Genomic DNA, 115343 nt, shown 5'->3' with positions numbered 1-115343 from the left:
AAAATGTTCATCCGGGTTCAGCAAAAGATATTATGAGAAATTCACTTATGGTTGCTCATAATCTTTTATCAATGTTACCTGCAAATGAAAGACCAGAACATACAGAAGGATATGACGGTTTTTATCATCTATTGGAAATGAAAGGTGATACTGAAAATACTCATATGGAATTTATTATAAGAGATTTTGATAGAGCAAAATTTGAAAATAAAAAAGAATATATGAAAAAAATAGTTGAAGTTTTAAATTTCAGATATGATAATTCAATTACTTTAGAACTTAAAGATTCATATTACAATATGAGAGAAAAATTAGAAGATAGAAAAGATATAATTGATCTAGCATATAATTCAATGGTTGAAATTGGAATTACTCCAAAAATTCAAGCAATTAGAGGTGGTACTGACGGATCAAGACTTTCTTTCATGGGACTACCTTGTCCAAATATTTTTGCTGGTGGATTTAACTTCCATGGTAGATATGAATTTGTTCCTATTTCATATATGGAAAAAGGTTCAGAATTACTTGTAAAAATTGTAGAAAACATTGTAAAAGGAGAATAATATGAATTTAAAGCCAGAAAGAGTTTTTCACTATTTTAGAGAACTTTCAGATATTCCTCGTGAATCACATAATGAAAAGGCAGTATCTGATTACATCTATAATTTTGGAAAAAAACTAGGACTTGAAACAAAACAAGATGATATTCTTAATGTTTATATAAGAAAGCCTGCAACTAAGGGATATGAAAATAAACCTGGAATAATCTTACAAGGACATATGGATATGGTTTGTGAAAAAGCTACAAGCTCAAAACATAATTTTGCAACAGATAAAATTGAATGGGTAATTAAAGATGATTTACTTTTTGCAAATAACACTACACTTGGAGCAGATGACGGAATTGCAGTTGCAATGGCAATGGCGATTTTGGAAGATGAAACTCTAGTTCATCCTGAACTTGAAGTTCTTATTACAGTTACTGAAGAAACTACAATGGCAGGAGCTTTGGGACTTGAAAAAGGACTATTAAAAGGAAAGTACTTTTTTAATATCGATTCTGAAGAAGAAGGTATTTTAACTCTTGGCTCAGCTGGTGGTACTTTATTTAAAACAAATTTAGAATTAAAATTTGAAAATAAGGAAGTAGAACTTGTTAAACTTCATTTTGACGGATTTTTGGGTGGACATTCAGGAATGGAAATCGGCAAGAATAGAAGAAATATGATTAAAACAATTGCTGAATTTATAAAAGAGAGCGGACTTTCAATCTCAAGTGTAAACTGTGGAAATAAAGACAATGCAATTCCTAGAGTTGGAGAAATTGTAATTGAAAATTCACCAAAATTAGATGAATTAATTGCTAAATTTACAGAAAAATACAACGGTGAAGAACAACTTACAATAGATAAAAAAGAAACATTCAAAGGAAAAGTTTTAACAAATGCATTGAAAAATACTTTAGTTGATATTTTAGAAGAATTGCCTACAGGAGTTAATTCTAAAGATGAAACTGGAATCATAAGTTCATCAAATCTTGCAATAGTTCAAACTACTGAAAATGAAATTATAATTCGTGATTCTATTCGTTCATCTTCATTGAGTATTTTAGCAGATATGAAGTCATCTTTTAGTAAAATTGGAGAAAAATTTGGTTTGAATTACGAATTTTCAGGTGGTTATCCTTCATGGGAAAAGAAAGAAAATTCAACACTACAAAAATATGCAAACAAAGTTTATAAAGAGTTAACTGGAAACGAATTTGAAAATATTATAGTTCATGCAGGACTTGAGTGTGGAGCAATTTATGAAAAATATCCAAATCTTGAATTGATTTCATTTGGGCCTGACATAAGAGGAGCACATACTCCGCAAGAAAATCTTTCAATTTCATCAACTGAGAGAGTTTATGACTTTACACTAAAATTAATTGAAGAAATTGCAAAAAATTAATTTTAAAATTTTATTGAAAATCAGCTAAGCGATTAGCTGATTTTTTATGTTGATATTTTAAGTTTTATTTAATATAATAAATATATAATAATTAAAAATTATTTTATATGGGGGTCTTTATGAGTAATATTGAATTTAAGTTTGGGAGCAAGTCAATCAGAAATGGAGAAAGTACAAAGTTATGTTCAATTTTGAATGTGACACCAGATTCTTTTTCAGATGGTGGAAAATACTTTGATATTGATAGAGCTGTAAAAAGAGCAAAAGAGCTTGTTTCAAAAGGAGCTTATATGATTGATATAGGTGGAGAGTCCACAAGACCTGGAAGTAAATTAATTTCCGTAGAAGAAGAGATTGAAAGAATTGTTCCAATTATCAAGGCAATTAAGTCTGAAATGGATGTTGTAATTTCAGTAGATACTTGGAAATCTGAGGTTGCTAAGTCAGCAATTGATGCAGGAGCGGATATTATTAATGATATTACAGGATTACTAGGCGATGAAAAAATGGTTGATGTCATTGCAAATTCAAATGTCGGATATATTATGATGTTTAATCCCGTGATTATAAGACCTGAACATGAAGGCTCTAAAATTTTTCCAAAGTTTGGAAAAAATGCCTTTATGACAGATAAAGATTTGGAATATTTTCAAAGTTTGGATATTTTAGATATGATGGAAGAGTGTTTTAATAAAACTATAAATATTGCCATTTCAAAGGGAATAGAAAAGTCTAGAATTTGTTTAGACCCCGGTATTGGTTTTGCTCTTACAAAAAGAGAAAATCTTGAATTGATTAAGGGAATAGACAGAATTCATAATATGGGATATTTATCTTTTTTAGGAGTTTCCAGAAAGAGATTTGTAGTAAATATTTTAACTGAAAATAATATTGACTCAGATATAAAAACAGAAGAGGGACTTTCTAATGTAGATTTGGCATCTGCATATTTAAGTGCGATTGCATCTTTTAAAGGTGTAAATATATTAAGAGTTCATAATTTTGATAAACATTTTTCAGCAATTTTAATTGGAGATGCAATTAGAATGGCAGATAAAAGCGAAAATATTAATTTTGGAGCATATAAAAAATAGGAGGACTTATGAGTAAAGTTTGGATTGCTTTAGGTAGTAATATGGGAGAAGGTTGGAAAAATCTTGATTTAGCAATTAAGATGATGAACGAAAGAGGAGTTTCAGTTGAAAAAGTTTCAACTTATATAGAAACTGAGCCTTATGGTTATACAGAACAGGATAACTTTGTAAATGCAGTTTGTATAGCTGAGACAAAGCTTAGTCCTAGAGAGCTTTTAGAAGTTCTTTTGAAAATAGAGCTTGATATGGGACGAGTTAGAATAATCAAATGGGGGCCAAGAATTATTGACTTAGATATTTTATTCTATGAAGATTTAATAATTGATGAAGAAGATTTAAAAGTTCCACATATTGAAATACAAAAAAGGTCTTTTGTTTTAGAGCCTATGAATGAGATAAGTCCGGATAAAATTCATCCTGTATTTAAAAAGACTGTTCATCAATTATTGTTGGATTTAAACTCTTGTGATATTTAGAATTTAGGCTATTATTCTTGAAAAAATAGAGTTTTTATGTTAATATTATGTAAGATAAAAGATAATTAAGGAGGTTTTTTATGACACCACATAATAGAGCGATAGAAGGAGAAATTGCAGAAACTGTCTTAATGCCAGGAGATCCTTTAAGAGCTAAGTTTATTGCAGAAAATTTTTTAGAAGATGTTACATTATTTAATGATGTAAGAGGAATGTTAGGTTATACAGGAACTTACAAAGGAAAAAAAGTTTCAGTTATGGGAAGTGGAATGGGCGTTCCATCAATTGGAATTTACTCTTATGAGTTAATTCATTTTTATGGAGTTAAGAATTTAATCAGAATCGGTTCTTGTGGAGCTTATAGTGATAAACTTAAATTATATGATGTAGTTGTAGGAATGGCTGCTTCAACAGATTCAAATTTTGCTCATCAATATAAATTAGATGGAACATATTCAGCAAACTGTTCTTGGGAACTTTTAAGAAAAACTTATGAAGCATCAAAAAAACAAAATATTGATATCAATGTAGGTAATATTTTCTGTTCTGATATTTTCTATAATGCTTCATCTGAAGATTGGAAAAAATGGGCACAAATGGGAGTTTTAGCAGTAGATATGGAAAGTTATGCTCTTTATTGTAATGCTAATTATGCAGGAGTTAATGCAATTACAATTTTAACTGTTTCAGACTCATTCCATTTTAAAGAAATTACAACTCCTGAAGAAAGACAAAATAGTTTTACAACTATGATGAAATTAGCATTGGAGATAGCATAATGGAATTAAATAGATATATGGATCATACTGCATTAAAGGCAGATACTACTTATGAAATGATAGACAAACTTTGTGAAGAGGCTAAAAAATATGACTTTTTCTCTGTTTGTGTAAATGGTTGTCATGTAAAAAGATGTGCTGAAAACTTAAAGGGTTCAAATACTAAAGTTTGTACTGTTGTAGGATTTCCACTAGGAGCAATGACAACAGAAAGTAAAGTTTTTGAAACTGAAAATGCAATCAAAAATGGTGCAAATGAAATTGATATGGTAATCAATATAGGTGCATTAAAATCAAATGATTTAGATTTTGTATTTAATGATATAAAGGCACTTGTAGATGCCACAAGAGGAAAAGCACTTTTAAAAGTTATTATAGAAACTTGTCTTTTAACTGATGAAGAAATTGTAAAAGTTTCTGAACTTTGTGTTAAGGCGGGAGCAGAATTTGTAAAAACTTCAACAGGATTTAGCACTTCAGGCGCAAATGAACATGTTGTTTCACTTATGAAAAAAACTGTAGGAGACAAAGCAAAAGTTAAAGCTAGTGGAGGAATAAGAGATAAGGCTACTGCTTTAAAAATGATTGAATTAGGTGCTGACAGATTAGGCGTAAGTGCAAGTGTAAAAATAATTTCAGAATAATTTATGGAAGTTGGAAACAACTTCCTTTTTTTATAATTACGATTTTTTAAATACATTTGATTGTTATTATCTTTTGGAGGGTATATTTTTTATAAAATCAGGAAGGGGATGATTTTTATGAAAAAATTTTTAATACCTTTTATTTTATGTGTTTTTATAATAGGATTTGTAGTAACATATAAAATAAAAACTAGAAAAGGAGAGCGAGTTATGGAAAAGCCAAAAGTTGATTTAAGTTCAATTAAGAACAAAGGGGAAATCTATTTAGCAGGAGGTTGTTTCTGGGGTGTTGAAGGATATTTTTCAAAAATAGAAGGTATTGCAGATACAACTGTTGGATATGCAAATGGAAATGGCTCAGAAACAAGTTATGAAAAAATCAAGAGTACTGATCACGCAGAAACTGTGCATATAGTTTATGATAAAGATAAAATTTCTCTTGAAGAAATTTTACAACATTATTTTAGGATAATTGAACCTACAAGTGTTAATAAACAAGGCAATGACAGTGGAAGACAATATAGAACAGGAGTTTACTATGTTGATGAAAATGATAAAACTGTTATAGAAAAATTTATCAATGATCAAAGACCAAATTTTGATAAGCCTATAACTGTTGAAGTCGAAAAACTTAAGAATTTTGTTGTAGCTGAAGAGTATCATCAAGACTATTTGAAGAAACATCCAAATGGATATTGTCATATTGACTTAGGTCTTGCGGATAAACCTCTTGAAAGAAGAGATGGAAAATATAAAAAGCCAAGCAAAGAAGAACTAAAAAATAAATTGAGCGAATTGGAATATAATGTTACACAAAATGGAGCAACTGAAAGAGCATTTTCAAGTAAATATGATAAATTTGATGAAAAAGGAATTTATGTTGATATAGTAACAGGAGAACCACTTTTTTCTTCAAAAGATAAATATGATGCTGGTTGTGGATGGCCAAGTTTTACCAAACCAATAGATGAAAATATTAATTATAAAAAAGATAGTAGTCATGGACTTGAAAGAATTGAAGTAAAAAGCAAAGGCGGAGATTCACATTTGGGACATGTTTTTGACGATGGCCCTAAGGATAAGGGTGGAAAGAGATATTGTATCAATGGAGCTTCTTTGAGATTTATTCCTTTGGAGGATATGGAAAAAGAAGGCTATGGAAAATATATTGATAAAGTTAAGTAAAAATATTTTTTATATTTAAATGGGAAAAGGTATATAATTATAATTATTTAATTGTATACCTTTTTTGTCGTGAAAAAATAATGCTATTAAGTACTCGGTTTGTGGAAAATGTTAAAAATAGTCAAATTTTTAAACTGAATTTTTATAAGTAATATCCTATAAAATCTCAAAAGTTTTCCCGAAAACATATTGACTTATACCCTAATAAAGTGTATAATACAATTAATAAATTTTATAGGAGGTATTATATGAACTTATTATCTAATTTAGTATTACTAAGCGGTTCAGGACTTGTTGATACTATCAACAAAATAAACGATTTTATCGCTGGTAATATATTAATGTACGGTTTGCTATTTGCGGGATTATTCCTTTCATTTATTTTGGGCTTCCCACAAATCACAAAAATGGGAAAGGCTTTTAAATTAGTTTTTGGAGGACTTTTCAAAAAACAAGAAGGACCTAAAGAAGAAGGTTCTATGTCTTCATTCCAAGCATTAGCAACAGCAGTTGCTGCACAAGTAGGAACAGGTAACGTAGCAGGGGTTGCAACTGCTATTACAGCAGGTGGACCTGGAGCAATTTTCTGGATGTGGTTATCAGCATTCTTTGGAATGGGAACAATTTTTGTAGAAGCAGTTTTAGCTCAAAAATATAGATCTAAAATTGACGGAGAATTTGTTGGTGGACCTGCATATTACATATCAAAAGGTATGAAGAAAACTGGAGCATTTGCTAAAATTCTTGCAGGATTTTTCTCAATTGCAATAGTATTGGCTTTAGGATTTATGGGTAATGCTGTTCAATCAAACTCAATAGCATCAGGTATTAAAGGTATTCAAGGACTTGAAAATATTAACCCAGCTATTATTGGTGTTGTTATTGCTATTTTAGCAGCTTTAATTTTCATCGGTGGTATTGACAGAATTGCAAAATTTGCTGAACTTGTAGTTCCTGTTATGGCTGCAGTTTATATCTTAGGAAGTTTAGTAATTTTAGTTATGTTTGCTAATAAGATTGGACCTACTTTCGCATGGATTTTCAAGAGTGCATTTAACGGTACAGCAGTAGCCGGTGGTATCGCTGGGGCAGCAGTTAAAGCGGCTGTTCAAAAAGGGGTTGCAAGAGGATTATTCTCTAATGAAGCTGGTATGGGTTCAACACCTCATGCTCATGCTGTAGCACACGTAAAACACCCTGCTGAACAAGGTTTAACAGCTATAATCGGTGTATTCATTGATACAGTTTTAGTATGTTCTGCAACAGCACTTTCTATTTTAGTAACAGGTGCTTATGAAGTTAAGGGAGCTGATGGAAAATTCTTAGCCGGAGCACAATTAACTCAACAAGCTTTCAGAACTGCATTTGGATCAGGCGGAGCTATTTTCTTAGCCGTTTGTTTATCATTCTTCGCATTTACAACTATAGTTGGTTGGTACTATTTCGGAGAATCAAATATTAAATACTTATTTGGTAAAGCTGGACTTTTACCTTATAGAGCTATAGTTCTTATTTGTATCATAGCTGGTTCTCTTGGAGAAGTTGCTATTGTTTGGTCATTAGCAGATATCTTCAACAGTTTAATGGTATTACCAAACTTAGTTGCTATCCTTTGGTTATCATTTGAAGCTAGAGATATTATGAAAGACTACAATCAATGTTTATTAAACAATGATGTACATTATGATTACGAAGTAAAATAGTAATTAATTATATAAATTTAGGAGAGATGAGATCTCTCCTTTTTTTATATTCAATTTTCTATTTAAAAATTTTTTGTTAAAAATATGCTTTTAATAATTTTGTAACACTTTTGTAATAATTTTGTAATTTTTAGTGCTTATTTTTAGCTATTTGTTGATGTTATAGAAAAAATATGTTAAAATTAATTACATTAGATGATTATTAAAAAATAATTATTAGGAGGTATTTATGAGAATAAACAAAAAAGTTTTAGTATTTTCTCTAGTAATGTTGAGTGGATTAGGACTTAAGAGTACATTTGAAAGTGATAAATTAATAGAAGCAAAAGAGTATAGAAATAAAATATTTTATGGAGATGATGGAAAACCTGCAAACTGGTGGTACAATGACGGTGAAGCATGGTACTTTTTCCGTAATGGTAAAAAACATACTGGTTATGGCAATGATGCAAATGGGAAAAGATATTTTTCTGGTGGAAAATATTTAAACTGGTGGGCTAATGATGGTGATGGTTGGTACTTTTTCCAAGATGGTAAAAAACATACTGGCTATGGCAATGATGCAAGTGGAGAAAAATTCTTTTCTAAAGGAAAATATGCAAACTGGTGGGCTAATGATGGTAAAGCTTGGTATTTTTTCCAAGATGGTAAAAAACATACTGGCTACGGAAAAGATGCTAATGGAAAAAAATTCTTTTCTGAAGGAAAATATGCAAACTGGTGGGCTGATGATGGTAAAGAATGGTACTTTTTCCAAGATGGAGTAAAATTTACAGGTACAGCAGAAGATGCATCTGGGAAAAGGGATTTTAAAAATGGAAAATACTCAAAAGATACAAAAAGCAAATATAAATATGGTTTATTCTTTGATAGTGAAGGAGATTTAGCTAATTGGTGGTGTGAAGTTGGAAAAGAGTGGTACTTTTTCCAAAACGGAAAGAAACATAGCGGTTATGGAAAAGATGCCAACGGAAAGAAATATTTTTATAATGGAAAATATACAAATGGCTGGTACGACGATGGTAAAGCTTGGTACTTTTTCCAAAATGGAGCTAAACATAGTGGCTATGGAGAAGATGGCAATGGAATGAAATATTTTGATAACGGAAAATATGCAAACTGGTGGCATAAAGATGGCGAAAAATGGTATTATTTCAATGACGGAGATAAACATAGTGGATATGGCAATGATGCAAATGGAAGAAAATTCTTCTACAATGGAAAATATGCCGATGGTTGGTATGATGATGGTAAAGATTGGTACTTCTTCAAAGATGGAGAAAAGTTTACTGGTAGAGCTAAGGATGCGTCAGGATATAGAAATTTTGTAAATGGAAAATATGGAACAAAATCTTATAATAATGCTTTTATAGATAAAATAGTTCCAGGAGTTTTAAAGGCTGTTAAAGGTAAAGGACTATTCCCATCAATTGCAGTTGCACAAGCTTGTTTGGAAACTGGTTTTGGAAGTGATAGTTTATCACCAGCTCCAATTTATAATTTATTTGGAATAAAAGCTGCTAAAGATACTCCACCTTCAAGATATTATGAAATAAGAACAGCTGAGTATAAAAACGGTGTAAAATATTATATTACAGCAAAGTTTATGAAGTTCTCAGGTTATGATGAAGCATTTGAATATTATGCTAATTTATTTACAAAAAGTAAATGGCTTAGAAGATATTATGCAGGAGTTTTATCTGCAAAATCTCCAGAAGAAGCTGCTAGAGCTTTAACTGGAACTTATGCGACAGATCCTAATTATGGTAAAAAACTTCTTAATATAATTGATAAATATGGCTTAAGAGAATTAGATAAATAAATTTTTCCGAATGGAGTATAACTTTAGATGAAAAAATTTAAGAACGAATTTGTAGGACTTTCCTCAGGGTTTTTGTGGGCAGTCAATGGTATGGTATTGTCTTTGCTTATGGAAAGTGGATTGATGAAAAACTATAATGCAGAAATTATATTCTTTCTACCTTTAGTTTTTGCAGGATTCAATGATCTATTTGCAGGATTATTTGTTCTTGGATATAATGGATTTTTAGGAAAATTGAAGATGATATTACCCGCATTGAAAACAAAGACTGGTAAATGGGTCTGCTTTGCGGGTTTAATAGGAGGGCCTGTTGGACAATGCTCATATATAATGGGGATTTCTCTAGCGGGTCCTGCTTATGCAATACCAATTTCCGCATTATGTCCAATGTTTGGAACTATTTTATCTTTTATATTTTTAAAAGAAAAAATTAATTTTAAAACTTTTATTTGTATAGTTGGTTGTATCGTAGGAACATTTGTTCTTTCTTATACAAAACCTACAGGAAATTACCCATATTTTTATCTTGGAATTTTGTTTTCTTTGCTTGCAGGTTTTAGTTGGGGTCTTGAAGCAACAATTGTAAGTTTTGCAACAAAAGAGGAGCTTGAAGAGGAAATAATACTAAATATAAGGGAAATGATATCTGGAATTAGTATATTATTTTTAGTTTTACCTTGTTTGAGTTTGTTTGGTAGTTTTGTTACAACAATACAAAGTTTTGGTACAATAGGATATTTGGTTTTTGCTGGATTTTTTGCCGCATTAAGTTATTTGCTTTATTATAAAGGAATGAATTTAAATGGAGTTCCAAAGGGAATGGCTTTAAATAGTACCTTTAGTTTATGGAGTGTTGTTTTGTCAGTTATATTTTTATCTACTCCACTAACTTTAACTTTATTGATTGGTGTTGTTATTGTAACTATATCAATAATAGGTTTATCATTTAGTGGTTAGGTATTACACAAAAATAGATAAATTATTTTAATAATTTTGTTTTAAAGTATTTATTTAAAATTGAAAATGTAGTATAATAAATATATATGAAAAATAGAAGGAGGAAATTTGTATGCATCCAATGTTACAAAAACATGTAGACACAGGTTATATGAAAGAAGAACATGGTCTATATATCGAAGAAGCTATTGCTAAAGGAGAAACTTTAATTATTTCAGGACATAGATCTGCTGGAATTAGACCATTCATGGCAGCTATTATGGCTGTTGCTAAAGGTTCACATAAGACTGTTCAAGTTAAAGACGAAGCTGGAATCGAAGCTGCAAGTGATGTAGATTATATTTTAATTCCTGCACTTACAGAAGAAAACTGTGAATCAATGGTTCAAGCTGCTTTCAATAAAAAAGGAATGTCAACTATTACTTTCAAAGAAACTGAACTTAAATATTCAATGATGAAAATCATGAAAACTCAAGCTAAAGAAGTTGGAGATTTAAGCAAAGTTGTTCACTTAATTGAATGTAGAAAATTAGATGGTATTCCACATTTAATTAACTTTAGTAAAATGACTTATGACGAAAAAGGAAAAGTTAAGAGAGAAGATTTACTAAGTTGTGAAGATTACGAATAAGATTAAGAGCAAGAATTTAATTCTTGCTTTTTTTTGTGCATAAAATTCCTTTATGATAAAATCCTAAAATAATCTTAATTGAAAAAAATTGTTTTTTATGTTATGATATTTGATAGTATTGGAGGATTTTTTGTGATTATTTTTGGATTAGATCCCGGAATTGCAATTGTTGGTTATGGAATTATAGAGGCTATCGGGAATAGAGTAAGACTTATAGATTATGGAGTAATTGAAACAAAAGCAGGAATTCCACTTCCTGATAGGCTTAAAATTATTGATGAAGAATTGAACAAATTAATAGAACTACATAATGTTGATGAACTTGCAATTGAAGAGTTATTCTTTAATAAAAATGTAAAAACTGTAATCAATGTTGCACAGGCAAGAGGGGTTGAGATTTTATCCTTTATAAAGAAGAATATCTTGGCTTATGAATATACTCCTTTACAAGTTAAACAAGCCATTACAGGATATGGTAGAGCGGACAAAAAGCAAATGCAAGAGAGTGTTAAGATGATTTTTAAACTTAAATCCGTTCCTAAACCCGATGATGCTGCAGATGCTTTGGCTATTGCACTTTGCCATTTTTTTAGCTTAAAATTTAAAGAACAATTTAGAATGAAATAGGTGTTTTATGTACGAATATATTAGTGGAGAACTTAAATTTATTTATAATGATTATATTGTTATAGATAATGGTGGAATAGGTTATAAGATTTTTACTTCTAACAATACATTATTTAATGTAATTGTTGGTGATTATTATACAATTTATACAGATTACATAGTTAAAGAAGATTATGTCGCTCTTTTTGGTTTTAAAGCAATGGATGAACTTTCAATGTTTAAATTACTTGTAAGTGTGAATAGTATTGGTCCAAAGGTGGCATGTGGAATTTTATCCTCAATGTCTGTTGATAGTTTGAAATTGACAATTGTAAATGGAGATGCAGTTGCTCTTGCTACAGCCAAAGGTGTGGGCAAGAAAACCGCACAGAAAATCATCTTGGAATTAAAGGACAAAATTTCAATTGACAGTATAAGTAGTAAAGAAATTTCTGGAATTGAACCAACTTTAGATAGCGGAAAAGACTTGGAAAAGAGAGAGCTTGTTTCAGATGCTTTAATTAATTTAGGATTTATGAAAAATGATATTGAGAGATTTCTTTCAAGTATAAATATTGATGAAATGGAAATAGAAGATATAATTAAACTTAGTATGAAAAAATTATAGGTGTTAGTATGTTTGAAGATTATGAAGATAGAATTATCGGTACAGGTTTTTCAAGAGAAGATATTGAAATAGAGACCAGTTTAAGACCGAAATGGATTGATGAATATATTGGTCAAGAAAAAGCAAAAGAAAGACTTAAAATTTTTATTGAGGCTGCAAAAACAAGAAATGAGCCTCTTGACCATAGTTTGCTTTATGGTCCTCCAGGACTTGGAAAAACAACTCTTGCAAATATCATTGCAAATGAAATGGGCGTTAATATCAGAGTTACTTCAGGTCCAGCCATAGAAAAGCCAAGTGACCTTGCAAGTATTTTGACAAATTTAAGTAAAGATGATGTTTTGTTTATAGATGAAATTCACAGAATAAATAGAAGTGTTGAAGAAATTTTATATCCTGCAATGGAAGACTATGCACTTGATATAATAATAGGAAAGGGTCCAAGTGCCAGAAGCCTTAGAATTGACCTTGAAAAATTTACTTTGATAGGGGCAACGACAAGAACAGGACAACTTACAGGACCACTTCGTGATAGATTTGGAATTATGTTGAGTCTTGAATTATACAGTATTGAAAACTTACAAAAGATAATTACAAGATCTGCAGGAATTTTGGGAATTGAAATTGAACCTGAGGGAGCGCTAGAAATTGCAAGACGTTCCAGAGGAACACCTAGAATTGCAAACAGACTTTTAAAAAGAGTTAGAGACTTTGCTCAGGTTAAGAGAAATGGAAAAATTGATTTACAAACTAGTAAAGACGGACTTGATATTTTAGAAGTGGATTCTCTTGGACTTGATACAATAGACAGAAAAATAATAACTACAATAATAGATAATTTCTCAGGAGGACCTGTTGGAATTGATACAATTGCTGCATCCACAGGTGAGGAGAGAATTACAATCGAAGATGTCTATGAACCTTATTTACTACAAATAGGATTTCTAAGTAGAACAAGCAGAGGAAGAATTGTAACTGAAAAAGCATATAAGCATTTTGGCAGAATAAAAAAGTAACGATTATTTAACCGTTACTTTTTTACTTTAAGAATTTATAAAGAATGTATTTTAAAAGATTGTTTTAATTAAAAAAATTTGAAAAATATTGAAAAACAAGATATAATATAAGCTTGTAGATGTATTTTATATTTTAATAGAAGGAAGAGAGTTAATGAATAGTTTAAAAACTGATGATTTTGATTTTGAGCTTGATGAGTCTTTGATTGCTCAGTTTCCACTTAAGGATAGATCAAGTTCAAAACTTTTAGTTGTAAATAGAGAAAATTTTGATTTAGAACATAAAAATTTTAAAAATATTGTTGATTATATAAAAAAGGATGATGTTTTGGTAATTAATGATACCAAAGTTATTCCTGCAAGACTTTTTGGAGCAAGACCCGGTAAAGATGAGGCTATAGAAGTTTTACTTTTGAAAAAACATGAGGATAATACTTGGGAAACTTTGGTTAAACCCGGAAAGAAAATGAAGATAGGCTCAAAAGTTGAGTTTGGAAATGGAAAATTGCGTGGAGAAGTTGTAGGTATAAGTGAGGATGGAGAGAGATTTGTAAAATTTTCTTATGATGGAATTTTTGAAGAAATTTTGGACGAACTTGGAACAATGCCACTTCCACCATATATTCACGAAAAATTAGAAGAAAGAGATAGATACCAAACTGTTTATGCAAAACACAATGGATCAGCTGCAGCACCGACTGCGGGACTTCATTTTACAGATGAGCTTTTAAAAGAGCTTAAAGAAAAGGGAGTTAAGATTGCAAGAGTTACTCTTCATGTTGGACTTGGAACTTTTAGACCTGTTAAGGTTGATAATGTTTTGGAACATAAGATGCATGATGAGTATTATGAAATTTCAGAAGAAAGTGTTGAAATAATTAATACAGCAAAGGAAAAAGGAAATAGAATTTTTGCAGTTGGAACAACAAGTGTAAGAACTTTGGAAACAGTTTATAAAAAATATGGAAAACTTGTAGCTTGTAAGGGGAATACGGATATTTTCATATATCCGGGTTTTGAGTTTAAGGTTGTTGATTGCCTTATTACAAATTTTCATTTGCCAAAATCAACATTAATTATGCTTGTCAGTGCTTTTGCATCAAAAGAGATAATAATGAATGCATATAATGAGGCTACGAAAAATAAATACAGATTTTTCAGTTTTGGCGACGCAATGCTTATTAAAAAGGAGAAATAATGGAATTAAAATACGAATTGATAAAAAAGTCTTCGGATTGTAATGCAAGACTTGGGAAAATATATACAAATAGGGGTGTTATTGAAACTCCGATTTTTATGCCCGTAGGAACGAGAGCAACTGTAAAGGCGATGAATGTAGATGAGTTAAAAGAGATAGGCTCACAAATTATTTTAGGGAATACTTACCATTTATATTTAAAACCCGGGCAAGAAATTATTAGAATGGCTGGTGGACTTCATAAGTTTATGAATTGGGATAAGCCAATTTTAACGGATAGTGGTGGTTTTCAAGTTTTCAGTCTTGGAGATATTAGAAAGATAACTGAAGAGGGTGTAGAGTTCAGATCTCATATTGACGGTTCAAAGCATTTTATTTCTCCTGAAAAATCAATGGAAATTCAAAATGATTTAGGTTCTGATATTATGATGGCTTTTGATGAATGTGCCCCATATCCTGCAAGTTATGATTATGTAAAAAATTCTATGGAAAGAACTTTACGTTGGTTAAAGAGATGTAAGGATTATCATAAAAATACAGATAATCAAGCACTTTTTGGAATTATTCAAGGTGGAATGTTTAAGGATTTAAGAAGAGAGTCTGCACTTGCTACAATTGATATGGATTTACCGGGCTATGCTATTGGTGGGCTTAGTGTAGGAGAACCTAAAGAAATTATGGTTGAATATTTAAATTATACAACACAATTTATGCCTGAAAACAAGCCTAGATATTTAATGGGAGTAGGAACTCCGGATTATTTATTTGAAGCTGTTGAAGCAGGGATTGATATGGCTGACTGTGTTCTCCCTACAAGAATTGCAAGAAATGGAACTGCAATGACTTCAAAGGGAAAACTCGTTATAAAAAATGCTAAATATGCAAAGGACTTTGCTCCACTTGATGATGAATGTGATTGTTATGCTTGTAGAAATCACACAAGAGCTTATATAAGACATTTGATAAATGTTGATGAAATATTAGGAGCAAGACTTCTCTCAATCCATAATTTAAGATTTTTACTTAAAACTATGGAAAATATAAGACAAGCAATTAGAGAAGATAGATTTTTAGAATATAAAAAAGAATTCTATAAAAAGTATGGATATGAGGACTAGAAATGAATAAATTTTTAAAATTATTATTAATTTTAGCGATTACACCTATAATTTTAGCAACAGTAGGTTTTGCTGTATTACCTTCATCAGTTTTTGCTTATGTCAAAGATAGTAAAGAAGTTTTTATCGGATCCTATATGGTTTATACCTTTGCTTTGATAAATGCAGTATTATCATTCTTTGGAATAACTTATTTGAGAAGAGTTAGAAAGAAATTTAATGACGAAAACTATCCAACAGGAGTTACTGTTGTAGCTTTTGTAAATCTGCTTATTTCTATTATGTGTAATTACTTTACATTTTCAGTATTAAAACTTATGTTAAAAAATTCAAAAATGGAAATTCCTTTTTATGTAATTAGATTGGTTTTCACTTTAATTGCAATTTTGACTACAATATATGGAATTTATTTAAGAAGAGTAAATAAAGAAAGTGAATTTGCAATAAGAAATAAATGGACAATGAATAATGATATAGTTTTCGGATTTGCAAATAAATTTTCAGGAATTGTCTTTATTGCAGGTGGAATTTTTATCTTAATAGTATCTTGGATAATAGGCAATCAAAATCAATTATATATAACAACTTTGTTTACTTTAATAATTTGTGCAATATCATCAAACTATATAAGTAGAACAATAGGTATGAAATACAAAATGATGTATAAGGAAAAAGATAAGAAAATATAGAATGAGAAATAATAAAGTGTCAATGAGAAATTTTTGACACTTTTTTAGTGGATAAAATAGAACTGAATTAGAATAATAACAAAAAACATACAATAATTTTATAAAAAATGTTGACAAATTTATTTTAAGTGTATATAATGTATATATACAGTAGATAGAGAGGAGGGTTATATGTTAATTAATTTATATAAAGATGATAAAGACCCAATTTATTTACAGATTGTAAAACAGATAAAAAAAGAAATTATGAATAAAAATCTACAACAGGGAGATTTACTGCCCTCAATTCGCGCTTTAGCAACAGATTTAAAAGTAAGCGTAATTACGACTAAAAGAGCGTATATGGAGCTTGAAAAGGATGGTTTTATACAAACTGTTACTGGGAAGGGAACTTATGTTACAAATAAAACTGTAAATGCAATTGAAGATGAATATTACAGATTATTGGAAAACTCAATTAAAAATGTGTACGATTATGCAGAAGCATTAGGGCTTTCTAAAGAAGAGCTTAAGGAAATTTTTGAAAATTGGAGGTAATTATGTTAAAAGTTAAAAATCTTGAAAAAAACTACAAAAATTTTAATTTGAATATGACTTTTGATTTAGAAGAGGGTTGTATTATGGGCTTAATTGGGAAAAACGGTTCAGGTAAGACAACTTTGATTTCCACGATTTTAAATATAATTGTAAAAGATAGTGGGAGTTGTATTATTTTTGGAATGGAAAACAACAAATTAACTCCAATTCAAAGGGAAAATATAGGAATTGTTTTTGATGAAATTCATTTTCCGGACAACTTTAAGATATATGAAATTGAAAAATTTTGTAGTTTAGTTTACAAAAATTGGGATAGAAATCTTTTTAGAAAATTGCTTGCTGACTATGAAATAGAAATTATAAAGGAAGTCAGCGAACTTTCTAAAGGAATGAAAATGAAATTACAATTAGCTGTAGCATTTTCACATAATCCAAAGTTGTTAATTTTAGATGAGGCAACTTCTGGACTTGATCCGATTGTGAGAGATGAACTTTTGGATTCGCTTTTTGAGTTTGTAAGAGATGGTAAACATTCTGTTTTAATGTCCTCACATATTTTATCAGATATTGAAAAAATTTCAGATGTAATAACTTATATTGATAATGGAAAATTAATTTTTTCCGAATATAAAGATGATTTGCTTGAAAAGTATTGCATAATAAAAGGAGATGAAAGTATTTTAAATGAAATTGCAAAATGTGATATTTTAGGAGTAAAACAAGGTCATTATGGAATTGAAGCCTGTGTCAGCAGAAATTCATTCAAAGGAGAAAATTTTGACAAACCTACATTAGAGGATATAATGATATTTTTAAATAAAGGGGTGATTTAATTGAAAGCATTACTTTATAAAGATATAATAGTTTTAAAGAATAATTTAGTCGCAATTTCAATGATATCATTCTTTTTGATTATTGCTATAATATCTGGAAATGTTGATATATCATATTTGATAGCATCCTTTGGACTTATTATTTTATTTATAAAAATTTTTGAAAGTGATTATAAAAATGGTTTTTATAAATATGTAATTTCCAATGCAGTTGAAGAAAAATCCATAGTAACTTACAAATATCTTTTTATATTATCAGCTGCCATTTTAGTTTTTTTATTCAACTTTTTACTTGCATTTGTGACTGGTTATGACAAAACATTTTATAGATTTTTGGTTTTTTTAAGTATAAATATTTTTCTTTATGAAATACTCATTCCAATATTTTTTAGATTTGGGAAAATCGCCATAGATATTGTCAATGTTGTTGGTACTGTTGTTTATATTACTGGAGTTTTTTATATAGTAAAAAATGATACTTTTTTGAAGTTTGAAATTGGAAATAAATTAAATATATTTGTAATCTTAATTATAATCGATTTAATTTTGTTTGTATTTTCATTTTTATTGAGTTTGAAATTTATTAGAAGAAAGATAAGTTAGGAGTTTGTTATGAAAGGTTTATTGCTTTTAGAATATCTTGAAATTAAGAAAAAATGGTATTTTTTTACTTTAGATTTAATACTGCTGTGTGTTGGAGTGTTTTTTGAAATGTTATTTACTTATATTTTTGTGTTTTCAGTTATTGGAAGTAGAGATGTCGGAAATAATTTTGAAAGAAATAAAAAAATAAACAAATATATTTTAACAACTAAATTTTCAAGAAGGGATTTAATTGTATCAAAGTTTTTAGTTTCAACTCTAAAAATTTTAGTCTATTATATTATTTTATTTGTATTTGTTAGAATTTTTAATTCAAGTTTTTTATTAAGTTTATTAGGATATTTTTTTACGGCTATATTTATAAATCCAATAGTTCAGTATTCATATTTTGTATTTAAAGATAGAGATGATATAGTTCCATTTTTTGTAATGATTACATTTCCTCTTCTTTTTATGTTGTTGGGGTTTAAATGTTTACCTAATTTTATTGGACTGTATGAAAATACGTATTTATTAATATTGTTTTTTATAGCTATATTTAGTTTAAATGTTCTGTGGAATATTTGGTTACTAAGAGTAACTGTTAAAAACATTGAATGTGAAGATTTTTAGACAAAAATAAAAAAAGAAGTCCTAAGCGACTTCTTTTAATTTGTATCTTTTTATGAATATTCCTAGTAGTGTATAAAATACTATGAATACAACTTGTGATGCAACAAATAGTAAAAATTTTTCAAAATTTATTTCTTCTAAAAACTTTACAAAATAATATTGTGGCATAAATTTAGAAACATTTATTAATCCTTGTGGTAAGAATTTCATCGGCAAAAATACTCCTGATGAAAATGCCATTATTAATGTGAAAGCAGAATTTACACCATTTACAACTTTTACATCCTTTGAAATTGATACAAGTAGTTGTCCTAGTGAAATTGCAGTAAATGAAAATATAAATACTGCTAGACTCATATATACTAAATTAGTTTTAGGTATTTCTTCGTTCACTCTTGATATTGAAACAGCTAAATAAAAACTTGATATTAATATAGATATTATTACCTGAGCTAAAAATTGTTGTAAAGTTTGTGATTTTTGACTATAAGGGGACAAAGCCATTCTTTTTAAAAGACTTTCTTTTTTAAATTCAGCATCAATATTTATAATTATTGAAATTATACTCATAAAAACTATATAACTTAGGATTAAAAAAGTAGCGTTAAAGGCTTCTTTTCCTTTTTCTTGATTATATAATTTAGTATCTATTATCTTTACATCAATCTCTTTCTTTAATGTATTTATTACCTCTTGTTGATCAACATTTGAATTTATTGCAGACAATGTGTAATTGAGATAACTTTTTAAATCTATTTTTAAAAAGGTTATATATGAAGTTTTTGTTGGTGCTAAAATTGAAATTGCTTTTTTATTATTTAATAAATTTTGTTTAAAATCTTTATTAATTACCATATAAGCTATAATTTTATCCTCAACAATTTGTTTTCTTGCTTCGCTTTCCGTAATTTTTTCTTCTTTTACATTATGTTTTTCTTTTAAATAATTTATTAAGGCTTTTGATTCTTCACTTTTATCTTCATCATTTATCATTAAGTCCAGCTTCATAGGTTTAAATTCAACATTATTATCTTTTGAGCTGGTAAATATAATCAACATAACCATAAAAATTATGAAAGAAAATAAAACTGCTTTTATATTTTTTATAAATATTTTCATATAATTTTTAAATATCATTATACTTATGCCTCCTCAAATATATTAATGCAATTCCAAATAGAATTATAGTAAATGGAATTATAAATTTAGCCATTGTAATCAAGTAGCTATTGTCATTTGCGATATTTACACCTAATAGTGCATTTTCCATATAGAATGTTGGATTTATCTTTTTTATTATAGGGAAAGCTGAAGTTATAGCATTTGTTACACTTGAGCCCATCATTCCTGAAGTATAATTCATTAGAAGAATACATCCAAGTCCAACCATTGTTTTAGTTTCGGTTTTTGCCTTTAGAGTAACTGCAAGGAACATTCCCATAGTTATTCCAAAAATCATAATTAAAAGTAGAGTAATAATTGAAGCAAAATAGTTTGTTATTAGGGTTATCCCAAATACAAGTTTTAAATAAATAATCAATAATGTAGAATTAAAACTTGTAACTATAAGTGCAGATATTATTCCGTTTATTAAATAAGTTGATTTTTTTATTGGAGAAACTAACATTCTTACTGCAAAATCAGACGAATCATATAATATATTATCTATGTAGATAACGCCATCAAACATAGTATATAGACTTGCCATAATAATTATTGAAAAAAGTATGGGTTCAACACCTGTAACACCATGGTTTTTGTCCTCTATAAAATCTTTATCAATATTTTTTATAATTTCTTCCTGATTAATTTTAGTTTCATACATTTGTTTTATTTGGTCAAGGATATTTTTAACAACCATAACTTCTGAATTAGATGATATAATTTTTAAAGATAAATCATCTTCTATAAAAGCTTTATATTCTTTGTTTTTTAGATCTGTTTGAACATCTTCTTTTACTTCTTTAAGATTAAGATATGGAATTTGTTTTAAAATATATTCATGGGGATTATTTTTGTTAATTCCAACATTTACTTTATCAAAATTTTTGCCCATATTAGGAATTACTAGGCAAAAGAATGTAGCTAAAATCATAGGGAAAAAAGTATTCCAAAATAAATTTAGTTTATCTCTAGTTAAATGTAGCAAATTTACTTTTAAAGCAGATAAAATTCCCATTATTCTCTAAGCTCCTTTCCTGTCATTTCTAAGAAAATATCTTCCAGTTTAGGTTTCTTTGAAAAAATTTCTTCATAAACTACATTGTTTTCATCAAGTAGGTAGATTAATTTTTTAATGTTTCCTGTATCACTAGAATAATTAAAAGTTACTTGATTTTCCTTCGCTTCAACATCAATTACCTCGTCTTGTTTTTCTAAGATTGAAATAATTTCAGGTTTTATAAAACCTACAACTGTAATCTTTTCTTTTACACTTACTCCATTAATCAAAGTTTGCATATCTCCGGTTAAGATATTTTTTCCATTATCCATAATAGAAATTTTATTGCAAAGATATTCAGCTTCATCTAAATAGTGAGTAGTATAAAGAATTGATGATCCATTTTCAGCTAAATTTTTAATTCCATCTAAGATAAACTTTCTGCTTTGAGCATCTACTGCAACTGTTGGCTCGTCTAAAATTACAAGTTCAGGCTTATGTGAAATACCACAAGCGATATTTAAACGTCTTTTAAGCCCACCTGATAGCTTCTTTTCCAACATTTTTTCATGACTTTGAAGTCCTGTAAATTCAATAGCTTCATTTACAAGCCTTTTTCTTTCATTTTTATTAGATATATATAGACCACAAAAATAGTCGATATTTTCTTTTACAGTTAAATTATTAAAAACAGCAAGTTCTTGAGGAACAATTCCAATTTTTTTCTTAATTTCATATTCATTAGAAATATCTTTTTTTCCAAAAACTTCAATAGTTCCACTGTCATATTTCAAAAGAGAAAGCATACACATTATTGAAGTCGTCTTTCCACAACCGTTTGGACCTATAAGTCCAAGTACATCTCCTTTTTCAAGAGATAAATTAAAATGGTCTAAAACAATTTTTTCTTTAAATTTTTTTATTAAATCTTCTATTTTTATAATCATAATTATCACCTCACCAATATTATATCAACAAATTTTTTTAAAAATTAGTGTATTATGTAATTTTATCAATATGACAAATGTAATTTTTTGAAAAATATGATAAAATAGTTATAATAGTTTTTAAATGATTATTGTTTTATTTATTTTAAATTAGATGGAGATATTATGGTATTTTTAAAGTATTTTTTATTAAATTTTTTGTTTTTATTTTCAGAAAAAATGAGTTTTGCTAATGTTGCAATTTTTAGCTTAATTTCGTTAATTTTTGTGCTTATAGTTGAAATTAAGGAAAATATATATTATAGTTTAGCTTTGTCAGTAATTTTTTTGATTATAATTTATTTTTTTCCGGAGTTTAGATTTTTTATGTTCTCTTTTATTTATGCAATTTATAGTAAGTCAATTTACAATATTCCAATATTTCTTGTATTCCTATTGAGTAAAGAAATTAACTTTTTTGCTTTATCTTTATTAATTGTTTGTCTATCTCAATATGATAGAGAACTCTATGAAAGAAAAGTTTTTTATCATAGAGAGTTTTTAAATTTTTATAAGACAAATTATAAATTACAAAAAGATTTAAAGAAATTGTATCTGGAAGAAGAAAAAAAGAATTATGATAGTATTTTAAAAGAAAGAGAAAAAATTTCAAAAGAATTACATAATTCAATAGGACATACAATTTCAGCTTCTATTTTGGAACTTAGAGCATTGGAATTAATATGTGATGATGAAGAGATAAAAACTTCAGTTATAAGAATTAGGGAGAATTTATCAGGTGGATTAGTTGATATAAGAAAAATAATTCATAATATGTATAAATCTGCTTTTGACTTAGAAAGCTCTATTGAAAAAATTATAAATGTTCCAAATGTAAAGTCAAAATTAATATATAGAGTTAAAACAAAGATGAATGAAAATTTAAGTTTTGACATTTTAAGCATTGTAAAAGAGGCTTTTGCTAATTTTACTAAACATTCAACTGGAGATAGTTTTACTGTGAGAATAATAGAAAATGAAAATTCATATATAATTACGATTTTTGATAATGGAAAAAATATTAATATTGAAAAAAATGACGGTCTTGGAATTTTGTCTATGGAAGAAATAGCAAAAAAATATAATGGGCTATTCAATGTTATTACAGATGATGGATTTAAGATAAATATTGCAATAGATAAGGGAGAGAATAATGAAAATTTTAATGGTTGATGATGATTTATTAGTATTAAATGCTTTAAGTACTATATTGGGAAAGAGTGGTTATGAAATAGTATTAGCTACTACAGACTCTAAAAAAGCAATTGAGACTTACAAAGAAAATAAAATTGATGTAGTCATTTTAGATATTAGAATGAAAGAAGTAAATGGAGTTGATGTTGCAATAGAAATTTTAGAATATGACAAAGATGCCAAAATAATGCTCTTAACAACTTTCAATGATAGAGATGATATAATTAGAGCTTTAAACAAAGGTGTTTTAGGAGTTATTTTAAAGGATAATGTTGCATCACTAATTCCTGCAATAGAAAGTGTAAAGCTTGGGAATAAAATTTTAGATAATGAATTAAAATTACAAAGCCTATTTAATACGACAAAAAAAGATTTTGAAAATTTAACTCAAAAAGAAATTGAAATTATAGAACAAATTGCAAAGGGACTTTCAAATAAAGAAATTTCAGAAAAATTATTTTTAAGTGAGGGAACTGTTAGAAATTATATTTCAGGAATTTTAGAAAAGTTAGAACTTAGAGATAGAACGCAACTTGCAATATATTATTATACGAAGTAAATAAACAATAAATCAGATAAAAAGCCAACATAAGTTGGCTTTTTTAGTGAAACAGGAGGTTTCATATTTGCCCATTTGATTAAAAACATCTGATAAGGGGGTTAATCATTATGTTTTGAATAATCTAATTCTTTTTCAGAGTGGGCAACAACAACTGAACAAGTTATATCTCCTAAAATATTAACTGCTGTCCTTATCATATCAAAAATTCTATCAATTCCAGCGACAAGTGCGATTCCCTCAATAGGAAGTCCTACACTTTGTAGTACCATTGTAAGCATAATTACTCCAGCACCTGGAACTCCGGCTGTTCCAACAGATGCTAATGTCGTTGTTAGTACAATTACAATTTGTTGTTGAATTGATAAGTCTATTCCATATACTTGTGCTATAAATAATGCACAAACTCCTTGGTATATTGCTGTTCCATCCATATTTATGGTTGCACCTAAAGGTAAGACAAAACTAGCAATAGGTTTAGAAACACCCATTTCTTCTTCTGCAGTTTCCATAGAAACAGGAAGAGTTCCTGCAGAAGAAGCGGTAGAAAATGCTACAAAAAATGGAGTAGAAGCTTTTTTATAAAATGTTCTAACTTTCATTTTAGTAAATATTTTTATAGATGATGAATACACTAAAAGTGCATGAATAATACTGGCTAGATAAACTATAAAAATAACTTTAAGTAAAGGTAATAATACTTTTGGACCATTATTTGCAATAACTGGAGTAATTAAACCTAATACCCCAATTGGAGCAAGTTTCATTATTCCATTTGTAATAGAAATCATAGCATTTGATATTCCATCAAAAAATAAAAATACAGGTTTAGACTTTGCTTCTCCTAAAGATAAAAGTCCACAACCGAGTATCAATGCAAATACTATAATTTGTAACATATTTCCTTCAACTATTGACTTCATAGGATTTGCAGGAATTATATTTACTAAAGTATCTATAAAATTAGGTGCTTCATTTACTTTTACTTCTGTTAATGTTGTAGGTAATGTAAAACCTGCACCTGGTTTTAGGATATTAGTAAAAAATAAGCCTAAAATTATTGCAAAGGTAGTTGTTAAAAAATAAAACACAAAAGTTTTTAAACCTATTTTTCCAAGTTTCTTTATATCTTTTAATTCAGCGACACCAACAACCAGTGATGAAAATACTAAAGGAACTATCACCAATTTAATTAAATTTAAAAATATAGATCCAATTGGTTTTAGATAAGTATCTGCAATTTTTGGGTTTGATTGTAAACACAGACCTAAAGCTACACCAATGAAAAGTGCGATTATAATCTGTAGGGGTAATGAGATTTTTTTTCTTTTTTTCATTCTAATTCCTCCTAAATTAATTTAGCACTATAATACAATGCACTTTTATTATAACATAAAATAAATTAAAATGAAATAGAATTAATAATAAAATTTGCTATAATAAATTGTTTTCCTGATAAATTTTAATAAAAGTATTTAGAATAAATAATAAAAATAATTCAAAAATATTTATTTATATATATTCATAAATAACTTAATTTAAAAATTGAATAAAACTTGAAAAAATATGCAAATTTATTTGAATAAATTTGCAATTTTTGATATAATACTAGATAAGTGGAGGTGTATTAATTATGAATAAAAATAAATTCGAAAATGGCAGTGTCAAGATATCAAATGATATTTTTTATATGATAGCTGCTATGGCAACTATTGAAGTTGAAGGGGTAAAATCTATAGTTGGAATTCCAGATGATATCGAAAAAATTAATGCAAAAAATTCTAAGAAAGGAATAGAAATTGAATTTTTAGAAAAAGGAATTGAAGTTTGTGTTAAAGTTTCAGTAGAATATGGACAAAAATTCGAAGAAATTGTTAAAAAAATTCAAGAAAATATAAAATTAAAAATAGAAGTTATGACAAGTATTAAAGTTTTAGGTGTGAATATTTGTATTGAGTCTATTGAAAAGTAGAGTGCTTATATGACTAGAAGTGAAGCACGAGAATGGTGTATGAAGCTGATATATCAGCTAAGTATACAAAATAATTTTAAATGTGATGAGATTGAAAGTTTTATAGAGTATTTTGATTTGCCTAGTAGCGAAGTTAAGTATATTAGGAAGAATTGTAAATCTATAATAGACAATCTTGATGACATTGATAATATTATAAAAGAAAATTTAGAAGGTTGCTGGAACTACAATAGAATAGCTAAGATTGACTTGGCAATTCTTAGAGTTGCAGTAAATGAAATTTATTACTTAGACGAAATTCCTGAAAGTGTTGCAATAAATGAAGCTATAGAAATTGCAAATAAATATTCAACTGATGCTTCATATAAATTTATTAACGGTATTTTGGGAACAATCGTTAGAGCGAAAAAATAAAAATTTGATTTTAGGAGGTAGTTATGAGTTTACTTGGTAATTTATTGTTAATCGTATTTCTTGCCATAGCTTTAACTGGAATAGGTGTATCAACTTATTTAGTTGGGTCTGAGGGAAAAATAAGATGGGTAGTATATACAATTTTTAGTGTAGTCTGTATTGGAATATTCTTGATATTTAAATATTCAACTAATACAACTCTATTGTTCTGGAGACAAGCATTTCTAATGATGAGTTTTTATGTTCCAGCAGTTTGTACATTAATGGCACTTATAGCTATCCCTAAAACATCTATAAAAGCATTAAAAGAAAGTATAGTTCCTGCAGTTAGTATATTTGCTATAAGTGGTATTCTTTTAATGATATTCTAAAATAGGAGAATTTTGATGACAACATTTAAGGTTAAAGAAGTAAGTAAGTACATTTCGAATGTACTTAGGAGAGATTCTTTTTTATCCAACATAAGTGTTGAAGGCGAAGTATCTAATTTTAAAAAATCAGGTGGACATAGTTACTTTAGTATTAAAGATGATGAAGCTATGCTTAAATGTGTAGTTTTTAAAACTATTCCGATTGCACAAAGTTTGAATTTAACAGATGGACAAAAGGTTGTCGTAACAGGTACTGTTATGACTTATGAAAAAGGAAGCTACTATCAGATTCTATGTAAAAATGTTGAAGAGGTCGGTCGTGGAAATTTATATGAGCAGTTTTTAGCTCTAAAAGAAAAACTTTCAAAGGAAGGCCTCTTTAATTCTGAATTTAAAAAACCAATCCCAAGATTTCCTAAAAATATTGGGGTGGTTACAGCTAAGAATGGAGCTGCAATTCGTGATATTTTAAATACATTGCGAAGAAGATATAGAATTGCAAATATCTATTTTTATCCTGCAAAAGTTCAAGGAATTGGAGCTAGTGATGAAATAGCTGAAGGTGTTAAATATTTAGATTCACTTGATTTTATTGACACGATAATTGTTGGTAGAGGTGGAGGTTCTTTTGAAGATTTGAATGCTTTTAATGATGAAAATCTCATTAGAACCATTTTTAATTGTAAAAAACCTATTATATCAGCGGTTGGTCATGAAATAGATACAATGCTAACAGACTATGTTGCAGATAAGAGAGCTGCAACTCCTACAGCAGGAGCTGAGCTTTCATCTGTAAGTATGGATGAGATAAAAGAATTTTTAAACCAAGCAGAGAAAAAACTAAGTAAGAATATATTAGAAGAAATTTCTGCTGAAAAAGTTCAGCTTGAACATTATAAAAAAGAATTGGAATATTATAATCCAGTTAATAGAATAACTACACTAAGAGAAAATCTTGAGAATTTGAAAAAATCTTTAGATGAAAAAATAGTTTCAATTTTTAAATATAATAAACAATTATTAGATTTTAAAAGACAATCTTTAGAAATTATAAATCCAAATAGTATTTTAGATAGAGGGTATAGTATTATCTATAATGATAATAATGAAATTGTTAAGGATATTAATAATGTAAATGTAGGGGATTCTTTGAAACTTAATGTTTCTAATGGAGAAATTATTTCCGATGTTAAGGAGATTATAGATGGCAATTAAGTTAGAAAATTATGATAAGGGAATTGAGGAACTTATTAAAATAGTAAATACTTTAGAAAAAGAACAATTAAGTCTTGAAAAAAGTATTGAACTGTATAAAAAAGGAATGAAGCTTCATAAAGAATTAGTTGAAATTCTTGAAAAAGAAGAAGGTAGATTATTCTTATTTGACGAAAAAGCTGAAGATGAAGATCAAAAATTTGTAGAAAAAACTTTAGAAGATGGACAAGTGAGTTTAGAGCTATAATGGAAGATTTTAAAAAATTGATTTTTAATGATAAAAGTATAATAGAAGAAAGATTAAGTAAAATTTATTCAGATAATAGTGAGTTTGAAAAAATGTGTGCTTATTCTTTTTCTGTTGGTGGAAAGAGAATAAGAGCTATCTTACTTTTAGAGGCTTTTAAAATTTATAGGGATATTTCTGATATAGCTATAGACTTTTCAGTTGCTTTAGAGCTTATTCATAACTACTCTTTAGTTCATGATGATTTACCTGAAATGGACGATGATAAATTTAGAAGAGGAGTGTTATCTGTATATGGTAAATATGGACAATCTAATGCTGTTTTAGTTGGTGATGAGCTTTTAAATAATGCAAATTTAATTATGATTAAAGCTATTAAAAATCTGGAAAAATTTGATGAAATAAATCTTGCTATTTCTGCAAGTGAAATAATTTTAAATTCAAGTGGAATAAATGGAATGATTTATGGTCAGTTTTTAGATCTTGAAAATAATGTAGATAATTTAAAAGATATTGAAAAGATTAATTCTCTAAAGACTGGAGAACTTTTTAAAGCTGCAATTTTAGCGGGAGCAAAACTCGGAGGAACAAGTGATAATGACTTAACACATTTGGATATTTATGCTAAAAACTTAGGTTTAGTTTTCCAACTTCAAGATGATTTATTTGACTATGATGAGGATATTAAATTGAAAAAAAAGACTTTTGCAACTGTTCTAGGAAAGAGTGAAGTTGAAAAGAAAATTGAAGAATTGAATAAAATTTCATTGCAAGAAATTAATAAAATTTCAGGAAAAAAAGATTTCTTTGTAAATTTTATTGATTATATGGCAAAAAGGACTTATTAATGGAAAGAGCAGATATTTGTCTAGTAAACTTGGGACTTGTAAAGTCTAGAACTCATGCTAAAAGGATAATTACAGAAAGAAGAGCTTTTTATGATGGAAAAGTTATAGAAAAAGTTTCTATGCTTATTGAAAATCCTAAATTAATAACTATAAATTCAACTTTTGAGGATAGTTATGTTGGAAGAGGAGCCATTAAGTTAGACTCTGCAATTAAAAAATTTAAACTTAGTTTAACCAATTTAGTCTGTATGGATATAGGTTCATCAACAGGTGGTTTTACACAAATTATGTTAGATGGAAATGCAAAAAGAGTTTATGCAATAGATGTTGGTACAGATCAACTTGATAAGAGTTTATTGGATGATGATAGAGTGGTTAGTTTAGAAAATACAAATTTTAGATATTTAGATTTTGAAAAAATAGGAGAAAAGATTGATTTTATTTCAATTGATGTCTCTTTTATTTCTTTAAAATATATTTTTGAAAATTTATATAAATTTTTAAAAGAAGATAGTCAAATTGTGGCTTTAATAAAACCACAATTTGAATGTGAAGGAAAAAGTTTAAATAAAAAGGGGATAGTTAAATCCGAAAAAGTCATAGAGAATGTGGTTGAAAAAGTCAAACTCTATGCACTTGGAAATAAGCTTGAAATTATTTCTGTAATTGATTCACCTATACTTGGTGGAGATGGAAATAAAGAAAAATTAGCGCTTATTAAAGGGATTTTTTAAGAGGTTATATGAAAAAATACACAAGACAAAGAATTATTTTAGATTTAATAGAAAATAACGAAATAAAAACACAAGAGGAACTTTCAGATTGCTTGGAAAAAAAGGGAATTCATTCAACACAAGCAACAGTTTCAAGAGATATTAAAGAATTAAAGATTTTAAAGGTTCAAACTAAAAATGGAGAATATAAGTATAAGGTTGTTGATTCACTCTATGATTCTTTAGATGAAAGATTGAGTAAGATTTGTAAGCTTGCAATTTTATCTATAAAGCATAATGAAGATATGATTCTTATAAAGACTATTCCACATACTGCAAGTATATGTGGTTCGTATATAGAAAATGCAAAGTTAAAAATGGTAACTGGAATTGTAACAGGAAATGATACTATCTTTATAGCGATTGATGATAAAGCTTTTTTAGATTCTGTAGTTGAAGAAGTAAAGAAACTTGTAAGGTAGGTATATTATGTTATCTGAATTATATATTAGAAATTTAGCAATTGTTGACGAAATAAAAATTTCCTTTACTGAGGGACTTAATATTTTAACAGGTGAAACAGGAACCGGTAAATCTATAATTATCGGTGCTATTTCTTTGCTTTGCGGTGGAAGAGCCAATACTTCATCCATCGGTAAACGTAGTGATACTGCTTATGTTGAAGGAGTGTTTTTTCTTTCTGATTATGATGAAGAAATTTTAAAAAATAAATTTGAATTGCTAGATTTAGATATAGAAATTGAAGATAATATGTTAGTTATTTCAAGAACTATTAACAAAAATGGAAGATCAGTTTCAAAAATCAATAATAGAACTGTAAATAATTCTATTTTATCTGATATTATGTTGAATATTTTAAATGTATGTGGTCAACATGATAGTTATACATTATTTAATAAAGCTGATTTTGTTGAAACTTTAGATAGTTTCTGCAATGATGAGTTTAGAAGAAAATTAAAAGATTTAGAAATATTATATGACAAAATAAAAAAGGCAAATACTAATTTAAAGAAGTTAAAGAATAAAGTTATCAATTTTGATGAAAATGTTGAAGAAATAAAATCAGAAATTGAAGAGCTTAATAGTTTGGAACTTGAAACTTTGGATGAAGAATTTATCGAAAATGAAATTTATAAATTTAATAATAGTCAAACAATTTTAGGCTGTTGCGGAAATTTAGTTGAGCTTTTTGACGGAGAAAATTCAGAAGTAAATGCCTTTTCTATAATGAATGAAATAAATAGAAATCTCGTTGTACTAGAAGAAAATGATAAAAATGTAAAATTAAGTGAAGATTTTGAAGATATTTCTTTTGGATTAAAAGAAATATATACAAAAATTCAAGATTATTACTCAAGTATTTATATTGACGAAGAGAGTCTTACGATTTTACAAGAAAAATTTAATCTTTTAAATGACTTGAAAAGAAAACATAAGACAGATAAAAAAGGGCTTATAAAATATAAAAATTCACTAGAAGAAGATTTATACTTGCTTGAACATTCAAAAGATTTGTTATCTGAAGAAAATAACAAACTTAAGAATTTAAGTGAAGAATATAAAAAGCTTGCTACAGAAATTTCAAATTCTAGAAAAGAAGTTGCAAAGAGAATAGAAAAATTAATTGAAAAAGAACTTTTGGATTTAGATTTAAAAAATTCAATATTTAAAATAGACATAAAGACAAATAATAAAATCACAAATACTGGTTTTGATGAAGTTACTTTTTTAATTTCTACAAACAAGGGTGAAGAACTTCAAGAAATATATAAAATAGCATCAGGTGGAGAACTTAGTAGAATAATGTTAGGATTTAAGAAGGTTCTATCTGATAGGGATAAGATAGCAACTCTTGTTTTTGATGAAATTGATACGGGTATAAGTGGAATAACTGCTCAAATTGTTGGAGAGAAACTTGCAGAAATTTCAAAAAATCATCAACTTCTTGTAATTTCTCATTTACCACAGATTTCTGTTTTATCAGATACGCATTTTATAATAAGCAAAGAAACAGTTGGAGATATAACTTTATCTAAAGTGTTATGTGCAAATTATGATGAAAAAGTTATGGAAATTTCAAGACTTATAGGTGGAGCAAATATTAATGAAACAACTATAAGACAATCTAAGGAAATGATAGAAATTGCAAATGAAAAAAAGGAAAGATTAAGATGTATAGAAAAGTAAAATCAGAAGAAATTTTTGACGGAAAAATTTTGAATTTAAAACTTGAATACTTTGAAAAAGAGGATAAAGTTTTAAGAAGAGAAATTGTAGATCATAAAGATGCAGTTGCAATTTTTCCAATTGATGAAAAAGGATATGTATATTTAGTTAAACAATACAGATTTCCAATTCAAGAGGACTTTTTAGAAATTCCTGCCGGACTTGTAGAAATAGGAGAAAATTATGAAGAAACTGCTCTTCGAGAATTGCAAGAAGAAATAGGTTTTAATTCTAATAATTTAGAAAAAATTTTTGAAGGTTATACAAGTGTTGGATTTTGTACAGAAAAAGTTGTAGTCTTCAGAGCTGATAGCTTATTTTCTTCAAAATTACCAGAAGATGAGGATGAAAATTTAAGTATTGTTAAAATCCATTTTGATGAATTAAAAAAGATGTATTTTAATGGAGAAATAAAAGATTTTAAAACGGCAATAGCTATTTTAAATGAAATAAATAGGGGGTAGTATGGACATTATAATAGAGAATTTAATTGTTGGAATTGCTGTAATGTTTGTAATTATAGCCTGTAGAGTTTTTCAAGCAAATGTCGCTTTAGCTCTAGGAGATAATACACCGAAATTAAATGGAGCAACTAGCTTGAATCCTGTTAATCATATAGATATAGTAGGCTTTATTTGTTTTATAATTTTTAAATTCGGTTGGGCAAAGCCTATAGAAGTAAATGTATCTAATTTTAAAAATAGATTCTGGGGTAAAATAATTTACTCCTTATCAAATGCCTTTATGTGCTTTTTAATTGCTTTAATTTCAGCAATTATATATATACTTGTTGGATCTGATAACAAAATGTTATTTTTACTATTTATAGATATCTTCTCTATAAGTATAGTATTTGGAATTATAGGATTGATACCTTTGCCACCTTTTGACGGGGCAATTTTCATAAGTGCATTTTTATCAAGAGAAGTAGAATATGAATATTTTAAACTTTCAAATTATACAACACTTATTCTGCTTGCATTAATCTTGACACGAACTTTTGGAACATTTTTATCACCTATTGCTAATACTGTTGGACAATTTATAATTAAAATTGCTTATATGTTGGTGATGTAATGCAATTAATAGTAAATTTAGATGCTTATTCAGGCCCTTTGGATTTGTTGCTTGACTTAATTTCAAAACAAAAGGTTGATATTTATGATATTGAAATAAGTAAAATAACTAAACATTATCTTGAAGTAATTGAAAATTCCGTTTATAGTGAAGATACTGATATATCAGCTTTTTTACTAATGTCTAGTACTTTAGTTGAAATAAAATCAAGGAGTTTAATTCCTAAAAACACAGATGAAGACGAAGAAGAAATTGTTACAAAAGAACAATTGATTGAAAGACTTATTGAATATCGAAAGTTTAAAAAGGTTGGAGAATACTTTAGAAATTTAGAAACAGAAGGAAGTAAAGCATATTCAAAAATGCAGTCTGATATTACTGAATATATGACTGAAGATAAGGAAATTATTTTAAATACTGATGTTAATGTATTGCTTTCTTTAATGGAAAGTATTATAAATCAGTATCAAATTAAAAATGAAGAAAATTCATTTGACAAAATCATAGAAAAAGATTTATTTCCAATTGAAAAATATATTTCAATGATAAAAGATAAAATGTATGAAAAAAAAGAGCTTTATTTTGAAGATTTAGTTTTTTATAATGGTACAAAAAGTGAGCTTATAACAATTTTTATATCTATTTTGGAGCTTGTAAAAAATAATATTATTAAGATTTTTCAAGATAAAGATAAAAATATTAAACTTAATTTAGTGGGGGGAGAAGTTGAATAGTAGAGAATATAAACAAGTTATTGAACAGTTGTTATTTGTTTATGGAGATCCTTTAAAAATTGATGATATTGCAAAAGTTTTGGATATTTCAGTAAAAGAGGCTACTGTTTACGCTGATGAACTTGTAGAGGAGTTTGAATTTCAAAAAAGAGGACTTGTAATTCAAAAAATTTCTAATCATTATCAGATAAAGACAAGAAAAGAATATCATGATATTATTTCTAAGCTTTTTGAAAAAGTTACAATGAAGCATTTAACTAATTCAACTTTGGAAACTTTGGCTATAATTGCATATAAACAGCCGATTACAAGGCAAGAAATTGAAGAGATAAGAGGAGTTAAATGTAATAGTTCTATCGATACTCTGATGTCAAAAGATTTTATTGAAGAGGCGGGAAGACTTGATAGAATTGGTAAGCCAATTATTTATAAGACAACTCTGAACTTTTTAAATCAATTTAATTTAAAAACTTTAAAAGACTTGCCTGACATTGAAAAATTTATTTCTGATGAAGAAAAAAACCAAATAGTTGAAGATGAAAATGATGTGGAAATAAAAGATGAGAATAAATAAATTTATTGCAAATTCCGGATACTGTTCAAGAAGAAACGCTGATTTACTTTTAGAACAGGGAAAAGTTTTTGTAAATGGAAAACTCGCTACAAAAGGTATTGATATTTCAGAAAATGATGAAGTTTTAGTTGAAGGAAAGAAAATTAAATTAGAAGAAGCAAAAAAATATTATCTTTTAAATAAACCTATTGGATATTCCAGTACAGCGAAAGCCCAATTTCAAGAAAAAATTGTTTTGGATTTGATAGATTCCAAAGAGAGAATTTATCCTGTAGGACGATTAGATAAGGATAGTTTTGGACTTTTGCTTTTAACAAACGATGGGGACTTAGGTTTTAGATTGACACATCCAAGTCACAATGTTGAAAAAGAGTATATCGTAAAGGTTGATAAAACTTTAAAAGAAAGTGATTTAAAAAAGTTATCTTCAGGCATAATACTTGAAGGTAAAATTACAAGAGAAGCAAGATTTGAAATGTTAGACTTTAAAAATAACATAGTAAAAGTTTTTCTAAAAGAGGGAAGAAATAGACAGATAAGAAAAATGTTTAAAACTTTAGGCTATAATGTTATTTCTCTTGAGAGAATTGCGTTTGGTAAAATAAAACTTGGAAAATTAAAATTAGGAAACTACAGAGAACTTAGTAAAGAAGAGATTGAATATTTAAGGAGTTTATAATGATAGGATTAAAAAATGCTACTCCAGAAGAATTTGAAGAACTTTATGTCAAATATGGAATAGGTGGAAGTATTGATTTATCTGTACCAACATTTTATTTCAGCTTAGTAATGGAAGAAAATATAATTGGATATGTAAAACTTACTTTTAGAGATGAGGATTATTACTTAGAAGAAATAAAATATGATGAAGGAATGGAAAGATTTAATAGATTTTTCATAAAATGTATTGCTTATAAAGTATACATGAAGGGAAAAAAGAAATTTTATTCTAAATTGTTTTTTGAAGGAATTTCAGGAGTTACTAAAGTAGAAGATAATTTATACACTTATGATGTAGATAAAATTTTAGAACAAGGAAAGACTTGCAGTGGATGTAAAAATAAATAATACAAAGACTTTAATTAAATTTTTTATGAAAAATTATATTAGTGAAATTAAAGTTGCAGTTGACATGACAGTTGGTAATGGGTTTGACTCTAAAAATATTTTAGAGATATTACAGCCTAAAAAACTTTATTGTTTTGATATTCAAAAAGAAGCTTTGGGAAATTCAAAAATTTTGCTTGAAAAATATTCGAATTGTGAATTGATTTTAGAAAATCACAAAAATTTTTATAAATATGTAAAGGAAAATATTGATTTTGCAATATATAATTTGGGTTATTTACCTAAAGGAAATAAAAATATAACTACTAATGCAGAAGATGTTGAAGAAAGTTTAAAGAAATTGCTCGAGAAATTAAATTCTAAAGGAGTTATTTTCATAACTTTTTATATAGGACATTCTGCTGGTCAGATTGAGAGTTTAGAAATATCAAAATTTTTACAAAACTTAAACCAAAAAGAATATACCATTCTTAAATTTACATTTGAAAATCAAAAAAATAATCCACCTTATGTGGTTATGATTCAGAAAATATAAATTATTTTTATATTGACTAAACAAAAAAAATACATTATAATATATGGGTGTCGTGGAGAGCTGTCCGAGTGGTCGAAGGAGCACGATTGGAAATCGTGTAAACGTCAAAAGCGTTTCGAGGGTTCAAATCCCTCGCTCTCCGCCATGCACTAGGCGGGGTGTTAGCAGTACCTTGTAACCTGTAATCTGCTATAGCAGGGCTGAATTCCCAAGTTAGATTTTCAAGGGGTGTAGCCGACTTTTGTAAGTGGTGTTGACGAGTGGGTCCTTACGCAATAGAGCTTTATGAATCTGGTCAGGTCTTGACGGAAGCAGCCATAAGTAAAATACTCTATGTGCCGTAAGATTGCTTACTTTGAGCTAACTGCAAAGGTACCGTACATTTCTTGTTAAGCGACCTTGGGTGTGCTTACATACTAGAGAGCTATCTGTAAAGATAGCTCTTTTTTTATAAAATTATATTTGATTTATATTTATTTTATGCTAAAATATATTCAGAGGTATAGCTATGATAGTAAAGGATAGTATTAAAGAATTATTAGGTCTTGAAACAGACTTATCAGAAATAGAATATTCTAAGCATGGTTTAAAAAGACATCTTGAAAAAAGAAAGCATTATGATGTTTTAAAATATGTAGATAAAATTAGTGATATAATTGAAAATCCTGATTATGTAGGAATTAATACAAATGGAAAAAAACTGGCTTTGGAGTATGTAAAATGTTATAAAAAGAATATTTTACTGGCTTTAAAAGTTAATAAAACTAAAGATAAATTTTTTATTGTCAGCATGTATAGCATAAATGACTATAAATTAAACAGCAGAAAATTTAGTGGAAGACTAAAGAAGGTTGACAAAGAGTAAAAAATTGGGTATACTATAGTTAAGTAAAGAAGTAGTTGAGGGCAGAAAGGGTTCCTGCCACACCTGCAACAAGGTATCTGAGATGTTGGGTACACCGACCAACCGACTACTTAATTCAAATTTTGAGAGTTGGAGAAGTCTGACTCTTTTTTTGTAAGCAAATTATTTAAACAACATTTAGTATTTTGTGTTTAAGTTTTGTAAGTAGAAAAATCTTGAATAATAAAGGAGGTCATTATGAAAAATAAAAAACTTTACAATGTATTTTTTCCGATTTGGTTTTTACTATTGTTTCCTATAACTTGGCTTATTGCAATGCCTGTAAATTTTGTTATAGATTCAATTGTAATACTATTATCTTTAAAATTTTTAAAGATAGATGATACTTTTCAAAAGTATAAAAAAGTAATTCTAAAGGTATTCTTATTCGGATTTTTTGCAGATTTTGTTGGTGCAATTTTCTTGTTTTTAATATCAAGCTTGGTTGGAATGGGTGGTGAGGATTCTGGATTTTTTAAATGGATTAATGAAAAAATGATTGAACCTATGATGAGAAGTCCTTTTGAAAATATTTATGCTTTTCTTTTAGTAGCTGTTGCAGTATTAATAGCAGGAATTTGCATCTATTATTTGAACCTAAAAAACAGTTTTGCAAAAATTGATATAGAAGCAAAAGATAAGAAAAAATTAGCATTATATATGGCAATATTTACAGCTCCATATTTGTTTTTTGTTCCTACATCAGTTGTTTATAATTTACTAGGTTAGATTTTGAAAATTAGATAAAAAAGTTTTCAAGCAGAGTTAGTTAATCTAACTCTGTTTTTGTATTTTTAAAATATAATTTCTAGATTTTAAATTATTGACAAAAAGTAAAAAAATAGGTATATTATATTAGAATAAATGAGTATTTTATAGATTTTATTTTTGAAAATTATTTTATAAGATTGTAGTAATAATTTTTGAAAAGGAGGTAATTATGAAAACTAATAAACTTTATAGTTTCTTTTTTCCTAGTTGGTTTATTCTTCTATTTCCTTTAACTTGGCTCATTGTATTACCTTTAGATTTTCTTAGACAAACTTTAGTAATTTTAGTTGCTTTAAAAATTTTAAATGCACAACATATATTCGAAAAGTATAAAAAAGTTATTTTTAAAGTATTTCTGTATGGACTTGTTGCAGACTTTGTAGGAATATCTTGCATATCTTTTATAACAAGTGTGTCTGGAACAGTTTCTAATATTCCTGGATTTATAGGCAGTATTGGTAATAGTTTGTTTAAGGGTATGATTATAGGTCCATTTGATAGTATTATTGGATTTATATTAATCACCATTATAGTTGTAATTTCAGGATTTTGTATCTATATATTAAACTTAAACTATAATATTAAAAATTTGGATATAGAAACAGAAGATAAGAAAAAATTCGCATTATATTTGGCAATTTTTACAGCGCCATATATATTCTATTATCCAACATTAATCTTTAAATTAATGTAATCTGCATTGATACTAAAATTATAAATTACAATATAAAACAATATATTTTTCTAAAAGAGTTGACTTTTTTACGATTTGTGGTATTATATAGTTGAGATTATAATTCTATAGAGGTCGAATTCATCTCGCGTATTAGAATGCAAATAAAAAAGCAAGGTTGGCGGACCTTGCTTTTTATGTTGATTATTTAAAATTCTTTAGCAATTTTAATAACGCAATCAACAACGTTAATAAAATTATAGTATCAATAGAGGTCAATAGCTTCACCTCCTTACATATAGAATGCAAAGTAATTATATAATAATATAAAGTTTTAGTAAACAGTTAAAAAATAGAGTTATAAAATTTTACTCTATTTTTTATTGTGAAAATATGAGACAAAGGCTATAAACATTGATAAGTAAAGTAGATTGGAATAATAATAAAATATTTAGTTGGAGTTTAAAAATTTTCTAAATAAACTTTTTTAAATTAGTCTAAATTCATTTTTAGAAATATTTAAATTCATAAAATAATTATTAAGTAAAATTTATTTTTCTATAATACATCTTTCACAAATTCTTAAAAATGAGAATTATTTCTCATTTTTGTATTGTTGTTGTGTAATTATGAGTTAAAGTAGCTTATACTATAATTGTAAATAGAGGTGAGTTTATGAAAAAAAAGATAGTTATAGATATACTTATGTTTGTATTAATGCTTTTAGAATTTTCAAAAGCATATATGTCGCCAATATGGCACGAACTGTTTGGATTGTTATTAGTAGTTTTAATTATAATACATTTAATATTAAATAAATCTTATCTAAAAAGTATAAATAAGGGAAATTATACTATAAAAAGATTTATTATGTTAATAAGTAATATTTTATTTTTCTTAACTTTCTTATTATCAGTAATATTTGGTATTCTATCTTCACAAGAATTATTCAAATATTTTAGCATTGGAACTTATGGAATCCAATTTTTGCATAAAATATTTTCTTATATAAGTTTATTATTATTAGGTATTCATTTAGGAATTAATTTTAATTCAATGTTTGGAAAAGTTAGAAGAAAAATAAATAATGTAGTTATCATTTATGTAATAGATATATTAATAATTTTTTATGGATTATATTCATTAATTAAATTAGAAATTTTAAAACATGTAATTGGTAAATATGGTTTTGGATTAGTTGATGGTAATATAGTAATTAATATTTTCAGATACTTTAGTGTTATAATGATGTTTTCAATTGTTATTAATTATTTTTATAAGAAATATAAGGGGAAGAACAAATGAAAAAGATATTTTTAATAATTGTATTAATATTAATAATAACGGGTTGTGTTAATAATGAAATTAAGAAAGAAGGTAACAATTTGAGTTATTTTACTAAGGATACAAAAGTTTATGACGTAATAGATAATAATTCATTTAAGGGATTTGGTAATTTAATATTTCCAATAAATAGAAATATACCTTCTGATATGACACTTGAAAATGTTGGTGATATTTATATTTGGTATCACTATATAGATTCAAATAAAACTGTAGAAATTGTTAATTATATGAAGGAAAAAGTTGATAATGGTAACAAGATATTCTATGATATTTATAGTGAAGAAGAAAAAAATAAAAATCCAGATTTGAAAAATACAGGTTTATTCTTTTTTAAAGGGAATCCTAATGAAAAGTTTGCAATACTGAATTCTGGAGGAGGATTTTCATATGTAGGAGCAATGCATGATAGTTTTCCTCATGCTTTAGAATTATCTAAAAAAGGATATAATGCTTTTGCTTTAATTTACAGGCCTAATCCTCAATTAGCTATGCAAGATTTATCAAGAGCTATAGCATTTGTGTTCGAACATAAAGAAGAATTACAAGTAGATGTAAAAGATTATTCTGTGTGGGGAGGATCTGCAGGAGCTAGAATGGCTGCGTGGTTAGGAAATTACGGGTCATCTTACTTTGGAGAAAAAGAATATCCTAAACCTAATGTAGTAATTATGCAATATACAGGATTTTCTGAAGTAACGGGAAACGAGCCACCAACTTATAATTGTGTTGGAACAAGTGATGATATAGCAAATTATAAGACAATGCGTAATAGAATTAATAGAATTAAAAAAAATGGAACAGATGCAGAAATTGAAATATTTGAAGGGTTACCTCATGGATTTGGATTAGGAACTGGAACTAAAGCAGAAGGTTGGATTAATAATGCAATTAAATTCTGGGAAAGGAATACAAAATGAAAAAGAAAATAATAATATTAATAATTTCATTATTTATGATTGGAAGCATAATTTTTATATTTGTAAGGAAAAATAATAATTTATTGTCAAATGAAGGTAACAGTAAAATGAAATTAGAGAGAACTGGATGGGCTGAAAGTATTCCTCCATCATTTAAAAACAAAGCAAAAAATCAAGGAAAATTAGAAAAAGTTAGTTATGATACTCTTGACTATACAAATAATAAAAAAATAAAGAAAGAAGCTGTAGTATATTTGCCTTATGATTATGATGAAAGCAAAGAGTATAATATATTTTATTTGATGCATGGTTGGACAGGACATGCAGGAGATTTCTTTGAATATTCTAAAATAGTAAACATATTAGATAATATGATAGAAAATAAAGAAATAGAGCCTTTAATTGTTGTAGCAGCTACTTTTGATTCAGAAAATGTTGGTCAAAGTTGGGAAAGAAGTGTAGAAGAACTTGAACCTTTTCATTTGGATTTTGAAAATGCTCTAATGCCCTATATTGAATCACATTACTCTACTTATGCAAAATCTACTTCAAAGGAAGATTTAATCTCTTCGCGTGAACATAGAGCATTTGGAGGATTCTCTCTAGGGGGAGTTACTACATGGTGGATGTTTAAATATGATTTAGATTATATTAAATATTTCTTACCAATGTCAGGAGATGCTTGGTATGTTACTACTTTTGGAGGGTTATATTATCCAAAAGAAACAGTAGATGAAATAGAAAAAGTAGTTAAAAACAATGATAGAGATTATTTTATTGCAGCTTATTTAGGAACCAGAGATGCAAGATATGATCAAGTTAATAATCAAATGGTAGAAATGCTTAAAAGAGGCACTTTTAATAATTCATTTGTTTACTATCAAGTAAAAGATGCTTATCATGATATGAATGCAACTGATATTGATATATATAATGGATTAAAATTATTATTCAAAAAGAAAGGGAAATCTCAATGATTTCCCTTTATAATTCTTTAATTCCATTCTTTATTAATAATGTAGTTAGTTCTATGGCTTCTTCCATAGAGATTTTTCTTCCATCTTTAATCCAGCTTCTATAACAAGATACAGTTGAATCGTTAATGAATGAAATGATTATATTTTTTTTGTAATTATCAAATTTATCAAAATATTTAAAGTTATTGTCATCTTGAACATACATTTTAACTTTTTGAACCATTTGTTGTCTAATATATTCAAAGTTTGGGTTAGTATTTATCTTTTCAAATATAAGACCATTTTTTTCTGAAAAAGAGAAATATTCATATGTTAATTTATCAATGTCGTAATAAAAATCATAGTCTTTGATTATTTTGTAAAACTCTATTGTGTAATCTAATTGAATATCTTCAAGTAAATTGTCAATAGAGTCATAATGCAAATAAAAAGTTCTTCTATTAATCATAGATTTCTCGCATAAGTCTTTGACTGTAATTTTTTCATAGCTTAAATTAATTAACATGGTTTTAAAGGTTTCTTTTAAAATTTTTTTTGTTCTTTGAACTCTTAAATCTTCTTTAGTCATAAAAATCCTCCTTTAATTCACAAATTTTGAAAATAGAGAATTATATCTCATAAAAAAACTTATGTGGTGTTATTTATTTATAAAAAGTATTATACTATAAACATAAAAGATAAGCAACATATGTGAATAATTTAAAAAGGAGGAAATTATTTTGTCAAAGATACTTATTACTTATTTTGGTACTTATGGTACCACTGAAAAATTTGCAAAAAATATAGCTGAGATAACTGGAGGAGACTTATTTGAAATAGAACCTGTTATAACTTATGATAAGGATACAGCTAATTATGAAGGATTAGCAGAGTATGCGAAAAAAGAAAGGGAAAATGATACTAGACCAGAAATTAAACAATTACCAAATGTATCAGAGTATGATTATATTTTCATTGGTTACCCAATGTGGTGGTATACATATCCACAAATTATTAGAACCTTAATTGAAGGAGTAGATTTAAGTGGAAAAATAATTATTCCATTTAATACTCATGAGGGATCTGGAGATGGTGGAAGCTATAGAGAATTACAAGAGGCTTTACCAAACTCAAAAGTATTAATTGGATTGCCAATTAGAGGACAAAATTTAAAGGATTATGATCAAAAAGGAAATATTAAAGAATGGTTGGATGAATTAAAAATAGATTGGAGTGAATAGTATGAATAAGAAATTGAAAATAGGAGTGATTTGTAGTATTATAGTAATGACAATATTAACATTATACATAGTAAAAAATGCAAAAAAGAATTCTTCAGTTGGACTTGATTCGTCTATTGTTAATCAAAGACAAAAAGAAGGACAAACTATTTTAAATAATAATAAAGTTTTAGTTGTATATTTTTCTTATGGTGGAAATACTCAAAAACTTGCCAAATTAGTTAGTGATAAAGTTGGAGGAGATTTTATCAGAATAGAAACGGTTAAAAATTATCCTGAATATAGTAAATTATTTGACTACACAAAATCAGAAAGAGATAATAATGAAAGACCTGAACTAAAAGATTTGAATATAAATATTGAGGATTATGATACAATATTTATTGGTTATCCTATTTGGTGGTACACACTTCCAATGCCTGTATTTTCATTTTTAGATAAATATGATTTAAGCGGAAAAACAATAATACCTTTTAATACTCATAGAGGCTCTGGAGATGGAGGAACTTATGATACAATAAAAAGTATAGAGCCTGGAGCTAAAGTTTTAAAAGGATTACCAATTTCTGGAGATGATATGAATAGGGATCAATCAGATAAAGTAGATAATTGGTTGAAAGAATTAGGACTTGTTAAGTAAGGAGAACTAAAATGAATAAGAAAATAATTTCTTCATTAATGGTTATTGTAGTTATTGCTTGTATAATTTTTGGAAGCACAAGGATCAATAGAAACAAAAAAGAAAATAATTCGTTAAATAATATTAATGAAACAAAGAATAATATTGAAAACAATAAGAATAATAGTGATAATTTAAATATCAATGGTAAAAAAGTATTAGTAGTTTACTATTCAGCACAAAATCATACTAAAAACGTATCAGAAAGTATTGCGAAAAATTTAAATGCCGATGTGTTTGAAATAGTTCCAAAAAATATATATACTAAAGATGATTTAGACTGGAATAATAAAAATTCAAGAGTATCTAAAGAGCATGACGATGAGTCTTTAAGAAAAATAGAATTGGTTTCTATGAAAGTGCCTAATTGGGATAGTTATGATATTATTTTAATCGGATATCCAATATGGTGGGGAATTGCCGCATGGCCAACAAATTCTTTTGTAGAAAATAATGATTTTAGCAATAAAATTGTAATACCATTTTGCACATCTTTATCATCTGGTATTGGAGAAAGTGATAAATTACTTGCAAAACTTGCAGGAACCGGAAATTGGAAAGATGGAAAAAGATTTTCATCTAGTGTAAGTGATTCAGAAATAAAAAAATGGACTGATAGTCTTAAATAAGGAGGAAAAAAATGAAAAATATTAAATTAAATAATGGAGTAGAAATGCCAATATTAAACTTTGGTGTATTTCAAATACCTCAAGAAGAAACTAAAGAAGCTGTTATTAATGCACTTAAAGTAGGATACAGAGGAATTGATACAGCTCAAAGTTATTTTAATGAAAAAGAAGTTGGGGATGGAATTAAAGAATCTGGAATTCCAAGAGAAGAAATATTCATCACAACTAAAATTTGGATTGATAATTATGGCTATGATAAATGCAAAAAATCAGTTGAAGAATCTTTAGAAAGATTACAAACAAGTTATATTGATTTAGTACTTTTGCATCAACCATTTAGCGATTACTATGGAGCATACCGTGCTCTTGAAGAGTTATATGAAGAAGGTAAAATTAAAGCCATTGGGGTATCTAACTTCTATGCTGATAGACTTGCAGATATTTGCTTGTTTGAAAGAAAAGTAATTCCTGCGGTAAATCAAATAGAAACTAATCCTTTTAATGCAAGATATAAAGATCAAGAAGTTGCAGAAAAATATGGAACTCATATTATGGCTTGGGCTCCGTTTGGAGAAGGGAAGAACAATATGTTTATTAATCCAATATTGAGTGAAATAGGAAATAAATATGGAAAGTCTTCTGCACAGGTTATACTTCGTTGGCTAATACAGAGAGGTGTTATTATTGCATGTAAATCAACTCATTTAGAAAGAATAAAACAAAACTTTGAAGTATTCGATTTTGAACTTACAAATGAAGACATGGAAAAAATTAAAGGATTGGATAAAGGAGATTCACTATTCTTTAACCATCAAGATCTAAATATGGTTGAATGGTTTGATAGTATGGTACAAAAAAGAAGAAAATAAAATTATGTTGAAGAAATATAAAAGATAAAACATATTTAATAGGTTAAAAATTTAAAAATATTTTTAAACAGAGTTATACAATCTAGCTCTGTTTTTTATTGTGAAAATACAAGTCAAAGATTATAAACGTTGACAAAAAACATTTATAGATTTATAATCTAATTGGGTTATAATCTTAAAAAGAATTTATTTTACATGATAAAAGTATGATAATAGGAGAGATATTTTATGAGATTACTAAGTAGATATTTAGCAAAAGCAATAATGAGGAAAATTGATAGTACTCGTTATAAAAACCATATTTATTTCTCTTTGATGTTAATTTTATCTTTGGTAATTATATATACTTTATATTGTACTCTTAAAGTTGGAAATTTAGATACTACTAAAATTATTGGAGTTGTGCTTTGTGGTATTTTACTAGTTTTATCGGTAATATCAGCTATAGTTTATTTTATAAAAATGTTTGAAAAATAGTTTTTATAATAGATATTAAATTTTCAAAATTATACTAAAGAAATAAAAAAGATATTTTAAATATATTGAATAAGCTAAATTAAAAAAATTTTTAAACAGAGTTATATCATCTAACTCTGTTTTTTGTTGAATATAGGATAAAAACTATAGACGTTGACAAAAACAATTTATAGTTTTATAATCTAATTGTGTTATATTATAAAACTATAATTTATTATACATGATAAAAGTATGATAATAGGAGGGATATTTTATGAGATTACTTAGTAGATATTTAGCAAAAGCAGTAATAAGAAAGACGAACAGTTCTCGTTACAAAAACTATATTTACTTCGCTATAATGTTAATATTTTCTTTGTTTTTGACATATGCTATATATTTCAATCTTACAGTTGGAAAATTAGATAGTACTAAAATTATAGGTATTGTACTTTGTAGCATTTCACTAGTTTTATCCGTAATATCCGCTATATTTTATTTTTTAAAAATTTTTAAAAAATAATTCTTTATAATCTATATTTAGATTTACAAAATTATACAGGAGGGAGATATATTCTACCTCCTTACTTATATATAAATATAAAAAATGGAGGAAATAATGAATATAAATTGGTATCCGGGTCATATGAAAAAGACTATGGATAATATAAGATCATCATTAAAATTGGTTGATATTGTTGGAGAAATTATTGATTCAAGAATTCCAATAAGCAGTAAAAATCCTGTTATTGATGATGTTTTAAAGGATAAGCCAAGAATTATGATTTTGAATAAATCAGATATGGCTGATGAAAATGAGACTAAAAAGTGGCTTAGTTATTATAGAAAAAAAGGTTATGGAGCTGTTGTTGTAGATGCACTTCATTCAAAGGGTTTGGACAAGATTTATTCAGTTGCTAAAGAGATGTTGGCTGATAAATTTAAAAAGCTTGAGGAAAAAAATCTTTCTGCAAAGACAATTAGAATGATGATTGTAGGAATTCCAAATGTTGGGAAATCCACTTTTATTAATTCAATTTCAAAGAGAAAGAGTGCTAAAATAGGAGATAGACCTGGTGTTACAAAACAGGTTCAATGGATTAAGACAAAGAATGATTTGGAGCTTTTAGATACTCCGGGCGTTCTTTGGCCTAAGTTTGAAGATGAGAGAATCGGTTTACATTTAGCTTTTACAGGTGCAATTAAAGATGAGATTATGGATATTGAAAATTTAGCTTTTCGTTTTATTGATGAATTAAATAAAAGAGATGTAAATATTTTGAAAAATAGATATAATCTATCTGAGGACTCTTATGAGGACACTTTGTATTTAATGGATGAAATCGGAAGAAATAGAGGAGCAATTTTAAAGAAAAATGAAATTGATTATTTTAAAGTTGCAAATTTAGTTTTAGATGATTTTAGAAAAGTAAAACTTGGAAGAATAACTTTAGAGACTGTGGAAGATATTGAAAAATTTGAGGAAGATAATGGAAATTAAAGAAGAACTAGAGAATATCTACAAAAAATATAATTTAATTATTGGCGTTGATGAAGTTGGAAGAGGTTGTCTTGCCGGTCCTGTCGTTTCTTGTGCGATTATAATGAAAAAAGATAGTAAGATTGAGGGAGTAACGGACAGTAAGAAGCTTTCCAAAAAGAAAAGACTTGCACTTTATGATAAAATTTTAGAAGAATGTGTAGGCTATGGAATTGGAATTGTGGATAATGTAAAAATTGATGAAATAAATATTAAACAGGCGAGTAGACTTGCTATGAAGATTGCAATTTCAAATATTAAGGATTTAGAAGGAAATACAGTTTCAGGTGATTTTTTGATAACTGATGCAGAAAAAGTTGATGTTGATATTCCGCAAATTAATTTGATTCACGGAGATGAGCTTTCTTATGTGGTTTCCTGCGCTTCAATAATCGCAAAGGAATACAGAGATAGTATGTTTGTTGAGTATGAGAAAAAGTATCCTAACTATAATTTTATAAAAAATGTAGGGTATGGTACAAAAGCTCATTATAAAGGTATTGATGAAAATGGAGTTACTCCTATTCATAGAGTAACTTTTTTGAAGAAATATTTTGAAAAGAAAAAAGAATATGAAAGCTAAAGATATTGGAAATTTAGGGGAAGATATGGCTGTTAAATTTCTTTTAGAAAAGGGCTATGAAATTGTTGAGAGAAATTTTTTAAAACCTTTTGGAGAGATTGATATAATAGCAAAAGATAAAGATTTTTTAGTTTTTATTGAGGTTAAGGCTAGAAAAAATATAAATTTTGGTTTTCCCAGAGAGTTTGTAAATGGAAGTAAAATAAAAAAGATACAAGACGTTGCACAGATTTATATGATGGAGAAAAATTTGTTTGGAGCAAAAATTCGTTTTGATGTTATAGAAATAATTTTTGACAATCATAAAATTACACATATAGAAAATGCTTTTTAGGAGGATTTATGTTTACTGCTTATGTAATTACCGTTTCTGACAAGGGGTCAGTTGGTGAGAGAGTTGATACTTCAGGCGAAGTAATTGTTGAGATATTAAAAGAAAATAATTATGAAGTTCTTGATAAGATTATTATTCCGGATGATCAAGCAATAATAGAAGAAAAGTTAAAATATGCTAGTGATGTTTTAGGTGCTAATTTAATTTTAACAACAGGTGGAACGGGTTTTAGTAAAAGAGATGTTACACCTGAAGCAACTTTGAATGTTGCGACTAAAAACGCATTTGGAATTTGTGATTCCATAAGACAATACAGTTTGACAATTACAAAGAGAGCAATGCTTTCAAGAGCTGTTTCAGTTATTAGAAACGACAGCTTAATTATAAATTTACCCGGTAGTCCAAAAGCTGTTAGAGAATCTTTAGAGTATATTATAGATTCCGTAGAGCATGGACTTCAAATACTTTTAGGAACGGCATCCGAATGTGCTAGAAAGTAGGTAAGATATGTATTCAAAGACCAAGACTTGTGTGTTAAATGGATTAAATGGTTATGATATTGATGTTGAAGCAGATTTATCAAGTGGACTTCAGGCTTTTAATATTGTAGGGCTTCCTGATTTATCTATAAAGGAGTCAAAGGAAAGAGTTAAATCTGCAATTTCAAATAGTGGATATTCAATACCACCAGGAAGAGTTACGATAAATTTAGCTCCTGCAAATTTAAAAAAAGATGGCTCTCAAATTGATTTAGCAATAGCTGTGAGTATGTTACTTGCTATTGGAGTTATCGAGTATTTGCCCGATGAAAAAACTGTTTTTTTAGGTGAGCTTTCTCTGGACGGAAGAGTTATAACTTTTGACGGAGCTTTACCTATGATTATCTCTTTAAAAGAGCTTGGTTTTAAAAAGTTCTTTATTCCTAATGCTATTAAAAATGAAGTTAATATAGTCCAAGGAATTGAGATTTATCCAATTTCACATTTAAAAGAATTAGTTGATTGTCTAAATGGAGTTATCGAAATAAAGAAAGAAGAAATCGCAAAAGTAAATTTAGATGAAGAAATAAAATATGATATAGATTTTTCAGACATAAAAGGTCAGGAAAATTTAAAAAGAGCAATGGAAATTTCTGCTGCAGGAGGACATAATTTGCTGATGGTTGGTCCTCCGGGGAGTGGGAAAACTATGATTGCTAAAAGATTACCGACAATTTTACCTAAATTAACTTTTGAGGAATGTATTGAATGTACAAAAATATATTCAATAGCCGGAAAACTTAAAAATAATAAATTGGTTACTCAAAGACCTTTTAGATCTCCACATCATACAAGTAGTCCTATTTCTCTTGTAGGTGGAGGTAAAATTCCAAAACCGGGAGAGGTTTCTCTTGCTCATAATGGAGTTTTGTTTTTGGATGAATTTCCAGAGTTTTCAAAACAGGCAATTGAAGTTTTAAGACAGCCTATGGAAGATGGAAAAGTTACTATTTCAAGGGCTAATTCATCAATTACTTATTATTCAAACTTTGTAACTATTTGTGCATTAAATCCTTGCCCTTGTGGGAATTATGGATCACAAACTGAAAAATGCACTTGTTCACAGTTACAAATTCAAAGATATCTAAGTAAAATTTCAGGACCGATAGTTGATAGAATTGATATTCAAGTTGAAGTTGAGCCTGTAAAATATGACGATTTATCCTCAAAGGAAGTTTTAGAAACTTCTGCGGATATTAGAAAAAGAGTTGAAAATGCTAGAAAAATTCAACTTGAAAGATATAAAAATGAAAAAATATATAATAATGCGAATCTTTCTGCAAGACAGATTAAGAAATATGTTATTTTAGATGAAAAACTTGAAAAAATTATAGAGTTTGCATTTAAAAAGTTTAAGTTTTCAGCGAGATCTTTTAATAAAATTTTGAAGTTGACAAGAACAATTGCAGACTTGGACGGGAGTGAAGAAATCAAGGAAGAACATCTGTTAGAAGCAATCAGATATAGAAGTTTGAGCAATAAATATTGGAGTTAGTTTTTATTAATTAAGAATTTGATGTATTTAAATAATCATAATATAGAATCTAATATTTAGAATTTGCATTATTATAAATAAAGATTAAGAATTCAAAAAATTTAGAAATAAACAGGAGATTATTTATGTCATTTTTAGAATACCACAAAGAAGAGAAATTAGAATTTAACCATAAGAAATCATGTGGGTTATGGTTAATCGTAGTTGGTTTAGTTATTGCATTGGCTACTTTAATAGGAGGAAAACAAATAATAAATATGCAAGTATTTAGTTTTGGATATATTATTAGTTTTCTTTCAATTAATATGAATAAAAAGCTTATTAATAAATTATCAACTGGAAATTCAACTAAATTTCAAAATAAAGTTTCTTTATATTCAGTAATTTTATTATTCATATTGATGTTTTTATTAGGGGGACCATTTTTCGCAACAGAAAATTGGAGATTAATTTGGTTGGGTGCATTGATGGCTACTGCAATTCATTTTTTTCCATTTTATTTTGTTCATGGTAAATCAATGATTTTATTAGGAATAGTTTGTAGTATAAATATTGTAATAGGATATATTTATTCTGATATGTCTTTGTCAATTATTGCATATATTGATGCTTTAATTAAATTGTTATTTGGATTATATCTTTTCTTTTTATCAAAACCATCAAAAAGATAAAATCCTATTTATTGAATTAAATAATTTATGAAGTATTTAAGTTATATAAAAGTTTAAGTAATAAATATTGGAGTTAGTTATGAGAAATGAAGATGCTTTGTTATTTTTAAGTTATTTGAATTTTGATTATAAAATTAAAGATGAATTGTTAAATCATTTTACTTTGGAACATATTGAGGAGATTTTTGATTTATCTGGAGACTATTTTAAAGAAAATAAGCTTTTAACTAAAAATAATATCGAAAAATTAGTTGAGGAGAGAGAAAAATTTAATTCAGATGCTTATAGAGATTTTTTAGAAAAAAAGAAAGTTAAATATGTAAGTATTTTGAGTGAAAATTATCCAATTAATCTAAAAGATATTGAATATATTCCACAAGTTATTTACTATAAGGGAGATATTTTACCTGAAGATGAATTTGCTCTCTCAATTGTAGGCTCTAGGAAATGTACCAATTATGGAGCTTGGGCAACAGAATATTTTGCAAGGTCAATCTCAGAACTTGGAATAAGGATTGTTTCAGGAATGGCATTAGGTATTGATTCCATTTCACATAGAGCTGCTTTAAAATCAGGTGGAAGAACGATAGCCGTTTTAGGTTGTGGAGTTGATATAGCCTATCCTAAAACTAATTACAGATTGTATGATGAAATTATAGAAAATGGCGCAGTTATGAGTGAATTTCCTATAGGAATGCCACCTTTAGCTCATAATTTTCCTGTGAGAAATAGAATTATTTCAGGACTTTCAAAAGCATTATTGGTTATCGAAGCACAAGATCGTTCAGGTACACTTATAACTTCAAGATTTGCAAATGAACAGTCAAAAGAAATTTTTGCACTTCCAGGAAATATAAACAGTCTATACAGCAAAGGAACGAATAAATTAATAAAAGACGGGGCATTAATTGCTACGAATTATCAGGATATTATAGACGGTGTTATTGATTTTTCGGAATTTATTTTAAATAAAAATAAGGAAGAAAAAGATTTGAATATTTTGGATGCTAAAGAACTTTTAATTTATAATTTAATTAATGAAGAGTCGAAATCTCAAAATAAAATTTCAACAATAACAGGTTTTTCAATTATTGAAACAAATACAATTTTAACTGCATTGGAACTTAAGGGATTTATAAAAGAACTAAATGGGGGAATTTTTGTAGTTGATTAATTTTAAGAGATGAATTTCATCTCTTTTTTATGGAGTGGAATATGAATTACATAGTTTTTGATACTTTAGTTGGAAAGATTAAAGTTATAGAGGAAGATAACAAAATAATTGAAATTAAATTTGTAAAAGATAAGAATAATATTGATTCTAAAAATAAAGTTTTAAAATTGGCAAAAAAAGAATTGGAAGAATATTTTTGTGGAAAAAGAAAAAACTTTACATTCCCGTTTAAAGTAGATGGAAGCGAGTTTGCATTAAAAGTTTATAAGGCTTTAACGGAAATTCCTTATGGAGAAACCTGTAGTTATAAAGACATTGCAAAAAAAATCGGAAATGAAAATTCACAAAGAGCAGTTGGTGGAGCAAATAATAAAAATAAATTGCCGATTATAATTCCTTGTCATAGAGTTATAGGAAGTGATGGAAAACTTGTTGGTTATGCTGAAGGAATTGAAATAAAACAAAAACTTTTGGAGTTGGAAAGAAAAAATTTAAGATATTAAGGAAAATAAAGAATTTACAATAATTTAAAAATGTATTTTAAATTGTATAATGAATTTTCTAAAAAAGATAAAGTAAAATATATAAAAAATTAAATATGGGATATAATATAATTTTTTTCAAAATTGAAAGGATCAAATTATGACTTTTAAAAAATTAAATATTATCGCTGGCATTGTAATTAACATTTTACTAGCTATTTTCTTTGTTTTAAGTATTTATGGGGAAATTGGTTATGATGAAGGAAAAAGCATAATGTATGCATTGTTATTATTAAATATTTTTACATTTGCAATTAATATCTTACTAAAAAAAGACGATGACAATAAAAATTCTAGCAAAAAAATATTATTACTTTTATTAGTAACAATAATATTATCAATTGTAGTAGTTGTGGTATTATTAACTAATAAATAAAGAACAAGCAGAGTCTAGTTTATTTAAAACTATAGTTCTGCTTTTTTTTGTAAAAAAATTATATTAAATAAAATTAATGTTATTTTTATTGTGAAAAAATTAAAAATATAGATAAAAATTCAAAAAAATTATAAAAAATAACAAAAAAACATAAAAAAAGTGAAAAAATTTTAAAAAAATCACAATAAAGTGTTGACAAAGTAAAATTATTGGGGTATAATATAGTTAACAAACAAGATAACGCGTTAAATAGTTTGAAGACTGGAGGTAAGACCAATGAAAATATTAAAAACAATTTCATCAGAGTTGCAGTATCATTGGTTTTTAGTAAAAACTTACGATGCCAGCAACTTGAACAGCAGATAATATATTTTGTGAATTAGAAGATTGGAAAGTAGTATAGTAAAATTATAAAAAGCTAATCTAGATTTTAACAAAATCAGAGTATTGAGTTGTATGATAAGAAGTTTGAAGTAAAAATTAAGTATGAGATACTGAATCAAGTATTAAAAAATAAATATAAGATAATTGCAATACTTGATTATTTAAAAAAATAAGGTCAAGAGTATTAAGATATTTAGATATTTGTGTAAATATAAGAGAACTGAAATGTCATAGTATTTTTATAAAAGATATCAGGATGTTAAGATGTTTGAATATTTATAAAATCAAATATGAAAATGTTAAAATATTTGTTGCTTATACAATTAAATATAAAAGTATTAAGATATTTGAGTATTTAAAAAATAGAAATGAGATTAATAAAGTATTTAAAGACTTAAAGAAATATATCAAATTAGGATTATATAACTGATATAATAATTAAAAGATTAGTGAGATTAAATTATACTAAAGATACAATGTGAAGTAATATATAGACACAAAAGATATTACACGCAATGTGGTTGTAGATTTATCATAAGATTGTATGTATATAGTATGGAAAGACAGAGAAGGTTATTGATATAAAAATTTATCGGTGATTAGCTAGTTTATGCTAAAGTATTATTTTTGATAGATTTACAAAAACTAAAATCGAGGTTCAAGTGTAAAGAAATTTGGATTTCATTAAAACTAAAATTAAATATTTAGATATAAAAAGTGCATCGAATTGATGCACTTTTATTGCGTAGCAATAATGTTCACGGGAACCCACTCGATGCGACCATTGTAGAAAATATTGTATTATAAATAAAGTTATGAGATTTCTCGACTACGCTCGAAATGACGTATAATGATAAATCTTCGGTAAATAGCTTTACGTTAAAAGTAAAAAAACTTCAAAAATTATTTAAAAATTGTGTAAAAAACAAAATATTTAACGTCGTATCGCCTTTACAAAGCAAAGCTCTTAACACGTCATCTCAACCGTAGTGGAGAGATCTCTCAAAGCTCCAATTATGTCAAAATGTTTTGTGTTGAAGAATATTTTTAAGAATGAAATTCCAACAGTTGATTATATTCGAATTAAATGTTTGAACAATTTTTGTATTAAATTTACAATAATCTATGAGCAAAAAATAGTAGTAAATTAAAATTTACTATGTTTAAATTATGCTCAAAGAAAAAACTTCCAAAATTATTATTTAAAATAGTATTGGAAGTTTTTAGTATATAAGAATTTTCGAAAATTTAATCTATCTGTTATTTGCTTTTTGTTTTAATTCTCTTAAGAATGTTACAGTGTCTCTATCTAATTCTTTTGCATAGTCAAATCTTAAATTAAGAGCGATTTGAAGAGAAAGTCTTCTAAAAAGAGCACATATGTTAAATAGGGCTGTCCATAGAGACTCTATTTCTAATTCAGAGTAACAATGTAGATATTTTTCAAAAATATCTGTGTCGACATAGTTAAAAACTAATTTATTTTCTTTTCCAAGATCTATAACGTATTTATTTTCAGAAAGAACATAATGTTTTAAATGTTCATCAAGAAGATATAAAAGTTTCCTATATTCTTCTGATACATTTAAAAATTCTTTTGTGTATAATTTATTTCCGAATTTTAATACATTCCAGAAAAATTCACAAGTATTTACTAGAAATTCTTCATCTGTTAGTTTTTGTGTTTTTCTTTCAATATACAAACTTGCTTTTTTGCTTTCATCTTTATTAAGCACACAAATGTATTTTTCTTCAAGTTCTCCAAGAATATCTAAAGATTCATTAGATACTATTCTAAAAATCCCTTGTGTGAAGTTTTCATAAATTATTTTATATTCGATTAAATTTTCATTTTCAGTATTTTCAAACATAGTTAATACATCGCCAAAACGTTCAATCAATTCAAAAAAGTCATCATCAAAGGATAAATCTTTTACAAAAAATAAAACATTAAAAAAGCCTACATCACTGGACATGCTTTGTGTTTCTAACTGTTCAATATAGAGCTTTTCAACTCTATCATCATCCATTGCTATTTTTTTTGCTATTTCTTTAAGTTCATTAAATGTTATAATATTATTCAAAATAAACGCCTCCTAAATTTCTTGTACTTTAAATCCACGACCCTTAACTTCATAAGCTTCAGATATTATTAAAAATGCTGATGGATCAACTTCATCCAAAATTCTTTTTATAGTTACAACTTGTCTTGTACTTACTATACAATATACGACATTCTGTTGTTTATGTGTAAATGCGCCCTCTCCATGTAGAAGTGTAACGCCTCTATGTAAATCCGATAAAATTCTGTCGGTAACTTCTCTTTGTTTTGATGTTATAATCATAATTTCTTTTGTATCTCCAAAGCCCATTTGTATTTTATCAAGCATTTTATAAGCAACATACATTGAAACAATAGTTAAAAGACCTCTTTCAAGACTGAAGATGTAAGAGGCAACTCCTATTATAATTGCATTTATGGCCATTAAAGATGAACCAATATTTACATTAAGTTTTGTTTTAAAAATTGTTGCTAAAATATCAAGTCCACCTTGACATGCACCATGTTTGAATAAAATTCCCATTCCAAAACCATTTATGAAACCACCAAAAATTGCATATAACATATTGTTATCAAGTTTGAAATCTATTGGAATATGACGCATTGCAACTAATATAAATGAATAGATAAAAGTAGATAAAAATGCATAAGTCATAAACTTTTTTTTCAAAAAAAATGCACCAACAATCATCATAGGTAAATTCAATATGAATACTGAAATACCTGTAGGAAGACCAGTCAAGTATTCAATCATAAGTCCAATACCACCAAGTCCACCTGAAAGAAGTCCTGCAGGCACTAAAAATTTAACAACTGCAAATGAGCAAATCAAATCACCCATTAGTATAAAAAAAATAGTTCTAAGGAAATATTTTTTATCTCCAAAAAAATCTTCTAACATAATACATCAACCTTTGTTAATCTCCTTAATAAAATATGATAATATAATTATATCATAATTTATATTTATATGATATAATTATATTAGATTTTATTATAAATAATTAGGAGATGGGGTTTATGAGTTTATTTTTTAAGTTTTTATTGGTATTTATAATTATAATTTATATAGTTTTACAATTTTCATGTTTTAAAAAAGAAAGAAAGGCTAGAAAAATTTTTAAAAATGGACAATTTCCTTTAATATTTGCTCATAGAGGCTCAAGTCATTTATTTCCAGAAAATACAGAATTAGCTTTTCTGAAGTCTTTCGAAATGGGAGTTGACGCTTTTGAAACTGATATTAGACTTACAAAAGATGGTAAAATAGTAACTCAACATAATGAAAATATTGATGAGACAACTGATGGAACAGGGAATGTTATTGATTATACATATGATGAATTAAAGGAATTTAATTTTGGTTATAAGTTTAAAGATATTAATGGAGATTCTCCTTATGTAGAAAATAGAGTACAAGGTTTATATCCAATGGAGGTTTCTAAACTTTTTGAAAAATTTGGGGATAAAGTTGTTTATAGCATTGATGTTAAAGATGAAGGAGAAATTGGGCTAAAGTCAGCAGAACTTTTATATAAATTTGTAAAAGAATATAATTTAGAAAAAAATGTAATTTTTTCAAGTTTCAGTGAAGAAAATCTTAAACACTTAAGAAAAATAAGTCATGGGGAAATAATTATTTCAGGATCTATGAAAAAGACTACTGAAGTTGTATTGGCTTCGTATTTTGGATATGATACTTTTAAGAAATTTAATACTCATGCAATGATGATTCCAAAATTTGAAAAATTGCCTTTAGATACAAAATATTTAATTTATAAGTTCCATAAACATAATATCTCAGTTTGTTATTGGACAATTAATACAGAAAAAGATATGAGAAAACTTATAAATAAAAAAGTTGATGGAATTATTACTGATAGAGTTGACTTGCTTTTAAAAATAAAAGAAGAAAAGTCTAATTAAAACATTGACTTTTTCTTAATAATTTAGTATCCTATTATAAATGAAGATATATGTTGAAGAGGAAAAGAAACAACGATTTTTAGAGAGATGTTGTGTGGTGAAATACATCAATGTTGAAGGTGCGTCCTTGGAGTATTGGTTGCTACTTTATAGCAATTTAAGTGGATTTTTTCAATTAGAGTGGAACCGCGGAATTTTTTCGTCTCTTGTTTTTCAAGAGACGTTTTGTTTTATATAAAATAATTTTAAGTAGTAAAATACTATGAAATAAAAATATAGAGAGGTGTAATATGAAGATTTACAATACATTAACTAGAAAAAAAGAAGATTTTAAGCCTATTCAAGCAGGGAAGGCGTTGATTTATGTTTGTGGTCCAACGGTTTATAATTATATTCATATTGGTAATTCAAGACCTATGATTGTTTATGATACTTTGAGAAGATATCTTTTATATATAGGTTATGATGTAAAATTTGTAAGTAATTTTACAGATATTGACGATAAGATTATAAATAGAGCAAAAGAAGAAAATGTACCTTTTACAGATATTACAAAAAAATATATTGATGCATATCTTGAAGATAGCTATGGATTAAATCTTTTTGAAAGTCATACAATTCATCCAAAAGCTACAGAATGTATCAATGAGATGATAGAATTTGTAAAAGTTTTAGAAGAAAAAGGCATTGCATATAATGTCGATGGTAATGTATATTTTGATATTACAAAAGCTAAGGATTATGGAAAATTATCTAAAAAAAATATTGATGATTTAAGAGCAGGAGCAAGGATTGATATTTCTGATGAAAAGAAAAATCCTCTTGATTTTGCACTTTGGAAAAAAAGAAAAGATGAAAGTGAACCAGCTTGGGAAAGTCCTTGGGGAATGGGTAGACCTGGATGGCATCTTGAATGTTCAGTAATGGCAAAGAAATTTTTAGGAGATACAATAGATATTCATGCGGGTGGAGAAGATTTACAATTTCCTCATCACGAAAATGAAATTGCTCAGTCTGAATGTTGTAATGGAAAAGTTTTTGCTAATTACTGGATGCATAATGGAATGATTAATATAGATAATGTAAAGATGAGTAAATCAAAAGGAAATTTCTTTACAATAAAAGATATTCAAAAAGAATATGACTTGGAAGTAATCAGACTTTGGATTTTATCAACGCATTATCGAAATCCTTTGAATTTCAGTAGAGAAGTTATGGAACAAACAAAAAATGGGCTTGAAAGGATGTATAATGGTAAAGAACATTTAGAAAGACTTTTAGAAATATGTGAAGAAAGAGAAGATGGAGATATTTCTAAATTAGTTGAGCTGAAAAAAGAATTTTTAGATTGTATGGATGATGATTTAAATACAGCTGATGCTATTTCTAAAGTTTATGAGCTTATTCGTTATACAAATACATTTGATGAAAATACTGATTTGAAAGTTGTAAAGGGAGCTGTTAAACTGCTTTCTGATTTTACATCCGTTTTAGGACTTCTTTATAAGGAAGAAGATGATAATTTAGATGAAAAAGTTGAAAAACTTATTAAAGAAAGAGAAGAAGCTAGAAAGAATAAAGATTTTAAAAGAGCTGATGAAATTCGTGATGCTTTAAAAGAAATGAATATAGAATTAAAAGACACAAGAAATGGTGTTATTTGGAAAAGGGTGTAATATGAGCGACTATATATTCGGAAGAAATGCTGTATTAGAGGCATTAGAAAGTGATAGAAAAGTAGAGAAAATATATATTTTAAAAGGTGATTTAAAGGGCTCAATAAATAAAATAATTGGTAAAGCAAAGGCAAATGGTATTCTAATTTCAGAAATTGATAAAAACAAATTAGAAAATATGGCTGATGGAATTGTTCATCAAGGAGTTTGTGCCTTAATTTCAAGTTTTGAGTATTCAACTGTCGAAGAAATATTACAAGGTGCAAAAGATAAAAATGAAGATTTGTTTTTAGTGATTCTTGATGAGATTGAAGATCCACATAATTTCGGAGCAATAATTCGTACTTGTGAGGCTGTTGGTGTTCATGGAATTATAGTTTCTAAGAGAAATCAAGCGCCAGTTACCTCAATTGTTCAAAAATCATCCGCCGGAGCAGTAAATCATATTAAAATAGCGAAAGTTGCAAATATTGCAGATACAATTTTAAAATTACAAAAAGAAAATGTATGGGTTTATGGAGCTTGTGGAGAGGCTGAAAAAATTTATACAGATATGGATTTTAAAGGAAATATTGCAATAGTAATTGGAAATGAAGGCAAGGGAATAGGACAACTTATAAGAAAGAGATGTGACTTTTTGACAAAACTTCCAATGAAAGGTAAAGTTTCAAGCCTTAACGCATCTAATGCCTGTGCAATTCTAGTTTATGAGGCATTAAGACAGAGAGATGAAAAATAAAAAATTAATTATAATTGACGGTTACAATATTCTAAATGCATGGGAAAAATACAAACCATTTTTAAATTTGAGTTTTGAAAATGCAAGACATGAGTTGATTTATGATATGGGAGAATTTTCAAAATTAATGGGAATTGATTTGTTACTTGTCTTTGACGCATATAAGATTAATTTTAAAGGTACTTCAGATGTTATAAAAGGAATTGAAGTTGTTTATACAAAACAAAATGAAACTGCAGACCAATTTATTGAAAAAAAATTGGACGAAATAGGAAGAAAAATTTTGGTTTCTGTCGGAACAGATGACACTCTTATTCAAAAACTAGTTACACAAAGAGGTGGAATAGTATTAACTTCTAAAGAATTATTGTTCCGTTATGAAAATTTAAAAAACAAAAGTAATCGTTATGAAACTAAAAACAGAATTACAAACAAAAGCTATTTCAATTCCTTAGATGAAAAAGCCTTGAATCAATTGGATGAAGTAGAGAAAAAATTATTTGGAAAGTAGGATTATACTTTGAGTGAAATTTTAGAAAATAATGCAAAACCTTTTTTAAAATGGGCTGGTGGAAAGACTCAAATTTTAAATGAAATAAGAAATTATTATATTTTTAATAGTGAAATAACAAAATATGTAGAACCATTTATAGGTGGTGGAGCAGTTTTATTTGATATTTTGAACAAATATGATCTAGAAGAAATATATATAAGTGATATAAATGCAGATCTTATAAATGTTTATTCTTGTATAAAGGAAGATGTTGAAGAATTAATTATAATGTTGGAAAGTATGGAAAGAGAGTTCTTAAAATTAGATATTGAGAAGAGAAAAGAATATTATCTATTACGAAGAGATGAATTTAATATAATTAAATTTAGTTATGATGAACATGCTGTAAAAAAGTCAGCACTGATGATATTCTTAAATAAAACTTGTTTTAATGGGTTATATAGAGTTAACAAATCTAACAAGTTTAATGTACCTTTTGGAGACTATAAGAATCCTAAAATTTGCGATACTGTAAATTTAATTAATATTTCAAAAAAATTAAAAAATGTAAATATAGTTTGTGATGATTATAAAAAATCTCTTGATATTATAGATAAGGGAACATTCGTTTATATTGATCCACCATATAGACCGATATCATTGACATCAAGTTTTACATCATATAGTAAAGATTCTTTTGATGATAAAAATCAGATAGAACTTTCAGAATTTATAAATGAGATAGATAAGATGGGAGCAAAGTTTTTATTGAGTAATTCTGATCCAAGAAATAATAATCCTAAGGATAATTTTTTTGACGATTTATATTCTAACTATAATATAAACAGAATATTTGCTAATAGGAGTATTAACTCAAAAGGAAATTTAAGAAACAAAATAACTGAACTTTTAATTTCAAATTTTTAGGAGAAAATGTATGGAACGTAATTTTAAAGAATGGATATCAAGTTTTAGACCAAATATTGTTGACTATAGTTATTACACAGATTTTAAAAAGGTATATAAAAATGTTGATGAACTAAAGGTTGAATTAAATATTTTAAATTCATTAATAGGCTCAAAAAATATAGAGTCAGATTTTGAAAATTTATTAAGAAAGTACCCTGAAGTTTTGAGATGTATTCCAATATTAATAGCAGTCAGGAAAAAAGAGATTTATGCTATTGATGAATTTGGAGAGTTTAATTATTCTTTTAAAAAAACAAATTTACCAATAGAACAATATAGTATGTTTATGAGAAAAACAGGATTATTTGATTTAATTCAAAATCATATTATTACAAATTTAGTAGATTATGTGACAGGAGTAGAAACTGGATTAGACTCAAATGCGAGAAAGAACCGTGTAGGGCATGTGATGGAAAATTTAGTTGAGAAATATATCATAAATGCTGGATTTGTTAAAGATATTAATTATTTTAAGGAAATGTATATAAGTGACATTACTAAAAGATGGAATATTGATTTATCTGCAATTTCTAATACTGGAAAAACTGAAAAAAGATTTGATTTTGTAGTTAAAACGGAACATACTATTTATGTTATAGAAACAAATTTTTATAGTAGTGGAGGAAGTAAACTTAATGAAACTGCTCGTAGTTATAAAAATATAGCAATAGAATCTAATAATATAAAAGGATTAAAATTTGTATGGCTTACAGATGGAAAAGGTTGGGAAAGTGCTAGACATAATCTAGAGGAAACTTTTGACATTATGGAACATTTGTATAATTTAAATGATTTAGAAAATAATGTTATTAAAAAAATTTTTGTTTAATAGAAGGTTATAGCTATGAAAAAAGAAAAAAAGTGGGAGCCTGAAAGTTTTGAATTAGAAATGACAACACATTGGTCGTTTCCAAATAGAGGAAATTGGGCAACTCACGATGCAAAGTGGAGAGGAAATTGGTCACCTTATATACCAAGAAATATAATTCTTAGATATTCAAAAGAAAATGATGTTGTATTAGATCAATTTGTTGGTGGAGGTACAACCCTTGTTGAAGCAAAACTTTTGAATAGAAATATAATAGGTGTCGATGTTAATGATATAGCAATACAAAGATGCAAAGAAAAAGTAGATTTCGAATATAAGCAATCCAATAGCAAAGTTATAATTAAAAAGGGAGATGCAAGAAATTTGTTTTTTCTTGAAAATGAAAGTATAGATTTGATATGTACTCATCCACCATATGCTAATATTATAAATTATAGTGATGATTTAGAAAATGACTTGTCTAGATTAAATATAAAAGATTTTTTAATACAAATGGAAGAAGTTGCGAATGAAAGTTATAGAGTCCTTAAAAAAGGAAAGTTTTGTGCTATCTTAATGGGTGATACTAGACAAAAGGGTAATATGATACCAATGTCTTTTAAAGTTATGGAAATATTTAAAAAAGCAGGATTTACTTTGAAAGAAATTATAATAAAAGAGCAACATAATTGTAAAGCTACAGGATTTTGGAAAACTAATAGTATAAAATATAACTTTTTATTAATAGCACATGAATACTTATTTATTTTTAAAAAATAAATAAATTTTAAAATTATTTAATAGTGAAAATAGGAGGGTGTATGAGAAAACCTTGGAACGAATATTTTATGGATTTAGCGAAGATGGTTGCAACTAGAGGAACTTGTGATAGGGCTTATGTTGGTTGTGTTTTAGTTAATAAGGATAATAGAATTATATCAACTGGATATAATGGTTCAATTTCAGGTAATCCTCAATGTGATGAAATAGGTCATACGATGAGAGATGGACATTGTATTGCAACGATTCATGCAGAACAAAATGCACTTTTATATTGTGCAAGAGAAGGAATAAAGGTAAAAGGCTGTACTTGTTATGTAACTCATTTTCCTTGTTTAAATTGTACTAAGGCATTGATTCAAGCCGGAATTTCAAAAATCTACTATGAAAATAGTTATAGAATGGATGAATATGCAATAGAATTGTTGGAAAGAAATAAAATAGAATATATAAAGATTGGTGAATAGTTAAAAGGATATGAATTTTTTCATATCCTTTTATAGTAGATTTATTTTATTTTCTTTACATATATTTAACATTTCTTCTGGCCAAAAACTTGATTGTACTTCTCCAATATGTGCTTTTTGAAGGAAAAACATACAAATTCTAGACTGACCTATTCCACCACCTATTGTAAGAGGTAATTCATCATTTAGTAGCATTTTGTGGTATTTCAGATTTTTTCTATCTTCATTTCCGCTGATTTTTAACTGTTTTAATAGTATTTCTTTGTTAACTCTAATTCCCATTGATGAAAGTTCCAATGACGAATTTAATATTGGATTCCAGAAAATTAAATCTCCATTTAATTCCCAATCGTCATAGTCAGGACTTCTTCCGTCGTGTTTTTTTCCACTATTTAAAACATTACCAATTTTTGTAATAAATACAGCTTTTTTTGCTCTTGCAATTTTATGTTCTCTTTCTTTTGGTGTATCATTTGGGAACATATCTTCAAGTTCTTGGGTTGAAATGAAAAACACCTTTTTTGGTAATATTGTTTGATAATTTAAAAATCTTCTGGATAAAAATTCATCAGTTCTTTTAAATACATTATAGATTTTTTTTACAATATCAGTTAAAAATTTTTCATTTCTATCTTCATTACTTATAACTCTTTCCCAATCCCATTGATCTACATAAACAGAGTGAATATTATCTAATGTTTCACAAGGCCTAATAGCATTCATATCTGTATAAATTCCTTCGCCATCAGGAATAGCATAATTTTTTAATGCAATTCTTTTCCATTTTGCTAAAGATTGTACTATTTCTAGCTCTTCTGAATTTTCTTCTTCACTTAAAGAAAAAATTGCTGGATATTCAATTCCACTTAAATTATCATTTATTCCTGTATTTTTTTTTACAAATAATGGGGCAGAAACTCTAGTTAAATTTAATTCATTTGCCAAATTTGTTTCGAAAAAATCCTTTATTTCTTTGATTGCTTTTTGTGTTTCAATAATATTTAAGTCTGAAGTATATCCTTCAGGAATAATTATATCGTTCATAAAATCACTCCTTGTTAATGTAATAAAATATAAAATATGATACTATATTCTTCAAATAAAGTCAATAGTTTAGAGAATTAAAATATTAGGGTAAAAAAAATAGAGTTGATTTCAACTCTATTTTTAATGCTTATAATAATTCCTCAATATATTCAAATTGAATATCTTCATCTTTTTTAGCATAAGCCATATCTCTTTCTTTTGTAACTGCAATATCATCTACAAAAAAGGGTTTAATAGTTTCAGTGTTATTATCTTCATTTACTATCTTTACTTTTACAATTTCTGATAGAGTATAACTGTCAACTATAATGCCTTTGCCTTCACTTGTTATTACATAAGTACCACAAGGTGGAATTTTTTTTAATTTTTCTTCGTAAACATTTTGTTCGTATTTCAAACAACACATTAGTCTACCACATGTTCCTGAGATTTTATTTTGATTTAGAGATAGAGATTGATCTCTTGCCATTTTTATAGTTACAGGAGCAAATTCTCCTAAAAATCTTTTGCAACAACAAACTTGACCACAAGAGCCGAGAGCACCTACTATTTTCGCATGATCTCTAACTCCAATTTGTCTAAGTTCGATTCTATTTTTAAATATATATGCAAGGTCCTTAACCAATTCTCTAAAATCAATTCTATTGTCAGAAACAAAGTAAAAAATAACTTTTTGATTGTCAAAAGTATATTCACAATCAACTAATTTCATATCTAAGCCGTGTTCATTTGCTTTTACTTTGCAAATTTCAATAGCATCTTTAGCTTTCTTTTTATTTTCTTCATGTATATAATCATCCATGTTATCAGCAATTCTCAAAACTGGTTTTAATGATGAAACTAGTTTTGATTCTTCAACTTCTCTAGGTTCAATGGCTACATTTCCATACTCTATACCACGAGAAGTTTCTACGATTACATTATCATTTTTATTTATACTAAAGTTGCAGGGATCAAAGTAATATATCTTTCCGGCTTCTTTGAATCTTATCCCAACTACTTTTTTCATGATTCCTCCTAAAATTTATACACACATATTATACCATAATTTTCTGTTGAATACTAGATATATTAATTTAATGGAATTAAAGTTGTCATAAAAAACAACGGAATTTTTTTCCGTTGTTTTCTAAATTAAATATAAGATTATACTCTTGATTATGAAAGAATTAAGTGATAGTAAATTATTCTCTGTTTTTTAAAACTTCGCTGAAATTCATTTTTGATATTCTATAAAATTGTAATATACTTACAAATAAATAAGTAGCAATAGTTATCACAATTGACATTATTACAATTTTTGGCGAAATATCAAGCTCTAAATATCCTGAAAATTTTAGCATTGAATAATACATTATTTGTTTTACTGTATATATTTCAAGTGGTATTAAAGCTATTAAACTTAATAATACTGTTAGAGTTACTGGTCGAATATAGATTTTTGAAATTTCTCTATTCGTGTAACCGAAAATTTTTAAATATGCAATTTGGATAGTATTTTTATCTGTTATTATTTTCATTAGACTGTAAGTAAAGCCTGCTAAGAATATTGTAGATACAGCTATAAATGCAGATAGCATTGGTCCCATGAGTTTAGACATCTGTTTAGAAACATCTGTCATTGAATTTTCATCTATTGTTGTTGAAACATACTTTTCATCAATATCCAATTTTTCATTACTAAAATATCCATTAAAGAATTCTTTATTTTGCTCTAATTCTTCATTCAAATATTCTTGCTTTATAAAGGCTGAAAGATTAGCAGATTTTTTGTGTATATCAACTATTTTATAAGTCTTTTCTTTATCTGACAATTTCCCTTTAACTGTTATTTCATCTCCAACATACTTTCTAAGTTTCTTTGAAAGATTTTCACTAATAACTATCTCATTTTTGTTTTCAGGTAGTTTGGTGTTTTCAAAGTATTTTGAATTTTCAGTAATTCCTAAAAGAAGTATGTCTTCATCTGATTTTTTGATACTGTGATAAACCCTTGCTGGTGTAGTCGTATATTTTTCTGCTGTTTTATTGTCAATTTCAATAGGAGCCTTTAGTACATATTGATATTTACTAATCAAATTTTCTTTTATATTATTTCCATAGTTGTCGAATGTAGGTTTTGCAGAAATTCCAAAGATGAACAATATTGAAGTAATAAATATTCCAAGTACAATCGCTACATAATCTCCTTTGTTGGATTTTATAATTGATTTTCTAAATGAACCTAAAAAGTTTTTGTTGACTTTTAATTCATTTTCATGCTTTGACTTTCTTTTATTTTTATAATGTTTTAAATTTTTTCTTAAAAAATCTAAAGGTGTGAAGTTTAATTTTCTATAAATATAAATATAATTAAAAATTAAAATTATTGAAATAGGTATGATAGTCGTAATTATTAATGCTTCCAAGTTGAAACTAGGAGTGAAGTTCTGCATATTAAATGATTTGTAGTAAACAGATTTAAAAGAATTTGTAAAAACTGTGTACCCAAAAATATTTCCTAAAACAGCAGCTAAAAATGTAATTATAACAGAGTTTGCTATATAATTTATAACTAGCTCTGATTTTTTATATCCATTCGCAAGAAGTATTCCAATTATTTCAGATTCTTCTTGTATTTTACTCACAATAGAAAGTGCAAATATGAATCCTATTAGCGTTACCATTAGACAAAGCATAACAATAACCATAGGCCTATCTCCACCCATATCGTCAATCAAATAACTTATAGCATTATTATCTTTTTTTGGAAGTTGTTCTAAAACTGTTTTTGATATATTCGCAGAATTTATAACTTCTTTATTTTTTTCTTTCGTTTCTTTTTCACTTAGGTTTCTATCGTTAAATCTATATGAAACTTGATATTTTAACTTGCTTTCGTTAAAAATATCTTTGTCTTTATCAGATACTAATCCTACTCCAAAATCTATTGCATTAAATATTAAATCTGTAGATTTTTGAAAAGATGAATTATAATCTGGAGTTGCTATTAAACCAACTATTTTAAAGCTTCTTTCTTTATTATCTTTAAAAAATTCTTTTTTAAAAGTAATAGTGTCACCGACTTTTAAATCATTGTTTTCAGCAAATAGTCTATTTATAGCTATTTCGTTTTTGTTTTTTGCAAGATTACCTTCATTGATAACAGGAAGATTTATATTTTTTCTATTTGTATAAAGTCTAATTGTTTTTTCATCTTTATCATCTTTAATTTTATTTATTTTTGCATCAACATAAGGAGCTTTTTCGACTTTAACATTAGTTTTTTCAATGGATTTTAATATTTCATCTGTAGGGTCAAATGCGAATAATATTTTTCCATCTTCAACAACTCCAGTTGACATAAGTTCATAATATAAAGTCTTGATACTTCCTGATGAAACTAACATGCCTGAAGTTGTGGAAATCATAAAAAACAGAAGTATAAAGAGAAATAAATTTTTTGACCATTGAGCTTTTAATCCTCTAAGAATTCTTTTATTTAAATTTCTCATGTTACCACTCCAATTCTTGTGCATCCATTACATTGTCATTTTCAATTTCTTGACATATAATTCCATCTTTTAGCCTTATTGTAATATTAGACATCTTTGTTATTTCTTCATTATGAGTCGCAAGAATAATGGTAGTTTTATATTCCTTATTTATTCTTTGAAGTAGTGATAAAATATCCTTTGAAGTTTTATAATCTAAAGCACCCGTAGGCTCATCACAAAGTAATATTTCAGGTTTTTTTATTAAAGCACGGCCTATTGCACATCTTTGTTGTTGTCCACCTGATAATTGTCTAGGATATTTATTTTTATGTTCCCATAGACCCAAATCTTTTATTAATTTTTCAATATCCATAGGGTCGTTATGTATAAAAGAACCTACTTGAATATTTTCTGTTACGGTTAAGTCCGGAATTAAATTATAAAATTGAAAAATAAAACCTAAATATTTTCTTCTAAAATTTGAAAGGGCATTTTGTTTTAAACTTGAAATTTCATATTCATTTATCTCTATAGAACCACTGTCGATTTTTTCAAGTCCGCCAATAGCATTAAGTAATGTTGATTTTCCTGAACCAGATGGTCCTAATAGAGTACAAAGTGCACCTTTTTCTAAAGAAAAATTTATATCTTTTAAAACGGAAATTTTATTTTCATTTGCTCCATAAGATTTGTTTAAATTTTTTACAACTAAAAACATAAATACCTCCATAAAAATTTATTTAACTATAAACAAATTATAGCACTTTCGATATTTATTATCAACAATAAAATTTTATAACAGAAAGTATTTTTTAATTTGATTATTAAAGAAATTTTTGCGGTATATTAGTTATGTTATAGATGAAAAATATAGTATAATATTATATAGATTATTTTAAATAAAAATATTTGATTAATAAATAAATGGGGAGTACATTATGGAGTTTGTTTTAAATTTAAAATTTAAGCCTACAGGAGATCAACCCGAAGCTATTGAAAAAATATCGGATTCAATTAAAAAAGGTAATAAAGAAATAATTTTAAAGGGTGTTACAGGAAGTGGAAAGACCTTTACAATGGCAAATATTATTGAAAAAGTTCAAAAACCAACACTTGTAATTGCACATAATAAGACTTTGGCTTATCAGATTGCTAGTGAATTTAAGGAATTTTTTCCTAACAACGCTGTTGAGTTTTTTGTGTCCTATTATGATTATTATCAACCTGAAGCCTATGTTCCACAATCCGATACTTATATAGAAAAAGACAGCTCAATAAATGATGAGATAGATAAACTTAGACACTCCGCTACAATGTCTCTTTTTGAAAGAAGAGATGTAATCATTGTTGCTTCCGTTTCTTGTATTTATGGTTTAGGTGATCCAATAGACTATGAAAATTTAGTTGTTTCATTAAGACCAGGAATGATAAAAGATAGAGATGAAGTTATAAGAAAACTTGTAGATATTCAATATGTAAGAAATGATATTAATTTTATTCGTGGTACTTTTCGTGTAAGGGGAGACAGTTTAGAAATATTTCCAGTTTCCTCATCTGAAAATAGTATTAGAGTAGAATTTTTTGGAGATGAGATAGATAAAATTTCAGAAATTGATGCCTTAACAGGTAATGTAATAGGAACTCGTGAGCATGTTGCAATTTATCCTGCATCTCACTTTGCCACAAGTTCAGAAAAAATAGAAAGAGCTATTGGTACAATTTCAAAAGAATTGGAAGAAAGACTTTTAGTTTTAAATCAAGAAAATAAATTAGTTGAAGCTCAAAGACTTGAACAGAGAACAAAATATGATTTGGAAATGTTACAAGAAATTGGATTTTGTAGTGGTGTAGAAAATTATTCTGCTCATTTAAGTGGTAGAGAAAGAGGTTCAAGACCTTATACTTTGATTGATTATTTTCCTGATGATTTTTTGATTATTGTAGATGAAAGTCATGTTACTGTTCCACAAATTGGAGCAATGTATGAAGGGGATAGAAGTAGAAAACAAAATTTGGTTGATTATGGATTTAGATTGCCTTCTGCTTTGGATAACAGACCATTAAAATTCACAGAATTTGAAAGTATGGTAAATCAAATCTTATATGTATCTGCAACTCCAGGCAAGTATGAAAAAAGCCATAATTTAGAAGAAGTTGAACAAATTATAAGACCTACAGGACTTTTGGATCCTTTAATTGAAGTTAGAAAAACAGAAGGACAAATTGACGATATAATTGGTGAAGTAAATTCAGTTATTAAAAAAGGAGAACGTGTTTTAATTACAACTTTGACTAAAAAAATGGCTGAAAATTTAACGGATTATTTAAAAAATGTAGGAATAAAAACAACTTATTTGCATAGCGATATTGACACGATTGAACGTATGGAAATAATTAGAGATTTGCGTGTTGGGAAGTTTGACGTTTTGGTTGGAATAAACTTGTTAAGAGAAGGACTTGACTTGCCTGAGGTAAGTATGGTTATAATTATGGATGCAGATAAGGAAGGTTTTTTGCGTTCTGAAACTTCTATGATACAAACAATCGGACGTGCTGCAAGAAATGTAAACGGAAGAGTTATTATGTATGCAGATAGAATAACAAAGTCAATGGATGTGGCAATTAAGGAAACAAATAGAAGACGTGAAATTCAAAATAAATACAATATAGAGAATAATATCACTCCAAAGAGTGTTAAGAAAGATATTAGAGAGATTATTCAAGCTACAAAGGTTGCTGAGGATAATGTGGATTATAAAACAGAAGATGTTGAAATTACAGATTATGAAAGTTTCATTGAAGATTTGAAAAATGAAATGTTATCTGCTGCCGATTCTTTAGACTTTGAAAGAGCAGCATCAATAAGAGATGAAATAAAGAGATTAAAAGAAATGTGGGGATTAGATGTCTAAAAATACGATTAGAATTAAAGGGGCAAAAGTAAATAATTTAAAAAATATAGATTTGGAAATTCCAAGAGATAAAATGGTTGTTTTTACAGGACTTAGTGGAAGCGGAAAATCATCTTTGGCTTTTGATACAATTTATGCCGAAGGGCAAAGAAGATATGTTGAAAGCTTATCAAGTTATGCAAGACAATTTTTAGGTCAAATGGATAAACCTGATGTTGAATATATTGATGGACTAAGTCCGTCAATTTCTATTGATCAAAAAACTACAAATAGAAATCCAAGATCTACTGTAGGAACTGTTACTGAAATTTATGATTATTTAAGATTGCTTTTTGCAAAAATTGGAATTCCAAAATGTCCAATATGTGGAACTGAAATAAAAAGTCAAAGTATCGATCAAATGGTTGATAGAGTTATGAAACTTGAAGAGAGAAGTAAGATATTTGTGTTAGCTCCTGTAATTCGTGGAAAAAAGGGAGAACATAAAAAACTTTTAGAAAATATAAAAATTCAAGGTTTTGTTCGTGCGATTATTGACGATAAAGAATATGAACTTACTGAAGAAATTGAATTAGATAAAAATAAAAAACATAATATTGATATCGTAGTTGATAGACTTGTTGTAAAAGAAGGAATTGAGTCAAGACTTACAGAGAGTTTGGAAACAGCTTTCAAATTTAGTGACAGTATTGTTAAGGTTAAAGTGGTCGATGGAGAAGAAATTTTATTTTCTGAAAAAATGTCCTGTCCTAACGGGCATATTTCATTTGATGAAATTGAACCTAGAACTTTTTCTTTTAACAGTCCTTTTGGAATGTGTCATGATTGTAATGGACTTGGAAGCCATAAAATTATAGATCCGGATTTGGTAATTCCTGACAAGAATAAATCACTTTTAGAGGGCGCTATTGAATGTTACAATATGACTACCGGAGAAGATGGATACTATTATAAAATATTTCACGAAATCATAAAATATAATGGTTTTGATGAAAATACTCCTTTTAAAGATTTAAGTAAAGAAACTATAGATGAACTTCTTTATGGGACAGGATTAAGAAATATAAAATTTAGGTTTGAAAGTAAGTTTACAAATGAAAATAAAACTTTTAATAAACCATTTGAAGGAATAGTAAAGAATTTAGAAAGAAGATATGCCTCTTCTCCAATGTCTTCTATGAGAGAAAAAATTGAAACAGTGATGTCTGAAATGGAATGTGAAACTTGTAAAGGAAAAAGACTTAATGAAAAAGCCCTTTCAATTTTTATAAGAGATAAAAATATTTCAGATGTTACAGCAATGTCTGTTCAAAAATTGAATGAATGGTTTAATGATTTAGAATTAACAGAAACAGAAAGTATTATTGGGGAAAGAATTTTAAAAGAAATTAGAGAAAGACTTAAATTCTTAAAAGATGTAGGTCTTGAATATTTAACTTTAGCAAGAAGTGCAGGAACTCTTTCAGGAGGAGAAAGTCAAAGAATTAGACTTGCAACTCAAATCGGTTCAGGGCTTGTTGGAGTTGTTTATGTTTTAGATGAACCAAGTATAGGTTTACATCAGAGAGATAATGAAAAACTTTTAAATGCTTTAAGAAATTTAACAAATCTTGGAAATACTTTGATTGTAGTAGAACATGATGAGGATACTATTCGTTGTGCTGACCATATTGTAGATATTGGACCAAGAGCAGGCATTCATGGTGGAGAGGTTGTTGCTCAGGGAACTCTTAAAGATATTATGAAGAGTAAAAAATCTATTACAGGTGCATATCTTTCAGGAAAAAGTAAAATAGAAGTTCCTAAACAAAGAAGAAAATACACAGATACAATTAAAGTTTTTGGAGCAAGAGAAAATAATTTAAAAAATATTGATGTTGAATTTCCTATCGGTGTTTTTACTTGTGTAACTGGTGTTTCCGGAAGTGGAAAGAGCAGTTTGGTAAATTCAATTTTAAATAAGGAATTGTCAAATAAATTAAATAGAAGTAAACAAAAAACAGGAAAGTTTGATAGAATTGAGGGATATGAAAAACTAGATAAAGTTATTGAAATTGACCAAAGTCCTATAGGTAGAACTCCACGTTCAAATCCCGCAACTTATACAAAACTTTTTGATAATATAAGAGATGTCTTTGCTATGACTACAAAGGCAAAAATGAAAGGATATAGTAAAGGAAGATTTAGCTTTAATGTTCATGGCGGTCGTTGTGAAGCTTGTAAAGGAGATGGAACAATAAAGGTTGAAATGCACTTTTTACCTGATGTATATGTTCCTTGTGAAGTTTGTGGTGGTAAAAGATACAATAGAGAAACTTTGGAAGTAACTTATAATGGGAAAAATATTTCAGATGTTTTGGAAATGACTGTTGAAGATGGACTTAAATTTTTTGAAAATCATCCTTCAATAAAAAGAAAATTACAAACACTATACGATGTAGGATTGGATTATATTAAGATTGGTCAAAGCTCAACAGAGCTTTCAGGTGGAGAGGCTCAAAGAGTTAAACTTGCATCTGAACTTGCTAAACGTGGAACGGGACAAACTGTTTATATTTTAGATGAACCAACTACAGGATTACACATTGATGATATAAAAAAATTGATTGAAGTTTTAAATACCTTAGTTGAACAAGGAAATACTGTTATTGTTATAGAACATAATTTAGATATGATAAAAATTGCAGATTATATAATTGATTTAGGTGTTGAAGGTGGCGACGGTGGAGGAACCATTGTAGTAACGGGCACACCTGAGGAAGTTGCAAAATGTGAGAAATCATATACAGGACAATTTTTAAGGAAAATATTAGGAGAGTAAAATGGATAGATATATTTTAATTTTAACAGATACCTTTGAAGAAGTTGAAGCACTTACTCAAGTTGATTATCTTAGAAGAGCGGATATTAAGGTCGATATGATTTCAATTACAGGAAAACTTCAAGTTACAAGTAATAGAGGAATAACTGTTTTAGCTGATGATTTGTTTGAAAATATAAATTTAAAAGAATATGCAGGAATTATTATTCCTGGTGGACTTCCTGCTGCTTTTGATATCAGAGATGATAAAAGAGTTTTAGATATAATAAAGAAATTTGACGAAGAGGGCAAGTTGATTTCTGCGATTTGTGCAGGACCTTCAGTTCTTGCAAAAGCAGGTGTTTTATCCGGAAGAAATGCAGTTATTTATCCGGGAATGGAAGATGAGTTGCTTGATGCAAATGTTAAAGAAGATGCAATTTGTATTGATGACAATATAATTACGGCAAGAGGAGCAGGACTTGCAGGAGAACTTGCTTATACATTGATTAGAAAAATAAAGGGAAAAGTTCAAGAAAAACAAGTTCGTTTTATGTCTGTTGATTATTTGTTGAGAGATTTTATTCTAAAGGAAGAAAAGAATGGGAAATAAAAAAATAGAATTTAACTCTTTGAAAATTGAAGAGCTTGAAGATTTATTTTTAAGTTTGGGAGAAAAGAAGTTTAGGGCTGAGCAATTTTTTAGATTTATGCATCAAAAGAAAAACTTTGAAATAGAAAATTGCAAGCAACTGCCTAAAGTTTTAATTGAAAAACTAAAGGAAATAGGATATATAAATACTTCTTCAATTTATACAAAATATGAATCAAAGCTAGATAATACAAAAAAATATTTGATTAAATTATATGATAATAGAATAATTGAAACTGTATTTATGGACTATGGAAGTTATTGTACTGTTTGTATTTCAAGTCAAGTAGGCTGTAGAATGGGCTGTACATTTTGTGCGTCAACAAAAGAAAATTTCAAAAGAAATTTAACTTCTGCTGAAATGTTAAATCAAATTTATCTGATAGAGAATGATTTGAATTTAACTATAAATAATGTTTTTATTATGGGTATTGGAGAACCACTTGATAATTATAATAATGTAATAGGATTTTTGAAAATTATAAATTCTGAAAAAGGTAAAAATTTGAGTTTAAGAAATATTACAATTTCAACTTGTGGACTTGTCCATAATATTTATAAATTAGCTGATGAAAAATTACCCGTAACACTTACAATTTCGCTTCATAATCCATTTCAAAATGAAAGACGAGAAATAATGCCTATTTCAGATAATTTTTCAATTGATGAAATATTAAAGGCTTGTAAATATTATTTTGATAAAACTTCAAGAAGAGTCAGTTTTGAATATACAATAATCAAAGGGCAAAACGACTCAAAAAAACATGCGTTGGAGCTTAAGAATATTTTAAAAGGATTAAATTGCCATATTAATATAATTCCTTTAAATTCAATAAAAGAATTTGATGGAGAGGCTCCTAGTACAAAATATATTTATGTATTTAAGTCAATGCTTGAAAATTACGGAATAAATGCCACGATAAGAAAGAAACAGGGTGATGATATAAATGGAGCTTGTGGACAACTTAGACAGGGCGTTTTAGAAGAAGAAGCATAGAATTATTTTCACTAAGCAAGAATTAATTATAAACTCATAGACTGAAGTTCATATTAAAAGTATAAATAATATGTGAATTTCCTATGAGTTTTTATTATATTAATTTTTAAAAAATTATTTGTTTTAGTTATGAAAAACGTTTTTAAAAAATTTAGTAAAACTATTGAATTGTTTAAACAATAATGGTAAAATATATATGTAGTTTAAATATTAGAAACTTAGGAGGCTTATTATGATAGAAAAAAACGTTATAATAAAAAATGAAACAGGATTACATGCTAGACCTGCTGCATCTTTAGTTCAATTTGTTAAGAAATTTGATGAAAGTATTGAAATTATTTTAGATAACAAAGTTGCTGATGCGAAAAGTATTTTTAATGTTATGAGTTTAGGTATTTCTAAGGGAACAGAAGTAACATTGAGAGTTGATGGAGAAAATGAAGAGAAAACTTTAGGGGAAGTTGTTAACTTCATAGAAAATTTAGCTGATTAATTTTAAGTATAGCTTCTCGAAAGAGGAGCTTTTTTGGTGGAGTATTATGAAAGTATATGATGGATTTTCCGTTTCTAATGGAATTGCTTATGGTAAGGCAATTACTTTATTTTATGAAAAGAATTTTATTCAAGAAAAAATATCTGACAATGATAAAGAGAAAGAAATTACAAGGTTTGAAAGTTTATTATCAAGTTATTTAGAATCTGATAGGATAAAAGTTCAAGATGAAAAATTAGAGAGTTTATTAAATGTTCATATTGAATTAATAGATGACCCATTTTTAAAAGATAGTGTAAAAAGTAAAATATTGACTGAAAATAAATCTTTAGAAAAATCAATAGAAGAGACAATTAGTCATATTTGCTATGAATTGAATAATCTAGATTCTGATTATATGAGAGATAGAATTTATGATTATATTTCAATTCAAGAAGAGTTTATTAGAACTTTAACATCAACTGAAGAAATTAAAATATATGAAAATAAATTTGTGCTTTTTACAGAAAATTTATCACCAAAAATAATTGATAAATATAAAGATCAATTAATTGGTATAGTTTCAAAAAATGGTGGAAAAACTTCACATGCTTCTTTATATGCAAAAAATTTACAAATTCCTTATATAATATGTGATTCTCTTGATTTTCAAGAGTTAAAGGATAAGAACTTTGATTGTATTTTAGATTGTAATCAAGAAAAATTGTTTTTAAATCCTGACGAAGATGTAGTTAATTCATATAAAAATTTATTGAAATCATCGCAAAAAGAATTTTTAGATAGGAATATAGTAAGAACAAAAAATAATAGATATATAAGAGTATGTAGTAATATTTCAAGTTTTGAAGAGTTTGAAGTATCTTTAAAGAATGGTACAGATGGATGTGGGTTGTTTAGAACAGAGTTTTTATTTATGTCTGATGAATCTCCAACGGAAGAGTATCAATTTGAAATTTTTAAAAAGCTTGCTCAAAGTACAGACAAACCTATTGTAATTAGAACTTTTGATATTGGTGCTGATAAAAAATCTATGTTTTTTAAGTTGGATGAGGAAAAAAATCCATTCTTGGGACTTAGAGGTTTTAGAATTTATAAAGAATTTTATAAGGAATTAAGAAAGCATTTAAGGGCAATTTTAAGAGCATCTGCATTTGGAAATATAAAAATTATGATTCCAATGATAACAACACTAGATGAAGTCATGTGGATAAAAAATGAAATATTAAAAATCAAAGATGAATTAAGAGAAGAGAGAGTGGATTTTGATGAAAATATTGAGTTTGGGATTATGATAGAAACTCCTGCTTCAGTTTTTCTTATTGATATTTTGATTAAAGAAGTTGATTTTGTGAGTATTGGAACAAATGATTTGGTTCAATATATGTTAGCATGTGATAGAGAAAATTCTAAGATGCAACAATTGTATGATTGTTATAACCCATCAGTTATTCGTTCAATTCATCGTGTTGTAGATATTGCTCACAGAAACGGAAAAATAGTTTCAATGTGTGGAAACTTTGCAAGTGAATTAGATGCTGTTGAACTTTTAATTTTGCTAGGAATTGATGAGTTCAGCGTTACTAATGATGTTTTACAAAAAATAAAGAAAAGAATAAAATTATTTGATCATAATAACTATTTAGATTTTTTTGATAACATAAATAAATTTAAAACAGGACGTTCAGTTTTATATTATTTTGATAATAAATAGAATATTTTTGCTAAATGTTAATTATTTGTAATATATTTGTAATTATTTTGTAACTTTTTTTGCTTTTTTTACTACATTTTATAAATTTTATGATATAATAGTACTGTCGATTGGTTAGAAATTTAATTGAGGTGATATTTTGTTAGAATTTATAGAAGTAAATAAAGTATATAAAAACGACGTTTGTGCTTTGAAAGATCTTAGTTTCAAAGTAGAAGATGGAGAGTTCGTTTTCTTAATTGGAGCAAGTGGTGCAGGTAAAACAAGTATCATAAAAATGCTTTTAAGAGAAATAAAACCAACATCAGGTGAAATAATTGTTGATAATGTTAATATAGTTAAGTTGAGAAACAGAAAAATACCGCAACTTAGAAAAACAATGGGTGTTGTATTTCAAGATTTTAGACTTTTAGAAGGTAAGACTGTTTTTGACAATATAAAGTATCCATTACAAATTCTAGGAGTTTCAAAAAGAGTTATTAATAAAAGAGTAACTGAAATTTTAGAGTTAGTTGGATTGTCAGATAGAGCAGACTCATTTCCAAATCAATTATCAGGTGGAGAGCAACAAAGAGTTTGTATTGCAAGAGCTCTTATAAATAGACCTAAGTATTTAATTGCTGATGAACCAACAGGAAATTTGGATCCAAATACTTCAGAAGATATAATGAAGTTACTTTTGGATGTAAATGCTAAAGGTACAACAGTTATTGTTTCTACACATGATAAAGATATAGTTAATAAACTTAAGAAAAGAGTTATAAGTATGGATCATGGCGCAATGATTAATGACGAAGAACGTGGAGGTTATTTTGATGAGTTCAATTAGAAGATTTTTTTCTGCCATAGGAGAAGGATTTGTAGGTGTTTGGAGAAATAAATCTATGAGTGTTGCATCAATAGTATCTATTTGCTCAATGCTTTTAATTCTTGGTGGAATTACTTTTGGAGTTTTTGTAGCTAATAATATAGTAGAAGATATGAAGACTAAGGTTGATCAAATAGATGTTATTTTAACACCTGAAGTTACATCCGAAAGGATTGCAAAAATTAAAGAAGAATTACAAAAAATAGAAAATGTAAAAGAAGTAAACTATGTTTCAAAAGAACAAGCTTTAGCAAAAATGAAAGAACAATGGAAAGAAAATTCATTTTTACTAGAGGGTATGGAATCTGCCCTTCCTGAAAGCTTTGAATTGAAGGTTGAGAATATAGAAAATTCAAATGCTGTTGCATCTAGCATATATAATGTTAAAGATGTAGAAAAAGTAGTTTATTATAAAGATATTGTTGATAAGATAGCAAAAGTATCGGAAATGGTTAAATATGTAGGAATTACATTAGTTGCTGTACTATTAATGGTAAGTTTCTTTATAATGTCGATAACAATTAAATTAACAGTTATAGCAAGGAGAAAAGAAATAAGTATTAAGAAATACATAGGCGCAACTAATATGAGTATTACAGGGCCGTTTATCGTAGAAGGTATGTTACTTGGTATAATTGGTGCTGGAATATCTTTTACAATAATATTCTTTATTTATAAATATATTTATAAAAGCTTTGCTTGGGGAGTAGGAAATATATTCTCAAATTATTTGTTACCAGTTGATGTTTTTGGTATTTATGTAGCTATTGCATATTTTGCAATAAGTATTGGTATCGGAGTATTAGCATCAATATTCTCAAGTAGAAAATATATGAAAGTGTAGGAGGTTGTGATGAAAAAGAGAAGATTTGTAGCATGGATTCTTGTGTTTTCAATGTTTGGTTCAGGCATAATTTCTTATGCTGATAAAGTAGATGATTTAAAGAAAGATAAACAAAGTCAAGAAAAGAATTTGGAAAATAAAAAGAAATCAATTCAAGATATGACTACTGAAAAGGATGAGGCGTTCAAGGAAATTGTTGAAAAGCAAAAAAAGATTGATCAGTTAGACAAAGACCTTACAGAGTTAGAAGATGCAATATCTAAAATATCTGATGAAATTCAAGCTTCTAAAGAAAAAATAACAATCTTAGAAGATAGGATTACAGAAAATCAAGAACTTTTTAAGAAAAGAGTTCGTGTAATGTATGGTAATAAAGATTTAAATTCTATTGAAGTTTTGTTCTCTGCATCAGATATAAGAGATTTTATTTCAAGATATTTTATGATGCAATCAATTGCTGATTATGATAAGAAATTAATTACAAGCTTGAAGAATGATAAAGTTGCTTTGGAAAAAGAAAAAGAAGAATTAGAAGCAAGAAAAGAAGAAAAAGTAGTTAAGAAAAAAGAAATGGAAGTAAAGTATCAAGCTTATACTGAAGAAGTTGAAAAGAATAAACAACTTATTGCTAAATTGGAACAAAATATTGAATATACAAAATCAGAAATTGATCAATTACAAAATAAAGTTAAAAATCTAAATGCAAATATAAGCTTTGAAGAAAAAGTAAAAGCAGACATTTTAAGAGGAATAAACGAAAAGAAAATTCAAAAAGATATTGATGAAGGCAAGATAACTTCTCGTCCATCAAATGGAGAGATGATGTGGCCTTTAAGTGGATATTATAGAATTTCAAGTCCATTTGGATGGAGAAATGCACCAATTGGTCAAGGTGGAGAAAGACACAGAGGAATTGATATTCCTGCTCCAACAGGAACTCCTGTTTACTCTGCAACAGATGGTGTAGTTATTTCAGCAGGATGGAATGGAAGTTATGGTAATGCTGTTATGATTAAATATACAAATAATATTGTTATTGTATATGGACATAATTCAAGCTTGGTTGTAAGAGCTGGACAAAAAGTAAGTAAAGGACAAGTTATTTCACTAGTAGGTTCTACAGGAAATTCAACAGGACCACATTTACATTTTGAAGTTAGATATAACGGTTCACCAGTAGATCCACTTAGATATTTGAATCACTAGGAGTAATAATATATGATAAAAAATAAAAAACTTACGGTTTTTCTGGTCTTTATGATATTTTTAAGCTCATTTGTATCATATAAGGCTGGAAAAAATTCATCAGTTTCATCAGTTACTAATACTAAAACTGAAGAAACTTCGGATTATGGTAGTTTTAAACCTTTTGTTGATGCAATAAAAGAAAAGTATTATTTCGATATTGATTATGAAAAAATGAATACTGAAATTAAAAAAGCAATATTTTCTTCTTTAGGAGATCCTTATACTCAATATATGACTGAAAAAGATATGAAAGAACTTCAAAAAACTAATACAGGAAAATTTGTTGGTATAGGTGTTCAAGTTAGTGTAAATGAAAATGGAGAAATTGTAGTTGTTGCACCGATAAAAGGTGGTCCAAGCCAAAAGGCTGGGATACAAGCAGAAGATATTATAGTAAAAGTCAATGATGAGGAAATAAAGAAGAATGATTTAGAGTCAACTGTTAAACTTATGAGAGGTAATGAAGAAATTGGTACTGAGGTCAAAGTTACAGTTAAAAGAATTGTAGACTCTGAAGAAAAGATAATAGATTTCACATTAAAGAGAGAAGAGATAACTACGGAATCTGTAAATTCAAAACTTTTAGATAATGGAATTTTATATGTTCAAATTACTAACTTTGCTGAAAAAACAGGTACTGACTTTGAAAAGGCTATTGATGATGGCTTGAGTAAGGGAGCAAAATCTTTAATTATTGACCTTAGAAATAACCCAGGAGGGCTATTGACATCTGTTAAGCAAGTTGCTGATAAACTTTTACCTGAATCTACAATTATGAAAATTGTAGATAGTAAAGGAAAAGAAACGGTTGAAAAAGCTACAGGAAAAGGAACAGATATTCCAATAGTAGTTTTAATTAACAAAGGTTCAGCGTCAGCTTCTGAAGTTTTAAGTGTTGCTCTTCATGATAATAAGAAAGCTACATTGGTTGGAGAAAAATCTTTTGGAAAAGGAATAATTCAATCTATTTTTCCAATAAATAATGGAGGAAAATCTGAAGGAATAAAGATGACCATTGCTGAGTATTTTGGACCTAATGGAACTAAAATACACAAAGTTGGGTTAGAACCCGATTATAAAGTTGAACAAAAGAATTATTCTAAAACTGGAATAGAACATTTAAAAGATGATGAACAATTAAAAAAAGCTATTGAATTGTTGAAATAATATTATGTATAAAAAAGCAACCATAAATAATTAGGTTGCTTTTTTATTATACAAATAATCACTTATATTCAAAATTGTCATTTGTATAATAATAAATAATTAGATTAAAAAAATTCAATTATTTGTAAAAACTTTTTAAATAAATGTCTAATGTAGGTAAATTATATTGTAATTTAGAATTGATTTTTAAAAATAGAATATTGAAATATCAACATTTAAAAAAACAAAACTTGACTTATTAAGATATTTAGAATATAATACTTTTATGAAAATTATAGGTTTTCATAAAGGATATTTTAAAGGAGTGTTTTATGTCTTTTTATATGAATTCGGATAAAGGAAATGTTAGGGAGAATAATGAGGACAATTTTCTTTTTGAAAAATTTGAAAAACTAAATATTCTAATTTTAGCGGATGGTGTAGGAGGACATGATAATGGAGAAATTGCATCAAGTCGTGCAGTAAGTATAGTTATGAATTATATAAAAAATAATTATAAACTATATTCCGAATATTCCCTCCTATTAATAGATGCTTTTTGTGAAGCTAATAAAGTTATTTATGAGCTTAATTTAGAAATAAATTCTGGAGAAGAAGAAATTTCTAAAAAAGTAATGGGAACAACTTTAGAAGTTCTTTTGATAGATGGTAATACTTTATACTTCGGACATGTTGGTGATAGTAGAATATATATTAAAGACGAAAGTTTTAGAATGTTAACAAAAGATCATTCTTTAGTTCAATATTTATATTCAAGTGGTGCATTAACTGAAGAAGAAGTGAAAAATTATAATGATAAGAATTCTATTCTAAGAGCAATTGGAATGGAAAAACATGTTGAAGTTGATGTTGAATCTATTAAAATTAAGCCAAAAGATATTTTACTTGTTTGTTCTGATGGACTTACAAATGAACTTGATGATGACGAAATTTCAGAAATGATAGACTTTAAATACAGTGCAAAAGAAATGGTTGATAATATTATATCTACTGTTAAAAGTGGATTAGCAAGAGATAATGTTACTGTTGGAATTTTTAAAAATGATGAGGAGATTTTATGTTAGGATCAATTTTAAATGGCAGATATGAGGTAATTGAAAAAGTTGGAATTGGCGGGATGGCCATTGTATACAAAGCTAAGGATATTTATTTAAAAAGAATTGTTGCCGTTAAAGTTTTGAAGGAACAATATCTTGAAGATAAAGAATTTATAAAAAAATTCGTTATAGAAGCTCAATCTGTTGCTAATTTAAACAATCAAAATATAGTTAAAATTTACGATGTAGGTCAACATATAGAAGATGGCAAGACTTTTAACTATATTGTAATGGAATATATTAAAGGTAAGACTTTAAATGAATTAATAAAGGATAAGGGCAGATTAAATTCAAATGCTGTTGTTGCTATTTCTAAACAGATAGCCAATGCTTTAGATTGTGCTCATAAACATCATATAATACATAGGGATATCAAACCTCATAATATTATTATTGATGAAAATTTAAATGTTAAAGTTACAGATTTTGGTATAGCAAGAATTGCTACAAGTTCAACTATAACTTATACTTCTTCTGTACTTGGAACAGTGCATTATATTTCACCTGAACAAGCAAAAGGGAAATTTATTGATGAAAAATCAGATATTTATTCTTTAGGTGTTGTTATGTATGAAATGGTTACAGGAAGAGTTCCTTTTGATACAGATAACGCAGTTGGAATAGCAATGCAACATATAAATGAGCCATTAGTTGAACCAATTAGACTTGTTCCAAATTTGGAACCTTGGCTAAATTCTATAATTGTAAAATGTATGGAAAAAAATCCAGAAAATAGATTTGAAAGTGCAGAAAGTCTTATAAAAGCTTTAGAAGAAAAGAATGTAGGAAGTAATCAAAGAGCTACATTTAATGATAATACCGATAGAGCTTTTTATAGAGAATCTGTGTATAAGGCTGATAAGCAAAATGATTTTAATAAACCTATTATAAAAAATAATAATAAAAACAGAGAACAATTAAAAAAGAAAAAGGGGATTTTCGATTATAGTATAACTTATGTTGTATTAGCTTTACTTATAGTCGCATCTGTATTCTTTATATATAGATTAGCTGTTTCTAATAAAGCTACTAATACTGTTAAAGTACCTCCAGTAACTGGATTAGATAAAGATGAAGCTATTAGGGTGTTAAAAGAAAAGAAACTTAATGGACTTATAGTAAAAACTGTGAATGATGATTCTGTTGAAGCTGGAAAAATTGTTCAACAATCGCCAGCACCAAATGCTGAAGCAAAAGAAGGAACGAATGTTGAATTGACTGTAAGTGTAGGTAAGAATAAAACAATTGTTCCTAATTTATCAAATGTTGAGTTTGAAAAAGTTGAAGAGCTATTAAAAAAGAGCAATTTGGCATTGGGTAAAGTTGAAAGAAAATATGACGATAAAGTTGATGAAAATAAAGTAATAAGTCAAAGTGTAAACTATGGAGATGAAGTTGAAAAAGGAACTAAAATTGATATTGTAGTAAGTAGAGGAAAAGAAGATAAAAAGGTAGAAGTTCCAGATTTGATTGGGAAAACTGAAGCTGATGCAATAAAGGCATTGTATGATAGCGGACTTGCTGTTGGTAAAACAGAGAAAAAAGCTGATTCACAAAAAGCGGGAACTGTAATTTGGCAATCTTATGGAAAAGGTGTAAAAGTTGATGCATCTACTAAAATTGATATTGTTGTAAGTTCAGGAAAGACAACTAAGGATAATGTGTTAAACTTGACTTCTTATAGTGAAGCTGATTCCGTTACTAAAAAGTATACAATAAATGAACCAGACAAGAATTATCTTTTAATGGTAACTAAAAATACTGAAAATGGTGAAACAAAGCTATATGAAAAAACTATGGTTACAGGTGGCGGGAAGCTAACAATAAATATAAAAGCAAAATCTAGTGAAAAATTTAATGTTTATGTAAATGGAGAACTTATTTTATCAGGTGAGAATTAATATGTTTGAAATTGGCGTTATATTTGATATTTCAAAAGATTTATATTATGTAAAAACTAAAACTGGTAGATATATGTCAAAAGCTAGAGGAGTTTTTAGAAAACAAAAATTCACTCCAATGGTTGGAGATAATGTTAAAATTGAGATTTTTGCTGATAATACAGCATGTATAGTTGAAGTTTTTGATAGAAAAAATGAAATTTTAAGACCTCCAGTTGTAAATGTAGACCAAGCTATAATAGTTTTTTCTTTAAAAGACCCAGAAATTTCATATAAAATTATTGATAGATATATAATGTACTATGAAGTAATGAAAATTCCAATAATTTTATGTTTGAATAAGTGTGATTTAATTGATAAAGAAACAGAAATTAATTTTAGAAATATTTATGATAAACTTGGTTATAAGATAATTTTTAATAGCATTAGTTTAGACAATAGAAAATTATTTGAAGAAATTTGTAAAGATAAAATTTCAGTTATTACAGGTGCTTCAGGAGTTGGAAAAAGTACAATTTTAAATTTTTTAAATCCGGATTATAATATTTGGATTGGAGATATAAGTAAAAAGACAAAAAGGGGTAAACATACAACAAGAGCCGCTACTTTATATGAATTTTTTGATAACTCATTCATCATTGATACGGCTGGTTTTACTTCTCTTGATCTTACTAAATTTATAGATAGTGAAGTTCAAATTAGAGATGCATTTGTAGAATTTGAATTTGGCTCTAAATGTAAGTTTTCTGACTGCAAACATATCAATGAACCGGATTGTTATGTAAAATCAAAATTAGAAAGTGGAAGTATAAGTAAAAGTAGATATGACAGTTATATCTTTTACTTAAATGAATATCTAAAAAATAGGAGGTATTAAATGTTAGAATTATCACCATCATTGTTATCAGCTGATTTTACAGATTTAAAATCTGAAATAGAAGTATTAGACAAAAATGGAGTTAAGTATTTACACTTAGATGTAATGGATGGAATGTTTGTTCCGAATATTTCTTTTGGACCAATGATAATTAAACAGTTAAGACCTTTAACAAATATGGTTTTTGATGTTCATTTGATGATAGAAGACCCTGATAGATATGTTCAAAACTTTAAGGATGCAGGAGCAGAAATTTTAACTGTACATTATGAGGCTTGTAAACATCTTCATAGAACTATTTCTTATATTAAATCATTAGGAATGAAAGCCGGAGTTTCTTTAAATCCTGCAACTAATATTGAAGTTTTAGACTATGTATTAGAAGATTTGGACTTAGTTTTAATTATGAGTGTAAATCCAGGTTTTGGTGGGCAAAGTTTTATTCCTTCAGCTATTAATAAAATAAAAAATTTAAAAGCAAAAATAAGAGAAAGAAATTTAAATGTTATAGTTGAAGTTGATGGTGGTGTAAAAACCACAAATATTAAAGATGTTATTGAAGCTGGAGCAGATTTGATAGTTTCAGGTTCAGATGTTTTTGCGGATAAAGAAAATAGAATTAGAGCTTATAAAGAAATTTTTAAAAACTATGAAAAATAATTATGAGCTTGTCATTAAAAAAAGATTGAGCTTTCAATCTTTTTTAAAATTAAATAAGAAAAAGAGGTTAATATGTTTATAGATATTGCAAAAATAGAATTAAAGGCCGGTAAAGGTGGAGATGGCTGTGTTTCTTTTAGAAGAGAGAAGTATGAACCTGATGGTGGACCTTACGGTGGCGACGGAGGAGATGGCGGAAGTGTAATTTTTATATCTGACGAGGGAGTAAGAACTCTTATGGATTTCAGATATAAAAAACATTACTTTGCTCAAAATGGAGAAAATGGAAAAACAAAAAAACAATATGGAAAAAAAGGAGAAGATTTAATAGTAAAAGTCCCTGTTGGTACATTAATTAAGGATTTTGAAACTAATAGAGTTATTCACGATTTTAAAGTTAAAGATGATGAATTTATAGTTGCTAAAGGTGGCCGAGGTGGAAAGGGAAATGCAAGATTTGCCACAAGTACAAGACAAGCCCCTCGTTTTGCACAGCCCGGAACAAAGGGTGAAGAAAGAACTATAAAATTAGAATTAAAGCTAATTGCAGACGTTGGACTGGTCGGTCTTCCAAATGTTGGAAAATCTTCTTTGCTTTCTGTTTTAAGTGATGCAAAACCTAAGATTGCAAATTATCATTTTACAACATTAGAACCTAATTTAGGAGTTTGTAGAGTTGAAGAAAATAAATCATTTGTAATAGCTGATATTCCTGGTCTTATTGAAGGGGCTAGCGAGGGAATTGGACTTGGTTTTGAATTTTTAAAACATGTTGAAAGAACAAGACTTTTAGTACATGTCTTAGATGTTTCTGGAATTGAAGGAAGAGATCCTATTGAAGATTATAATACAATTTATAAGGAATTAGAGCTTTATAATGAAAATATTAAAAATAAAAAAGAGATAATTGTTGCAAATAAAATAGATTTACTTACTTCTGATGAGAATTTAAAAAGAGTAAAAGAATATTTTAAAGATAGAACAGTATTGGAAATTTCTGCTGTTACTCAAATGGGAGTAAAGGAATTAAAATATAAAATATTTGATGAATTATCAAAAATTGAGATTGATTATGAAACTTTTGATGAAGATTATGAATATATAGAAGAAGTTGAAAAAGAGGCTTATGAAATTTATAGTGAAGATGGAACATTCTATGTTGAAGGACCTCTTATCGACTATTTAGTTTATATAACAAATTTTGAAGATTATGATTCTTTAAAATATTTCCAAAAAGTTTTAACTGATAAGGGAGTAATTGAAGAATTAAAACAAAAAGGTGTAAAAGAAGGTCAATCCATTGTAATTGGAGAAATGGAATTTGAATTTTTTGAATAGTAAGGAGAAAATATGATAAATCCAAAACAAAGAGCATTTCTAAAGTCATTATCTCACTCTATGGAACCTATTATGAATATAGGCAAGTATGGAGTTAATGATGAAACTATTAGACAACTAGATTTGGCTTTAGAGAAAAGAGAGCTTATAAAAATTAAAATTCTAAATAACAATTTAGATGATAATAAAGAAACAGTAGATTTAGTTTTACAAAAAACTAGAGCAGAGTTTGTTCAACATATTGGAAACAAATTTGTTATTTACAGAAGAAAAAGAAAAGATGAAAATAGAATAGAGTTACCAGAATAATGAAAAAAATTGGAATTTTTGGTGGAAGCTTTTCACCTATTCATAACGGACATTTACAAATTGCAGAGGATTGTTTGCTAGAAACGGGACTTGATAAGATAGTTTTTCTCCCGAATGCAAATCCTCCACATAAGGCTGTCGATAAGTTCACTTTTGATGCAAGAGTTGATATGTTAAGATTAGCTTTAGAAGATAATGAGAATTTTGAAATTTCTCTTGTAGAAAATGACTCTACAAAAGTTCATTACTCTTATAATACCATTAGTGAAAATTTTTACAATGGAGCAGATAAATTTTATTTCATAATGGGAGATGACGAGTTTTTAAATATAAGGTCTTGGTATAAATATGAAAAACTTTTAGAGCTTACTTCAGTAATAGTTTTTCTTAGAAAATACGATTATAATTTTATTTTAGAAAAAAATAAAGAGATAATTGAAAAATACGATATTAATATAATTAAAAATTCTGTTATTTCTATTTCATCTACCGAAATTAGGAACAGAATTAATGAAAAAAAATCTATAAAATATCTTGTGCCTGAAAAAGTAAGTAATTATATTTATGAAGAGCTTAATTATTTTGATATACTAAAGATTAAAAAAGATTTAAAAGAAAAACTTACAAAGAATAGATATGAACATTCTTTAAGAGTAGCAGATTATTGTAGAAGGCTTGCGAAAATTTATAAGGCTGATGAAAATAAGGCTTATTTAAGTGGTCTCGTTCATGATTGTGCAAAGAACCTAGAAGAATATTATATGTTGAATAAAAAGCTAAATTCTGATATAATATTGGATGTTGAAGAAAAAAATAATCCAAAAATTCAACATGCACCAATAGGTTCAGCTGTTTGTAAAGATATATATGGTATCTTTGATAATGAAATAATTTCAGCGGTTCGTTATCATACAACAGCGAGAGAGAATATGTCTTTAATTGAAAAGATTTTATTTATTTCAGATAAAATTGAGCCTAATAGAGAGTATGATACAGTTGATGAACTTAGAAAAATTGCAGATTATGATATTGACAAAGCTATAATAAAATTTTTAAACGATAGTTTTGAATATTTAGAAAAAAAATCTCAAAAAATTCATCCCTTGTCAATTAAAGCAAGAGATTATTTAGTAAATATGAGGTGATATTATGGAGAAACTTGATATTATATTGAAAGCATTGGATGATAAGATTGCAAAAAATGTTGTAAGTATTGATTTAAAAGGTAAGTCATCTATTGCTGAATATTTTGTAATTGCAACTGGAAGCGTAGTTAATCACAATCAAGCTATTTGCGATGAAATTGAGTTCCAATTAAAAAAGAATAATATGGACTGTTTAAGTACAGAAGGATATAAAGATGGAAATTGGATTTTATTGGACTGTGGAGAAATTATAGTTCATATTATGACAGAAGATTATAGAAGCTATTACAATCTTGAAAGATTGTGGGCATAGATTTAGGAGGTAAGAAAATGAGCGTAGAATTTTTAAAAACTGATAAGGCTCCAGCAGCAATTGGACCTTATTCACAAGCTGGAAAAGTTGGTAATTTAATATTTGTTTCTGGACAATTACCAATTACAAACGGAGAATTACAAACTGAAATAAAAGCTGCAACACTTGCTAGTTTAACAAATGTTTTAGAAATTATTAAAGCAGGTGGGGGAAATTTAGAAAGTATTGTTAAAGTTAATGTTTTTGTAAAAGACATGAATGACTTTGAAGCAATTAATGGAGTATATGCTGAATTCTTTGGTAATCATAAACCAGCCAGAGCATTAGTTCAAGTTGCTAAATTACCAAAAGACGCTTTAATAGAAATTGAAGCAGTAGCAGCTGTTTAAAAAATATTTTATACTGATGTTTAGATACATCAGTATTTTTTTGTTTTATTAAAATTATATATTTTTTATATAAAAAAGTTGAAATATTTGTTTATAGTTGTAGTTTCAGTCTTTCGTTTTTCTTATAATTTTGTTATAATATATTTTATAGGATAATAATTATTGCTAATTTATTTAGTATTTTAGTTTTATTTAAAGTTACTATTATAAAATATGTATGCTTAGTAGTGATATGTTTTATCTGAAATTGAGTTTGTTATTATAAGAATATTGTATGAATTATATATATATATATTAAATTATAAGTAAAATAAAACGATTACTATTGTAGCGAGATTAACTTTATAATTTATTATGATTGGGAGGATTTTTCGTGGGGTATTTAAAAACTTTTAATAGTTATAAAAGTTCGGAAAAAATTGCCTATATATGTGATGATAAATCCATTACATATAGGGAACTTATGTTATATTCAGATCGACTTGCAAAATATATTCTGAAAAATTTTGGGATTGGGAATAAAGATGCAATTGCAGTTTATGGGCATAAAGATTTTTTAATGTTAGTTAGCTTTTTAGCTTGTACAAAATCAGGACATCCTTATTGTCCTATGGATATTTCTTTTACTAGAAATAGGGTTGAAGATGTGTTGACTGTTACTGATTCAAAATTTTCTATTTTTACAGAGGATTTTGATGTTGATAAAAAATTTAGCGTTTTAAACAGAAAAGATGTTTTAGATATTATTTATGATGAAAAATATGATGATATTTCAAATGAAAATCTATATAAAATTGAACCAGAAGATATAGTTTATATAATTTTTACATCTGGAAGTACTGGAAAACCTAAAGGTGTTCAGATTACATATGATAATTTAAATAATTATATTGGTTGGATTCACAATGTTGTAGGAAATGAAAAAAATAAAGTTTATTTAAATCAAGCACCTTTTTCATTTGATTTATCAGTAATGGATTTATATTTATCTTTATATTCAGAATCTACTTTATTTGCTATAACTAAGGAGAAACAACAAGATTTTTATAAACTTTATGAAAATTTAGAAAAATCTGGAATTACAAATTGGGTTTCTACACCTTCGTTTGCAGACATGTGTTTATCCTTACAGGAATTTAATTCTGATAATATAAAGAATATTGAATATTTTCTGTTCTGTGGAGAAGTTCTTACTAAAAAAACAGCACAAAGATTAAAAAAGAGATTTCCAAATGCAAAAATAATTAACACTTATGGGCCGACTGAGTCAACAGTATGTGTTACTGATATTTTAATTACAGATGAAGTTTTAGAAAAATTTGATATACTTCCACTTGGAGATGTTAAAAATGGAAGTAGAATTGAAATTAGAGATGACGAAAAAATTCTTGGTGATGGAGAAATTGGTGAGATTGTAATAATAGGAGATACAGTAAGTAGTGGATATTATAAGAATCCTATTCAAACTGAAAAAGTTTTTTTTACTACAGATAATAATGAAAGAGCTTATAAAACAGGGGACTTAGGATATTATAAGGACGGTAATTTATTTTTCTCAAATAGAAAAGACTTTCAGGTTAAATTAAATGGTTATAGAATTGAACTTGGAGATATTGAAAGCAATCTTTTAAATATTATTGGAATAAGCTCTTGTTGTGCATTGCCAAATTATGATTCAGACAATAAAGTAAAAAGTATTACAGCATTTGTTGTAAGTAATAGTGTTTCTGATGAAAAAGAGTATGCAAAATTTTTAAAGGCAGAGTTAAAAAAGTATATTCCAAGTTATATGATACCAAAAAAATTTAGATTTTTGGAAAAATTACCAATGAATAATAATGGAAAAGTTGATAGAAAAGAATTGAAGAAAATAATAGAAAATAGATAGGGAGATTATTATGGAAGAAAAAGTTTTTGAAATTTTAGAAGATATTTGTGAAGAGGATTTAAGAGACACTCCTGATTTAAATATCTTTGAAGAAGGTCTAATGGATTCTCTAGGACTTGTTAGATTTATTGTTGAAGTTGAAGAAAGATTGGGAATAACTTTAGGAATAATGGAATTAGATAAGGAAGTTGTTAATACTCCAAATAAAATAATTGAATTTTTAAACAGTAGGAAGTAAAAATGGAGTTTTTTAGTGGATTAAATTTCTGGTTAGTATTTATTTTGATATCTATACCTGCGATTATTTTAGGTATTAGAGAAAAGAAGAGTAAATACTATATCTTAGGGGTATCTCTAGTTTTTTGCTTTTTAGTATATTCAAAAAAAATAAATTCTCTTATCTCGTTAATTATTTTTATACTATATGAATTTTTATTAATAAAAATATATTTAAAACTTAAAATAGAGAAAAATTTTGGAAAAGTTTCTATATTTGTATTTTTAAGTTTATTACCACTTATTTTGGTTCGCTTATTACCATTTACGAAAATTAATTATAAATTAGGTTTTTTAGGAATATCATATATAACTTTTAAAGTAATGCAAATACTTATAGAAATTAAAGATAATTTAATAAAAGAAGTGAAATTTGTTGACTATTTATCTTTTATGATATTTTTTCCAACCCTTGCATCAGGTCCAATTGATAGAAGTAGACGTTTTTTTAAAGATTTGGAAGCTACAGTTAGTAGGTCTGAGTATTTAGATAAGTTAGGTAAGGGAATAGAGTATATATTACAAGGTCTAGTTTATAAAATGATTTTATCTCAACTGCTTTATGATAAAATCAATGTTATTTCTGAAATGAGATATACAATTCCTAATCTATTAACTTATATGTATTTATATGGTTTTTATTTGTTTTTTGATTTTGCAGGGTATAGCTTAATGGCTGTTGGAGTTAGTAAAATTTTTGGAATTGAAACTCCGATGAACTTTAATAAACCGTTTTTGGCAAAAGATATGAAAGACTTTTGGAATAGATGGCATATTAGCTTATCACATTGGTTTAGAGATTTTATTTTTAGTAGATTAGTTTTTACAATGTTTAAGAGGAAAACTTTTAAAAGTTCGCTAACTACTGCTATGGTTGCCTATGTAATAAATATGACAGTAATGGGTATTTGGCATGGGTTAAACTTCAGTTATCTTTTATATGGATTGTATCATGGAGTTATTCTTGCATTTACAGAATTATTTCAAAAGACTAAATTTTATAAAAATAATAAAAACAAAAAATGGTTTGAATACACATCTATTTTTATAACTTTTAATTTGGTTATGTTTGGGTTCTTTATATTCTCAGAAAAATTTGTTTACATTTTACGAATAATAGGAGGTAGATTATGGTAAAAAAAGAAACAAAAGAATTCTTATTTAGAGTTGTGTTTTATACAATAATGATTACCTCACTAATAATATTTTGTATATTATATGATTTTAATGTTGTAAAAGAATTTATATATAGTAATTTTTAAAATAATATTTAAGGATTAGAATAAATATTTATTATTTATAGGAATTCATTACAAAAAAGGAGTAACTGCTATATGTTACTCCTTATTTTTTTAATCTTCATTTTCTAGTAAATCTTTTTGTAATTGTAAAAAACCTAATCTTCCTAAATGCATTATATCTTTGAAAAAATATGGTTTATAAGAATACATACTGTAATCTGTAAGCTGGACTTCATTTTCAGATGCTATTTTTTTTATTTTATCATAATATTCACTTATTGATGTCTTAGAAATTCCAGTATAATCTGCCCAGTAACCTTGTAAAGGAATCATTATCAAATTAACTTCGTAACCAAGTTCTTTAGCAACGTTAATGAATAACTCTAAATCCTCATACTCAGGACTTTCAGAATAGCTTTGTTTATTCATATAGCCTTCGTATTTTTTTAAATCATTTCTTATATATTCGTTATAATATTCATTTTCTATATAAAACTTATTATTATATGTCTCTTTTTTTGCTCTTTCAATAGCTTTTTCTTCTAGAACATCCCAATTGAGTCCATTGAATTTTCTACAATTTACTGAGCTATCATATTTATATTTTTTAACGAAATTCCTCTTTTCCTGTAAGTTATATTTATACTTAAAAATAGGATTAATAAGATTGTTAAAGAATTCAGGTGAAAAGATATTATCTAAAGTCGAATTTATAAAACTTGTTGAATCCGTTAAATTTTTTATTCTGTTGTACATTTTTTCTTTAGTACTATTGGAAATATTTTTATTACCAAAGAAATGATAAAGGTGATCTAAAGAAACCCTACTTTCAAATGCTTCTTTTGCTATACCATTTTTTTCAAACCATTGCATTGATATTATTAGATTAACTTTTTTAACAGGAATGTCACTTCCGATAGAACCTAGAACAATTGATTGTAATAAGCTTTGATAATGGCCACCACCGATTTGCATGATATTCTTATCAGAATAATCTAATAGTTGTCTTGGATGTTCTTCATTTTCTAAAGTAGCAACAAGTTCAGAAGAACCCATAAGTAAAATTGTATTTTCATCTATATTTTTTGTTAATACATCGTAAGAATTATATTTTGAATATAGAGTATTATATTTTATACTATTATTTTTTACAGTTATATCTTTATCAATATTTTTAGAATATGATGTTAATATAAATGAAGAAAGAAAAATAGACAAAATAAATGAAATTGCTAATGCTTTTAATCTTTTCATAAGCACTCCTAAAAATTGTTATATAGTTTTTTAAACAATAAACTATATTTTTATGTTTTTTTCATCTAAAATATTAAGAATAAGAAAAGTATTTTAATATTTGAATAAATTATATCATAGTAGTTTTTTATTATCAACATAAGTCATTTTTGTAATATATCGTCATAATAAATAATGTAGTATAAATTTAGCTAAAGTTTTTTATTTTTATAAATTTTATGTTATAATATTAATCGTGCGATAGATATATTATATTTTTAGTTTAGTTTAAAGTTTGTGTTATAAACTTATTAGAGAATTTTTATGGATTTTTTAAAATTTTTTATTATATTTAAACTTTTAAAAAATCTATAATTTTTTATTTATTAATTGAATATTATATTGGAACATTTTATATATTAAATTTTAGGAGCGTTTATGAAAAGATTAAAAGCATTAGCAGTATCGGTAATTTTATCAGTAATTATTTCTTTTACATTTTTACATTTTTATACTAACAGGGAGAAAAACGAATTTGATGAATTAACAGTTAAAAATAATTCTATAAGATATAATGACTCTCCAAATAAATATAAATCTCATGATGCAATTACAAAAAACATAGGAAAGGGCACTATTATACTTTTAGGATCTTCTGAACTTATAGTAACTAGTGATTGGAAAGAACATCCAAAACACTTATTAGATTATTCTGATAAGAATATTATGCAAATTGGAGAAGGATTTTATCAATCTTTAATTCAAGCTATAACTTTAGGTTCTATTGGTGAAGAATCTCCTGTAAAGACTGTTAATTTAATATTGTCTATGCAATGGTTTGAAAAGCATGGATTAAGTCCCGAAGCATTTCAACCAAGGTTTTCAATAGACCATTTATATAATTTATATAAGAGTGAAAAAATTTCTAAAGAAACTAAAGAAAAAATATATGATAGAATTTTAGAACTTTCAAAAAATAATTCTATTGTAACTAGAATGGTAGAAGGATTAAAGAGAGATAACCCAGTTGACAATGCCATAAATCAAGCTAATGCTGAAAAATATAAATTAATTGCAAACAGCAAATTTTTAAAATCATACCATAGAGATGATAGTGTTAATGATAAAAAAGCACCTAAAGAATTTGATTGGGATCAGTTAAGAAAAGAAGCATTAGAAACAGCCAAAGAAGAATCAAATGAAAACAAATTTTTTATGTATAATAAATATTTTGATAAAAACTTTAAGAAAAATTTTGATAAATTTAAGGGATCAGCTAAAAACACTAAGTATAGAAGTGAAGAAGAATATGGTGATTTACAATTATTTTTAGATGTCGCTAAGGATTTAGGATTCAAGGTAAATTTAATTTTAGTTCCACTTCAAGGACATTGGGCGGACTATACTGGTGTTCCTCAAGATGAGATAGAATACTACTATAAGAGAATTAGAGAAATTTCTGAAAAGAATAATGTAAATTTGATAGATTATAGTAAATATTCTTATACAAAATATTTCTTTAAAGATGCTACACATTTGGGAAGACTTGGACTGTTGCAATTACAGGAAGATTTATTAAAATATAATGATTAAGTATTACCGAAAAATATTTTAAATTTGATATATTGTCCTAAATCATTGCAAAAAATTTAAAAATGTTATATAATGAGTAGCCAGCAAAATTTTAGGAGGAAATTATGGATTTAAAATCAAAAATAAGAGTTATTGAAGGATTTCCTAAAGAAGGAATCAGTTTTAAAGATATAACTACATTAATTAGTGATGCAGAAGCTTTTAAAGAAGCTGTAAATATTATGAAAAAAAATTTAGAAAATAGAAATATAGATTATATTGTTGGACCTGAAGCAAGAGGATTTGTTTTTGGATCTGCTGTTGCTTATGCTTTAAATATCGGGTTTATTCCAGTTAGAAAACCTGGAAAATTACCTGGAGAAACTGTTTCTTATGAATATGCATTAGAATATGGAACAGATGTACTTGAAATATGTAAAAATTCTTTAAAAGCTGGTGATAGAGTAGCAATAGTGGATGATTTACTTGCTACGGGTGGAACAATTAATGCCTGTGCAAAATTAATAGAATCACAAGGTGCAGAAGTTGTTTCAATGCAATTTTTAATGGAGTTAACAGACTTAAAAGGTAGAGAAAAAAATAAAGACTATCAAATAGATGCTGTGTTGGAGTATAATATTTAATGAGAATTGATAAATTTTTAAAAAATTCAAGACTTATAAAGAGAAGGACTGTTGCAAAAGAGGCTTGTGAAAAAGAAAGAGTTTTTAGAAATGGAAAGCCTATGAAACCATCCGATGAAGTCAAAGTTGGAGATGTTATAGATTTGAAATTTGGAAATTCTGAAGTTAAAATTAGAGTTTTAGATATAACTGACAGTCAAAAGAAAGAAGATTCACAAAAAATGTATGAAAATCTTTAAAAGTATTGAAAAATTATATATTTTATTATATAATCTATGTTAGATGGGAGTGATGACTTGATGAATAAAAGAAATAAGGGTCGAATTCGAGTTTACAGTTTAATATTTCTTGTTTTATGTATAGTTTTTGGAAAGACTTATGTTTATCAAGTCAAAGAAAAGAACAGATTGAATAATAAGATTCAAACTTTACAAGAAAGAAAAGATAAATTAAACTCTGAGATTGGAGAGGCTAAAGAAAATCTTCAAAAAGTTGATAGTGAAGAATTTATAAAAAAAGTTGCTAGAGAAAAACTTAAAATGGTTGAAAAAGACGAGATAGTTGTAAAGTATAAAGATAATGATTAGTTTGATTTAGTGAAGAAAGGGGACCGAGTTTTTGCTCGGTTTTTTAATTTTTATGAGAAAAGAATTTTTAAAAAAATTAAAAAGCTATGGTATAGAATCTAGAATTTTACTTGCTGTATCGGGTGGTAAAGATTCTATGACTATGCTTGATTTGTTTAGTTATTTTAAGGATGAGTTAAAATTAGATTTAGTTGTTTGTCATTTTAATCATTCTTTAAGAGATGATGCAGACAGAGATGAAAAATTTGTTAAATCTCAATGCAAAAAATATGGATTAAAATTTTATTCCAAAAAGGAAGATGTTCTCCTTTATTCTAATGAAAATAAATTGTCAACTGAAGAAGGAGCAAGATTTTTAAGATATAAATTTTTTGATGAAATAAAAAGAATTGAGAATCTTGATTATATAGCAACTGCACATAATAAAAATGATTTAGCAGAAACTGTTATGATGAGAATTCTACGAGGAACTGGAATTAATGGACTAATAGGAATACAATCTGAAAGAGGAGATTTAATAAGACCAATTTTAGATTTTTCAAGAGAAGAAATAGAGAAATATATTGAAAAAAATAATATACCTTTTGTTGATGATAAAACTAATTTTGAAGATATGTATTTAAGGAATAAAATTAGACTAAATTTATTTCCAATTCTACAAAATGAATATAATCCTAAAATTTCTGATGCACTTTCAAGATTATCAAACATTGCTTTTGATTTTAGTACAATTTCAAGAGAATATATTTTATCAAAAGAAGGTTTGTTGTGGGAATTTAGTAAAGATAAAATACTTGTTTATATTGAAAAGTTAAAACTTCAGTCTAGGTCTTTTAGAAATATTATGTATAGAGATTTTTTTGAATTTATAAGTAAAGATCCAGATGGAATAAATTTTAAAATAATTGAAGAAATTGATAATTTGATTTTTTCAAAAACGGGTAAATATATAGAAATTAAAAATGTAATTTTTAAAATTGAATATGATAAACTTCTCATTTTTGATAAAAATATTAATGAAAGTGTAGAAACAGATTTTTATTATGAAAATTTGGATTTTTCTTTGTATTCTACAAGATTTTTTGATATAATTATAGAGCAGTCGAATTTTGATGAATTTACAAATTTAAAACAAAATAAGAATTTGCTTTTCATAAATAAAAAATATCTAAAATCTTTAAAAATTAGAAATAGAAAAAATGGAGACTTTTTAGAATTTGAATTTGGAAAGAAAAAACTAAAAGATATATTTATTGATGAAAAAATAAGTAAAGAAATTAGAAATAATATTCCTATTTTTGAAATAGATAATACTATTGTTTGGGTTCCAAATACTAGAAGATCTAATAGATATTTGGTTGATGGAAAAGATGATATTATAAAAATTAAAGTTTTATCAAAGGAGAATTTATGGAGAGATTAGATAATGTCGTAAAGTCAGATATGAAGGATTTGTTATTTGATGAAAAAACTATTAAAAATAGAGTTGAAGTTCTTGGTAAAGAAATAACTAAACACTATGAAAATGATGAATCTGAACTTGTGGTAGTTGGAATTTTAAGAGGTTCTACATTGTTTTTTGCAGATTTAATTAGATATATAAATCTACCTATTTCAATAGATTTTATGGCTATTTCATCTTATGGTAATTCATCCGAAAGTGGGGTTGTAAAAATCATTAAAGATTTAGAAGCGGATGTTACTGGAAAAAATATTTTGATTGTTGAAGATATTATCGATACAGGAAAAACATTAAAATATCTTTTAAATTATTTTAAAGAAAGAGGAGCTAAAACTGTTAAAATTGCAAGTATGTTAGACAAACCAGAAAGAAGACTTGTTGAAATATCGGGCGATTTTGTAGGTTTTGCGGTTCCAAATGACTTTATTGTTGGTTATGGATTAGATTATAATCAATCATATAGGAATTTACCATATATAATTTCTCTAAAAGAAGAAGTTTATAAATAGAGAGTAATAGGAGGAAAAACGTGAATAAAAAAACTAAAGCATATCTAGTGTATTTGGTGCCAATCTTATTTTTAGTTGTATATTTTTTTGTTATAAAAACTTCAACTCCTGTAGTTAAAGAATATACAGTTACAGAGATTGTATCAAAAATAAAAAATGATGAAGTCTCAGAGATAACAACTCAGGGTTCATATATAACCGGAAAATTAAATGATAAGGATAAAACGGAATTTAAAACATATTTACCACAAGAATTTAGATTTCAATTTTATGAAAATTATTTAAAATCAAAAGTAGAGAATAATACTTTGAAATATAATGGTAAAGCTGAACCTACAAAACCTTTTTATCTTGAAATTTTACCAACTCTATTACTTTTGGTAGGACTTGGAGTTGTTTGGTTCATATTTATGAAACAAGCTCAAGGTGGCGGAAAAGTAATGAACTTTGGAAAGAGTAAAGCAAGACTTCATAAAGATAAGAAAAATGAGGTTACTTTTAATGATGTAGCTGGTCTTGAAGAGGAAAAAGAAGAATTACAAGAAATAGTAGACTTCTTAAGATCACCAAAAAAATATAGTGATATTGGTGCTAGAATTCCAAAAGGTGTTTTACTTGTAGGTCCTCCAGGAACTGGTAAAACTTACCTTTCTAGAGCAGTAGCTGGCGAAGCTAAAGTTCCGTTTTTTAGCATAAGCGGTTCAGACTTTGTTGAAATGTTTGTTGGAGTTGGTGCTTCAAGAGTTAGAGATTTATTTGAAGAAGCTAAAAAGAATGCTCCTTGTATAATATTTATTGATGAAATTGATGCTGTTGGTAGAAGAAGAGGCGCAGGACTTGGTGGGGGACATGATGAAAGAGAACAAACATTAAATCAATTACTTGTTGAAATGGACGGTTTTGGTGCGAATGAAGGAATCATTGTTATGGCTGCAACAAATAGACCTGACATACTTGACCCTGCTATTTTAAGACCGGGTAGATTTGATAGACAAATTTATGTTGGAATTCCGAATGTAAAAGAAAGAGAAGCAATACTAATGGTCCACACTAGAAATAAAAGACTAGATCCAGATGTAGACCTAAAAGCTATTGCAAAACATACAACAGGATTTACTCCTGCAGATCTTGAAAACTTGTGTAATGAGGCGGCTCTTTTATCTGCAAGACAAAACTTAAAGAGTATTCCTATGAGAATATTTGAAGAAGCTGCAATAAAAGTTGTTGCAGGACCTGAAAAGAAATCAGCTGTTGTAACTGATAGAGATAGAAATATTACAGCATATCATGAAGCGGGACATGCAATTGTGTCAAGATTTGTACCATTGTCAGATCCAGTACAAATGATTACTATTGTTCCAAGAGGAAGAGCTGGTGGATTTACAGCATATACTCAAGATGAAGATAGTCAATATATGACAGTTAAAGCAATGAAGTCAAGACTTGCAATGATGCTTGGTGGACGTTCAGCAGAGCTTATAATTTTTGAAGATTTTACTACTGGTGCTTCTAATGACATTGAGAGAGCAACTAAACTTGCGAGAAGTATGGTTACAACTTATGGTATGAGTAGCAAGATTGGACCTATAAATTATGATATGGGTGAAGAAGAAACTTTCTTAGGTAGAGATTTTGGTAAAGGAAGAACTTACTCAGAAGATATTGCAAAACTTATTGATGGAGAAGTTAAGGATTTACTTGATGAAGCTTACGAAACTGCTAAAAATATTTTAAATGAGAATGTGGAATTTTTACACATAATAGCAAAAAAACTTTTAGAAGTTGAAACTATAAGTGGAAAAGACTTCGAAACTATGTATAATAAATATATGGGAATTGAAGAAGAAAAAGAAGAAACTACAGAAGAAACAATTTTTGGAGAAGAAAATACTATTGAAGAAACATCAAATGAAGAAAACAATGCAGATTCAACTGTAGTAGAAAAAACTGAAATAGATGAAAATTAAAATTAAGTAGAAGTTCGCTTCTACTTAATTTATATGGAGGATTTTATGGGAAGTAATGATTTTTTATTAATAATTTTTGGTATAGTTTTAATTTTTGTAATTAAGAAAATAGTAGCTATATTTCAAACAAGAAAAAAATTAACAGGTGAAGTTCAAACTATTACTCTTAGAGGAAGAAAAGTATTGTTTGGACTATCAGTAGCTTTAGTTGGATTTGGAATTGCATATGCAGTAAAAGTTCAAGATATTTTTAGTATAGTATATGTATTAATTGGTTTGACTTACTCTATAGTTTCTCTTGATAAATTATACATTGGCGAAAATGGATTTTGCTTTGATGGAAAGTTTGGAGAATTTAAAAAAATAAAAAAATGGGGAGCCATTAGTAATAAATTTTTTGAAGTTCAAGTTTCTGGAGATTTAAAAGATGAAGTACTAACTATTCCACTTGATAAAGAAAATTCTGATAAATTGTCTGCAATTATAAAACAACATAAGTCAAAATCAAAGGCGAAAAAATAATGAAACTTTATGAAAAAGATAATTTAGTAATTTTAGAAGATGATGAGAATTTTGATGCTAGAGCTATATTTACTTGTGGGCAAGCTTTCAGATGGTATGAAGAGAGTGATGGAAGTTTTACAACAGTACATTTAGGTAGAGTCTTAAATGTTTTAAACGAAAAAGATAAGGTTGTATTTAAAGGAACGAATTTGGAAGAATTTAACGAAATTTGGATTGATTATTTTGACTTGAATACAAACTATAAGGAGATAAGAAAAGAGCTATCAAACAATGAAATTTTAGCAAAGGCGATGGAATATGGAAAAGGTATTAGGATATTAAATCAAAATCATTTTGAAATGTTAATTAGTTTTATAATTTCAGCTAATAATATGATTCCTAGAATAAAAAAATCTATCGAAGTAATCTCCATGAGATATGGGAAATTTATCTGTGAAGATGAAAATAGAAAATATTATTCATTTCCAACGGTAGAAGAATTGAGTAAGGCAACTGTTGAAGATTTAAGAGAATTTGCAAAAGTTGGCTTTAGAGATAAGAGGATTTTTGATACAGTAAATATGATTTTAAATGAAAAAATCGACTTAGATAATTTTGAAAATTTAGAAACTGATATTTTAAGAGAAGAATTATTAAAATTTTCAGGAGTTGGAAATAAGGTTGCAGATTGTATAATGCTATTTTCATACAAAAGAGGAGAAGTTTTTCCGGTTGATGTTTGGATAAAAAGAGTGATGGAAGAACTTTTTATAAAAAAAGAAACTCCTGTTAAGAAAATTTCAAAAGAAGCAGATAGAATATTTGGAAAATATGCAGGCTATGCACAACAATATCTTTTCTATTATGGAAGAGAAGAAAAAATAGGGAAATAAGAACCTCAGCCTTCCTCGATGCTTCGCATCGGATAGGTGCCTGGGAACCTTGTTGTTTTACAATAGGAAAAAGGAAGTGATATATTTCACTTCCTTTTTGTGTTATTTTTTTATCTTCTTACGAATAGTTAATGAGCCTAATATAATTGCGGAAATAACAAATAATACTATTGAATTGTTTGAAATTCCTGTTTTTACTAATTTGTTATTTTTATTCTTAGTATTAGTATTAGTATTACTATCATTAGTATTATTATTTGAATTATTACTGTTATTATTATTATTGTTGTTTGGTAATGTATCTTTTTTAACTATTGTTAAAGATGTTTCTATTTTACCTGTAGTAAATTCAAATAATAGTTTATGTTCGCCAACTCCTAAAGTGTTTATAAAATTATCATTGAATTTTATAATTGTACTTCCTTTTGTAGCTGAATAAAACTCTTTGCTTAATTCTTTTCCGTCAACTAAAACTCTAACAAATTTTGAAATATCTTCACTAATCTTAATATCAGATATTTTTCTTCCAACTGTTACAGTTTGATTTTCTCCATAGTCAAATTTTAATTTACTTGGATTGTCATCAGGATTTTGAGGTTTTTCTTTCTTAGAAATTGCGATAGTATCTTCTGCTGTTTTATCTTTAGTAAGTTCTACTTCAAAATTGTTTTTATCAATATTGTAGTTTTCATTTAATTCTACTTTTATTTTATATTTTCCAAGTAAAACAGATTTTTCAAAAGATTTATTTTTGTTTTCAAGCTCAACTTCTTCTCCTGTTATTACATTAATAGCTTTAATTTTTAAATCCTGTGGTATATCATCGCCATTAACTTTTATTTTAATTACAAATCCCATAGTTGCTTTTACATTTTCAATATCTTTTATAGCAGTTTCAAGTTCATTTAATTTGAAATTTACTTTTAATAAGTTTTTAGCATTTTCTATGGCTTCTAAATATGCTTCATTATCTTCTTCATCTGAATTGATATAAAGATTACCATCAGAAATCAATTCTTTTTCAGCTATTAAATTTTTAAGTTTTTTTACAAGCTGAGCATAAGGTTTATTTCCATCTAGTGAATCTTTTGCGAGTTTTATATCTTCAACAGCTTTCTTAACAACAAACTCATTTCTACTATTTTCATTATCTATTAATTCCTGTCCTGCTTTTATTGAATTGTCATACAATTCTTTTAATTCATCAATAGCATTTATATATTTTTCTGAGTTCTTGATTTCTTTGCCTTCTTCAACTAAGGATTTTAATTCTGAAATATCTATACTATTTGGTTTTCGCTTTATTTTGAAATTAAACACTTGATCAGGATTTTCTAATGTTAAGTTGAAATTATTTATTGCATTAGGGGAGATTTCATAATTTGAAAGTTTTCCATCAATATCAGTAATTTCAAGTTTATGTTCTCCGATTGAAACAGGAATTTTATTTCCTGAAAGTGAAATTTCTTTTCCATCAAGTTCGATTTTACTTAATTTATTAGCTGTATCAATAAATTCAAGTCCAATATCAATTGTACCTTTTGTAATCTTTTCAAGATTTACTGAAATTTCATTAGTATCTTTTGTAATTTCAATTTCCTTGTCTATATTTTTTCCTTTATAACTTTCCGGGCAAACTATTTCAAGTTTATATTTTCCTACTTCAATATTATTTTTTCCGGATTTAAAGTCTAATTCATTTAGTTTGAATTTTACATTAGGAATTTCTGTATCTCCAGCTTTAAATTTAATATCAACTTCTTTTCCATCTTTAACTTCTTTAGTAATATTAAGAGTTATAGGATGTCCTTCAGCACCAAAGACCCATGCTTCTCCATTAGGACAAGTATATCCACTAGCTAAATTTGTTACAACTACATCATATCCTGAACCACTTGGAATAAGAACTGAATGAGTACTTTCATCTGATTTTTTATAAGTATGTTTTACAACAACTTCATCAGAGTTTTTCTTTCTAATTTCTAATTGAAGTTCATCATTTGGATAGTTTTCAGGAATATTTGCATTAATTTTTCTTGGATATTTTTCAACAAAATTATTTTCATTATTTTTTCCCCAAGTGAAACCTACTGTGACATTTTTTTCACCCCTTTTAACTTCTATAACTTTTTCTTTTAAATGGTAAGTAGGGGTAGGTTCATTAGCTTGAGCTTTATATTCTCCATATTCTTCCTCTTGAGCTTCAATACAATACCAACCAGGATTTAGTTTCATTCCTGGTGTATAGTCCAGACTCAATTTACCTTTTTTAAAGTTGAATCTTTCGTTATAATTGTAGATTTTATACTTTGTTTGAATTCCTTTTTCATTTCCATTATCTTGAATTAATAGTGAAAATTTATCTTCGTCTTTTTCTTTGAAATATTCAAAAACAACTTCTTGTACAGGATTTTCTTCTGTTAATTTTACTGTTTGCATTCCCGGAACTACATAATATCCATTAGGAATTTCGTTAGGTACTATTTCTGAACGACCTCTACCAATGCTTCTTATATTTACAGGTTGACCAACTGAAAGATTCATTCCCATATATTCGATATGTCCATCATATCCCTTTGTTATTGGAATAACTTTAAATTTACTTTCTGAGAAAAGTAAATCAATTCTTTTTTTGAATGAATTTTCGTCAATTGTTGTTTCTGATATTTCTTTTTGCTCATCTGTACTAAGTTCATAATTGTATTTTAAAGCTTTATTTGCATCGGTTATCTCAACATTTAGCTTATATTTTCCATAAGGAGCATTTAAGAAAAATTGTGGAGTATCTTCTATTTCTTGCTTTAATTCAAATTTTAATTTAGGATTTTCTACATTTGTAGCAGTTATCTTAAATTCATTAAGGGCTAAATCTCCTGTGCCTCTTGCAAGAACCATCTTTTGACCAATTTTTTGTTTTGCAAATTTTAACTCTATTTTTTTATTTAAGTTATCATCAGTTATTTCAAATTCTTGTTCAGTATTTTCTCCAATTAATTTATACTCAATAGGGCAGAATTTATAAATAAAAGTATATTTTCCGTTTCTAAGTTTTTGAGTATTTTTAACTATTTTATTATTTTGGTCATAAAGGTCAAACTTTATAGGAACATTTTCTCCATCTTCTGTTTTTGCAACAACTTCAAGTTTTCCAAGTTTTTTATCAGAAGTCATAATTTCACAGTCTTCAGTATATTCGTTATATGCAATATCTGTTGCAGTAACTTGAACATCTTTTAAATTTGTATCATCTTTTAATTGGATCTCATATTTATTTTCTCCAATATTTTTAACTTCAAGTTCAACCTCTTTTGGTTGCTTATAGTCTGGAAATTGAGGATATGGTGCAACCATTTCTATTCCAGTGGCTTTAACATTTCTTATTTCATTTGCATCTTCAACTTCAAAAGCAAATTTTTTAGTTTCATTATCGAATTTAGCATTTTTAAATTTAGGAGCTTCTTTATCTATTGAAAATTTAATAGAATGTTTTTGTTCTTTTGCTCCTTCAGTAGTAGGTTTTGCTATTATATTTAGAGTATAATCTCCATCTTTTTGATTAGATAAATCCTCGATGCCAAGATTTGTATAACCTAAGAAGTTTTCGTCTAAATCTTGCTTATCTGCCCAATCCGAAATATTTTTAAGGAAAAGTTTTGAATCTTTCTTTTCAGCAACAACTTCATTATTAGAATTTCTAATTTCGTATCTTGCATCAGCATTTCTTGTGAAAACTGAATAAAGTGTAATTTCATCTAATTTACCATCTCCGTTAGGGCTGATAACCAATTTTTTACTAAATTTAGGTTTTATATCTGTTTCTTTTTGAGCTTTTTTCAACTCGTTTAGTTCATCGAAATTTTCCATTCCTAAAACAATAGGTTTGCCGTCTATTTTACTTTCAATATGAGTCATAAATCTATGCCAAGCATTTGTTATTGGTTTTAAATTCCAGAACATTGGATTTTCTTTATTAAAATCAAATTCATACACAGGTTTTTCGATAACTGAAAGATTAGTAAAATCTCCCTTAAAAGTAACGAATGGAAAATTAGCTTTTTTGCCATCATTACTTGATAAAGTTAAGAAACCTTCAATAAAAGCACCTTTTTCAAAATCTTTAAGTTTTTCTAGATTTTCAACTGGAATATTTATTTCTTTAACAATTTCTTGATTAGCACCTACTGTAAATTTTTCGCTTTCTAGTGTTTTAGTAAATAATTCTGTAGGTTTTAACAAATTTTTCTTTCCTTTGTGTTCATCAACAGTCACTATTACAGATGGAGTAATTTCTTTTGAATGATTTGAATAATTTTTAATTCTTAATTTTAAAGTAATAGTATCATTTATTCCTTTTATGAAAGTAGAAGGAACATTTGTATCCTTATCAACAACAGTAAAGTCTAATTCAGTTGCGGACTTCATATCAACTACACCAGCACCTTGATGTCTAGGGGAGACAGGTACATTATTTTCTTTATCATTAAGTGGTTTTGCAGAATTCATAAGTATTGTCTTAATTAATTTTCCTCTATTAGCTACACTTAAGTTTTTAAATTCGGATCTTTCTTTTAAACTTTGAGAAACAAGGGCAACAGCACCTGAAACGTGAGGAGTAGCCATTGAAGTTCCACTCATTTCAACAAATCCTGAACCGTTTTTTGCAGAGTATATATGTCCGCCCGGAGCAGTTAAATCAGGCTTTAGAATTCCGTCTGAAGTAAGTCCCCAGTTAGAAAAACTACTCATTCTTCCTTCTAAAGGATTTTTAACTAAGTCTTCTTCGCTTGAAACAGTAACTTGAGTTGGAGTTTTTGCCTTTAATTTTTCTCCATCTTCCATAGATATACCAATTGCTGGAATTGTTGTAGAATTATCTAAAGACATTGAAAAAGAACCTAGTACATTGTTATAAATTATAACTCCAATTGCTCCGGCATCTTCTAATCTTTTAATTTTGTTATTAAAAGTATCTCCACCACGTTTAACAAGAGCTACTTTTCCATTTACATTAGAAGGGATTGATCCTTCTAATGCTTCTCCACAATCTATAATATCAAAAGTTTTACTCTCAAAAGTTCTATCCTTAACTTCATAGTATACAATTTTTTCATTTCCTACTAATAGATATTTTGCAATATATTCATTATTTTCAACAGAAGCAACTGTAATAGCACTCTGTTGAATTCCTGGGGATGCAATTGTTCCAAAGTCAGGATGATCTATAGAAATATCTCCTTGGTATTCGCCTTCATTACCGCCAGCGATAACAACATTTGTACCAACAGATGTGGCTCTATCAATTATCTCTGCTACGTTTTTATCTTTTGCATTATGAGTCCTTACTGTTCCTTTGGGTTTTCCAAGGCTCATATTTATTGCAGCAGCTCTTAAATAAACAGCATCACTTATAGCCTTTATATAATAAGTTGAGGAAGTTCCTTCATTTACAAAACAGTTCATCATTAAAAGTTGTGAATTTGGAGCAACTCCACGCCAATCATATTTATTCTTGATTTTAGTTTGGCTTCCACCAATAACAGCAGCAACATGTTGTCCATGTCCTTCTTCTGTTTCTTCAGGATTTAAGTTTGAATTTTCATTTATATAATGATATGCTAATGGAACTTTTGAATTAAAATATACCTTATCTTCAGTGAAATTTTTATTTTCTCCATTTTTGTGTTTCACTAGTTTTTTAATATCTTCTTTTGTTATTGCAGGAATAATGTCTTTATCCAATTTAAAAACCTCATGAGTTGGATCAAAGTTTGTATCAATAACTCCTACAACTTCTCCACGTCCATCATATTTTTTTAAAAAATCATCATCAATACCGATTAACTTTGTTGCATGTGCAGCGCTTCGAGGTGTAGGTTTTGCGGTATTTGGTTTTAAGTCAACTTCATATTCAGTATCTTGTTCAATTCTCTTAATAAAGTCTAAATTTTTGAGCTTTGCTATTTGAGTCTTAGTTGCTTCGAATGAAATAAATGGCAAAAGAAACTCGTCTCTAGATAGTTCTTTAAAATCTCCTATAATTTCATTTATTTTTTCTTTTGCAATATTTAGAGAATTTGAATTTATTTCTTTTACTTTTTCATATTCTCCATTTTTTAAAAGTTTATCAATGTTTTCTCCAGAAATTTTGGAAGTGTTAATTGTTAGAATGATTTTACTGAATTTATCTTCAGCTTTAGTTATAAAATTGCTTGTAAACATTGATAAAACTAAACATAATGCCAAAAATCCAGAAAAAAGTTTTTTCATAACGATCCTCCTGTAAATAAAATTTATAAAATATTCTAATATTTTTTAATGAAATATTAGATATATAATATAAGAATATTATATACTAAGATATGGTTTTTTACAATATTATTATCAACACCATTCAATAAATAAATCTAATGGAATTAATTAATTAAATTAGATTTTCTAATAGTTTTAATTTATTTAAGTTGAAAATTTATAAAGTTAATTTTGTTTAATATTTTAAAATTTTAATAAAAAATTTTAAATTTTTAGTAAAAAAGTATTGAATAAAGATTTATTTGTGATATAATATTTATTGTTTAATATAGGGATATTTATAGTTTAATATAGTGTTATATTAGGAGAAAGAAAAGTGGATATTGGAGAAAAAATTAAAAATTTAAGAACCATTTTGGGACTTACACAAGAAGAACTTGCAGAGAGAGCAGAGCTAACTAAAGGCTTTATTTCTCAACTTGAAAGAGGACTTACTTCACCATCAATTAGTTCTTTAGAAGATGTTTTAGAGGCACTTGGGACTAATATTTCAGATTTTTTTAAAGAAGAGAAAGAAGAAAAATTTGTTTTTCAAAAATTTGATGCTTATGAAACTATTTTTGAAAATGGAAATAGTAAATTAGAGTGGATTGTTCCAAATGCACAAAAAAATTCAATGGAACCGATTATAATAACTTTGAATGAACAAAAAAGTTTTTCAAGGACTTATGAACCTTTTGAGGGAGAAGAATTCGGTTATGTTTTGAAGGGAAAAGTTGAACTTCATCTTGGAACAAAGGTATTTGTTTTAAAAGAGGGTGAATGTTTTTATACAAGTGGTCAGTTTGAAAGAAGTATAATAAATTTGTCTAAAAAAGAATCTAAGGTTTTGTGGATTACTAATCCACCAAGTTTTTAGGAGGAATATATGGGAAATCATGCAGTCGAATTAGTTAATATAAATAAAAGATTTGGAGATAATATTGTTCTTGACGATATAAATTTATATATTAGAGATAAGGAGTTTTTAACTCTTTTAGGTCCATCAGGTTGTGGAAAGACTACTACATTAAGACTTATTGGAGGTTTTGAAACTCCTACAAGTGGAAAAATTTTATTTGAAGGAAAAGACATTTCTAATGTTCCTCCTTATGAAAGAAATATAAATACAGTCTTTCAAAAATATGCTCTTTTTCCAAATATGAATGTTTATGAAAATATTGCTTTTGGTCTTAGAATTAAGAAAATGCAAGAAAGTATTATTAATGAAAAAGTTAAAGAAATGCTAAGACTTGTAAACTTGAAAGGGTATGAAAAAAGATCTATTCTATCTTTAAGTGGGGGTCAACAACAAAGAATTGCAATTGCAAGAGCTTTGGTAAATGAACCAAAAGTTTTACTTTTAGATGAACCACTTGGTGCTTTGGATTTACAACTTAGGAAAGATATGCAAGTTGAGCTTAAAAATATTCAAAAGAGAGTTGGGATTACATTCGTTTATGTAACTCATGATCAGGAAGAAGCTCTTACAATGAGCGATACTATTGTAGTTATGAATGATGGTAAAATTCAACAAGTTGGAACTCCGATAGATATTTATAACGAACCTAAAAATGCCTTTATAGCTTCTTTTATTGGAGAAAGTAATATTTTAGACGGAGTTATGAATGAAGATTTTGTCGTAAGTTTTTCAAATAGAACATTCAAATGTGTTGACAAAGGCTTTGCACCAAATGAAGAGATTGATGTAGTAATTCGTCCAGAAGATTTGGAGCTTGTTGATGAAGAAAATGGAATGTTGGTAGGTATTGTAAAGTCTGAAATTTTTAAAGGAGTTCATTATGAATTACTTGTTAAAGTTGGAGAAGTTGAGTATATGGTTCATTCCACGATTACAAAACCTATAGACTCAAAAGTTGGACTTAGAGTTACACCTGATAATATTCATATTATGAAAAAAGGAGCTAAAGAAATATAAATGAAATTTAAGAGGTTTGCATATCCATACGTTGTATGGTTAGTGATTTTTATTGTTGTTCCTCTTGTTTTCATAGCAAAATATTCAGTTGACTATGGAGGAGAAAATTTTCTTTTTTCATTGGAACATTACAAAAGATTTTTTAACCCGACTTATATTAAAGTTTTATTAAGATCTTTAAGAATGGCGGTTTTATCTACAGTATTATGTCTTATAATTGGTTATCCTTTTTCATATTTTATTTCAAAGTTTAAAGTTAAAACCAGAAATATGATGATTTTGTTGGTAGTAATTCCGATGTGGATGAACTTTTTACTTAGGACTTATTCTTGGATTAGTATTTTGAGTAAAAATGGACTTTTAAATTCAATTTTGAATTTTTTTGGACTTCCAACTGTAAATTTAATGTATTCTAATGTATCAATTTTAATAGGGATGGTATATAACTTTTTACCTTTTATGATTTTACCTATTTATACAACTTTGATTAAGATAGATAAGGAATATATTGAAGCATCTCATGATTTAGGTGCTAATAGGCTTAAGACTTTTACTAAATTAGTATTTCCTATGAGTTTGCCGGGAGTTATTACTGGAATTACAATGGTGTTTATTCCTGCAATTTCAACTTTCGAAATATCTGCGCTTTTAGGTGGAAATAAAGAGAATTTAATAGGGAATATAATTGAACAACAATTTAGAGTAACAGGAAATTGGAATTTTGGTTCTGCAATGAGTATGGTACTTTTAGTTATGATTTTGGTTTCACTTTTCATTATGAATAAGTTTGATCCAGAGTATTCAAAAGAGGTGGAAAATGGAAAATAAGTTAAAAAAATTATATATTTCATTAGTATTCATATTTATATATGCACCAATTTTTGTGCTTATACTTTATTCATTCAATGATTCAAAACTCCGAGGCTCTTTTACAGGAATTACTTTTAAATGGTATGTTGAATTATTTAATGATAAAGAGGTCTTGAGAGCTCTATATTATACAATACTGATTGCTGTTCTAACTACGGTAATTGCAACTTTTATAGGTACCGTTGCAGCTATCGGGATATATTATATGAAAAAAAGTGAAAAGTTTGTAGTTTTAAATTTGAATTACATTCCAGTTTTAAATCCAGATATAGTAATAGCTATTTCATTAATGGTTTTATATAAAGTTTTTAATATCGATTATGGATTTTTGACTTTGCTTGCTTCACATATCGTACTTGCGACGCCTTATGTAATACTTTCTGTTTATCCAAAGATGAAACATATGAATAAATTTTTACCTGAGGCAGCCATGGATTTAGGGGCAACACCTTTTTATGCTTTGAGAAAGGTTATTTTACCAGAAATTAAGCAAGGAGTATTTGCGGGAGCATTACTTGCATTTACTCTTTCATTAGACGATTTCGTTATAGCATATTTTAATAGTGGAAATGGTGTTGTAAACTTAAGTACACAAATATACTCTATGGCAAGAAAAGGAATAAATCCATCAATAAATGCTCTTTCAACATTGATGTTTATTGCAATGTTAGTTCTTTTACTAATAATAAATAAGAAAAGTGAGGATGGTATATTATATGACTAAAAAAAATATATTTTTGAATGTACTTTTTTCATTTTGTATGATTTTTTTACTATCTTCTTGTAGTAAAAGAGAAGGTAATGTTGTTAATATGTATAATTGGGGAGAGTATATAGATAAAGAAGTTTTAGATGAATTCACAAGAGAAACCGGAATTAAAGTAAATTATGAAACCTTTGTTACTAACGAAGATATGTACTTGAAGATAAAACAAGGTGGAAGTAATTATGATATAGTTGTTCCTTCAGATTATATGATTGAAAAGATGATTAAGGAAGATATGCTTGAACCAATTGATAAAAGTAAGCTATCAAATTATAAGAACATAGATACAAAATTTTTAAATAAGAGCTATGATCCAGAATCGAAATATTCAATTCCTTTATATTGGGGAACATTAGGTATTTTGTATAATAAAAATTTAGTTGATGGAGAAATCACTTCTTGGGCTGATTTATGGGATGAAAAGCATAAAGATAAAATTGTTATGCTGGATAGTTCAAGAGATAGTTTTGCAGCAGCACTTTTAAAAAATGGTTTTTCGATGAATTCAAGAAATAAAGAAGAATTAGAAATTGCCAAGAAAGATTTAATTAAACAAAAAAAATCAATACTTGCATATCTTGTTGATGAGACAAAAGATAATATGTTAGCTGAAAATGCTGCAATTGCTGTGATGTACTCTGGAGATGCAACAGAATTGTTAGATGCAGATGAGAAGTTTGAATATGTAAAACCTAAAGAGGGGACAAATCTTTGGTTTGATTCAATGGTAATTTTAAAAAATTCAAAAAATAAAGAAAATGCTCATAAGTTGATAGATTTTTTAATTAGAAAAGATATTCTTTCGAAAAATATGAACTACACATATTATGCAGTTCCTAATCAAGAAGTTATTGATGAGAATGAACTAGTAAAATCTGTAACAGAAATTGATGATGAGTATTTCAAAAAAATGGAAGTATTCAAAGATCCGTCAGACTTTTTAAAAGAATATGATAATATCTGGACTGATGTAAAAGCAGATTAGAAAAGAGCATAGATTAAAAATCTATGCTCTTTTAAATTTAATATTATTTAGCTAATAAATATTCTAACATTAATTTACAAGTATTTTCTATACCTAAGATATGAGTTCTTTCATAACTATGGCTAGCATCAACTCCTGGGCCAATTAATGCACAACGAATATCATGTCCTGCTCTAAGTGCGGCAGTTGCATCTGATCCATAATGTGGATAAATATCTATTCTATAATCAATTTTCTTTTCTTCAGCAATTTTTCTTAATTTATTTCTCATTCCTAAATCATAAGGTGTTGAAGAATCCATCGCACAAATTGTTACAGCTCTTTCATCAGATTCTTGTCCAACACCAGGAGCTGCCATATCTACAGCAAAAAATTCAACAGTATTTTCAGGAATAAAGCTTGAACCATGACCAATTTCTTCGTAATTGCTTATAAAGAAATTAATTGTTTTCTTAGGTTTTATTTTATTATCAACTAAATGTTTTGCAAGTCCCATCATAGCAGCTATACAGGCTTTATCATCCAAATGTCTTGATTTAATAAAACCAGAGTCATAAATTCTACATCTTGGATCTAAACAGATAAAATCTCCAACTGAAATGCCAAGTTTTCTAACATCTTCAGCATTTTTAACAACCTCATCAATTCTTACTTCCATATTTTTTATAGAACGTTGAGCAGTTGTTGTAGTATCATAAACATGAACTGATGCTTCATTATATAGAACAGTTCCAGGAATTAATTTTCCGTCATAAGTTTTAATAAACACATTTTCAGTTTCAACACTTGTAGGAGAAAAACCACCAACTAAGCTAAAAGCTAGACGTCCATTCGCTTTTATTTCCTTAACCATTAAACCTAAAGTATCAACATGACCTGAAAAAGTTATAGCTTCTTTTTCTTCGCCTTCTATTGTAGCTATTAGAGCATTCTTATTAGTTCTTCTTGAAAGAATATTCAATTCCTTAAACTTTTTTTCCATAAAACAAATTGCATTTTCAGTATCTCCAGTAGGACTGTAGATGTTTAGTAACTCTTCAAGTAAATTTGTAACATAATTTTTATCCATAACAACCTCCAAATTTATTTTATATACTTATTATACACGATATTTAATATATTGCAAATAATTCTAAAATTGACAACGATATAATAAAATGATATACTTTCTTTGATTTAATTGGAATAGAGGAGTAGTATGAATATTTTAAATAATAAAAAATTTAATTTAATTATAAATGTATTAATTGTTTTTATCTGTATTTTAATGTTAATCTTTTTTAAGGCGAGAACTTTTGAAAAAGTATTAATTATTATGATTTTAATTTTAAAATTATTAAGTGTTTTTGATTTTTTTAAAAATAAAAGAATAGAAGAAAAACAGGAAGTAAAAAAAAGTGGGAAAAAGAAAAAGGGAGCAAAATAAAGCTCCCTTTAAATTTTAATTTTTTAAGCATCAGATCTTGAAAAACCATTTTTCATTTCACAGCTTGCTGTGTAAAGAACTTTGCCTAATAAATCAATTGTTTGTTTTCTTAATTCTGTTGCAATTTCTTCATTTGCATTTTCACAAAATTCAACAATTTTTCCTTTAGCTACTTTTTTACCTAAGAATTTATCGTCGTATTTATTAATTATTTCATTACATTTTGATTGAATAGCTAATTGATAACGTTCAATATGTGAACTACAAGAAGCATAATGAGCATCTGCTAAAGCTGCTACTAAACGATTTGTCCAATAGAAATCATCTGTAGTAGGTACTCCTGTAGTATTTGCTAGATATTCAGGTGTCTTATCTATATTTACATAGAAAGGAATCATTGCATTAAATACATTTGAACCAAGAGCAAGCCATTCAATGCTTCTAATTGCTTCAGGCATATAAGGTCTTATTTGTACAAGACCTAAGAAATTATTTCTATTAATTCCAATTGGTCTGAATTTTCCTTTTTCATTTGAGAATTTACCATAAGGATCATAAGGTGTTCCTTGGAAATGATTTGAAAGTGCATATTTAATATCTTCAACAGTTATTTTTTTATCTGGAGTTCTACACCATGGAATATCATCTGATTCAGGAACATAATCTGCATCCATTCCATCCCAATAATTTGTAAGTGGATTGAAATATCTTTGTAATACCCAAGCACGAGGAGTATTATAAGTATGATCTGCATCAGAGTGACTACCAAAAGCGTCTCTAGGATTTAAAGATCCATCAATAGAAAGATCTAGATGATATCTATTTATAAAATCTTTTAAGTCAGCAGAACACATATATTCTTTTTGTTCTCCAAAAGCATCTTCTAAATCAAAATAATCAAGACCAAGTTGATTTGGCATAATTACATAGCAATCGTCAGGAACACGTCTTGCAATCCAATGATGACCTCCGATAGTTTCTAACCACCAAATTTCATTAACATCTTGAAAAGCTATACCATTCATTTCATAAGTTCCATACTTTTCTAAA

Annotated in this window: 121 protein-coding genes, 1 tRNA gene and 1 other RNA gene (2 of these 123 cut by a window edge); 108 read left to right on the top strand and 15 right to left on the bottom strand. The window is 27.2% G+C overall.

All coding sequences use genetic code 11. The features are described from left to right. From pepT to RWJ08_RS02625, 21 genes are all read left to right on the top strand, one after another. A protein-coding gene (gene pepT, locus RWJ08_RS02725; protein WP_313960982.1) for a peptidase T crosses the window boundary here: on the top strand, positions 1 to 563 show its 3' portion. Its footprint begins 649 nt before the window's first position; only the last 563 of its 1212 coding nucleotides appear in the window; the start codon falls outside the window, past its left edge; its stop codon occupies positions 561 to 563. Between the two features lies 1 nt (position 564). After that, on the top strand, positions 565 to 1953 hold the full coding sequence (gene pepD, locus RWJ08_RS02720) for a beta-Ala-His dipeptidase (RefSeq protein WP_313960981.1): 1389 nt from the start codon (positions 565 to 567) through the stop codon (positions 1951 to 1953). Positions 1954 to 2072: 119 nt separating this feature from the next. Next, entirely contained in the window at positions 2073 to 3047 is a 975-nt protein-coding gene (gene folP, locus RWJ08_RS02715; protein ID WP_313960980.1) for a dihydropteroate synthase, read from the top strand. Between the two features lie 8 nt (positions 3048 to 3055). Next, positions 3056 to 3523: a 2-amino-4-hydroxy-6-hydroxymethyldihydropteridine diphosphokinase gene (folK, locus tag RWJ08_RS02710; RefSeq protein ID WP_313960979.1), complete on the top strand. Its 468-nt coding sequence runs from the start codon at positions 3056 to 3058 to the stop codon at positions 3521 to 3523. Positions 3524 to 3603: 80 nt separating this feature from the next. Next, complete coding sequence (gene deoD / locus RWJ08_RS02705) at positions 3604 to 4302, top strand: purine-nucleoside phosphorylase (RefSeq protein WP_313960978.1); 699 nt, start codon at positions 3604 to 3606, stop codon at positions 4300 to 4302. Continuing rightward, the gene (deoC, locus tag RWJ08_RS02700) at positions 4302 to 4946 is read left to right on the top strand and encodes a deoxyribose-phosphate aldolase (RefSeq protein ID WP_313960977.1); all 645 of its coding nucleotides are present in this window, start codon (positions 4302 to 4304) and stop codon (positions 4944 to 4946) included. The genes deoD and deoC overlap by 1 nt, the downstream gene beginning before the upstream one ends. 117 nt (positions 4947 to 5063) lie before the next feature. Continuing rightward, on the top strand, positions 5064 to 6131 hold the full coding sequence (msrB, locus tag RWJ08_RS02695) for a peptide-methionine (R)-S-oxide reductase MsrB (RefSeq protein WP_313960976.1): 1068 nt from the start codon (positions 5064 to 5066) through the stop codon (positions 6129 to 6131). 248 nt (positions 6132 to 6379) lie between these two features. Next, on the top strand, positions 6380 to 7834 hold the full coding sequence (locus RWJ08_RS02690) for a sodium:alanine symporter family protein (RefSeq protein WP_313960975.1): 1455 nt from the start codon (positions 6380 to 6382) through the stop codon (positions 7832 to 7834). A 229-nt stretch (positions 7835 to 8063) separates the two neighbouring features. Then, complete coding sequence (locus tag RWJ08_RS02685; protein WP_313960974.1) at positions 8064 to 9656, top strand: glucosaminidase domain-containing protein; 1593 nt, start codon at positions 8064 to 8066, stop codon at positions 9654 to 9656. A 27-nt stretch (positions 9657 to 9683) separates the two neighbouring features. Further along, positions 9684 to 10613, top strand: a complete 930-nt coding sequence (locus RWJ08_RS02680; protein ID WP_313960973.1) for a DMT family transporter — start codon at positions 9684 to 9686, stop codon at positions 10611 to 10613. A gap of 112 nt (positions 10614 to 10725) precedes the next feature. Beyond that, positions 10726 to 11244, top strand: a complete 519-nt coding sequence (locus tag RWJ08_RS02675; RefSeq protein ID WP_009372543.1) for a hypothetical protein — start codon at positions 10726 to 10728, stop codon at positions 11242 to 11244. Positions 11245 to 11376: 132 nt separating this feature from the next. Then, entirely contained in the window at positions 11377 to 11871 is a 495-nt protein-coding gene (ruvC, locus tag RWJ08_RS02670; RefSeq protein WP_009372675.1) for a crossover junction endodeoxyribonuclease RuvC, read from the top strand. Between the two features lie 7 nt (positions 11872 to 11878). After that, on the top strand, positions 11879 to 12478 hold the full coding sequence (gene ruvA / locus RWJ08_RS02665; RefSeq protein ID WP_313960972.1) for a Holliday junction branch migration protein RuvA: 600 nt from the start codon (positions 11879 to 11881) through the stop codon (positions 12476 to 12478). Positions 12479 to 12486: 8 nt separating this feature from the next. After that, the gene (gene ruvB, locus RWJ08_RS02660) at positions 12487 to 13494 is read left to right on the top strand and encodes a Holliday junction branch migration DNA helicase RuvB (protein WP_004833004.1); all 1008 of its coding nucleotides are present in this window, start codon (positions 12487 to 12489) and stop codon (positions 13492 to 13494) included. A 154-nt stretch (positions 13495 to 13648) separates the two neighbouring features. Continuing rightward, positions 13649 to 14692, top strand: a complete 1044-nt coding sequence (gene queA / locus RWJ08_RS02655) for a tRNA preQ1(34) S-adenosylmethionine ribosyltransferase-isomerase QueA (RefSeq protein WP_313960971.1) — start codon at positions 13649 to 13651, stop codon at positions 14690 to 14692. Then, on the top strand, positions 14692 to 15810 hold the full coding sequence (gene tgt, locus RWJ08_RS02650; RefSeq protein WP_004833006.1) for a tRNA guanosine(34) transglycosylase Tgt: 1119 nt from the start codon (positions 14692 to 14694) through the stop codon (positions 15808 to 15810). Before queA ends, tgt begins: the two co-directional genes overlap by 1 nt. Before the next feature lie 2 nt (positions 15811 to 15812). Continuing rightward, entirely contained in the window at positions 15813 to 16499 is a 687-nt protein-coding gene (locus RWJ08_RS02645; RefSeq protein WP_313960970.1) for an SdpI family protein, read from the top strand. 171 nt (positions 16500 to 16670) lie between these two features. Beyond that, a complete protein-coding gene (locus RWJ08_RS02640; RefSeq protein WP_269753594.1) occupies positions 16671 to 17036 on the top strand; it encodes a GntR family transcriptional regulator in 366 nt (121 codons plus the stop codon). 2 nt (positions 17037 to 17038) lie between these two features. Then, the gene (locus RWJ08_RS02635) at positions 17039 to 17869 is read left to right on the top strand and encodes an ABC transporter ATP-binding protein (RefSeq protein WP_293439924.1); all 831 of its coding nucleotides are present in this window, start codon (positions 17039 to 17041) and stop codon (positions 17867 to 17869) included. Further along, positions 17870 to 18472, top strand: coding sequence for an ABC-2 transporter permease (locus RWJ08_RS02630; RefSeq protein WP_313960969.1), 603 nt, complete (start codon positions 17870 to 17872; stop codon positions 18470 to 18472). Positions 18473 to 18481: 9 nt separating this feature from the next. Next, positions 18482 to 19084, top strand: coding sequence for a hypothetical protein (locus RWJ08_RS02625; protein ID WP_313960968.1), 603 nt, complete (start codon positions 18482 to 18484; stop codon positions 19082 to 19084). A gap of 21 nt (positions 19085 to 19105) precedes the next feature. Here RWJ08_RS02625 and RWJ08_RS02620 read toward each other — a convergent pair whose 3' ends face one another. The 3 genes from RWJ08_RS02620 to RWJ08_RS02610 are packed head-to-tail and all read right to left on the bottom strand — an operon-like array spanning position 19106 to position 22192. Continuing rightward, positions 19106 to 20221, bottom strand: coding sequence for an ABC transporter permease (locus RWJ08_RS02620; protein ID WP_313960967.1), 1116 nt, complete (start codon positions 20219 to 20221; stop codon positions 19106 to 19108). Next, complete coding sequence (locus RWJ08_RS02615; protein WP_313960966.1) at positions 20211 to 21263, bottom strand: ABC transporter permease; 1053 nt, start codon at positions 21261 to 21263, stop codon at positions 20211 to 20213. Before RWJ08_RS02615 ends, RWJ08_RS02620 begins: the two co-directional genes overlap by 11 nt. Continuing rightward, on the bottom strand, positions 21263 to 22192 hold the full coding sequence (locus tag RWJ08_RS02610; protein WP_004833010.1) for an ABC transporter ATP-binding protein: 930 nt from the start codon (positions 22190 to 22192) through the stop codon (positions 21263 to 21265). Before RWJ08_RS02610 ends, RWJ08_RS02615 begins: the two co-directional genes overlap by 1 nt. 165 nt (positions 22193 to 22357) lie before the next feature. Between RWJ08_RS02610 and RWJ08_RS02605 the strand changes: the two genes are divergently transcribed. Further along, positions 22358 to 23404: a histidine kinase gene (locus tag RWJ08_RS02605; RefSeq protein WP_313960965.1), complete on the top strand. Its 1047-nt coding sequence runs from the start codon at positions 22358 to 22360 to the stop codon at positions 23402 to 23404. After that, entirely contained in the window at positions 23385 to 23984 is a 600-nt protein-coding gene (locus RWJ08_RS02600; RefSeq protein ID WP_150263166.1) for a response regulator transcription factor, read from the top strand. The genes RWJ08_RS02605 and RWJ08_RS02600 overlap by 20 nt, the downstream gene beginning before the upstream one ends. 101 nt (positions 23985 to 24085) lie before the next feature. On the opposite strand, the gene RWJ08_RS02595 is transcribed toward RWJ08_RS02600, so the two are convergent. Further along, entirely contained in the window at positions 24086 to 25321 is a 1236-nt protein-coding gene (locus tag RWJ08_RS02595) for a dicarboxylate/amino acid:cation symporter (RefSeq protein WP_313960964.1), read from the bottom strand. 296 nt (positions 25322 to 25617) lie between these two features. On the opposite strand from RWJ08_RS02595, the gene RWJ08_RS02590 reads away from it, so the two are divergent. From RWJ08_RS02590 to RWJ08_RS02475, 24 genes are all read left to right on the top strand, one after another. After that, positions 25618 to 25956, top strand: coding sequence for an Asp23/Gls24 family envelope stress response protein (locus RWJ08_RS02590; RefSeq protein ID WP_009372433.1), 339 nt, complete (start codon positions 25618 to 25620; stop codon positions 25954 to 25956). A gap of 9 nt (positions 25957 to 25965) precedes the next feature. After that, positions 25966 to 26370 (top strand): transcription antitermination factor NusB, encoded by a 405-nt coding sequence (gene nusB / locus RWJ08_RS02585; RefSeq protein WP_313960963.1) that lies wholly within the window; start codon positions 25966 to 25968, stop codon positions 26368 to 26370. Positions 26371 to 26393: 23 nt separating this feature from the next. After that, positions 26394 to 26741 (top strand): hypothetical protein, encoded by a 348-nt coding sequence (locus tag RWJ08_RS02580; RefSeq protein WP_313960962.1) that lies wholly within the window; start codon positions 26394 to 26396, stop codon positions 26739 to 26741. Between the two features lie 15 nt (positions 26742 to 26756). Continuing rightward, positions 26757 to 27956: an exodeoxyribonuclease VII large subunit gene (gene xseA / locus RWJ08_RS02575; protein ID WP_313960961.1), complete on the top strand. Its 1200-nt coding sequence runs from the start codon at positions 26757 to 26759 to the stop codon at positions 27954 to 27956. Then, on the top strand, positions 27946 to 28203 hold the full coding sequence (xseB, locus tag RWJ08_RS02570) for an exodeoxyribonuclease VII small subunit (protein WP_009372270.1): 258 nt from the start codon (positions 27946 to 27948) through the stop codon (positions 28201 to 28203). The genes xseA and xseB overlap by 11 nt, the downstream gene beginning before the upstream one ends. Continuing rightward, the gene (locus RWJ08_RS02565) at positions 28203 to 29051 is read left to right on the top strand and encodes a polyprenyl synthetase family protein (RefSeq protein WP_313960960.1); all 849 of its coding nucleotides are present in this window, start codon (positions 28203 to 28205) and stop codon (positions 29049 to 29051) included. The genes xseB and RWJ08_RS02565 overlap by 1 nt, the downstream gene beginning before the upstream one ends. Next, positions 29051 to 29785 (top strand): TlyA family RNA methyltransferase, encoded by a 735-nt coding sequence (locus RWJ08_RS02560; protein ID WP_313960959.1) that lies wholly within the window; start codon positions 29051 to 29053, stop codon positions 29783 to 29785. Before RWJ08_RS02565 ends, RWJ08_RS02560 begins: the two co-directional genes overlap by 1 nt. Positions 29786 to 29793: 8 nt before the next feature. Continuing rightward, positions 29794 to 30246: an arginine repressor gene (locus RWJ08_RS02555; protein WP_009354235.1), complete on the top strand. Its 453-nt coding sequence runs from the start codon at positions 29794 to 29796 to the stop codon at positions 30244 to 30246. A gap of 7 nt (positions 30247 to 30253) precedes the next feature. Next, positions 30254 to 31972: a DNA repair protein RecN gene (gene recN / locus RWJ08_RS02550; RefSeq protein ID WP_313960958.1), complete on the top strand. Its 1719-nt coding sequence runs from the start codon at positions 30254 to 30256 to the stop codon at positions 31970 to 31972. Further along, positions 31957 to 32475, top strand: a complete 519-nt coding sequence (locus RWJ08_RS02545; protein WP_313960957.1) for an NUDIX hydrolase — start codon at positions 31957 to 31959, stop codon at positions 32473 to 32475. The genes recN and RWJ08_RS02545 overlap by 16 nt, the downstream gene beginning before the upstream one ends. A 1-nt stretch (position 32476) precedes the next feature. Further along, the gene (locus RWJ08_RS02540) at positions 32477 to 33088 is read left to right on the top strand and encodes a site-2 protease family protein (protein ID WP_313960956.1); all 612 of its coding nucleotides are present in this window, start codon (positions 32477 to 32479) and stop codon (positions 33086 to 33088) included. After that, positions 33088 to 33822: a segregation/condensation protein A gene (locus tag RWJ08_RS02535; protein WP_313960955.1), complete on the top strand. Its 735-nt coding sequence runs from the start codon at positions 33088 to 33090 to the stop codon at positions 33820 to 33822. Before RWJ08_RS02540 ends, RWJ08_RS02535 begins: the two co-directional genes overlap by 1 nt. Then, on the top strand, positions 33815 to 34396 hold the full coding sequence (scpB, locus tag RWJ08_RS02530; protein WP_293439912.1) for an SMC-Scp complex subunit ScpB: 582 nt from the start codon (positions 33815 to 33817) through the stop codon (positions 34394 to 34396). Before RWJ08_RS02535 ends, scpB begins: the two co-directional genes overlap by 8 nt. Beyond that, positions 34383 to 35075 (top strand): pseudouridine synthase, encoded by a 693-nt coding sequence (locus tag RWJ08_RS02525; protein WP_313960954.1) that lies wholly within the window; start codon positions 34383 to 34385, stop codon positions 35073 to 35075. Before scpB ends, RWJ08_RS02525 begins: the two co-directional genes overlap by 14 nt. Continuing rightward, positions 35075 to 35464, top strand: coding sequence for a hypothetical protein (locus RWJ08_RS02520; RefSeq protein WP_313960953.1), 390 nt, complete (start codon positions 35075 to 35077; stop codon positions 35462 to 35464). The genes RWJ08_RS02525 and RWJ08_RS02520 overlap by 1 nt, the downstream gene beginning before the upstream one ends. Beyond that, positions 35445 to 35999 (top strand): class I SAM-dependent methyltransferase, encoded by a 555-nt coding sequence (locus tag RWJ08_RS02515; protein ID WP_313960952.1) that lies wholly within the window; start codon positions 35445 to 35447, stop codon positions 35997 to 35999. Before RWJ08_RS02520 ends, RWJ08_RS02515 begins: the two co-directional genes overlap by 20 nt. Positions 36000 to 36053: 54 nt before the next feature. Beyond that, a tRNA-Ser gene (locus RWJ08_RS02510) sits at positions 36054 to 36144 on the top strand. Next, positions 36144 to 36410: signal recognition particle sRNA large type (gene ffs, locus RWJ08_RS02505), an RNA gene on the top strand. Before RWJ08_RS02510 ends, ffs begins: the two co-directional genes overlap by 1 nt. A 97-nt stretch (positions 36411 to 36507) precedes the next feature. Further along, entirely contained in the window at positions 36508 to 36864 is a 357-nt protein-coding gene (locus tag RWJ08_RS02500) for a PBECR2 nuclease fold domain-containing protein (RefSeq protein ID WP_009372397.1), read from the top strand. Between the two features lie 237 nt (positions 36865 to 37101). Further along, a complete protein-coding gene (locus tag RWJ08_RS02495) occupies positions 37102 to 37632 on the top strand; it encodes a hypothetical protein (protein ID WP_313960951.1) in 531 nt (176 codons plus the stop codon). A gap of 211 nt (positions 37633 to 37843) precedes the next feature. Then, positions 37844 to 38368, top strand: coding sequence for a hypothetical protein (locus tag RWJ08_RS02490; protein WP_009732808.1), 525 nt, complete (start codon positions 37844 to 37846; stop codon positions 38366 to 38368). Positions 38369 to 39022: 654 nt separating this feature from the next. Then, complete coding sequence (locus RWJ08_RS02485) at positions 39023 to 39652, top strand: hypothetical protein (protein WP_313960950.1); 630 nt, start codon at positions 39023 to 39025, stop codon at positions 39650 to 39652. After that, positions 39649 to 40611 carry an alpha/beta hydrolase gene (locus RWJ08_RS02480; protein ID WP_313960949.1) on the top strand — a complete coding sequence of 321 codons (963 nt, stop codon included), beginning with the start codon at positions 39649 to 39651 and terminating at the stop codon, positions 40609 to 40611. The genes RWJ08_RS02485 and RWJ08_RS02480 overlap by 4 nt, the downstream gene beginning before the upstream one ends. Further along, positions 40608 to 41588: an alpha/beta hydrolase-fold protein gene (locus tag RWJ08_RS02475; protein ID WP_313960948.1), complete on the top strand. Its 981-nt coding sequence runs from the start codon at positions 40608 to 40610 to the stop codon at positions 41586 to 41588. Before RWJ08_RS02480 ends, RWJ08_RS02475 begins: the two co-directional genes overlap by 4 nt. Before the next feature lie 7 nt (positions 41589 to 41595). Here RWJ08_RS02475 and RWJ08_RS02470 read toward each other — a convergent pair whose 3' ends face one another. Then, positions 41596 to 42156, bottom strand: coding sequence for a hypothetical protein (locus RWJ08_RS02470; RefSeq protein WP_313960947.1), 561 nt, complete (start codon positions 42154 to 42156; stop codon positions 41596 to 41598). 151 nt (positions 42157 to 42307) lie between these two features. Here RWJ08_RS02470 and RWJ08_RS02465 point away from each other — a divergent pair, with 151 nt between their 5' ends. The 15 genes from RWJ08_RS02465 (at position 42308) to RWJ08_RS02395 (ending at position 52695) form a co-directional block, all read left to right on the top strand. Next, positions 42308 to 42808, top strand: a complete 501-nt coding sequence (locus RWJ08_RS02465; protein WP_313960946.1) for a flavodoxin — start codon at positions 42308 to 42310, stop codon at positions 42806 to 42808. A gap of 1 nt (position 42809) precedes the next feature. Continuing rightward, the gene (locus tag RWJ08_RS02460) at positions 42810 to 43448 is read left to right on the top strand and encodes a flavodoxin (RefSeq protein WP_313960945.1); all 639 of its coding nucleotides are present in this window, start codon (positions 42810 to 42812) and stop codon (positions 43446 to 43448) included. A gap of 11 nt (positions 43449 to 43459) precedes the next feature. Then, positions 43460 to 44116, top strand: coding sequence for a flavodoxin (locus RWJ08_RS02455; RefSeq protein ID WP_313960944.1), 657 nt, complete (start codon positions 43460 to 43462; stop codon positions 44114 to 44116). 11 nt (positions 44117 to 44127) lie between these two features. Further along, the gene (locus RWJ08_RS02450; RefSeq protein WP_313960943.1) at positions 44128 to 44985 is read left to right on the top strand and encodes an aldo/keto reductase; all 858 of its coding nucleotides are present in this window, start codon (positions 44128 to 44130) and stop codon (positions 44983 to 44985) included. 228 nt (positions 44986 to 45213) lie between these two features. Continuing rightward, positions 45214 to 45462 carry a hypothetical protein gene (locus RWJ08_RS02445; RefSeq protein ID WP_313960942.1) on the top strand — a complete coding sequence of 83 codons (249 nt, stop codon included), beginning with the start codon at positions 45214 to 45216 and terminating at the stop codon, positions 45460 to 45462. Between the two features lie 253 nt (positions 45463 to 45715). Beyond that, positions 45716 to 45964, top strand: a complete 249-nt coding sequence (locus tag RWJ08_RS02440) for a hypothetical protein (RefSeq protein ID WP_039868367.1) — start codon at positions 45716 to 45718, stop codon at positions 45962 to 45964. A 96-nt stretch (positions 45965 to 46060) separates the two neighbouring features. After that, positions 46061 to 46942, top strand: coding sequence for a ribosome biogenesis GTPase YlqF (gene ylqF / locus RWJ08_RS02435; protein ID WP_313960941.1), 882 nt, complete (start codon positions 46061 to 46063; stop codon positions 46940 to 46942). Further along, positions 46932 to 47564 (top strand): ribonuclease HII, encoded by a 633-nt coding sequence (locus RWJ08_RS02430; protein ID WP_009732764.1) that lies wholly within the window; start codon positions 46932 to 46934, stop codon positions 47562 to 47564. The genes ylqF and RWJ08_RS02430 overlap by 11 nt, the downstream gene beginning before the upstream one ends. Continuing rightward, entirely contained in the window at positions 47554 to 47898 is a 345-nt protein-coding gene (locus RWJ08_RS02425; RefSeq protein WP_009372824.1) for a YraN family protein, read from the top strand. Before RWJ08_RS02430 ends, RWJ08_RS02425 begins: the two co-directional genes overlap by 11 nt. Before the next feature lie 8 nt (positions 47899 to 47906). Then, positions 47907 to 48398, top strand: a complete 492-nt coding sequence (locus tag RWJ08_RS02420; RefSeq protein WP_313960940.1) for a MogA/MoaB family molybdenum cofactor biosynthesis protein — start codon at positions 47907 to 47909, stop codon at positions 48396 to 48398. Between the two features lie 7 nt (positions 48399 to 48405). Further along, positions 48406 to 49932 carry a YifB family Mg chelatase-like AAA ATPase gene (locus RWJ08_RS02415; protein ID WP_313960939.1) on the top strand — a complete coding sequence of 509 codons (1527 nt, stop codon included), beginning with the start codon at positions 48406 to 48408 and terminating at the stop codon, positions 49930 to 49932. A gap of 125 nt (positions 49933 to 50057) precedes the next feature. Then, positions 50058 to 50603, top strand: a complete 546-nt coding sequence (locus tag RWJ08_RS02410; RefSeq protein WP_313960938.1) for a DUF6609 family protein — start codon at positions 50058 to 50060, stop codon at positions 50601 to 50603. A 79-nt stretch (positions 50604 to 50682) separates the two neighbouring features. Further along, entirely contained in the window at positions 50683 to 51777 is a 1095-nt protein-coding gene (gene dprA, locus RWJ08_RS02405; protein WP_313960937.1) for a DNA-processing protein DprA, read from the top strand. Positions 51778 to 51818: 41 nt separating this feature from the next. Next, on the top strand, positions 51819 to 52280 hold the full coding sequence (locus tag RWJ08_RS02400) for a methylated-DNA--[protein]-cysteine S-methyltransferase (RefSeq protein ID WP_313960936.1): 462 nt from the start codon (positions 51819 to 51821) through the stop codon (positions 52278 to 52280). 139 nt (positions 52281 to 52419) lie between these two features. After that, complete coding sequence (locus RWJ08_RS02395) at positions 52420 to 52695, top strand: hypothetical protein (RefSeq protein WP_313960935.1); 276 nt, start codon at positions 52420 to 52422, stop codon at positions 52693 to 52695. 1637 nt (positions 52696 to 54332) lie between these two features. Here the strand turns inward: RWJ08_RS02395 and RWJ08_RS02390 are convergent. Then, on the bottom strand, positions 54333 to 55163 hold the full coding sequence (locus RWJ08_RS02390; protein ID WP_313960934.1) for an aminoglycoside 6-adenylyltransferase: 831 nt from the start codon (positions 55161 to 55163) through the stop codon (positions 54333 to 54335). Between the two features lie 12 nt (positions 55164 to 55175). Continuing rightward, the gene (locus RWJ08_RS02385; protein ID WP_293441063.1) at positions 55176 to 56042 is read right to left on the bottom strand and encodes a YitT family protein; all 867 of its coding nucleotides are present in this window, start codon (positions 56040 to 56042) and stop codon (positions 55176 to 55178) included. Between the two features lie 119 nt (positions 56043 to 56161). Between RWJ08_RS02385 and RWJ08_RS02380 the strand changes: the two genes are divergently transcribed. The 8 genes from RWJ08_RS02380 to RWJ08_RS02345 all read left to right on the top strand — a co-directional run bounded on the left by RWJ08_RS02380 (position 56162) and on the right by RWJ08_RS02345 (position 62999). After that, the gene (locus RWJ08_RS02380) at positions 56162 to 57067 is read left to right on the top strand and encodes a glycerophosphodiester phosphodiesterase (RefSeq protein ID WP_313960933.1); all 906 of its coding nucleotides are present in this window, start codon (positions 56162 to 56164) and stop codon (positions 57065 to 57067) included. Between the two features lie 290 nt (positions 57068 to 57357). Beyond that, the gene (gene cysS / locus RWJ08_RS02375) at positions 57358 to 58743 is read left to right on the top strand and encodes a cysteine--tRNA ligase (protein ID WP_313960932.1); all 1386 of its coding nucleotides are present in this window, start codon (positions 57358 to 57360) and stop codon (positions 58741 to 58743) included. 1 nt (position 58744) lies between these two features. Beyond that, positions 58745 to 59482, top strand: a complete 738-nt coding sequence (gene rlmB, locus RWJ08_RS02370) for a 23S rRNA (guanosine(2251)-2'-O)-methyltransferase RlmB (RefSeq protein WP_313960931.1) — start codon at positions 58745 to 58747, stop codon at positions 59480 to 59482. Next, entirely contained in the window at positions 59472 to 59993 is a 522-nt protein-coding gene (locus tag RWJ08_RS02365; protein ID WP_313960930.1) for an NYN domain-containing protein, read from the top strand. Before rlmB ends, RWJ08_RS02365 begins: the two co-directional genes overlap by 11 nt. A gap of 9 nt (positions 59994 to 60002) precedes the next feature. Then, on the top strand, positions 60003 to 60902 hold the full coding sequence (locus RWJ08_RS02360) for a DNA adenine methylase (protein WP_313960929.1): 900 nt from the start codon (positions 60003 to 60005) through the stop codon (positions 60900 to 60902). 10 nt (positions 60903 to 60912) lie between these two features. After that, positions 60913 to 61773 (top strand): type II restriction endonuclease, encoded by an 861-nt coding sequence (locus RWJ08_RS02355; RefSeq protein WP_313960928.1) that lies wholly within the window; start codon positions 60913 to 60915, stop codon positions 61771 to 61773. Positions 61774 to 61788: 15 nt separating this feature from the next. After that, entirely contained in the window at positions 61789 to 62532 is a 744-nt protein-coding gene (locus tag RWJ08_RS02350) for a DNA methyltransferase (protein WP_313960927.1), read from the top strand. Between the two features lie 41 nt (positions 62533 to 62573). Beyond that, positions 62574 to 62999, top strand: coding sequence for a cytidine/deoxycytidylate deaminase family protein (locus RWJ08_RS02345; protein WP_029948593.1), 426 nt, complete (start codon positions 62574 to 62576; stop codon positions 62997 to 62999). 30 nt (positions 63000 to 63029) lie between these two features. Here RWJ08_RS02345 and asnA read toward each other — a convergent pair whose 3' ends face one another. The 4 genes from asnA to RWJ08_RS02325 all read right to left on the bottom strand — a co-directional run bounded on the left by asnA (position 63030) and on the right by RWJ08_RS02325 (position 68240). Continuing rightward, the gene (gene asnA, locus RWJ08_RS02340) at positions 63030 to 64043 is read right to left on the bottom strand and encodes an aspartate--ammonia ligase (RefSeq protein ID WP_313960926.1); all 1014 of its coding nucleotides are present in this window, start codon (positions 64041 to 64043) and stop codon (positions 63030 to 63032) included. A gap of 130 nt (positions 64044 to 64173) precedes the next feature. After that, entirely contained in the window at positions 64174 to 65055 is an 882-nt protein-coding gene (locus RWJ08_RS02335; RefSeq protein ID WP_004833069.1) for a stage 0 sporulation family protein, read from the bottom strand. 175 nt (positions 65056 to 65230) lie between these two features. Then, a complete protein-coding gene (locus tag RWJ08_RS02330) occupies positions 65231 to 67540 on the bottom strand; it encodes an FtsX-like permease family protein (RefSeq protein WP_313960925.1) in 2310 nt (769 codons plus the stop codon). Position 67541: 1 nt separating this feature from the next. Then, a complete protein-coding gene (locus RWJ08_RS02325) occupies positions 67542 to 68240 on the bottom strand; it encodes an ABC transporter ATP-binding protein (protein ID WP_313960924.1) in 699 nt (232 codons plus the stop codon). 220 nt (positions 68241 to 68460) lie between these two features. Here RWJ08_RS02325 and uvrB point away from each other — a divergent pair, with 220 nt between their 5' ends. From uvrB to RWJ08_RS02210, 23 genes are all read left to right on the top strand, one after another. Continuing rightward, a complete protein-coding gene (gene uvrB / locus RWJ08_RS02320; protein WP_313960923.1) occupies positions 68461 to 70434 on the top strand; it encodes an excinuclease ABC subunit UvrB in 1974 nt (657 codons plus the stop codon). Beyond that, on the top strand, positions 70427 to 73255 hold the full coding sequence (gene uvrA, locus RWJ08_RS02315) for an excinuclease ABC subunit UvrA (protein WP_313960922.1): 2829 nt from the start codon (positions 70427 to 70429) through the stop codon (positions 73253 to 73255). The genes uvrB and uvrA overlap by 8 nt, the downstream gene beginning before the upstream one ends. A gap of 1 nt (position 73256) precedes the next feature. Further along, positions 73257 to 73847 carry a DJ-1 family glyoxalase III gene (locus RWJ08_RS02310; protein WP_313960921.1) on the top strand — a complete coding sequence of 197 codons (591 nt, stop codon included), beginning with the start codon at positions 73257 to 73259 and terminating at the stop codon, positions 73845 to 73847. Next, a complete protein-coding gene (gene rlmN, locus RWJ08_RS02305) occupies positions 73837 to 74883 on the top strand; it encodes a 23S rRNA (adenine(2503)-C(2))-methyltransferase RlmN (RefSeq protein WP_313960920.1) in 1047 nt (348 codons plus the stop codon). The genes RWJ08_RS02310 and rlmN overlap by 11 nt, the downstream gene beginning before the upstream one ends. 232 nt (positions 74884 to 75115) lie before the next feature. After that, on the top strand, positions 75116 to 75376 hold the full coding sequence (locus RWJ08_RS02300; protein ID WP_009372701.1) for an HPr family phosphocarrier protein: 261 nt from the start codon (positions 75116 to 75118) through the stop codon (positions 75374 to 75376). A 46-nt stretch (positions 75377 to 75422) separates the two neighbouring features. Beyond that, entirely contained in the window at positions 75423 to 77087 is a 1665-nt protein-coding gene (gene ptsP, locus RWJ08_RS02295; RefSeq protein WP_313960919.1) for a phosphoenolpyruvate--protein phosphotransferase, read from the top strand. Positions 77088 to 77226: 139 nt separating this feature from the next. Next, positions 77227 to 77916, top strand: a complete 690-nt coding sequence (ftsE, locus tag RWJ08_RS02290; RefSeq protein ID WP_009732814.1) for a cell division ATP-binding protein FtsE — start codon at positions 77227 to 77229, stop codon at positions 77914 to 77916. After that, positions 77903 to 78799, top strand: coding sequence for a permease-like cell division protein FtsX (ftsX, locus tag RWJ08_RS02285; protein ID WP_313960918.1), 897 nt, complete (start codon positions 77903 to 77905; stop codon positions 78797 to 78799). Before ftsE ends, ftsX begins: the two co-directional genes overlap by 14 nt. A 9-nt stretch (positions 78800 to 78808) precedes the next feature. Then, positions 78809 to 80005, top strand: coding sequence for a murein hydrolase activator EnvC (locus tag RWJ08_RS02280; protein WP_009372321.1), 1197 nt, complete (start codon positions 78809 to 78811; stop codon positions 80003 to 80005). 12 nt (positions 80006 to 80017) lie between these two features. Further along, a complete protein-coding gene (locus RWJ08_RS02275; RefSeq protein ID WP_313960917.1) occupies positions 80018 to 81214 on the top strand; it encodes a S41 family peptidase in 1197 nt (398 codons plus the stop codon). Between the two features lie 311 nt (positions 81215 to 81525). After that, positions 81526 to 82278 (top strand): PP2C family serine/threonine-protein phosphatase, encoded by a 753-nt coding sequence (locus RWJ08_RS02270; RefSeq protein WP_009372446.1) that lies wholly within the window; start codon positions 81526 to 81528, stop codon positions 82276 to 82278. Beyond that, on the top strand, positions 82272 to 84212 hold the full coding sequence (pknB, locus tag RWJ08_RS02265) for a Stk1 family PASTA domain-containing Ser/Thr kinase (RefSeq protein WP_313960916.1): 1941 nt from the start codon (positions 82272 to 82274) through the stop codon (positions 84210 to 84212). The genes RWJ08_RS02270 and pknB overlap by 7 nt, the downstream gene beginning before the upstream one ends. Before the next feature lies 1 nt (position 84213). Beyond that, positions 84214 to 85089: a ribosome small subunit-dependent GTPase A gene (rsgA, locus tag RWJ08_RS02260; protein WP_313960915.1), complete on the top strand. Its 876-nt coding sequence runs from the start codon at positions 84214 to 84216 to the stop codon at positions 85087 to 85089. Further along, positions 85090 to 85749, top strand: a complete 660-nt coding sequence (gene rpe, locus RWJ08_RS02255; RefSeq protein ID WP_313960914.1) for a ribulose-phosphate 3-epimerase — start codon at positions 85090 to 85092, stop codon at positions 85747 to 85749. Between the two features lie 72 nt (positions 85750 to 85821). Beyond that, positions 85822 to 87087 (top strand): GTPase ObgE, encoded by a 1266-nt coding sequence (gene obgE, locus RWJ08_RS02250; protein WP_009372763.1) that lies wholly within the window; start codon positions 85822 to 85824, stop codon positions 87085 to 87087. A 12-nt stretch (positions 87088 to 87099) separates the two neighbouring features. Beyond that, positions 87100 to 87396 carry a ribosome assembly RNA-binding protein YhbY gene (yhbY, locus tag RWJ08_RS02245; RefSeq protein WP_009732731.1) on the top strand — a complete coding sequence of 99 codons (297 nt, stop codon included), beginning with the start codon at positions 87100 to 87102 and terminating at the stop codon, positions 87394 to 87396. Further along, positions 87396 to 88541, top strand: a complete 1146-nt coding sequence (gene nadD, locus RWJ08_RS02240) for a nicotinate (nicotinamide) nucleotide adenylyltransferase (RefSeq protein ID WP_313960913.1) — start codon at positions 87396 to 87398, stop codon at positions 88539 to 88541. Before yhbY ends, nadD begins: the two co-directional genes overlap by 1 nt. 4 nt (positions 88542 to 88545) lie before the next feature. Further along, positions 88546 to 88854, top strand: coding sequence for a ribosome silencing factor (gene rsfS / locus RWJ08_RS02235; protein WP_313960912.1), 309 nt, complete (start codon positions 88546 to 88548; stop codon positions 88852 to 88854). 17 nt (positions 88855 to 88871) lie between these two features. Then, on the top strand, positions 88872 to 89243 hold the full coding sequence (locus RWJ08_RS02230; RefSeq protein WP_293438692.1) for a RidA family protein: 372 nt from the start codon (positions 88872 to 88874) through the stop codon (positions 89241 to 89243). A 373-nt stretch (positions 89244 to 89616) separates the two neighbouring features. Continuing rightward, on the top strand, positions 89617 to 91131 hold the full coding sequence (dltA, locus tag RWJ08_RS02225) for a D-alanine--poly(phosphoribitol) ligase subunit DltA (RefSeq protein ID WP_313960911.1): 1515 nt from the start codon (positions 89617 to 89619) through the stop codon (positions 91129 to 91131). A gap of 10 nt (positions 91132 to 91141) precedes the next feature. Further along, positions 91142 to 91369, top strand: a complete 228-nt coding sequence (gene dltC, locus RWJ08_RS02220) for a D-alanine--poly(phosphoribitol) ligase subunit DltC (protein WP_293438696.1) — start codon at positions 91142 to 91144, stop codon at positions 91367 to 91369. Positions 91370 to 91371: 2 nt separating this feature from the next. After that, positions 91372 to 92544 (top strand): D-alanyl-lipoteichoic acid biosynthesis protein DltB, encoded by a 1173-nt coding sequence (dltB, locus tag RWJ08_RS02215; protein ID WP_313960910.1) that lies wholly within the window; start codon positions 91372 to 91374, stop codon positions 92542 to 92544. Continuing rightward, complete coding sequence (locus RWJ08_RS02210) at positions 92538 to 92669, top strand: hypothetical protein (RefSeq protein WP_009372389.1); 132 nt, start codon at positions 92538 to 92540, stop codon at positions 92667 to 92669. Before dltB ends, RWJ08_RS02210 begins: the two co-directional genes overlap by 7 nt. 90 nt (positions 92670 to 92759) lie before the next feature. Here the strand turns inward: RWJ08_RS02210 and dltD (RWJ08_RS02205) are convergent, their stop codons facing one another. Continuing rightward, a complete protein-coding gene (dltD, locus tag RWJ08_RS02205; protein ID WP_313960909.1) occupies positions 92760 to 93902 on the bottom strand; it encodes a D-alanyl-lipoteichoic acid biosynthesis protein DltD in 1143 nt (380 codons plus the stop codon). A gap of 417 nt (positions 93903 to 94319) precedes the next feature. Between dltD (RWJ08_RS02205) and dltD (RWJ08_RS02200) the strand changes: the two genes are divergently transcribed. The 9 genes from dltD (RWJ08_RS02200) (at position 94320) to RWJ08_RS02160 (ending at position 102019) form a co-directional block, all read left to right on the top strand. Continuing rightward, complete coding sequence (gene dltD, locus RWJ08_RS02200; protein ID WP_313960908.1) at positions 94320 to 95474, top strand: D-alanyl-lipoteichoic acid biosynthesis protein DltD; 1155 nt, start codon at positions 94320 to 94322, stop codon at positions 95472 to 95474. A gap of 104 nt (positions 95475 to 95578) precedes the next feature. Next, a complete protein-coding gene (locus tag RWJ08_RS02195; RefSeq protein ID WP_009372315.1) occupies positions 95579 to 96097 on the top strand; it encodes an adenine phosphoribosyltransferase in 519 nt (172 codons plus the stop codon). Continuing rightward, the gene (locus RWJ08_RS02190; RefSeq protein ID WP_009372261.1) at positions 96097 to 96336 is read left to right on the top strand and encodes an RNA-binding S4 domain-containing protein; all 240 of its coding nucleotides are present in this window, start codon (positions 96097 to 96099) and stop codon (positions 96334 to 96336) included. The genes RWJ08_RS02195 and RWJ08_RS02190 overlap by 1 nt, the downstream gene beginning before the upstream one ends. Positions 96337 to 96396: 60 nt before the next feature. Next, complete coding sequence (locus RWJ08_RS02185; protein ID WP_009372834.1) at positions 96397 to 96684, top strand: septum formation initiator family protein; 288 nt, start codon at positions 96397 to 96399, stop codon at positions 96682 to 96684. A gap of 31 nt (positions 96685 to 96715) precedes the next feature. Beyond that, positions 96716 to 98107 (top strand): tRNA lysidine(34) synthetase TilS, encoded by a 1392-nt coding sequence (gene tilS / locus RWJ08_RS02180; RefSeq protein WP_313960907.1) that lies wholly within the window; start codon positions 96716 to 96718, stop codon positions 98105 to 98107. After that, positions 98095 to 98655 (top strand): hypoxanthine phosphoribosyltransferase, encoded by a 561-nt coding sequence (hpt, locus tag RWJ08_RS02175; protein WP_313960906.1) that lies wholly within the window; start codon positions 98095 to 98097, stop codon positions 98653 to 98655. Before tilS ends, hpt begins: the two co-directional genes overlap by 13 nt. Before the next feature lie 20 nt (positions 98656 to 98675). Beyond that, on the top strand, positions 98676 to 100622 hold the full coding sequence (ftsH, locus tag RWJ08_RS02170) for an ATP-dependent zinc metalloprotease FtsH (protein ID WP_313960905.1): 1947 nt from the start codon (positions 98676 to 98678) through the stop codon (positions 100620 to 100622). 45 nt (positions 100623 to 100667) lie between these two features. Further along, positions 100668 to 101144: a DUF5673 domain-containing protein gene (locus RWJ08_RS02165; protein WP_313960904.1), complete on the top strand. Its 477-nt coding sequence runs from the start codon at positions 100668 to 100670 to the stop codon at positions 101142 to 101144. After that, on the top strand, positions 101144 to 102019 hold the full coding sequence (locus RWJ08_RS02160) for a DNA glycosylase (RefSeq protein WP_313960903.1): 876 nt from the start codon (positions 101144 to 101146) through the stop codon (positions 102017 to 102019). The genes RWJ08_RS02165 and RWJ08_RS02160 overlap by 1 nt, the downstream gene beginning before the upstream one ends. Positions 102020 to 102121: 102 nt before the next feature. Here RWJ08_RS02160 and RWJ08_RS02155 read toward each other — a convergent pair whose 3' ends face one another. Continuing rightward, positions 102122 to 108286 carry a S8 family serine peptidase gene (locus RWJ08_RS02155; RefSeq protein WP_313960902.1) on the bottom strand — a complete coding sequence of 2055 codons (6165 nt, stop codon included), beginning with the start codon at positions 108284 to 108286 and terminating at the stop codon, positions 102122 to 102124. A gap of 358 nt (positions 108287 to 108644) precedes the next feature. On the opposite strand from RWJ08_RS02155, the gene RWJ08_RS02150 reads away from it, so the two are divergent. The 5 genes from RWJ08_RS02150 to RWJ08_RS02130 are packed head-to-tail and all read left to right on the top strand — an operon-like array spanning position 108645 to position 112867. Then, positions 108645 to 109187, top strand: a complete 543-nt coding sequence (locus RWJ08_RS02150; RefSeq protein WP_004833108.1) for a helix-turn-helix domain-containing protein — start codon at positions 108645 to 108647, stop codon at positions 109185 to 109187. A gap of 9 nt (positions 109188 to 109196) precedes the next feature. Continuing rightward, entirely contained in the window at positions 109197 to 110246 is a 1050-nt protein-coding gene (potA, locus tag RWJ08_RS02145) for a spermidine/putrescine ABC transporter ATP-binding protein (RefSeq protein WP_041954307.1), read from the top strand. Further along, entirely contained in the window at positions 110247 to 111074 is an 828-nt protein-coding gene (locus RWJ08_RS02140) for an ABC transporter permease (RefSeq protein WP_313960901.1), read from the top strand. Next, positions 111064 to 111840, top strand: a complete 777-nt coding sequence (locus RWJ08_RS02135) for an ABC transporter permease (RefSeq protein WP_269722443.1) — start codon at positions 111064 to 111066, stop codon at positions 111838 to 111840. The genes RWJ08_RS02140 and RWJ08_RS02135 overlap by 11 nt, the downstream gene beginning before the upstream one ends. After that, the gene (locus RWJ08_RS02130; protein WP_293438741.1) at positions 111833 to 112867 is read left to right on the top strand and encodes a PotD/PotF family extracellular solute-binding protein; all 1035 of its coding nucleotides are present in this window, start codon (positions 111833 to 111835) and stop codon (positions 112865 to 112867) included. Before RWJ08_RS02135 ends, RWJ08_RS02130 begins: the two co-directional genes overlap by 8 nt. Positions 112868 to 112910: 43 nt before the next feature. Here RWJ08_RS02130 and RWJ08_RS02125 read toward each other — a convergent pair whose 3' ends face one another. Beyond that, positions 112911 to 113936, bottom strand: coding sequence for a M42 family metallopeptidase (locus tag RWJ08_RS02125; RefSeq protein WP_313960900.1), 1026 nt, complete (start codon positions 113934 to 113936; stop codon positions 112911 to 112913). Positions 113937 to 114065: 129 nt separating this feature from the next. On the opposite strand from RWJ08_RS02125, the gene RWJ08_RS02120 reads away from it, so the two are divergent. Then, a complete protein-coding gene (locus tag RWJ08_RS02120; protein WP_009372811.1) occupies positions 114066 to 114293 on the top strand; it encodes a hypothetical protein in 228 nt (75 codons plus the stop codon). A 23-nt stretch (positions 114294 to 114316) separates the two neighbouring features. Here RWJ08_RS02120 and RWJ08_RS02115 read toward each other — a convergent pair whose 3' ends face one another. After that, positions 114317 to 115343, bottom strand: the 3' portion of a protein-coding gene (locus tag RWJ08_RS02115; RefSeq protein WP_313960899.1) for a C69 family dipeptidase. Its footprint extends 473 nt past the window's final position; 1027 of the gene's 1500 nt are visible here — the last part of the coding sequence; its start codon lies off the right edge, out of view — the gene reads right to left on this strand; the stop codon is at positions 114317 to 114319.

The sequence above is a fragment of the uncultured Parvimonas sp. genome (genome assembly GCF_963524015.1).
Taxonomy (GTDB): domain Bacteria; phylum Bacillota; class Clostridia; order Tissierellales; family Peptoniphilaceae; genus Parvimonas.
Note: the sequence above shows the minus strand (reverse complement) of the source record. Positions and strands in the feature narration are given on the sequence as shown.

Excerpts from the sequence above, each read along its gene's own strand:
- dltD (WP_313960909.1), bottom strand. The coding sequence starts at position 93,902 with ATGAAAAGATTAAAAGCATTAGCAATTTCATTTATTTTGTCTATTTTT.
- RWJ08_RS02490 (WP_009732808.1), top strand. The coding sequence starts at position 37,844 with ATGAAAACTAATAAACTTTATAGTTTCTTTTTTCCTAGTTGGTTTATT.
- RWJ08_RS02130 (WP_293438741.1), top strand. The coding sequence starts at position 111,833 with ATGACTAAAAAAAATATATTTTTGAATGTACTTTTTTCATTTTGTATG.
- RWJ08_RS02445 (WP_313960942.1), top strand. The coding sequence starts at position 45,214 with ATGAGATTACTAAGTAGATATTTAGCAAAAGCAATAATGAGGAAAATT.
- RWJ08_RS02455 (WP_313960944.1), top strand. The coding sequence starts at position 43,460 with ATGAATAAGAAAATAATTTCTTCATTAATGGTTATTGTAGTTATTGCT.
- RWJ08_RS02675 (WP_009372543.1), top strand. The coding sequence starts at position 10,726 with ATGCATCCAATGTTACAAAAACATGTAGACACAGGTTATATGAAAGAA.
- ylqF (WP_313960941.1), top strand. The coding sequence starts at position 46,061 with ATGAATATAAATTGGTATCCGGGTCATATGAAAAAGACTATGGATAAT.
- xseA (WP_313960961.1), top strand. The coding sequence starts at position 26,757 with ATGACAACATTTAAGGTTAAAGAAGTAAGTAAGTACATTTCGAATGTA.
- RWJ08_RS02535 (WP_313960955.1), top strand. The coding sequence starts at position 33,088 with ATGCAATTAATAGTAAATTTAGATGCTTATTCAGGCCCTTTGGATTTG.
- RWJ08_RS02210 (WP_009372389.1), top strand. The coding sequence starts at position 92,538 with ATGGTAAAAAAAGAAACAAAAGAATTCTTATTTAGAGTTGTGTTTTAT.
- deoD (WP_313960978.1), top strand. The coding sequence starts at position 3,604 with ATGACACCACATAATAGAGCGATAGAAGGAGAAATTGCAGAAACTGTC.
- RWJ08_RS02135 (WP_269722443.1), top strand. The coding sequence starts at position 111,064 with ATGGAAAATAAGTTAAAAAAATTATATATTTCATTAGTATTCATATTT.
- RWJ08_RS02275 (WP_313960917.1), top strand. The coding sequence starts at position 80,018 with ATGATAAAAAATAAAAAACTTACGGTTTTTCTGGTCTTTATGATATTT.
- RWJ08_RS02610 (WP_004833010.1), bottom strand. The coding sequence starts at position 22,192 with ATGATTATAAAAATAGAAGATTTAATAAAAAAATTTAAAGAAAAAATT.
- RWJ08_RS02350 (WP_313960927.1), top strand. The coding sequence starts at position 61,789 with ATGAAAAAAGAAAAAAAGTGGGAGCCTGAAAGTTTTGAATTAGAAATG.
- rlmN (WP_313960920.1), top strand. The coding sequence starts at position 73,837 with ATGGGAAATAAAAAAATAGAATTTAACTCTTTGAAAATTGAAGAGCTT.
- RWJ08_RS02500 (WP_009372397.1), top strand. The coding sequence starts at position 36,508 with ATGATAGTAAAGGATAGTATTAAAGAATTATTAGGTCTTGAAACAGAC.
- rlmB (WP_313960931.1), top strand. The coding sequence starts at position 58,745 with ATGAGCGACTATATATTCGGAAGAAATGCTGTATTAGAGGCATTAGAA.
- RWJ08_RS02560 (WP_313960959.1), top strand. The coding sequence starts at position 29,051 with ATGGAAAGAGCAGATATTTGTCTAGTAAACTTGGGACTTGTAAAGTCT.
- ftsX (WP_313960918.1), top strand. The coding sequence starts at position 77,903 with ATGAGTTCAATTAGAAGATTTTTTTCTGCCATAGGAGAAGGATTTGTA.
- asnA (WP_313960926.1), bottom strand. The coding sequence starts at position 64,043 with ATGAACGATATAATTATTCCTGAAGGATATACTTCAGACTTAAATATT.
- RWJ08_RS02410 (WP_313960938.1), top strand. The coding sequence starts at position 50,058 with ATGTCATTTTTAGAATACCACAAAGAAGAGAAATTAGAATTTAACCAT.
- RWJ08_RS02355 (WP_313960928.1), top strand. The coding sequence starts at position 60,913 with ATGGAACGTAATTTTAAAGAATGGATATCAAGTTTTAGACCAAATATT.
- RWJ08_RS02400 (WP_313960936.1), top strand. The coding sequence starts at position 51,819 with ATGAATTACATAGTTTTTGATACTTTAGTTGGAAAGATTAAAGTTATA.
- RWJ08_RS02165 (WP_313960904.1), top strand. The coding sequence starts at position 100,668 with ATGGGAAGTAATGATTTTTTATTAATAATTTTTGGTATAGTTTTAATT.
- RWJ08_RS02310 (WP_313960921.1), top strand. The coding sequence starts at position 73,257 with ATGGATAGATATATTTTAATTTTAACAGATACCTTTGAAGAAGTTGAA.
- RWJ08_RS02230 (WP_293438692.1), top strand. The coding sequence starts at position 88,872 with ATGAGCGTAGAATTTTTAAAAACTGATAAGGCTCCAGCAGCAATTGGA.
- RWJ08_RS02385 (WP_293441063.1), bottom strand. The coding sequence starts at position 56,042 with ATGTTAGAAGATTTTTTTGGAGATAAAAAATATTTCCTTAGAACTATT.
- RWJ08_RS02595 (WP_313960964.1), bottom strand. The coding sequence starts at position 25,321 with ATGAAAAAAAGAAAAAAAATCTCATTACCCCTACAGATTATAATCGCA.
- tgt (WP_004833006.1), top strand. The coding sequence starts at position 14,692 with ATGGAATTAAAATACGAATTGATAAAAAAGTCTTCGGATTGTAATGCA.
- RWJ08_RS02345 (WP_029948593.1), top strand. The coding sequence starts at position 62,574 with ATGAGAAAACCTTGGAACGAATATTTTATGGATTTAGCGAAGATGGTT.
- RWJ08_RS02645 (WP_313960970.1), top strand. The coding sequence starts at position 15,813 with ATGAATAAATTTTTAAAATTATTATTAATTTTAGCGATTACACCTATA.
- RWJ08_RS02195 (WP_009372315.1), top strand. The coding sequence starts at position 95,579 with ATGGATTTAAAATCAAAAATAAGAGTTATTGAAGGATTTCCTAAAGAA.
- nadD (WP_313960913.1), top strand. The coding sequence starts at position 87,396 with ATGAAAAAAATTGGAATTTTTGGTGGAAGCTTTTCACCTATTCATAAC.
- rpe (WP_313960914.1), top strand. The coding sequence starts at position 85,090 with ATGTTAGAATTATCACCATCATTGTTATCAGCTGATTTTACAGATTTA.
- dltB (WP_313960910.1), top strand. The coding sequence starts at position 91,372 with ATGGAGTTTTTTAGTGGATTAAATTTCTGGTTAGTATTTATTTTGATA.
- RWJ08_RS02365 (WP_313960930.1), top strand. The coding sequence starts at position 59,472 with ATGAAAAATAAAAAATTAATTATAATTGACGGTTACAATATTCTAAAT.
- RWJ08_RS02470 (WP_313960947.1), bottom strand. The coding sequence starts at position 42,156 with ATGACTAAAGAAGATTTAAGAGTTCAAAGAACAAAAAAAATTTTAAAA.
- RWJ08_RS02155 (WP_313960902.1), bottom strand. The coding sequence starts at position 108,286 with ATGAAAAAACTTTTTTCTGGATTTTTGGCATTATGTTTAGTTTTATCA.
- dltC (WP_293438696.1), top strand. The coding sequence starts at position 91,142 with ATGGAAGAAAAAGTTTTTGAAATTTTAGAAGATATTTGTGAAGAGGAT.
- RWJ08_RS02565 (WP_313960960.1), top strand. The coding sequence starts at position 28,203 with ATGGAAGATTTTAAAAAATTGATTTTTAATGATAAAAGTATAATAGAA.
- RWJ08_RS02545 (WP_313960957.1), top strand. The coding sequence starts at position 31,957 with ATGTATAGAAAAGTAAAATCAGAAGAAATTTTTGACGGAAAAATTTTG.
- RWJ08_RS02480 (WP_313960949.1), top strand. The coding sequence starts at position 39,649 with ATGAAAAAGATATTTTTAATAATTGTATTAATATTAATAATAACGGGT.
- uvrB (WP_313960923.1), top strand. The coding sequence starts at position 68,461 with ATGGAGTTTGTTTTAAATTTAAAATTTAAGCCTACAGGAGATCAACCC.
- pknB (WP_313960916.1), top strand. The coding sequence starts at position 82,272 with ATGTTAGGATCAATTTTAAATGGCAGATATGAGGTAATTGAAAAAGTT.
- ruvB (WP_004833004.1), top strand. The coding sequence starts at position 12,487 with ATGTTTGAAGATTATGAAGATAGAATTATCGGTACAGGTTTTTCAAGA.
- RWJ08_RS02555 (WP_009354235.1), top strand. The coding sequence starts at position 29,794 with ATGAAAAAATACACAAGACAAAGAATTATTTTAGATTTAATAGAAAAT.
- RWJ08_RS02270 (WP_009372446.1), top strand. The coding sequence starts at position 81,526 with ATGTCTTTTTATATGAATTCGGATAAAGGAAATGTTAGGGAGAATAAT.
- RWJ08_RS02485 (WP_313960950.1), top strand. The coding sequence starts at position 39,023 with ATGAAAAAAAAGATAGTTATAGATATACTTATGTTTGTATTAATGCTT.
- ruvA (WP_313960972.1), top strand. The coding sequence starts at position 11,879 with ATGTACGAATATATTAGTGGAGAACTTAAATTTATTTATAATGATTAT.
- dltD (WP_313960908.1), top strand. The coding sequence starts at position 94,320 with ATGAAAAGATTAAAAGCATTAGCAGTATCGGTAATTTTATCAGTAATT.
- RWJ08_RS02475 (WP_313960948.1), top strand. The coding sequence starts at position 40,608 with ATGAAAAAGAAAATAATAATATTAATAATTTCATTATTTATGATTGGA.
- uvrA (WP_313960922.1), top strand. The coding sequence starts at position 70,427 with ATGTCTAAAAATACGATTAGAATTAAAGGGGCAAAAGTAAATAATTTA.
- RWJ08_RS02600 (WP_150263166.1), top strand. The coding sequence starts at position 23,385 with ATGAAAATTTTAATGGTTGATGATGATTTATTAGTATTAAATGCTTTA.
- RWJ08_RS02680 (WP_313960973.1), top strand. The coding sequence starts at position 9,684 with ATGAAAAAATTTAAGAACGAATTTGTAGGACTTTCCTCAGGGTTTTTG.
- RWJ08_RS02140 (WP_313960901.1), top strand. The coding sequence starts at position 110,247 with ATGAAATTTAAGAGGTTTGCATATCCATACGTTGTATGGTTAGTGATT.
- RWJ08_RS02690 (WP_313960975.1), top strand. The coding sequence starts at position 6,380 with ATGAACTTATTATCTAATTTAGTATTACTAAGCGGTTCAGGACTTGTT.
- RWJ08_RS02580 (WP_313960962.1), top strand. The coding sequence starts at position 26,394 with ATGAGTTTACTTGGTAATTTATTGTTAATCGTATTTCTTGCCATAGCT.
- potA (WP_041954307.1), top strand. The coding sequence starts at position 109,197 with ATGGGAAATCATGCAGTCGAATTAGTTAATATAAATAAAAGATTTGGA.
- RWJ08_RS02190 (WP_009372261.1), top strand. The coding sequence starts at position 96,097 with ATGAGAATTGATAAATTTTTAAAAAATTCAAGACTTATAAAGAGAAGG.
- RWJ08_RS02395 (WP_313960935.1), top strand. The coding sequence starts at position 52,420 with ATGACTTTTAAAAAATTAAATATTATCGCTGGCATTGTAATTAACATT.
- RWJ08_RS02450 (WP_313960943.1), top strand. The coding sequence starts at position 44,128 with ATGAAAAATATTAAATTAAATAATGGAGTAGAAATGCCAATATTAAAC.
- deoC (WP_313960977.1), top strand. The coding sequence starts at position 4,302 with ATGGAATTAAATAGATATATGGATCATACTGCATTAAAGGCAGATACT.
- nusB (WP_313960963.1), top strand. The coding sequence starts at position 25,966 with ATGACTAGAAGTGAAGCACGAGAATGGTGTATGAAGCTGATATATCAG.
- RWJ08_RS02280 (WP_009372321.1), top strand. The coding sequence starts at position 78,809 with ATGAAAAAGAGAAGATTTGTAGCATGGATTCTTGTGTTTTCAATGTTT.
- dprA (WP_313960937.1), top strand. The coding sequence starts at position 50,683 with ATGAGAAATGAAGATGCTTTGTTATTTTTAAGTTATTTGAATTTTGAT.
- yhbY (WP_009732731.1), top strand. The coding sequence starts at position 87,100 with ATGATAAATCCAAAACAAAGAGCATTTCTAAAGTCATTATCTCACTCT.
- RWJ08_RS02420 (WP_313960940.1), top strand. The coding sequence starts at position 47,907 with ATGTTTACTGCTTATGTAATTACCGTTTCTGACAAGGGGTCAGTTGGT.
- xseB (WP_009372270.1), top strand. The coding sequence starts at position 27,946 with ATGGCAATTAAGTTAGAAAATTATGATAAGGGAATTGAGGAACTTATT.
- RWJ08_RS02440 (WP_039868367.1), top strand. The coding sequence starts at position 45,716 with ATGAGATTACTTAGTAGATATTTAGCAAAAGCAGTAATAAGAAAGACG.
- RWJ08_RS02525 (WP_313960954.1), top strand. The coding sequence starts at position 34,383 with ATGAGAATAAATAAATTTATTGCAAATTCCGGATACTGTTCAAGAAGA.
- ptsP (WP_313960919.1), top strand. The coding sequence starts at position 75,423 with ATGAAAGTATATGATGGATTTTCCGTTTCTAATGGAATTGCTTATGGT.
- RWJ08_RS02425 (WP_009372824.1), top strand. The coding sequence starts at position 47,554 with ATGAAAGCTAAAGATATTGGAAATTTAGGGGAAGATATGGCTGTTAAA.
- rsgA (WP_313960915.1), top strand. The coding sequence starts at position 84,214 with ATGTTTGAAATTGGCGTTATATTTGATATTTCAAAAGATTTATATTAT.
- RWJ08_RS02540 (WP_313960956.1), top strand. The coding sequence starts at position 32,477 with ATGGACATTATAATAGAGAATTTAATTGTTGGAATTGCTGTAATGTTT.
- queA (WP_313960971.1), top strand. The coding sequence starts at position 13,649 with ATGAATAGTTTAAAAACTGATGATTTTGATTTTGAGCTTGATGAGTCT.
- RWJ08_RS02520 (WP_313960953.1), top strand. The coding sequence starts at position 35,075 with ATGATAGGATTAAAAAATGCTACTCCAGAAGAATTTGAAGAACTTTAT.
- pepD (WP_313960981.1), top strand. The coding sequence starts at position 565 with ATGAATTTAAAGCCAGAAAGAGTTTTTCACTATTTTAGAGAACTTTCA.
- cysS (WP_313960932.1), top strand. The coding sequence starts at position 57,358 with ATGAAGATTTACAATACATTAACTAGAAAAAAAGAAGATTTTAAGCCT.
- RWJ08_RS02685 (WP_313960974.1), top strand. The coding sequence starts at position 8,064 with ATGAGAATAAACAAAAAAGTTTTAGTATTTTCTCTAGTAATGTTGAGT.
- RWJ08_RS02615 (WP_313960966.1), bottom strand. The coding sequence starts at position 21,263 with ATGGGAATTTTATCTGCTTTAAAAGTAAATTTGCTACATTTAACTAGA.
- RWJ08_RS02620 (WP_313960967.1), bottom strand. The coding sequence starts at position 20,221 with ATGATATTTAAAAATTATATGAAAATATTTATAAAAAATATAAAAGCA.
- folP (WP_313960980.1), top strand. The coding sequence starts at position 2,073 with ATGAGTAATATTGAATTTAAGTTTGGGAGCAAGTCAATCAGAAATGGA.
- RWJ08_RS02415 (WP_313960939.1), top strand. The coding sequence starts at position 48,406 with ATGTATTCAAAGACCAAGACTTGTGTGTTAAATGGATTAAATGGTTAT.
- RWJ08_RS02640 (WP_269753594.1), top strand. The coding sequence starts at position 16,671 with ATGTTAATTAATTTATATAAAGATGATAAAGACCCAATTTATTTACAG.
- RWJ08_RS02120 (WP_009372811.1), top strand. The coding sequence starts at position 114,066 with ATGAATATTTTAAATAATAAAAAATTTAATTTAATTATAAATGTATTA.
- RWJ08_RS02625 (WP_313960968.1), top strand. The coding sequence starts at position 18,482 with ATGAAAGGTTTATTGCTTTTAGAATATCTTGAAATTAAGAAAAAATGG.
- RWJ08_RS02300 (WP_009372701.1), top strand. The coding sequence starts at position 75,116 with ATGATAGAAAAAAACGTTATAATAAAAAATGAAACAGGATTACATGCT.
- RWJ08_RS02160 (WP_313960903.1), top strand. The coding sequence starts at position 101,144 with ATGAAACTTTATGAAAAAGATAATTTAGTAATTTTAGAAGATGATGAG.
- rsfS (WP_313960912.1), top strand. The coding sequence starts at position 88,546 with ATGGAGAAACTTGATATTATATTGAAAGCATTGGATGATAAGATTGCA.
- RWJ08_RS02380 (WP_313960933.1), top strand. The coding sequence starts at position 56,162 with ATGAGTTTATTTTTTAAGTTTTTATTGGTATTTATAATTATAATTTAT.
- folK (WP_313960979.1), top strand. The coding sequence starts at position 3,056 with ATGAGTAAAGTTTGGATTGCTTTAGGTAGTAATATGGGAGAAGGTTGG.
- RWJ08_RS02325 (WP_313960924.1), bottom strand. The coding sequence starts at position 68,240 with ATGTTTTTAGTTGTAAAAAATTTAAACAAATCTTATGGAGCAAATGAA.
- msrB (WP_313960976.1), top strand. The coding sequence starts at position 5,064 with ATGAAAAAATTTTTAATACCTTTTATTTTATGTGTTTTTATAATAGGA.
- RWJ08_RS02335 (WP_004833069.1), bottom strand. The coding sequence starts at position 65,055 with ATGAAAAAAGTAGTTGGGATAAGATTCAAAGAAGCCGGAAAGATATAT.
- RWJ08_RS02185 (WP_009372834.1), top strand. The coding sequence starts at position 96,397 with ATGAATAAAAGAAATAAGGGTCGAATTCGAGTTTACAGTTTAATATTT.
- RWJ08_RS02635 (WP_293439924.1), top strand. The coding sequence starts at position 17,039 with ATGTTAAAAGTTAAAAATCTTGAAAAAAACTACAAAAATTTTAATTTG.
- RWJ08_RS02460 (WP_313960945.1), top strand. The coding sequence starts at position 42,810 with ATGAATAAGAAATTGAAAATAGGAGTGATTTGTAGTATTATAGTAATG.
- RWJ08_RS02125 (WP_313960900.1), bottom strand. The coding sequence starts at position 113,936 with ATGGATAAAAATTATGTTACAAATTTACTTGAAGAGTTACTAAACATC.
- recN (WP_313960958.1), top strand. The coding sequence starts at position 30,254 with ATGTTATCTGAATTATATATTAGAAATTTAGCAATTGTTGACGAAATA.
- RWJ08_RS02430 (WP_009732764.1), top strand. The coding sequence starts at position 46,932 with ATGGAAATTAAAGAAGAACTAGAGAATATCTACAAAAAATATAATTTA.
- hpt (WP_313960906.1), top strand. The coding sequence starts at position 98,095 with ATGGAGAGATTAGATAATGTCGTAAAGTCAGATATGAAGGATTTGTTA.
- RWJ08_RS02605 (WP_313960965.1), top strand. The coding sequence starts at position 22,358 with ATGGTATTTTTAAAGTATTTTTTATTAAATTTTTTGTTTTTATTTTCA.
- RWJ08_RS02590 (WP_009372433.1), top strand. The coding sequence starts at position 25,618 with ATGAATAAAAATAAATTCGAAAATGGCAGTGTCAAGATATCAAATGAT.
- RWJ08_RS02495 (WP_313960951.1), top strand. The coding sequence starts at position 37,102 with ATGAAAAATAAAAAACTTTACAATGTATTTTTTCCGATTTGGTTTTTA.
- RWJ08_RS02330 (WP_313960925.1), bottom strand. The coding sequence starts at position 67,540 with ATGAGAAATTTAAATAAAAGAATTCTTAGAGGATTAAAAGCTCAATGG.
- obgE (WP_009372763.1), top strand. The coding sequence starts at position 85,822 with ATGTTTATAGATATTGCAAAAATAGAATTAAAGGCCGGTAAAGGTGGA.